The organism is Klebsiella sp. BIGb0149 (assembly GCF_004362605.1).
Lineage (GTDB): Bacteria > Pseudomonadota > Gammaproteobacteria > Enterobacterales > Enterobacteriaceae > Klebsiella > Klebsiella terrigena.
This window is the reverse complement of record NZ_SNYG01000004.1, coordinates 167,352-254,214: the sequence shown is the minus strand read 5'-3', so window position 1 is coordinate 254,214 and position 86,863 is coordinate 167,352. Positions and strand designations below refer to the sequence as shown.

General features: G+C 59.7%; 65 protein-coding genes, 1 pseudogene and 1 riboswitch (1 of these 67 running past the window's edge). Of the genes and pseudogenes, 35 read left to right on the top strand and 31 right to left on the bottom strand.

Annotated elements, in window-relative coordinates:
• Positions 1 to 1,547: 1,547 nt before the first annotated feature.
• The 12 genes and pseudogenes from dppA to EDF75_RS16045 all read left to right on the top strand — a co-directional run bounded on the left by dppA (position 1,548) and on the right by EDF75_RS16045 (position 19,118).
• Positions 1,548 to 3,155, top strand: coding sequence for a dipeptide ABC transporter periplasmic-binding protein DppA (gene dppA, locus EDF75_RS16100; RefSeq protein ID WP_133600143.1), 1,608 nt, complete (start codon positions 1,548 to 1,550; stop codon positions 3,153 to 3,155).
• Positions 3,156 to 3,261: 106 nt separating this feature from the next.
• Positions 3,262 to 4,281, top strand: a complete 1,020-nt coding sequence (gene dppB / locus EDF75_RS16095; RefSeq protein ID WP_041143140.1) for a dipeptide ABC transporter permease DppB — start codon at positions 3,262 to 3,264, stop codon at positions 4,279 to 4,281.
• Positions 4,282 to 4,290: 9 nt separating this feature from the next.
• Positions 4,291 to 5,193 (top strand): dipeptide ABC transporter permease DppC, encoded by a 903-nt coding sequence (gene dppC / locus EDF75_RS16090; protein ID WP_045853916.1) that lies wholly within the window; start codon positions 4,291 to 4,293, stop codon positions 5,191 to 5,193.
• Between the two features lie 10 nt (positions 5,194 to 5,203).
• Positions 5,204 to 6,187 carry a dipeptide ABC transporter ATP-binding protein gene (gene dppD / locus EDF75_RS16085; protein ID WP_041143138.1) on the top strand — a complete coding sequence of 328 codons (984 nt, stop codon included), beginning with the start codon at positions 5,204 to 5,206 and terminating at the stop codon, positions 6,185 to 6,187.
• Complete coding sequence (dppF, locus tag EDF75_RS16080) at positions 6,184 to 7,197, top strand: dipeptide ABC transporter ATP-binding subunit DppF (protein WP_133600142.1); 1,014 nt, start codon at positions 6,184 to 6,186, stop codon at positions 7,195 to 7,197. The genes dppD and dppF overlap by 4 nt, the downstream gene beginning before the upstream one ends.
• A 486-nt stretch (positions 7,198 to 7,683) precedes the next feature.
• Positions 7,684 to 8,268, top strand: coding sequence for a cellulose biosynthesis protein BcsO (locus EDF75_RS16075; RefSeq protein WP_133600141.1), 585 nt, complete (start codon positions 7,684 to 7,686; stop codon positions 8,266 to 8,268).
• Position 8,269: 1 nt separating this feature from the next.
• A pseudogene (gene bcsQ / locus EDF75_RS16070) lies at positions 8,270 to 9,062 on the top strand (cellulose biosynthesis protein BcsQ).
• Positions 9,063 to 9,081: 19 nt separating this feature from the next.
• Complete coding sequence (gene bcsA, locus EDF75_RS16065) at positions 9,082 to 11,193, top strand: UDP-forming cellulose synthase catalytic subunit (RefSeq protein ID WP_133600140.1); 2,112 nt, start codon at positions 9,082 to 9,084, stop codon at positions 11,191 to 11,193.
• Complete coding sequence (gene bcsB / locus EDF75_RS16060) at positions 11,190 to 13,580, top strand: cellulose biosynthesis cyclic di-GMP-binding regulatory protein BcsB (RefSeq protein ID WP_133600139.1); 2,391 nt, start codon at positions 11,190 to 11,192, stop codon at positions 13,578 to 13,580. Before bcsA (EDF75_RS16065) ends, bcsB (EDF75_RS16060) begins: the two co-directional genes overlap by 4 nt.
• Positions 13,577 to 17,629 carry a cellulose biosynthesis protein BcsC gene (locus EDF75_RS16055; RefSeq protein ID WP_133600138.1) on the top strand — a complete coding sequence of 1,351 codons (4,053 nt, stop codon included), beginning with the start codon at positions 13,577 to 13,579 and terminating at the stop codon, positions 17,627 to 17,629. The genes bcsB (EDF75_RS16060) and EDF75_RS16055 overlap by 4 nt, the downstream gene beginning before the upstream one ends.
• The gene (gene bcsD, locus EDF75_RS16050; protein ID WP_161795662.1) at positions 17,629 to 18,105 is read left to right on the top strand and encodes a cellulose biosynthesis protein BcsD; all 477 of its coding nucleotides are present in this window, start codon (positions 17,629 to 17,631) and stop codon (positions 18,103 to 18,105) included. Before EDF75_RS16055 ends, bcsD begins: the two co-directional genes overlap by 1 nt.
• An 11-nt stretch (positions 18,106 to 18,116) precedes the next feature.
• Positions 18,117 to 19,118 carry a glycosyl hydrolase family 8 gene (locus tag EDF75_RS16045; RefSeq protein ID WP_133600137.1) on the top strand — a complete coding sequence of 334 codons (1,002 nt, stop codon included), beginning with the start codon at positions 18,117 to 18,119 and terminating at the stop codon, positions 19,116 to 19,118.
• 55 nt (positions 19,119 to 19,173) lie between these two features.
• Here the strand turns inward: EDF75_RS16045 and bcsG are convergent, their stop codons facing one another.
• Genes bcsG through bcsE form a run of 3 tightly spaced genes read right to left on the bottom strand, consistent with a single transcriptional unit; the run spans position 19,174 to position 22,600 of the window.
• Positions 19,174 to 20,853, bottom strand: coding sequence for a cellulose biosynthesis protein BcsG (bcsG, locus tag EDF75_RS16040; protein ID WP_133600136.1), 1,680 nt, complete (start codon positions 20,851 to 20,853; stop codon positions 19,174 to 19,176).
• Complete coding sequence (gene bcsF, locus EDF75_RS16035) at positions 20,850 to 21,047, bottom strand: cellulose biosynthesis protein BcsF (RefSeq protein WP_041143129.1); 198 nt, start codon at positions 21,045 to 21,047, stop codon at positions 20,850 to 20,852. Before bcsF ends, bcsG begins: the two co-directional genes overlap by 4 nt.
• Positions 21,044 to 22,600, bottom strand: coding sequence for a cellulose biosynthesis protein BcsE (gene bcsE / locus EDF75_RS16030; protein ID WP_133600135.1), 1,557 nt, complete (start codon positions 22,598 to 22,600; stop codon positions 21,044 to 21,046). The genes bcsF and bcsE overlap by 4 nt, the downstream gene beginning before the upstream one ends.
• A gap of 167 nt (positions 22,601 to 22,767) precedes the next feature.
• On the opposite strand from bcsE, the gene bcsR reads away from it, so the two are divergent.
• From bcsR to EDF75_RS15985, 9 genes are all read left to right on the top strand, one after another.
• Positions 22,768 to 22,956 carry a cellulose biosynthesis protein BcsR gene (gene bcsR / locus EDF75_RS16025; protein WP_071844861.1) on the top strand — a complete coding sequence of 63 codons (189 nt, stop codon included), beginning with the start codon at positions 22,768 to 22,770 and terminating at the stop codon, positions 22,954 to 22,956.
• Between the two features lie 18 nt (positions 22,957 to 22,974).
• Positions 22,975 to 23,715 carry a cellulose biosynthesis protein BcsQ gene (gene bcsQ / locus EDF75_RS16020; RefSeq protein WP_133600134.1) on the top strand — a complete coding sequence of 247 codons (741 nt, stop codon included), beginning with the start codon at positions 22,975 to 22,977 and terminating at the stop codon, positions 23,713 to 23,715.
• Positions 23,712 to 26,330, top strand: a complete 2,619-nt coding sequence (gene bcsA / locus EDF75_RS16015) for a UDP-forming cellulose synthase catalytic subunit (RefSeq protein WP_133600133.1) — start codon at positions 23,712 to 23,714, stop codon at positions 26,328 to 26,330. Before bcsQ (EDF75_RS16020) ends, bcsA (EDF75_RS16015) begins: the two co-directional genes overlap by 4 nt.
• A gap of 10 nt (positions 26,331 to 26,340) precedes the next feature.
• Complete coding sequence (bcsB, locus tag EDF75_RS16010; RefSeq protein WP_133600132.1) at positions 26,341 to 28,686, top strand: cellulose biosynthesis cyclic di-GMP-binding regulatory protein BcsB; 2,346 nt, start codon at positions 26,341 to 26,343, stop codon at positions 28,684 to 28,686.
• Between the two features lie 3 nt (positions 28,687 to 28,689).
• Entirely contained in the window at positions 28,690 to 29,799 is a 1,110-nt protein-coding gene (gene bcsZ, locus EDF75_RS16005; protein ID WP_208113321.1) for a cellulose synthase complex periplasmic endoglucanase BcsZ, read from the top strand.
• On the top strand, positions 29,781 to 33,260 hold the full coding sequence (gene bcsC / locus EDF75_RS16000; protein ID WP_133600131.1) for a cellulose synthase complex outer membrane protein BcsC: 3,480 nt from the start codon (positions 29,781 to 29,783) through the stop codon (positions 33,258 to 33,260). The genes bcsZ and bcsC overlap by 19 nt, the downstream gene beginning before the upstream one ends.
• Before the next feature lie 285 nt (positions 33,261 to 33,545).
• Positions 33,546 to 35,552, top strand: coding sequence for a biofilm formation regulator HmsP (gene hmsP, locus EDF75_RS15995; protein ID WP_133600130.1), 2,007 nt, complete (start codon positions 33,546 to 33,548; stop codon positions 35,550 to 35,552).
• Between the two features lie 155 nt (positions 35,553 to 35,707).
• On the top strand, positions 35,708 to 36,994 hold the full coding sequence (locus EDF75_RS15990) for a dicarboxylate/amino acid:cation symporter (protein WP_076946222.1): 1,287 nt from the start codon (positions 35,708 to 35,710) through the stop codon (positions 36,992 to 36,994).
• A 219-nt stretch (positions 36,995 to 37,213) separates the two neighbouring features.
• Positions 37,214 to 38,716 carry a M16 family metallopeptidase gene (locus EDF75_RS15985; protein WP_133600129.1) on the top strand — a complete coding sequence of 501 codons (1,503 nt, stop codon included), beginning with the start codon at positions 37,214 to 37,216 and terminating at the stop codon, positions 38,714 to 38,716.
• 58 nt (positions 38,717 to 38,774) lie between these two features.
• Here EDF75_RS15985 and kdgK read toward each other — a convergent pair whose 3' ends face one another.
• Positions 38,775 to 39,704 (bottom strand): 2-dehydro-3-deoxygluconokinase, encoded by a 930-nt coding sequence (kdgK, locus tag EDF75_RS15980; RefSeq protein ID WP_133600128.1) that lies wholly within the window; start codon positions 39,702 to 39,704, stop codon positions 38,775 to 38,777.
• Positions 39,705 to 39,898: 194 nt separating this feature from the next.
• On the opposite strand from kdgK, the gene EDF75_RS15970 reads away from it, so the two are divergent.
• Positions 39,899 to 41,950: an AsmA family protein gene (locus EDF75_RS15970; protein WP_133600127.1), complete on the top strand. Its 2,052-nt coding sequence runs from the start codon at positions 39,899 to 39,901 to the stop codon at positions 41,948 to 41,950.
• A gap of 45 nt (positions 41,951 to 41,995) precedes the next feature.
• On the opposite strand, the gene EDF75_RS15965 is transcribed toward EDF75_RS15970, so the two are convergent.
• The 3 genes from EDF75_RS15965 to EDF75_RS15955 all read right to left on the bottom strand — a co-directional run bounded on the left by EDF75_RS15965 (position 41,996) and on the right by EDF75_RS15955 (position 45,640).
• Positions 41,996 to 43,318, bottom strand: a complete 1,323-nt coding sequence (locus EDF75_RS15965; protein ID WP_045853937.1) for an MFS transporter — start codon at positions 43,316 to 43,318, stop codon at positions 41,996 to 41,998.
• 269 nt (positions 43,319 to 43,587) lie between these two features.
• A complete protein-coding gene (gene yhjD, locus EDF75_RS15960; protein WP_133600126.1) occupies positions 43,588 to 44,619 on the bottom strand; it encodes an inner membrane protein YhjD in 1,032 nt (343 codons plus the stop codon).
• A 121-nt stretch (positions 44,620 to 44,740) separates the two neighbouring features.
• Positions 44,741 to 45,640, bottom strand: a complete 900-nt coding sequence (locus tag EDF75_RS15955) for a LysR family transcriptional regulator (protein ID WP_133600125.1) — start codon at positions 45,638 to 45,640, stop codon at positions 44,741 to 44,743.
• A gap of 118 nt (positions 45,641 to 45,758) precedes the next feature.
• On the opposite strand from EDF75_RS15955, the gene EDF75_RS15950 reads away from it, so the two are divergent.
• On the top strand, positions 45,759 to 46,517 hold the full coding sequence (locus tag EDF75_RS15950; protein ID WP_133600124.1) for an SDR family NAD(P)-dependent oxidoreductase: 759 nt from the start codon (positions 45,759 to 45,761) through the stop codon (positions 46,515 to 46,517).
• Positions 46,518 to 46,534: 17 nt separating this feature from the next.
• Here EDF75_RS15950 and EDF75_RS15945 read toward each other — a convergent pair whose 3' ends face one another.
• From EDF75_RS15945 to EDF75_RS15935, 3 genes are all read right to left on the bottom strand, one after another.
• A complete protein-coding gene (locus EDF75_RS15945) occupies positions 46,535 to 47,083 on the bottom strand; it encodes a GNAT family N-acetyltransferase (protein WP_133600123.1) in 549 nt (182 codons plus the stop codon).
• A gap of 69 nt (positions 47,084 to 47,152) precedes the next feature.
• Entirely contained in the window at positions 47,153 to 48,805 is a 1,653-nt protein-coding gene (locus tag EDF75_RS15940) for an alpha,alpha-trehalase (protein WP_133600122.1), read from the bottom strand.
• A 257-nt stretch (positions 48,806 to 49,062) separates the two neighbouring features.
• Positions 49,063 to 50,211, bottom strand: a complete 1,149-nt coding sequence (locus EDF75_RS15935) for an iron-containing alcohol dehydrogenase (protein ID WP_133600121.1) — start codon at positions 50,209 to 50,211, stop codon at positions 49,063 to 49,065.
• A gap of 221 nt (positions 50,212 to 50,432) precedes the next feature.
• Here EDF75_RS15935 and EDF75_RS15930 point away from each other — a divergent pair, with 221 nt between their 5' ends.
• On the top strand, positions 50,433 to 51,056 hold the full coding sequence (locus EDF75_RS15930) for a glutathione S-transferase family protein (RefSeq protein WP_133600120.1): 624 nt from the start codon (positions 50,433 to 50,435) through the stop codon (positions 51,054 to 51,056).
• 60 nt (positions 51,057 to 51,116) lie between these two features.
• On the opposite strand, the gene EDF75_RS15925 is transcribed toward EDF75_RS15930, so the two are convergent.
• The 6 genes from EDF75_RS15925 to EDF75_RS15900 all read right to left on the bottom strand — a co-directional run bounded on the left by EDF75_RS15925 (position 51,117) and on the right by EDF75_RS15900 (position 57,935).
• Positions 51,117 to 51,461 carry an EthD domain-containing protein gene (locus EDF75_RS15925; RefSeq protein WP_133600119.1) on the bottom strand — a complete coding sequence of 115 codons (345 nt, stop codon included), beginning with the start codon at positions 51,459 to 51,461 and terminating at the stop codon, positions 51,117 to 51,119.
• Positions 51,462 to 51,566: 105 nt separating this feature from the next.
• The gene (locus tag EDF75_RS15920; RefSeq protein ID WP_133600118.1) at positions 51,567 to 52,910 is read right to left on the bottom strand and encodes an MFS transporter; all 1,344 of its coding nucleotides are present in this window, start codon (positions 52,908 to 52,910) and stop codon (positions 51,567 to 51,569) included.
• A 105-nt stretch (positions 52,911 to 53,015) separates the two neighbouring features.
• Complete coding sequence (locus EDF75_RS15915) at positions 53,016 to 54,269, bottom strand: class II aldolase/adducin family protein (RefSeq protein ID WP_133600117.1); 1,254 nt, start codon at positions 54,267 to 54,269, stop codon at positions 53,016 to 53,018.
• A gap of 51 nt (positions 54,270 to 54,320) precedes the next feature.
• Positions 54,321 to 55,862 carry an FGGY-family carbohydrate kinase gene (locus EDF75_RS15910; protein ID WP_133600116.1) on the bottom strand — a complete coding sequence of 514 codons (1,542 nt, stop codon included), beginning with the start codon at positions 55,860 to 55,862 and terminating at the stop codon, positions 54,321 to 54,323.
• A 35-nt stretch (positions 55,863 to 55,897) separates the two neighbouring features.
• Positions 55,898 to 56,923, bottom strand: a complete 1,026-nt coding sequence (locus tag EDF75_RS15905) for a hypothetical protein (RefSeq protein WP_133600115.1) — start codon at positions 56,921 to 56,923, stop codon at positions 55,898 to 55,900.
• A gap of 31 nt (positions 56,924 to 56,954) precedes the next feature.
• A complete protein-coding gene (locus EDF75_RS15900; RefSeq protein ID WP_133600114.1) occupies positions 56,955 to 57,935 on the bottom strand; it encodes an NAD(P)-dependent oxidoreductase in 981 nt (326 codons plus the stop codon).
• 738 nt (positions 57,936 to 58,673) lie between these two features.
• On the opposite strand from EDF75_RS15900, the gene EDF75_RS15895 reads away from it, so the two are divergent.
• On the top strand, positions 58,674 to 59,384 hold the full coding sequence (locus EDF75_RS15895) for a FadR/GntR family transcriptional regulator (protein WP_133600113.1): 711 nt from the start codon (positions 58,674 to 58,676) through the stop codon (positions 59,382 to 59,384).
• Positions 59,385 to 59,618: 234 nt separating this feature from the next.
• On the top strand, positions 59,619 to 60,752 hold the full coding sequence (locus EDF75_RS15890) for a serine hydrolase domain-containing protein (protein ID WP_166646192.1): 1,134 nt from the start codon (positions 59,619 to 59,621) through the stop codon (positions 60,750 to 60,752).
• A gap of 17 nt (positions 60,753 to 60,769) precedes the next feature.
• Here EDF75_RS15890 and gorA read toward each other — a convergent pair whose 3' ends face one another.
• Positions 60,770 to 62,122 carry a glutathione-disulfide reductase gene (gene gorA / locus EDF75_RS15885; protein ID WP_133600111.1) on the bottom strand — a complete coding sequence of 451 codons (1,353 nt, stop codon included), beginning with the start codon at positions 62,120 to 62,122 and terminating at the stop codon, positions 60,770 to 60,772.
• Positions 62,123 to 62,193: 71 nt separating this feature from the next.
• Positions 62,194 to 63,036 (bottom strand): 23S rRNA (adenine(2030)-N(6))-methyltransferase RlmJ, encoded by an 843-nt coding sequence (locus EDF75_RS15880; protein ID WP_133600110.1) that lies wholly within the window; start codon positions 63,034 to 63,036, stop codon positions 62,194 to 62,196.
• 193 nt (positions 63,037 to 63,229) lie between these two features.
• Here EDF75_RS15880 and EDF75_RS15875 point away from each other — a divergent pair, with 193 nt between their 5' ends.
• The 3 genes from EDF75_RS15875 to rsmJ all read left to right on the top strand — a co-directional run bounded on the left by EDF75_RS15875 (position 63,230) and on the right by rsmJ (position 67,616).
• On the top strand, positions 63,230 to 64,501 hold the full coding sequence (locus EDF75_RS15875; RefSeq protein ID WP_133600109.1) for an acid phosphatase: 1,272 nt from the start codon (positions 63,230 to 63,232) through the stop codon (positions 64,499 to 64,501).
• A gap of 185 nt (positions 64,502 to 64,686) precedes the next feature.
• Positions 64,687 to 66,729 (top strand): oligopeptidase A, encoded by a 2,043-nt coding sequence (gene prlC, locus EDF75_RS15870; RefSeq protein ID WP_133600108.1) that lies wholly within the window; start codon positions 64,687 to 64,689, stop codon positions 66,727 to 66,729.
• Between the two features lie 134 nt (positions 66,730 to 66,863).
• Positions 66,864 to 67,616 carry a 16S rRNA (guanine(1516)-N(2))-methyltransferase RsmJ gene (rsmJ, locus tag EDF75_RS15865; protein WP_133600107.1) on the top strand — a complete coding sequence of 251 codons (753 nt, stop codon included), beginning with the start codon at positions 66,864 to 66,866 and terminating at the stop codon, positions 67,614 to 67,616.
• Positions 67,617 to 67,697: 81 nt separating this feature from the next.
• Here the strand turns inward: rsmJ and EDF75_RS15860 are convergent, their stop codons facing one another.
• Positions 67,698 to 68,900 (bottom strand): NAD(P)/FAD-dependent oxidoreductase, encoded by a 1,203-nt coding sequence (locus tag EDF75_RS15860; protein ID WP_133600106.1) that lies wholly within the window; start codon positions 68,898 to 68,900, stop codon positions 67,698 to 67,700.
• A gap of 232 nt (positions 68,901 to 69,132) precedes the next feature.
• Here EDF75_RS15860 and EDF75_RS15855 point away from each other — a divergent pair, with 232 nt between their 5' ends.
• Positions 69,133 to 69,636: an RrF2 family transcriptional regulator gene (locus tag EDF75_RS15855; protein WP_045853952.1), complete on the top strand. Its 504-nt coding sequence runs from the start codon at positions 69,133 to 69,135 to the stop codon at positions 69,634 to 69,636.
• Positions 69,637 to 69,674: 38 nt separating this feature from the next.
• Here the strand turns inward: EDF75_RS15855 and dtpB are convergent, their stop codons facing one another.
• Together dtpB and uspA are read right to left on the bottom strand one after the other, a co-directional pair.
• Positions 69,675 to 71,147 (bottom strand): dipeptide/tripeptide permease DtpB, encoded by a 1,473-nt coding sequence (dtpB, locus tag EDF75_RS15850; RefSeq protein WP_133600105.1) that lies wholly within the window; start codon positions 71,145 to 71,147, stop codon positions 69,675 to 69,677.
• A 321-nt stretch (positions 71,148 to 71,468) separates the two neighbouring features.
• Positions 71,469 to 71,906 carry a universal stress protein UspA gene (gene uspA, locus EDF75_RS15845; protein ID WP_041143102.1) on the bottom strand — a complete coding sequence of 146 codons (438 nt, stop codon included), beginning with the start codon at positions 71,904 to 71,906 and terminating at the stop codon, positions 71,469 to 71,471.
• Positions 71,907 to 72,283: 377 nt separating this feature from the next.
• Between uspA and uspB the strand changes: the two genes are divergently transcribed.
• Positions 72,284 to 72,619 carry a universal stress protein UspB gene (uspB, locus tag EDF75_RS15840; protein WP_045853954.1) on the top strand — a complete coding sequence of 112 codons (336 nt, stop codon included), beginning with the start codon at positions 72,284 to 72,286 and terminating at the stop codon, positions 72,617 to 72,619.
• A 54-nt stretch (positions 72,620 to 72,673) separates the two neighbouring features.
• Here the strand turns inward: uspB and pitA are convergent, their stop codons facing one another.
• Entirely contained in the window at positions 72,674 to 74,170 is a 1,497-nt protein-coding gene (gene pitA, locus EDF75_RS15835) for an inorganic phosphate transporter PitA (protein ID WP_076946205.1), read from the bottom strand.
• Positions 74,171 to 74,400: 230 nt separating this feature from the next.
• On the opposite strand from pitA, the gene EDF75_RS15830 reads away from it, so the two are divergent.
• Complete coding sequence (locus tag EDF75_RS15830) at positions 74,401 to 75,594, top strand: BaiN/RdsA family NAD(P)/FAD-dependent oxidoreductase (RefSeq protein WP_133600104.1); 1,194 nt, start codon at positions 74,401 to 74,403, stop codon at positions 75,592 to 75,594.
• A 4-nt stretch (positions 75,595 to 75,598) separates the two neighbouring features.
• Here EDF75_RS15830 and EDF75_RS15825 read toward each other — a convergent pair whose 3' ends face one another.
• On the bottom strand, positions 75,599 to 76,492 hold the full coding sequence (locus EDF75_RS15825) for a LysR substrate-binding domain-containing protein (RefSeq protein ID WP_133600103.1): 894 nt from the start codon (positions 76,490 to 76,492) through the stop codon (positions 75,599 to 75,601).
• Positions 76,493 to 76,601: 109 nt separating this feature from the next.
• Here EDF75_RS15825 and EDF75_RS15820 point away from each other — a divergent pair, with 109 nt between their 5' ends.
• Complete coding sequence (locus EDF75_RS15820; RefSeq protein ID WP_133600102.1) at positions 76,602 to 77,183, top strand: nuclear transport factor 2 family protein; 582 nt, start codon at positions 76,602 to 76,604, stop codon at positions 77,181 to 77,183.
• A gap of 46 nt (positions 77,184 to 77,229) precedes the next feature.
• On the opposite strand, the gene EDF75_RS15815 is transcribed toward EDF75_RS15820, so the two are convergent.
• The 8 genes from EDF75_RS15815 to EDF75_RS15780 form a co-directional block, all read right to left on the bottom strand.
• Entirely contained in the window at positions 77,230 to 78,243 is a 1,014-nt protein-coding gene (locus EDF75_RS15815) for a magnesium transporter (RefSeq protein ID WP_133600101.1), read from the bottom strand.
• Positions 78,244 to 78,310: 67 nt separating this feature from the next.
• A riboswitch (M-box (ykoK) riboswitch) is annotated at positions 78,311 to 78,494 on the bottom strand.
• A 128-nt stretch (positions 78,495 to 78,622) separates the two neighbouring features.
• On the bottom strand, positions 78,623 to 79,039 hold the full coding sequence (nikR, locus tag EDF75_RS15810; protein WP_128876965.1) for a nickel-responsive transcriptional regulator NikR: 417 nt from the start codon (positions 79,037 to 79,039) through the stop codon (positions 78,623 to 78,625).
• Complete coding sequence (gene nikE, locus EDF75_RS15805) at positions 79,027 to 79,818, bottom strand: nickel import ATP-binding protein NikE (RefSeq protein ID WP_133600100.1); 792 nt, start codon at positions 79,816 to 79,818, stop codon at positions 79,027 to 79,029. Before nikE ends, nikR begins: the two co-directional genes overlap by 13 nt.
• On the bottom strand, positions 79,815 to 80,579 hold the full coding sequence (gene nikD / locus EDF75_RS15800) for a nickel import ATP-binding protein NikD (protein ID WP_133600099.1): 765 nt from the start codon (positions 80,577 to 80,579) through the stop codon (positions 79,815 to 79,817). Before nikD ends, nikE begins: the two co-directional genes overlap by 4 nt.
• Entirely contained in the window at positions 80,579 to 81,412 is an 834-nt protein-coding gene (gene nikC / locus EDF75_RS15795) for a nickel ABC transporter permease subunit NikC (protein ID WP_133600098.1), read from the bottom strand. Before nikC ends, nikD begins: the two co-directional genes overlap by 1 nt.
• Entirely contained in the window at positions 81,409 to 82,353 is a 945-nt protein-coding gene (gene nikB, locus EDF75_RS15790; protein WP_133600097.1) for a nickel ABC transporter permease subunit NikB, read from the bottom strand. The genes nikC and nikB overlap by 4 nt, the downstream gene beginning before the upstream one ends.
• On the bottom strand, positions 82,353 to 83,900 hold the full coding sequence (nikA, locus tag EDF75_RS15785; protein ID WP_166646201.1) for a nickel ABC transporter substrate-binding protein: 1,548 nt from the start codon (positions 83,898 to 83,900) through the stop codon (positions 82,353 to 82,355). The genes nikB and nikA overlap by 1 nt, the downstream gene beginning before the upstream one ends.
• A gap of 151 nt (positions 83,901 to 84,051) precedes the next feature.
• Entirely contained in the window at positions 84,052 to 84,912 is an 861-nt protein-coding gene (locus EDF75_RS15780; protein WP_133600095.1) for a LysR family transcriptional regulator, read from the bottom strand.
• A 99-nt stretch (positions 84,913 to 85,011) separates the two neighbouring features.
• On the opposite strand from EDF75_RS15780, the gene EDF75_RS15775 reads away from it, so the two are divergent.
• Together EDF75_RS15775 and arnB are read left to right on the top strand one after the other, a co-directional pair.
• Entirely contained in the window at positions 85,012 to 85,515 is a 504-nt protein-coding gene (locus EDF75_RS15775) for a phenolic acid decarboxylase (RefSeq protein WP_095102878.1), read from the top strand.
• 395 nt (positions 85,516 to 85,910) lie between these two features.
• A protein-coding gene (gene arnB / locus EDF75_RS15770; protein WP_133600094.1) for a UDP-4-amino-4-deoxy-L-arabinose aminotransferase crosses the window boundary here: on the top strand, positions 85,911 to 86,863 show its 5' portion. 187 nt of this gene lie beyond the right edge of the window; 953 of the gene's 1,140 nt are visible here — the first part of the coding sequence; the start codon lies at positions 85,911 to 85,913; the stop codon falls past the right edge of the window.

Below are 86,863 nucleotides of genomic sequence, written 5' to 3'. Positions count from 1 at the left end.
CCCGAGCGCAGCGAGAGAACGTTGCTTTAGCAACGGCCCGCAGGGCGAGCCACGTAGTGGCGAAGTCATCCTCTATCACCGACCAAATTGAAAAGCCCGCTCTTAGAGCGGGCTTTTTTACGTCCGTGGCCGATGCGGATGTTTGTCAGCCAGGAGGCGTTCCGTTCACCGGACGTCTGGCAGAACATGCGGCCCCGCTGCCAGGTGACCGGGTTAAGGGGAAGATAACCGTCTTCCCCTTAACGATCCCCGCGGTCCCGCACGGAAATCGGTGCTGCGCACTGCGCTCACCTCCCGGCCTGCAGCCTGCGGTCGGCTCAACTCGACCTGCTCGCCCGTTCCGGGGCTCGCTCCTGTCTCGATTCGCCTCTTGCCGCCATCCCTGGCGGCCAGCCCTTGTCTTGCGGCCTTCGGTTCGCCGATTTCAGCGGGGAGCCAGGGCCCTGCTGGGCGCCTTTTCTTCACAGAACGTTCAGCATCGCGGAGGATGGGGGAGGGGATGAGGTGATGGTATGAGGCGATGGGTTGCTTAACTGAACGGCATGATACGCGTTGAGCGTGCTTTTTACGTCCGTGGCCGATGCGGATGTTTGTCAGCCAGGAGGCGTTCCGTTCACCGGACGTCTGGCAGAACATGCGGCCCCGCTGCCAGGTGACCGGGTTAAGGGGAAGATAACCGTCTTCCCCTTAACGATCCCCGCGGTCCCGCACGGAAATCGGTGCTGCGCACTGCGCTCACCTCCCGGCCTGCAGCCTGCGGTCGGCTCAACTCGACCTGCTCGCCCGTTCCGGGCTCGCTCCTGTCTCGATTCGCCTCTTGCCGCCATCCCTGGCGGCCAGCCCTTGCCTTGCGGCCTTCGGTTCGCCGATTTCAGCGGGGAGCCAGGGCCCCGCTGGACGTCTTTTCTTCATAGAAGGTTCTGTATCGCGGAGCAATGGAGGGTCGGTACTATGCGCGTGGAGCGGAAGTAGCGGGTGCGTGACTCTATCCGACCCGGCAAAAAGGCGCTGATCCCCGTTTCTACCCGCCTGTTTATCGTTTTGTGACGTCTTCCATTGTATTTTTTTATATATGAACCGATCTTTTTTCGCGAAGCTTATGGATAACTGCAGCATTTTCCGCTGTGCGTTTTAACGTTCGCGCTATTAATCGCTCACATATTGGTCACATAGTAAGAAATTTTGACCATTTGCCAGAATTGCTTATCACTACATGTTGAAAGGTATTAAGGCGTTTATGCTGGTTCATTGCCGGTAGCATAAATTTCTCTGCTGAAAATAGCCTCATGGAGTTTTTTTAATCTTTGCCTGCGGTTTCTCACCCCGGATGTAAAACCAGGTTGGCTGTATTGACGTTTCCCCATTCTGTTGACAGATTGTAGGGCATGAGGGGCATTTCATGGAGAATCCGCACTGCAACTCAGTCGTTTTTGTGAAAGGAATCCCCATCTCTCTCAGCGCCCTCGGGCACAACCGACCAGACCGGGTAAAAAATAAATAAAGGTCTGGCGGAAATATGCAAACAACATCACATCTGGAGCAGAATAATGAGTATTTCCTTGAAAAAGTCAGGGATGCTGAAGCTTGGCCTGAGCCTGGTCGCTCTGACCGTTGCCGCAAGCGTACAAGCTAAGACCCTGGTTTACTGTTCTGAAGGTTCGCCGGAAGGCTTTAACCCACAGCTATTCACCTCTGGTACCACCTATGACGCCAGCTCAGTGCCAATCTATAACCGCCTGGTTGAATTCAAAACCGGGACCACGGAAGTTATTCCTGGCCTGGCTGAAAAATGGGAAGTGAGCGCGGACGGTAAAACCTATACTTTCCACCTGCGTAAGGGCGTGAAGTGGCAGGACAATAAAGACTTTAAACCAACCCGCGACCTGAATGCCGATGACGTGGTGTTCTCGTTCGATCGTCAGAAAAATGCGCAAAACCCGTACCATAAAGTTTCTGGCGGCAGCTATGAATACTTCGAAGGTATGGGCCTGCCGGACCTGATTAGCGAAGTGAAGAAAGTGGACGACAATACCGTCCAGTTCGTGCTGACCCGTCCTGAATCTCCGTTCCTTGCCGACCTGGCAATGGATTTCGCCTCTATTCTGTCAAAAGAGTATGCTGACAACATGCTGAAAGCCGGCTCGCCGGAAAAAGTGGACCTCAACCCGATCGGTACCGGCCCGTTCCAGCTGCTGCAGTACCAGAAAGATTCGCGCATCCTCTACAAAGCGTTCCCGGGCTACTGGGGCACCAAGCCGAAGATCGACCGCCTGGTCTTCTCTATCACGCCTGATGCCTCCGTGCGCTACGCGAAGCTGCAGAAAAATGAGTGCCAGATCATGCCGTACCCGAATCCGGCAGACATTGCGCGCATGAAAGAAGATAAAAGCATTACCCTGCTGGAGCAGCCGGGCCTGAACGTCGGCTACCTCTCGTTCAACACCGAGAAGAAACCGCTGGATAATGTCAAAGTTCGCCAGGCGCTGACCTATGCGGTCAACAAAGAAGCGATCATTAAAGCCGTTTACCAGGGCGCAGGCCAGTCGGCGAAAAACCTGATCCCGCCGACCATGTGGGGCTATAACGACGACGTTAAAGACTACAGCTACGATCCGGAAAAAGCGAAAGCGCTGCTGAAAGAAGCCGGCATGGAAAAAGGCTTCACCATCGACCTGTGGGCAATGCCGGTACAGCGTCCGTACAACCCGAACGCGCGCCGTATGGCTGAGATGATTCAGGCCGACTGGGCTAAAGTTGGCGTCCAGGCCAAGATCGTGACCTATGAGTGGGGCGAATACCTCAAGCGCGCGAAAGCGGGCGAGCATCAGACCGTTATGATGGGCTGGACCGGTGATAACGGGGATCCGGATAACTTCTTCGCCACCCTGTTCAGCTGCGCGGCGGCGAAAGACGGCTCCAACTACTCCCGCTGGTGCTACAAGCCGTTTGAAGACCTGATTCAGCCGGCTCGCGCAACCGACGACCATAATAAGCGTATTGAACTCTACAAACAGGCCCAGGTAGTGATGCACGATCAGGCTCCGGCGCTGATTATTGCCCACTCCACCGTGTTTGAGCCGGTGCGTAAAGAAGTCAAAGGCTACGTGGTCGATCCGTTAGGTAAACACCACTTCGAAAACGTTTCAATCGAATAAAAACAGTGTGGTCCCCCTCTCCCTTCACCGGGAGAGGGAATTGACAATTGTGAGCAATGCAGACGTCCTGTCACCAGGCAGAACGTCACTATAGAGAATCCGGGTTATGTTGCAGTTCATCCTCCGACGTTTGGGACTTGTCATCCCGACATTTATCGGTATTACCCTTCTCACCTTTGCCTTTGTACATATGATCCCCGGTGACCCGGTGATGATTATGGCGGGCGAACGTGGTATTTCCCCTGAACGTCACGCTCAGCTGCTGGCCGAAATGGGCCTCGATAAGCCGATGTGGCAGCAGTATGTCCACTATATCTGGGGCGTGCTGCACGGCGATTTAGGCATCTCGCTGAAAAGCCGTATTCCGGTATGGGAAGAGTTTGTGCCGCGCTTTAAGGCCACGATGGAGCTGGGCGTCTGCGCGATGATTTTCGCCGTCGTCGTCGGTATTCCGGTTGGCGTACTGGCTGCGGTAAAGCGCGGTTCTATCTTCGATCACACCTCCGTTGGCCTCGCGCTGACCGGTTACTCCATGCCTATCTTCTGGTGGGGCATGATGCTGATTATGCTGGTCTCGGTGCAGCTTAACCTGACGCCGGTCTCCGGGCGTATCAGCGATACCGTATTCCTTGACGATACTCTGCCGCTGACCGGCTTTATGCTGATCGACACCGCTATCTGGGGCGAGCCGGGCGACTTTATCGACGCCGTGATGCATATGATCCTGCCCGCCGTGGTGCTGGGCACCATTCCGCTGGCGGTGATTGTGCGTATGACCCGCTCGTCGATGCTGGAAGTGCTGGGCGAGGACTATATCCGCACCGCACGCGCCAAAGGCTTGACCCGGATGCGCGTCATTGTGGTCCACGCCCTGCGTAACGCGATGCTGCCGGTCGTCACGGTTATCGGTCTGCAGGTGGGCACGCTGCTGGCGGGCGCCATTCTGACCGAAACCATCTTCTCCTGGCCCGGCTTAGGGCGCTGGCTTATCGACGCGCTGCAGCGCCGCGATTATCCGGTAGTGCAGGGCGGCGTTCTGTTGGTCGCGACGATGATTATCCTCGTCAACCTGCTGGTCGATCTGCTCTACGGCGTGGTGAACCCGCGTATTCGGCATAGGAAGTAAGGGGCCATCATGTCACAAGTTACTGAAAATAAAGTTGTCGCCGCACCGGTGCCAATGACCCCGCTGCAGGAGTTCTGGCACTATTTCAAACGCAATAAGGGCGCGGTTGTCGGCCTGGTGTACGTGGCGATCATGATTATCATCGCCGTATTTGCCAACTTCATCGCGCCGTATAACCCGGCAGACCAGTTCCGCGACGTGCTGCTGGCGCCGCCGGCCTGGCAGGAAGGCGGGAGCTTCGCGCACCTGCTGGGTACCGACGACGTGGGCCGCGATATTCTGTCGCGCCTGATGTACGGCGCGCGCCTGTCGCTGCTGGTTGGCTGCCTGGTGGTGGTGCTGTCGCTGATCCTCGGCGTGGTGCTTGGCCTGGTGGCGGGCTATTTTGGCGGGGTGGCTGATTCCGTCATCATGCGCATCGTCGACATCATGCTGGCGCTGCCCAGCCTGCTGCTGGCGCTGGTGCTGGTGGCTATCTTCGGCCCGTCGATTGTTAACGCCTCCCTGGCGCTCACCTTTGTCGCCTTGCCGCACTACGTGCGCCTGACCCGCGCGGCGGTGATGGTTGAGGTGAACCGCGACTACGTCACCGCTTCGCGCGTGGCGGGGGCCGGGGCGCTGCGTCAGATGTTCGTCAATATTCTGCCTAACTGCCTGGCTCCGCTGATTGTTCAGGCCTCGCTGGGCTTCTCTAACGCCATTCTCGACATGGCCGCTCTTGGCTTCCTTGGCATGGGTGCGCAGCCGCCGACACCGGAGTGGGGCACCATGCTCTCCGATGTGCTGCAGTTCGCGCAAAGCGCCTGGTGGGTCGTCACCTTCCCGGGTGTCGCGATCCTGCTGACGGTGCTGGCATTTAACCTGATGGGCGACGGTCTGCGTGACGCGCTCGATCCCAAACTGAAGCAGTAAGAGGTTCGAGATGGCGTTATTGAATGTTGATAAATTATCGGTGCACTTCGGCGACGAAGGGACGCCGTTCCGCGCCGTAGACCGCGTGAGCTACAGCGTAAATCAGGGCGAAGTGGTGGGCATTGTCGGTGAATCCGGCTCCGGTAAATCGGTGAGCTCGCTGGCGATTATGGGGCTGATTGATTACCCCGGCCGGGTGATGGCGGACAAGCTGGAGTTTAACGGTCGCGATCTGAAGCGTATTTCAGAAAAAGAGCGCCGCCAGCTGGTGGGAGCCGAAGTGGCGATGATCTTCCAGGACCCGATGACCAGCCTCAACCCGTGCTATACCGTGGGCTACCAGATTATGGAAGCCATCAAGGTGCACCAGGGCGGCAATAAAAAAACGCGCGTTCAGCGGGCGATTGACCTGCTGACGCTGGTGGGGATTCCCGATCCGGCATCGCGCCTCGACGTCTATCCGCACCAGCTCTCCGGCGGGATGAGCCAGCGCGTGATGATTGCGATGGCCATTGCCTGTCGGCCCAAGCTGCTGATTGCCGATGAGCCAACCACCGCGCTGGATGTCACCATCCAGGCGCAGATCATCGAGCTGCTGCTGGATCTGCAGCAGAAAGAGAATATGGCGCTGGTCCTGATTACTCACGATCTGGCGCTGGTGGCCGAAGCGGCGCACAAAATTATCGTGATGTACGCCGGTCAGGTTGTGGAAGCCGGCGACGCGAAGGATATCTTCCGCGCGCCGCGCCATCCGTATACCCAGGCGCTGCTGCGCGCGCTGCCGGAGTTTGCCCAGGATAAGGCGCGGCTGGCGTCGCTGCCGGGCGTGGTTCCGGGGAAATATGACCGCCCGAACGGCTGCCTGCTCAATCCGCGCTGCCCGTATGCCACGGACCGCTGCCGCAGCGAAGAGCCAGAACTGAACCTGGTGGACCACGGACGTCAGTCCAAATGCCACTTCCCACTCGATGATGCCGGGAGGCCAACCCTATGAGTACCGAACAGGCCACCGCGCAACAGCTGCTGTTGCAGGCCATCGATCTGAAAAAATACTACCCGGTGAAGAAGGGGATATTTTCCCCTGAAAGGCTGGTTAAGGCGCTGGACGGCGTCTCCTTTACCCTCGAACGCGGCAAAACGCTGGCGGTGGTAGGGGAGTCAGGCTGCGGGAAATCAACCCTCGGCCGCCTGCTGACGATGATTGAAATCCCTACCGGCGGCGAGCTGTACTACCAGGGACAGGATCTGCTGAAGCACGATCCCCAGGCGCAGAGCCTGCGTCGGCAGAAAATCCAGATTGTGTTCCAAAACCCGTACGGTTCGCTGAACCCGCGTAAAAAGGTGGGACAGATTCTGGAAGAGCCGCTGCAGATCAACACGTCGCTGAGCAAGGCGGAGCGTCGCGAGAAAGCGCTGGCGATGATGGCGAAAGTGGGGCTGAAAACCGAGCACTACGATCGCTATCCGCATATGTTCTCCGGCGGCCAGCGTCAGCGTATTGCTATCGCCCGTGGTTTGATGCTCGACCCGGACGTGGTGATTGCCGATGAGCCGGTCTCCGCCCTGGACGTGTCGGTGCGCGCGCAGGTGCTGAACCTGATGATGGACCTGCAGCAGGATATGGGGCTGTCGTATGTGTTTATCTCCCACGACCTGTCGGTTGTTGAGCACATCGCCGATGAAGTGATGGTGATGTATCTCGGGCGCTGCGTAGAGAAAGGCTCGAAAGAGCAGATCTTCAGCAACCCGCAGCATCCGTACACCCAGGCGCTGTTGTCGGCTACTCCGCGTCTGAATCCGGACGATCGCCGGGAGCGCATTAAGCTGACCGGCGAGCTGCCAAGCCCGCTGAATCCGCCGCCGGGCTGCGCGTTTAACGCCCGCTGCCGCCGTCGCTTCGGGCCGTGCACCCAGCTGCAGCCGCAGCTGAAGGAGTACGGCGGCCAGCTGGTGGCCTGCTTTGCCGTTGACCAGGACGAAAACCAGGAAAAACGCCCCCTGTAATGACCCCGCCGCTGCCGAAGGACGAATGCTTTCGGCAGCGGCGTATTGCTCTGCTTCCCCCTTTCTTACGCCGAAAAAGGCGCCCCCTGCTCTTAGAAGAATCAGTCATTCGACTTATATATAGAGATCTATAAAAAGTCTAAAATATATAATTCAGCGTCAATTTAATGATTATTATGCTTGTTGTATATTGAAGGTCGGAATAAAAAACTGGTTATTTTCATTGGTTAGGTGAATGTGTGCGGCGCCTTAAGATACCTCCTAAAAAATGGAGCTATCATTTCATATAAGAAGTGATAGGGTAACCGCATAACTATCAGTGCATTAAAGCCACTCTAACCCATATCCAGATAAAAGCCGTTGCATAGCCGATCGTCCTGATCAACTTAACTTTATGAAAAACAATAAAATACACTATGCTCTAGAGGTATAGGGTCCAAATAAAAACAGCTAAAATAGAATGAATTTAAAATCATGGGGTTATCTATGAACCATTATGATGATTTGCAGCGCTTCAAGGAAAAGACTCGTACACAAAGTCTTCATTTCAAGGACCTTTCATCACAATCAACCGCTCGGGAACAGGGAGATTGGGTCATTCTCAATCAGCTTGCGCCTGGAGAAAAAGAGTCCTCGCTGGCAATGGGAGGATCGGTATCGCTTCCTCTGCCGCAGCAGGTCCCCGCGGATACGTTCCTGTGGGTTGAGCCTGAGCCAGCCCAGGTCGCTCCCGAGCCAACCCCGCCGATCCTGACGCCAGAACCGCCTCCCGCGGCCCCTGTCGTCGTGCCGGCTGCCGTTGCTCCGTCCCCGGTTGCCCAGGCCGCTGCCCCAGCTGAGCCGGTGCCGGCGACCCCTGCTGCCGCGCCGATACCCGCCCCTGCACCGGTTACAGCGCCCGCGCCGGCAATGAGCCCGCCGCCATCCGCTGCGCCTCGTCCGCTGCCGGCACCGCTGCCAGCCTCGGAAGGCTATGCGCACTTATTTGCGACGAAAGTCGCTGAACCTGCGGCTAAAGATAAAGATCAGCCGCTTAAATCTCTTTTAGAAAGGATTGCGACATGCCGCTGATTTGCGTGTGTTCTCCAAAAGGCGGCGTAGGAAAAACGACCCTCGCAGCAAATCTGGCCTACTCGCTGGCGCGCGCGGGTAGCAAAGTCCTGGCACTGGATTTTGACGTCCAGAATGCGCTGCGCCTGCATTTTGGCGTCCCGCTTAGCGATGAGCGCGGGTACGTAGCGAAGTCGCTCGAGCTGCACGACTGGAGCCAGTGTGTGCTCAGCGCGGGCAGCAATATCTTCGTGCTGCCCTATGGCGACGTCACCGAAAAGCAGCGTCAGGCGTTTGACGAACGGCTCGCCAGCGATCCGCATTTCCTGACGCGCGGGCTGTCGGCGCTGCTCAACTACCCGGGACTGATTATTATCGCCGATCTGCCGCCGGGTCCCTCCCCGGCGCTGACGGCGTTAACGCCGCTGGCGGACCTGCACCTGGTGCCGCTGCTGGCGGACACCGCCTCGATGTCAACGCTATCACATGTGGAAAAGCAGCGTTTAACCGGCGGTGAGCTGAATCACAAGCTCGGACACTTTTTCGTGATAAACCAGAGCGATACTCGCCGCCAGGTGAGTCGCGACGTGGTTGCGCTAATGGAGGAGAAGCTGAGCGACCGCCTGCTGGGCATTATCCACCGTGATGAAAGCGTCGTAGAGGCAAATGCTTCCCAAAAGTCGATTCTCGACTTTAGTTCATCCTCTGCAGCCGCCTTTGATATTGAAATCATTGCAAAAAAAATCTCTGCGCTGTTGGGTATCAATATTGGCGACGGCACGGTGCACAGCCAGCCTCGCATGTCAGGGCTTTAACTTATTGCAGGGCTGCTGAATGAAAAAGTCACTTTTCTGGTTGCTGGTACTGCTGCTGTCGCCGGTTGCCGTACTGGTCGTTATCACGCCGATGGACAGCCAAAAGCAGTATATTTTTGGTCTGTTGAGTATCGGCATTCTGTTCTTAATGGGGTTCAGTAAGAATCGCAGCGTTTCCGTCATTATGGTCGTGACTTCGCTGCTGATGTCGACCCGTTATATGTATTTCCGCCTTACGCAAACCCTGCATTTTAACTCCGGAATCGAAACGATTCTGGGGATGGGGCTGTTTTTGGCGGAAGTCTATATCTGGGTGATGCTGCTGCTGAACTACCTGCAAACGGTCTGGCCGCTGAAGCGCGAAATCGTCCCCCTACCGGACGATATGAGCACCTGGCCGACGGTCGATATCTATATCCCCAGCTATAACGAGCCGCTCGAGGTGGTTCGCGATACGGTGCTGGCCGCCCAGTGCATTGATTATCCAGCGGATAAGATGAAAATTTATCTGCTGGACGACGGTAAGCGCAGCGAGTTTGCGGTGTTTGCCGCCGACGTTGGGGTCGGGTATATCACCCGTAACGACAACAAACATGCCAAAGCGGGCAACCTGAACCATGCGATGACCCTGACGCAAGGCGAGCTTATCTGCGTGTTTGACTGCGACCACGTCGCCACCCGCGTCTTCCTGCAGGCCACGGTGGGCGGCTTCCTCAAGGACCCGATGCTGGCGCTGGTGCAGACGCCGCACTACTTCTACTCGCCGGACCCGTTTGAACGCAACCTCTCCGTCGGGCGCAATATCCCCAACGAAGGGATGCTGTTTTATGGCCCAATCCAGCAGGGTAACGACAACTGGAACGCGACCTTCTTCTGCGGCTCCTGCGCCGTTATTCGCCGTAAAGCGCTGGAGCAGATTGGCGGCTTTGCGGTAGAAACCGTTACCGAAGATGCGCACACCGCGCTCAAGTTTCAGCGCCTGGGCTGGAAATCGGCGTTCCTCGACATCCCGCTGGCGGCCGGTTTAGCCACCGAACGCTTAGTGGTGCACGTCATTCAGCGAACCCGCTGGGCGCGCGGTATGACGCAAATCTTCCGCCTCGATAACCCGCTCTTTGGCCGCGGGCTGACCATCCAGCAGCGTCTGTGCTATCTCAGCGCCATGCTGTACTACCAGTTTGCGCTGCCGCGCGTGGTTTTTGTTACCGCGCCGCTGGCCTACCTGCTGTTTAACCTGAACATTATCTACTCCTCGGCGAGCCTGATCGTCTCGTATGCCCTGCCGCACCTGTTCCTCGCCATCTACGTTGGCTCGAGGATGAACGGCCGCTACCGCTACAGCTTCTGGGGCGAAATTTACGACATCGTTCTGGCATTCCACCTGGTGCTGCCGACGCTGGTGACGATGATTTTCCCCAAACGCGGCAAATTCAACGTCACCGATAAAGGCGGCCTGCTGGACGTCGGCTACTTCGACTTTACCGTGGTCAGGCCGCATCTGGTGGTGGCCTGCCTGCTGGGGGTGGGCGTCGTTGTGGGTCTGGTGCGCGCCATCGGCCATGACTATTTCGGCTCCGATCCCAACGTTATCGCGCTGAACGTCGGGTGGGGGATCTACAGCCTGATCTTCCTGCTGGCGGCGATAGCGGTGGCGCGAGAAACCCGCCAGGTGCGTAAAACGATCCGTATTGATGTCGATATCCCGGTGCTCATCCACTATGCCAGCGGCATTGTCTCCCGCAGCCATACCGCCGACCTGTCGATGGGCGGCTGTCGTATCGCCGTGCCTGACGATCGCCACCTGGAGGATAAAATCGAAGAGATTGAGCTGATTCTGCAGTCAGGGGCTATCTCTATTCCGGCCGAGCAGGTCACCGCGGATGCGCGCTTTATTCGCCTCAAGTTTGATGAAAATATCCCGCTCTCCCTGCGCCGCGAGCTGGTGCGCGTGGTGTTGGCCCGCGCCGACGCGTGGATTAATCCGCCGCGTCCGCAGGATAAGCCGTTCCGCTCTTTCGCCACTATTCTGCGCTGCGTATTTGAGCTCTTCTGGCTGACCTGGAAAACGCGGCGCGATCGCCGTCGGCAACCTTCTGCTGCGCAGAGCGCGCAGGAGGAGGGGCAGCTATGAAGCGATTAACGACCCTTGCGCTGCTGGCGGGGATGCTCTCGGCCCCCGCGCTGCATAGCGAAGAGGCCCCGGCCGAACCCTCGGCTCCGCTGAACTTCCCGCTGCCGGACGCGGCGACCGATAGCGCGCCTGATGAAGGCGCGGCGCCGACGCCGGCAGAAGCCGAATCGACGCCGGAGCCGGCTTCCCTGCCGGCGATGCCGCCGGTCAGTAACCCCGCTCCGGAAGTGGTGCCGCTAACGCCGATCGTCGGCGGCAGCCTGAATCTGGCGCAAATGGGGATGCCGGACGGCATTATGCTGAGCGGCGGCCAGCTGCAGGGCGGCGCGAGCTTTACGCTGCCCTCCGATCAGGTGGTCACCCACGCTGAGCTGATGCTGGACGTCCGGGTTTCTCCGGAGATGGCCGCCCGCAACGCCACCCTGCAGCTGATGCTCAACGGCCAGCCGCTGGGTACGGTACCGCTGGGTACGGACGGCGCGGATATCTCGCACTTCCAGCTCGATATCCCGGCCGCGCTGATGGTCTCGAGCAATAATTTAAGCTTTAAGGTGAACGACGGCGACGCCATGCAGTGTCTGCTCAACGCGCGCGACGCCTCCGGCATCACCGTTTTACCCGCCTCGCGCTTTAGCTGGGAAAGCCAGCCGCTGAATATCAGCAACGACCTGAGCTTCTTCCCGCGGCCGTTCTTCGACAGCATGCAGATGACCCCGGCGGATATCGCGGTCGCCTACCCGCAAAACGCGGGTGCGGATATCTTCAGCACGGCGGCGCTGCTGTCGTCATGGCTGGGTATTCAGGCGGACTATCGAGGGATTGCTTTCAACGCCCTGCGCGACCGTTTGCCGGAGCGAAACGGCATTATCATCGGCCATCCGGGCGACCAGGTGGGCGGTTTGACCCTGCCGCAAACCGACAGGCCGCTGCTGCAGGTTGTTGATAACCCAGGCAACCCGAGCTACAAGCTGCTGCTGATCGTCGGGCAGAACGATGCGGCGCTGCGCGCGGCGGCCTGGCGGCTGACCCGCGGCAATATTGCGCCGCAGACCGCGAGCATGACGGTGGAGCCGCAGGCTATTCCGCTGGGTAAACCGTACGACGCCCCGCGCTGGATCCCAACCGATCGGCCGGTCAAAATCAGCGAGCTGCTGCGTAAAGATCAAAGCCCGACGGTGAGCGGAGTGTGGCATGAACCGCTGCGCGTCGCTTTCCGTGCGGCGCCGGATCTCTACCTGTGGGATGGCGAAACCATTCCCCTGCAGATTAGCTACCGCTTCCCGTCCGAAAGCTGGATCAACGAAGACAAGTCGCTGCTGAGCGTCACGCTGAACAACACCTTCCTGAACAACTTGCCGATGAACAAGCAGGGGCCGCTGGAGAAGCTGTGGCGTCACCTGGGCGGCGATGCCCGCCAGGAGCGCTTTACCATCCCGCTGGCGCCTTACCTGATCTACGGGGATAACCAGCTCTCGCTCTACTTCAACGTGGTGCCGAAGGATAACGCCCCCTGCTCGGTGCTGCTGAATAACAACATCAAGAGCCGCATTACCGACGACTCATGGATTGATTTGAGCAACACCCGGCACTTCTCCCTGCTGCCGAACCTCTCCTATTTCGTCGGCGCCTCGTTCCCGTTCTCGCGGCTGGCGGACTACTCGCAAACCGTGCTGCTGCTCCCGGAGCAGCCGTCGGATACGCAGGTGGCGACCCTGTTAAACCTGGCCGCGCGTTCGGGTAACGCCACCGGCACGGCGCTGGCCAACAACCGGGTGGTGCTGGGGGTTCCTGAGGGCGGCGCGGGCCTGCAGTACCTGCGGGAGCGCGACGTGCTGGCGGTCAGCGCCCTTGACCAGAAAACCTTTAACCAGCGCCTGCTGGCGAACTCTCCGTATAGTCCGGTGGATAACCAGCTCAGCGTCCGCGAGTCGGGAGGCTGGGCAAAGGTGCAGCGCTGGCTGACCGGCGACTGGACTTCCGCCAGCGTCGATGCCGACCGCTACTTCTCCTCCAGCAGCGCCTGGCGCGGCTTTATCAGCTACCGTTCGCCGTGGAATTCCCAGCGTACGGTGGTGGTGGCGATGGCCAGCAATGACGATCAGCTCGCGAGGCTGAAAAGCGACCTCGACTCGCCGCGGATCAACGCCGGCATTCGGGGCGATACGGCGGTGATCACCAGCGATAACGGCGTACGCAGCTTCCAGGTTAGCACGCCGTTCCCAAGCGGGCAGATGCCCTGGTACATGATGGCTATCTGGTACGCTAACCAGCATTCCGGCCTGCTGGCGATCCTCGGGCTTCTCGCCACATCGATAATCGGCCTGGCGTTAACCGCCATGTTTAAACGGCATGCTCGCAAGCGTTTGAGTTCGGGGGATGGCCAATGAAACGAGCGATCAAAATGAATAGCAGGGCAACCCGCAGACTATCGACCTTCTGCCTGTCAGGCGCGCTGACTCTAGGAGCATTCGGCGATGCCCTTGCCGCGAGCAACGATGCCGCGCTGCAGGCGCTTTTTGCCCAGGCCAACTACTGGCATGAAAAATCCCACGACGAGCTGGCGATGGAGTCGCTGCAAAAGGTGCTGCTGGTGGATGCCAACAACACTCAGGCGCTGTACCTGATGGCGCTCTGGACGCAGCAGGGCGGCGATCTTCAGGCGGCGGCGCAGTGGCGGGCGCGGCTGGCGAAAACCTCGCCGAACAGCGCCAGCCTGCAGGAGCTCGACAATGCCAAAAAAATGACCCAGGTGCCGCAGGGGCAGCTGAGTCTCGCCAGGCAGCAGGCGCGCAGCGGCAACGTGCCCGCCGCCCTCGCCACCTGGCGCAGCATGTTTAACGGCAACGTCCCGCCGTCGGGACTGGCGGCCGAATACTACATGACGATGGCCAGCGATAAAGCGCTCTATTCGCAGGCGATCGGCGAACTGCGCCAGTACGTGGCGCAGCATCCGCAGGAGAACGCGCCGCGGGTGGCGCTGGGTAAAGCGCTGACCTGGCGTGAGGATACCCGCCGGGAAGGGATTGCGATGCTGGAGCCGATGGCCAGCGGCAGCAAAGATGCCGACAGCGGGCTGCGCCAGGCGCTGCTGTGGCTGGGGCCGCAGTCCGGAGATCAGCAGTTTTACGACACCTGGATGCAGCGCCACCCGCAGGACACCGAGGTGCAGAACTACTATCGCCAGCGGCTCAGCGGCCAGGCGCGCGGGGAGGGGTATGCCAACCTCAACAGCGGCAATACCACCGCCGCGAAGCAGCAGTTTGAACAGGTGCTGCAAACCAACCCGCAGGATGCGGATGCGCTGGCCGGCATGGGCTACATCGCGCAGCGTAACGGCGATTTCCAGGCGGCATCGCAGTATTTGACCCGGGCGGCGGATCTCGGCGGCGATGATTCCGCCGCGCGGCGCCAGCAGGCTGCCGATGCGCTGTTCTACGGCCAGCTGGCCCAGGCGCAGCAGGCCTATAAGCAGGGCAATATCAGCCAGGCGCTGGCGCTTTCCGCTCCGCTGGCCCAGCAGAGCGGGACGCGAGGCACCTCGGCAAAACTGTTCCGCGCCGACGTTCTGCGACATAACAAAGACCTGCCGCAGGCCGAGCAGACGCTGCGTTCGCTGCTCAACGAGCAGCCGCAAAACGGCCCGGCGCGGGAGAGCCTCTATTACGTGCTGCGCGAGCAGAATAAAACGGCGGAGGCGCAGGCGATGCTGCGCACGCTGCCGGAGAGCCTGCAGCAAAAGCTGCAGCCGCGCGTGGTGACCGGAATGCCGGGGGATTCGCTGCGCCGGCAGGCGCAGGAGCAGGCCAGCAGCGGCAACGTGAGCGGCGCCATCGCGCTGCTGCGCCAGGGCGTATCCCGCTACCCGGATGACGCCTGGATGAGGCTTGATTTAGCCCGGCTGCTGCAAAAATCGGGCAACGAGAGCGAGGCCGCCTCGACGATGGCGGCGGCCTGGCGTCCCGGCGCCAGCAGCACCTCGCTGTACGCCGCGGCGCTTTATGCCAGTGAAAACGGCGGCTGGCAGCAGGCGCAAACGCTGCTGGGGCGTATTCCCGCCGCCAGCCAGACCAGCCAGATGCGCGATCTCCATCAGCGGGTGAACTACAACCTGCAGCTGGTGACGGCGCAAAACTACCTGGCGCAGGGCAATACGGTTGCCGCCTCCAACACCCTGCGGGCGATGGCCGCCACGCCGCCGAAATCGCCGGCGGACGTCGGCAAGCTGGCGCGGCTGCTGGCGCAGAGCGGCGATGTCACGACCGCCGTCTCGCTGGTACGCAACAACATCAGCGGCGGGATCTCGGGCAACGCCGGTGATTATGCCGATCAGGTGACGGTGCTGAATCAGGCGGGTCTGACCCGCGAAGCGCAGAACCTGCTGACCAACCCGCAGCTGCAGGCCAGCAGTACGCCGACGCAGCTGGCGAGCATTCGCAACGGCTATGTGATCAACGAAGCGGATCATCTGCGCGAGCAGGGGAACTACGCCGCGGCGTACGACAAGCTGATGGGCGCGATGCAAAGCGACCCGCAAAATACCGACCTGATGTTCGCGATGGCGCGCCTCTACCAGAGCGGCAAAATGAACAAAGAAGCCGGGGTGGTTTACGACTATCTGATGACCCGCGATACGCCGGATCAGGCGGCGCGCAGCGGGGCGATTGACGTTGCGCTCTCGTCCGGCGATAGCCGCCGTGCGGAGCAGCTCGCCGGCGGCCTGCGTCAGGATAATTCGCCGGACCGCCTGCTGCTGCTGGCGCGGGTCGAAGAGGCGCAGGGTAACCATCAGCAGGCGATGACCTATCTGCGCAGCGCGCGCGGCAAGCTGCTGGGCTTACAGAGCAGCAACAGCGCGCAAACGCCGACCGTTGGCGGCGTGCTGGCGGCGGATAACCCCTTCGTGGGCGTCTCCCGCACGCCGACGGCGACGCGCACGGCCTCCACCTACGGGCAGTATATGCCGTGGCAGGTCGCGCAGGTGTCGACGGGAGACGGAACCTCGCTGCCGGGGATCCAGCGCCCCGACCTGCCGGTAGAAACTGCGCAGACCCGCATGCTGCGTCAGGTGGATACCATGATGGAGTCACTGCAGGAAAAAACCGGCAGCTGGCTGCAGGGCGGCATGGAGGTGCGCGGGCGCGATGGCGAATCCGGTACCAGCAAGCTGACGGAAATGAAAACGCCGCTGACCTGGTCCTCGTCGCCGTTTGGCGATTCGCGCTTTGATTTCACGGTCACGCCGATCACGCTGAATGCCGGGACTGCGACCGGTGACGCGTGGCGGCGCTACGGCGCGAACCCGCTCTCTAACGCGGTCTCTAATATGATTAGTACCGTGACCAGCGAGCAGGCGGCGATTGCGGCGATGACGCCCACCGAGCAGGAGACCTACTTTGCCAGCAATCCAGGGGCCTCTTCGCTGAGCTCGCTGGGGACGCTGAACGCCTCCGATTTTAACGCCACGACCCGCAGCGGCATGGAGAACCTGGCGAAGCTGGGAGCCTATGATTCCGGGCAGGTTGCCAGCTATCTGGCCGCCTCCAGCCGGAAACCGAACGTCGACCAGGCCAGCGGCTCAACGGACGCGCAGAAGGCCAACGGCGTCGAGCTGGCGCTGGCGCTGAGCGGGGATGATTACCGCGTGGACATCGGCAGCACCCCGCTGGGCCAGGATCTGAACACCGTCGTCGGGGGCGTGAAGTGGTCGCCGAAGCTGACCAACTATCTGTCGCTGATTTTCACCGGCGAGCGCCGCTCGCTGACCGACAGCCTGCTCTCCTACGTCGGCCTTAAAGACGCCTACTCGGGGAAAAACTGGGGCCAGGTGACCAAAAACGGCGGCACCCTGCAGCTGAGCTACGATGACGGCGACGCCGGCTTCTACGTCGGCGGCGGAGGCTATAGCTATATTGGCGACAACGTCGCCAGCAACACCAGCGTTAACGCCAACGCCGGGGTCTATCTGCGGCCTTACCACGACGAGTATCGGCAGCTGCAGACCGGCCTGAGCATGAGCTACATGGACTACTCGAAAAACCTGAGCTACTTCACCTACGGTCAGGGGGGCTATTTCAGCCCGCAAAACTACGTGAGCGTCTCGCTGCCGGTCAACCTGACGGAGAAATACGATAACTGGACGATGAAGCTGGGCGGTTCGGTGGGCTACCAGTCCTATAGCCAGGATAAGAGCGCCTACTTCCCGACCAACTCCGAGTGGCAGCGGACCCTGGAAACCGCCGTCACGAACGGGTTCGCCAAGGAAGCTTACTACTCGGCAACCTCGAAGAGCGGCATTGGCTACACCCTGCGCGCCGGCGCGGATTACAAGGTAAACAAACAGATGACGCTTGGCGGCCAGGTAGGCTATGACACCTTCGGCGATTACAACGAAAGCACCGCCGGTCTTTATATCCGCTATATGTTAGGAGATAACTGATCATGACGGAAAATAATAACGCGGAGGCGCTGGCCTGGTTTCAGCAGCAGCAGACTCCTGCCGGATGGTTCGATCTGCTGATCGTGATGGTGGATGGCATGCTCAGCAACGCGGGCGAGCTGGAGAGTCAGCCCTTTCTGCGCCAGATGGGTGAGGAGCTGGCGGACAACTATCCTCTGCCGGAATCGGAGACGGTCGGCCAGCTGGAGGCCAATATCAACCAGCTGCTGAGCCGCTTCAAGTGGGGCGTGGTCAGCGTTGACGTCGGCGACGACGGGCTGCGGCTGCGCCATCGGGCGATGCCGGTCAGCCGCGACGAAGCGCGCCGCGTGCGCTGGTGTAATGCATTCTGTGCCATACTCGAAGGGCTTTATTCCCGCTGGCTGAGGGGGCAGGGCGGCGGCGCGCACGTTGTGTTACAGCGTGAGCGGCTGTTTTCTGTGTCTGACGTTCAGTTTCTCTACTTTCATCCATAACGAGTGCACTTATGTCCTTGCGTGCTTTAGTCGCAGTCATGGTTACGACGACGATGATGGTGCTTCCCCGCGCGTGGGCAGATACCGCCTGGGAAAGCTATAAATCCCGTTTTATGATGGCCGATGGGCGAATCGTTGATACCGGCAACGGCAACGTTTCCCATACCGAAGGGCAGGGGTTCGCCATGCTGCTGGCGGTCGCCAAAAACGACCGCCCTGCCTTTGATAAGCTGTGGCAGTGGACGGATAAAACGCTGCGCAATAAAGACAACGGGCTTTTTTACTGGCGCTACAACCCCGTCGCGCCGGACCCTATTGCGGATAAAAACGATGCGACCGACGGCGATACCCTGATCGCGTGGGCGCTGCTGCGCGCGCAGCAGCAGTGGGGGGAGAAATCCTACGGCATCGCTTCAGATGCCATCACCGCGTCGCTGCTGAAGTCTACGGTCATCACCTTTGCCGGTCATCAGGTGATGCTGCCCGGTGCGAAGGGCTTCAACCGCAACGATCACGTCAACCTCAATCCCTCCTATTTTATTTTCCCCGCATGGCAGGCCTTTGCCGCGCGTACGCACCTGACCGCGTGGCGTAAGCTGCAGAGCGACGGGCAGGCGCTGCTGGGTAAAATGGCGTGGGGTAAGGCGCAGCTGCCCAGCGATTGGGTGGCGCTGAGGGCGGACGGCAGAATGGAGCCGGCAAAGGAGTGGCCGCCGCGGATGAGCTACGACGCGATTCGCATTCCGCTTTATCTCTACTGGGCCGATCCGCAAAGCGCCCTGCTGACGCCGTGGAAAAGCTGGTTTCAGAGCTATCCGCGGCTGCAGACTCCGGCGTGGGTCAACGTCAATACCAACGATGTGGCCCCGTGGTTTATGACCGGCGGCCTGCTGGCCGTTCGCGACCTGACCACCGGTGAAGCGCAGGACGATCCGCAGCTTAGCGCGCAGGATGATTATTATTCTGCCAGCCTGAAGATGCTGGTCTGGCTGGCGAATAACGACCGCCGGTAAGCAACGACCGGCGTCTGAACGGGCCGCGGGGGTGAAACCCTGCGGCCTTTTCGTTTTACTGCGGGTACGGAACCCAGCTTCCGCCGTTCAGCTGTACGTAAGGTTTGCCCTGATACTGAATGACGATGGCGTTAGCGTTCTCCGATACCGCGGCGCTCTGCGGCAGGTTGGCGGTGTACTGCGGCCAGTTCACGTTATCCTGGGTAAACATTTTGCCGTCGAGGGCGCGAACCACCAGCTCGGAGATCGCCAGATAGCTGCTCGGCCGATCGATAACCAGCGGCGCGCCCTGGCGCGGTTCCTTCATGCCAAAGAACTTCACCGCCGCCGGAACGTTAGTGATCGACGGGCTTGGGATGTCGCGCAGGCCGGAGACCTGCATTTTATCGCCCTTCAGCGCCCCGCCGTGCTCCGGCACCACCACCACCATAACTTTACGGCCCGACTTTTCCAGCTCGGTAAAGAAGTTGTCCAGTTCGTCAAAGAGCTTCTGGGCGCGCACCTTATAGTCGGCCGTTTTGCTCTGGCCCGGGAAGTGGTTGCCATCGTGGAGCGGCAGAATGTTGTAGAAGGTCGCGGTGCGCGCATCGCCCTGCTTATCTTCCGTTTCCAGCCAGCGGTTCAGGGTCGCCAGATCGTCATACACCGGCGAGCCGTCGAAGGCCTGCAGGCTGACCGGCAGACCTTTCTGGTCCATCAGCGGGCTTTGCATGCCGCCCAGGCTGCGCAGCTCCTTCAGGAAGTCGCCAAACAGGCCGTTGTGGCCCAGCATCAGCTGCTGGTTGAAGCCGAGCTTCGCCAGATTTTCAAACAGGTAGCACTCGCTGCCCGACGGCTGATACAGGTTGGAATGCGACAGCTGGCCGCAGCTGGCGCGGAGCAGACGAACCGCCGCCGGGCCGCTGTAGGAGGTTGCCGAGTTAAAGTTTTTGAACACGATATCAAAGTGCTTCCACAGCGGATGGTCCATCAGCCCGGCGGCTTCGATATCGGACCATGACAGGGAGCAGATATTAATCACCAGCAGATCAAAGGGCTGGGCGTCCGCCGGCAGCTGCTGCGGGAACGGCGTTTTACGCTTCTGCTCCGAGGCATAGAACGCATTCAGCCAGCTGGTGAGGTTGGCGGACGTGGGCGGTTCGGTCTGCGGCGGAATATCGCCGTTAGCGGAAGCGGTGCCCGCCGCCTTTCCCCCGGCGTTGGTGGCGGCGATGACCGCGGTGGTTGCCGCCGCCGTCGTCGGCTGGCCGGCCGGCCACAGGGTAAAGGAGGGGAGCAGCGGGCTGACGGCGAGCCATATCATCATCGCCGAGACCAGCACCGTGACGCGCAGCCACTGGCTGATAAACAGCCACAGAACCAGCAGCACAAAGAAGGCGCCGACCATATTCCAGTTAATAAAGCGGGTCACCAGGTCCCAGATATAATCCGCGCTAAAGCCGGCAAGCTGGGAGCCCTGGCTGAAAATACTCTCCGGGCCGGGCAGCCAGGTGTCGTGCCAGAACAGCGCGATACCGAAGGGAATCGCGACCAGGTGGCGCAGGCGGTGCAGCTTATACCTCGGCAGCGGCACCAGCAAAAAGGCGAGAAACACCAGGTTAAGCATCGGGTGGAAATTAAGATATCCCGCCCACAGCAGAGCAAACTTCACCAGAAAGTAGAAATTCCACCCGGCAAGGCCGCGCCAGTATTGCCAGAGCGGAAGCGGCGTTGCGGTAGTTTTGGGATTGGTCATTTATTCACTTTGCCTTGCTTAGCCGTTGCATCCCGGCGCAGTACGCCAGCCGGTTTAACATAACGGGGTTTAAAGAACATCAATCGTAAGGTGGTGCGGATACGGCGCTGGTAGTGGCGCGTAAGGTAACCTAACGGGAAAAACAGCAGCGCGCAGAGCACCACCAGCTGAATAATATCGCTAAGAGACATCATGATTTTTGCTCCACGTCGGTGGACAGCCGGTGCGGCTCAGGTATCCGGCGCCAGCTGCGCCCGTCGTGGGCGGCGTTGATCGCCTCGTTTTTGCCTACCGTAATAGGCAGCGGCGTGTTCCATTTATCCGCCGTGAGGCCGCGCATCAGCAAAATCTCCGCCGTAATTTGTTTATCTTCAAACCAAATCATGCGGTTAGAGAATATGTCGCCGGTAGGAAGCGGGAAAATATGGTTCAGCGCCGTATCCAGATCGTTGACGCGACAAAATGAGAGAAACAGCACCAGCCGGTTGTTGCCGATGGTCATGATATCGCCCATGCGGTTGGGCTTGCAGAGCGTCAGCGCCTGCTCAACGCGCAGGCCCGGCGCCGGACGTAGCGCGACCATCACGCCTTTGCTGTCCGCAGGCAGCATGGTATTGGCCATGATGTTATAGACCGCGGAGCAAAAGTCGTCCCACTTCTGATAGCCGCGCAGCTTGAGCGGCTGGCTCCAGGCTATAAGGGTGGCGAAGTCTTCCGGAATATGGCGGCTAAATTTCTGTTTCTGAACGCTCTCAATGAGCGTCAGGCAGCGCGACAGCGGCGCGCCGCTGGGGATCACCATATTCGCGCCGCTGCTGAGCAGCAGTCGTTCATCGGTGGCGCGCAGGCAGGGAGTCTGTTCGCGGACAATGATTTTTAATGCACTTCCGCGCTGGCGGCGCAGGGTGTGAATATGGCGCCCCAGCTGCTCGATCTGTACATTTTGCGTTACGCTGAACAGCAGGGTTGCCGCCTGCGCCGTTCTGGCGGCGTTAAACACGGCGTCGTTGGTATCAAACAGCGTCCAGTATTCCGACAGTGCCGGGGCACCCTCAAGGACGCGTAAATTGCTTAATACGACCTTTTCATCGCTGCGCGGCTGGACGATTGTTTCTTCATCCTGCGCCAGCCGCCATCCGGCTTCGTCTTGTAAAACAATCAGCTGTTGCTGCGCGCTCATTCCTTTTTCACTGCCCCACCAGGCAATATCAAACAGGAAGTTATCGCCCTGATAGCGGATGCTGGCGAGACCAGAAAGAGAACGATACTGATATAATAGCGGGGACAGCTGCTTATCATTATCATTACCCGAATTAAGTACTAGCAAGGAGCAATTGTGGTATTTGGCCCACCGCGCTGATTTTTCTACCCACTTGCATAATTGTTCACTTTTAATATTTTGCCAGGCATTTTCAGCGCATAGCAGAATAAATAGATAATTGCCAGGTTCCAGCGAACAAAGTAAATCGCGGTGCATTTCTTCTAATCCTTCCGTGAGGTTCGGCAGGGTAAATAAAACAATTTTTTCCGGGCCGCTGTTATTATCTAATGAAATGATTTTACTTGGTTTCTCACCCATTACGATCGCTGCAACCTTGCCGTCTTTAGCCTGTGCGGCCAGCGTATGGTTGAGCAGACTTACCGCATCAACATAGCGGTCAACGTTGAGCCACCATACCCCGCCAACGGGCATATGGCTGACCTCGTCCCATAATGACGAAATACCCAAAGTATATACGATATCCACGACGGCCCTCACCAGCCCTGATTTACACTGGATTAGTTTACTAGCGAAAGCGGCAGAGTAAACCTAACATTGAAATTAAAGAGCATCGGTCTTAGCATATAGGGCCATTTAAGAATGGCCTTGTACACTTCGGTTATTATTTATGTGTTGTTTGAATGGACAGTGAAATGCCAGGAAAAGAGCCTGTAGTGCCCTCAGATGCAACGCTGGGTTATACCTTTCAAAATGATTTCCTGGCGCTAAGCCGGGCATTTTCCCTGCCTGAAATTGATTACCACGATATTTCCCGACGCGAGCAGCTGGCTGCGGCGCTGAAACGCTGGCCACTACTGGCAGAATTAGCAGAGAAAAAGTAAAAAGTAAGGACGCCGTCGATGGCTATTCTTGGATTACAGGGCATCCGTGGCGGCGTGGGCACAACGTCGATTGCCGCGTCGCTCGCCTGGGCGCTACAGCTGCTGGGGGAAACGGTGCTGGTGGTTGATGCCAGCCCGGATAACATGCTGCGCTTTTTTTTCAACGTCGATGCCGGCCATCGTGAAGGTTGGGCGCGCGCCTTAATTGACGGCGGCGACTGGCGCGATGCCGGCATGCGCTACACCTCCCATATTGATATTTTGCCCTTCGGTCAGCTGACGCCGGGTGAAAGGGAGCACATCGACAGGCTCTACCCGACGCTGGATCCCCTGGCCGCTATCGTGCAGCGGCTCGACCAGCAGGGCGATCGTCGCTGGGTGCTGCTCGATTTACCCGCCGATTTTTCCCCGCTGACCCGCTCGCTGCTCGACGTCTGCGACCGTACGCTGGTGGTGGTGCATCCGGACGGCAACAGCCATATTCGCCTGCATCAGCAGGCGCTGGCGGCGAATCGCGATATTCTGATCAACGATCTGCGGGTGGGCAGCCAGCTGCAGGAAGATTTATATCAGCTCTGGCTGGAGAGCCAGCGGCGCATTCTGCCGATCGCCATCCATCGCGATGAGGCGATGGCGGAGTGCCTGGCGGCAAAGCAGCCGCTGGGTGAATATCGGCAGGACTCTCTGGCGGCAGAAGAGATCCTGACCCTTGCCAACTGGTGCCTGCTGCACTACTCCTCCGCCCGGGAGGCGCAATGATGCGCCTGAGCACGCTGCTGCTGGCTCCTCCGGTTGCCGAACGCCTGAGCGAACGCTACGCCGACTATCGCCAGCATGGCGCCTCGTGGCTATCGGCGATGCTGGGCTGCCTGTGGGCGGCGCTGGCGTGGGCGCTGATGCCGCTGGAAACGCCGCGCTGGCAGGCGATCCTCGCCAGGCACGGCGACTATTTCCCGCATATTCATCCCCATCGGCCGCGGCCGCTCGATCCGCTGCGCTACCTGCTGCAGTCGGTGTGGCTGCTGGTGACCCGGGTGCCCGAGCCTGAGAAAAAGGTCAACTGGCGCTCGCTGGTGGCCCTTGAAGGCGTGCACGGCCGCTATGCCCAGTGGATGGACCGGCTCCCGGAGAGGGTAAACACCCGCACCGGTCATCTGGATAAATACAAAGAGCTGGCGCATCTCAATCCAAAGCTGCGCAAGGCGATCCTCAGCGTGGTGGTGGTTTTCTCGCTGATCCTGGCGCTGCTCTGCATCACCCAGCCGTTTAACCCGATTTCGCAGTTTATCTTCCTGCTGCTGCTGTGGGGCGTGGCGCTGCTGGTGCGGCGCATTCCGGGGCGCTTCTCGGCGCTGATGCTCATCGTGCTCTCGCTCACCGTCTCCTGTCGCTATATCTGGTGGCGCTATACCTCGACGCTGAACTGGGACGATCCCGTCAGCCTGGTGTGCGGGCTGGTGCTGCTGTTCGCTGAAACCTACGCCTGGCTGGTGCTGGTGCTGGGGTATTTCCAGGTGATCTGGCCGCTCAACCGTCAGCCGGTGCCGCTGCCCAAAGATATGGCCGAGTGGCCGACGGTCGATATTTTCGTGCCGACCTATAACGAAGACCTCAGCGTGGTGAAAAACACCATTTACGCCTCTCAGGGTATCGACTGGCCGAAAGATAAGCTGAATATCTGGATCCTCGATGACGGTGGGCGGGAAGAGTTTCGCCAGTTTGCCAAAGACGTGGGGGTGCACTACATCGCCCGTGAGACGCACGAGCACGCGAAGGCCGGCAACATCAACAACGCGCTGAAGTATGCCAACGGCGAGTTCGTCTCCATTTTCGACTGCGACCACGTGCCGACGCGCTCTTTCCTGCAGATGACCATGGGCTGGTTCCTGAAGGAGAAAAAGCTGGCGATGATGCAGACGCCGCACCACTTTTTCTCTCCGGACCCGTTTGAACGCAGCCTCGGGCGTTTTCGTAAAACCCCGAACGAGGGCACCCTGTTTTATGGCCTCGTGCAGGACGGCAACGATATGTGGGACGCCACCTTCTTCTGCGGCTCCTGCGCGGTGATCCGCCGCGGCCCGCTGGATGAGATCGGCGGTATTGCCGTCGAAACGGTGACCGAAGATGCGCACACCTCCCTGCGCCTGCACCGCCGGGGCCATACCTCCGCCTATATGCGTATTCCGCAGGCCGCCGGGCTGGCGACCGAAAGCCTGTCGGCGCATATCGGCCAGCGTATCCGCTGGGCGCGCGGGATGGTGCAGATTTTCCGTCTCGACAACCCGCTGTTCGGTAAAGGGCTCAAGCTGGCGCAGCGGCTGTGCTACGTCAATGCGATGATGCACTTCCTGTCCGGTATTCCGCGGCTGATCTTCCTGACCGCGCCGCTGGCCTTTTTACTGCTGCACGCCTATATCATCTATGCGCCCGCGCTGATGATCGCGCTCTTCGTGCTGCCGCATATGATTCACGCCAGCCTGACCAACTCGAAGATTCAGGGGAAATATCGCCACTCCTTCTGGAGTGAAATCTACGAAACGGTGCTGGCCTGGTATATTGCGCCGCCGACCTTCGTCGCGCTGATTAATCCGCATAAGGGCAAGTTCAACGTTACCGCGAAGGGCGGTCTGGTGGAGGACGAGTACGTCGACTGGGTTATCTCTCGTCCCTACATCTACCTCGTGCTGCTTAACCTGGTTGGCGTCGGGGTCGGCATCTGGCGCCACTTCTACGGCCCGGAAAACGAAATATTGACCGTGTGGGTCAGCATTGTGTGGGTGTTTTATAACCTGATTATTCTCGGCGGCGCGGTGGCGGTGTCGGTGGAAAGCAAGCAGGTCCGCCGCTCGCACCGCGTGGAAATGAACATGCCGGCGGCGATTGCCCGCGAAGATGGCCACCTCTTCTCCTGCACCGTCCACGACTATTCTGACGGTGGGATAGGGATCAAAATTCACGGTAAAGCGCAGGTCCTGGAAGGGCAGAAGGTCAGCCTGCTGCTCAAACGCGGGCAGCAGGAGTACGTCTTCCCGACGCGGGTAGCCCGCGTGAACGACAGTGAAGTCGGCCTGCAGCTGCTGCCGTTGACCAATAAACAGCATATCGATTTTGTGCAGTGTACGTTTGCCCGCGCCGATACGTGGGCGCTTTGGCAGGATAGCTTCCCGGAAGATAAACCGATGGAAAGCCTGCTGGATATCCTGAAACTGGGGTTCCGTGGATATCGTCACCTGGCGGAGTTCTCTCCGCCGTCGGTGAAGGTTATTTTCCGCTCGCTTACCCTGCTGGTTGCCTGGATAGTCTCGTTTATTCCCCGTCGTCCCGAACGCGCCGCGGCGATACTAACTTCGGAACCAGAAATGGCTCAACAATGATGATAATGCGATGAAAAGAAAACTCTCCTTGATTTGTGCAGTGGCGGTGGGAATGGCTGGCTGGTACCCCTTCGCGTCTTACCCGGAACCAACGGCGGCCATTACTGCGGCGCCGACCGCTGCCGCGCCGCTAACCGCGCCTGAACCCACTCTTGCGCAAGACCAGCCGACGGCGACCGTCGTTGACCCGGCCGCGCCGGTGGTGGTGGCGGAAAATATCCCGACCCGCGACGTCAAGCTGAGCTTTGCCAAAATCGCCCCGGCGCCGGGCAGCATGGTGCTGCGCGGCGCGCGTCCCGATGGCTCGGTGGAATTCGGCATGCGCAGCGACGAGGTGGTGGCTAAGGCGCTGCTGAATCTCGACTATACGCCGTCGCCGTCGCTGCTGCCGGTGCAGTCGCAGCTCAAGGTCTACCTCAACGATGAGCTGATGGGCGTTCTGCCGGTCACCAAAGAGCAGCTGGGTAAAAAGATCAGGGCGCAGATCCCTATCGATCCGCTGTACATCACCGACTTTAACCGCGTGCGCCTCGAGTTTGTCGGCCACTATCGCGACGTTTGTGAGAACCCGGCCAGCAGCACGCTGTGGCTGGACATCGGGCGCGACAGCAACCTGGATCTGACCTACCAGGCGCTGAAGGTGCGCAACGATCTCTCCCATTTCCCGGTGCCGTTCTACGACTCACGGGATAACCGCCCGCTGAACCTGCCGATGGTTTTCGCTTCCGCCCCGGACGCGCGGCAGCAGCAGGCGGCGGCGATTGTCGCCTCCTGGTTTGGCAGCAAGGCCGGCTGGCGCGGCCAGCAGTTCCCGGTCTATTTCAACGCGCTGCCGGATCGCAACGCCATCGTTTTTGCCACCAACGACAGGCGCCCGGATTTCCTGCGCGAGCATCCGCCGGTGAACGCGCCGACCATCGAAATGGTTGACCATCCGGACAACCCGTACGTCAAGCTGCTGGTGGTGCTGGGCCGTGACGATAAGGATCTGCTGCTGGCGGCGAAGGGCATTGCGCAGGGCAATATTCTGTTCCGCGGTAACAGCGTGGTGGTGGACGACGTTAAGCAGCTGCAGGCGCGTAAACCTTACGATGCGCCAAACTGGGTGCGGACCGATCGCGCGGTGACCTTTGCGGAGCTGAAAACCTACGAACAGCAGCTGCAGTCCAGCGGGCTGGTGCCGGACTCGATTAACGTGGCGCTCAACCTGCCGCCGGATCTCTATCTGCTGCGCGCCAACGGCATTGATATGAATCTGAAATATCGCTACACCATGCCGCCGGTCAAAGATAGCTCGCGCATGGACATCAGCCTGAATGACCAGTTCCTGCAGTCCTTCAGCCTCAACAGCTCTCAGGACGTCAACAAGCTGATACTCCGTCTGCCGGTGCTGCAGGGGCTGCTGGACGGTAACTCCGCGGTGACCATTCCGGCGCTGCGCCTGGGTGCCATGAACCAGCTGCGCTTTGATTTCCAGTACATGAACCCGATGCCGGGCGGCTCAATTGATAACTGTATTACCTTCCAGCCGGTACAGAACCACGCGGTGATCGGCGACGACTCGACGATTGATTTCTCGAAGTATTACCACTTTATCACCATGCCGGACCTGCGGGTCTTTGCCAACTCGGGCTTCCCGTATAGCCGGATGGCCGACCTCGCCGAAACCCTGGTGGTGGTGCCGAAAACGCCAACTCAGGGCCAGGTTGCCACCCTGCTGGAGTCCGTTGGCGGCATCAGCGCCCAGACCGGCCTGGCGGCGATCAATATCCAGGTCACCGATGACGGTAGTCAGGTTAAGGGCAAAGACGCCGACCTGCTACTGATCGGCTCGATTCCACCGGCGCTGAAGGACGATACGCGAATTAACCTGCTGGTTGAGGCGACGAAAAGCTGGGTGAAAATGCCGATGCGCCACTACGAGCTGCCGAGCATTTATCCTGACGATGAAGCCCGGACGCCGAACACGCGCGCGGACATCACTTCTTCCGGACCGATGGCGGCCATTATTGGCTTCCAGTCGCCGTATCACGACCAGCGCAGCGTCGTGGCGCTGCTGGCGGACAGCACCCGCGGCAACGAACTGCTCAACGATGCGCTGAACGACAGCGGTAAGCGAGCGGCGATGTTTGGTTCGGCGGTGGTGGTGCGTGAATCCGGCGTCAACAGCCTGCGGGTGGGCGACGTCTATTATGTCGGGCATCTGCCGTGGTTTGAACGCATCTGGTTTGCGCTCTCCAGCCACCCGGTGCTGCTGGCTATTCTGGCGGCGGTCAGCATCGTGCTGCTGGCGTGGGTACTGTGGCGCATGCTGCGTATCGTCAGCCGTCGTCGCCTGCACCTGGATGACGAGTAACCCATGATGAATGCGCTACGCACAGGGGTGATATCGCTATTGATGCTGGCGGCGGCGCAGGCCAGCGCCGCCTGCCGGTGGCCTGCCTGGGACCAGTTCAGGAAAGAGTACGTCAGCGCCGAAGGGCGCGTCGTTGACCCCAGCGATCCGCGGAAAATCACCACTTCGGAAGGGCAGAGCTACGGCCTGTTCTTTGCCCTGGCGGCCAACGATCGCGATGCGTTCGGCAAGCTGCTGCAGTGGACGCAAAACAACCTCGCCGAGGGCGATCTGCGCGCGCATCTGCCCGGCTGGCTGTGGGGCAAAAAGAGCGACAGCGAGTGGACGATGCTGGACAGCAACTCGGCCTCCGATTCGGATCTGTGGATAGCCTGGTCGCTGCTGGAGGCCGGGCGCCTGTGGCAGATGCCGCAGTACGTTGAGGTGGGGAAAGCGCTGCTGTCGCGCATTGCCGATGAAGAGGTAGTGGAAGTGCCGGGACTGGGGCCGTTGGTGCTGCCGGGGAAGGTCGGCTTTGCCGACGATAAAGGCTGGCGCTTCAATCCCAGCTATCTTCCGCCGCAGCTGGCGAACTATTTTGTCCGCTACGGCGCCCCGTGGCCGAAGCTGCGCGACGGCAATATCCGCCTGCTGCTGGAGACGGCGCCCAAGGGCTTCTCCCCTGACTGGGTACGCTACGAGAAAGGTAAGGGCTGGGAGCTGAAGGCGGATAAACCGATTATCGGCAGCTACGATGCGATCCGCGTCTATCTGTGGGTCGGCATGCTCAACGACGGCGATAAGCAGAAGGCGCGCCTGCTGGCCCATTTTAAACCGATGGCGCAGCAGACTATCAGCCAGGGCCTGCCGCCGGAAAAGGTGAATATCGCCACGGCGAAGACCGCAGGAAACGGCCCGGTGGGCTTCTCGGCCGCGCTGCTGCCGTTCTTACAAAATGAGGATGCCCGGGCCGTTCAGCGCCAGCGCGTCAGCGACAACTATCCCGGCGCGGACGCGTACTATAGCGCGGTCCTGACCCTTTTTGGCCAGGGATGGGATCAACATCGTTTTCGCTTTACCGCCGATGGCGAATTACAACCTGACTGGAACCAGGAATGCGCAAGTTCTCACTAACGTTTATCACCCTGGCGCTGGGGGCTGCGCTTCTGCCGCTGGCGCAGGCCGCGACTACGCCTGCTCAGGACCATCTTCTGGAACAGGTGCGGCTGGGGGAAGCGAGCAATCGTGAAGATCTGGTGCGTCAATCGCTGTACCGGCTGGAGCTGATTGACCCGAACAATCCGGACGTTATCTCCGCGCGGATGCGCTATCTGCTGCGCCAGGGCGATACCGATGGGGCAAAGAAACAGCTCGATCGCCTGTCGAAGCTGGCTCCGGACTCGACCGCCCTGAAATCCTCGCGCAGCGAAATGAACCTCAGCACCGGCGACGGACGCCAGGCGCTGCAGCAGGCGCGTCTGCTGGGCGTGTCGGGGCATGTAGAAGAGGGCGTGGCCGCATATGAAAAGCTGTTCGGCGGCGTGCCGCCGGATGAAACGCTCGCCATTGAGTACTGGTCTCTGGTCGCGCGGCTGCCGGCGCGGCATAACGAAGCCGTCCTTGAGCTGAAAAAAATTAACGCCAGCTCCCCGGGCAACGTCGCCCTGCAAACCGCGCTGGCTAAGCTAATGTTTGCCGACAATAAGCCGGATGAAGGTTTTGCCTGGCTAGAGCAGATGTCGCGCTCGGCCGCCGGGCGCAGCACCGCCGCCTCGATATGGTTCGACAAAATAAAAGATATGCCGGTCAGCCGCGCCAGCGTGCAGGCGCTTCAGCGTTTTCTGCTGCTCTTTGCCACCGGCGAATCGGCGGCCAATGCCCGGGTGCTGCTCGAGCAGCAGCAGGGGCAGCTCAAAGACCCAACCTTCCTCGCCCGCTCCGAAGGGCTGGCGGCGGTGAAAAGCGATAAACCGGGCCAGGCGGTGGCGGATTTACAGCAGGCCGTTCGCGCGGATGCCAGGGACAGCGACGCCGTGGGCGCGCTGGGCCAGGCCTATTCGCAGCGCGGGGATCGCGCCCGCGCCGTGGCGCAGCTGAATAAAGCGCTTGCCATGGACCCCGATAGTCCGAATCGCGACAAATGGCGCAGCCTGCTGCAGACCAACCGCTACTGGCTGCTGATTAAGCAGGGCGACAGCGCGCTGAAAGCCGGGCAGCTGGCGCAGGCGCAAAACGCCTACGCGCAGGCGCAGCGGGTGGATCGCACCGACAGCTACGCGGTTCTCGGCCTCGGCGACGTGGCCGCCGCGCGCAAGGAGAGCGCCGCGGCGCAGAGCTACTATCAGCGCGCGCTGCGCATGGATCGCGGCAACAGCCTGGCGGTACGCGGGCTGGCGAACCTCTATCGTGCGGAATCGGCGGAAAAAGCCAGCGCCTTTATCGCCGGGCTGACGCCGGCCCAGCGGCGCAGCATTGACGATATTGAGCGCAGCCTGGCTAACGAACGTCTGGAAAAGCAGGCTGAAGCGCTGGAGAGTCAGGGCAACTGGGCGCAGGCTGCGGAAGTGCAGCGTCGACGCCTGGCGCTCGACCCCGATAGCGTCTGGATCACATATCGTCTGTCGCGAGATTTAGTCAGCGCAGGCGAGCGGGCCGAGGCGGATACGCTGATGCGCACTATGGTCAACCGTAAGCCCGGCGACGCCGATCGGGTCTACGCCTGGGGCCTTTATCTATCCGGCAACGGCCAGGACGATATGGCCCTCGCGCAGATTAACGCGCTGCCGCGTAGCCAGTGGAGCGATAATATTCGCGAGCTTGAGGCGCGCCTGCAGAGCGATAATATTCTGCGTCAGGCCAACGGGCTGCGCGAGGCGGGCGAGGAAGAGCAGGCGATTGCGCTGATTAAGCAGCAGCCCGCATCGGTGCGCTACGATCTGACCCTCGCCGACTGGGCGCAGCAGCGCGGCGACGCGCAGACGGCGATCCTCCAGTACAACGCGGCGTTGAGCAAAGAGGCCAACAACGGCGACGCGCGCCTGGGGCTGGCGGAAGTCTACCTTGCCGAGGGCGACAAAAACGCCGCTCGCGCGCAGGTCGCGCAGCTGAAGGGCGAGGACGCCGAATCGATCAATATGCAGCGGCGAGTCGCGCTGGCCGAGGCCGGACTGGGCAACGCGGCCCAGGCGCAGCAGATCTTTAGCCGTATCACCACCCAGGCGAAAGCGCAGCCGCCGTCGATGGAGAGCGCGCTGGTGCTGCGCGATGCGGCGCGTTTTCAGGCGCAAAACGGCCAGCCGCAGCAGGCGCTGGAAAGCTATAAAGACGCGATGGTGGCCTCCGGCGTGGCGACGGCTCGTCCGCAGGATAACGACGCCTTCACCCGCCTCACCCGCAACGACGCGAAGGACGACTGGCTTAAGCGCGGGATCCGCAGCGACGCGGCGGATCTTTATCGCCAGCAGGATCTTAACGTCACGCTGGAGCATGATTACTGGGGATCCAGCGGTACCGGCGGCTATTCCGATTTAAAAGCGCAAACGACGATGCTGCACGTGGATGCGCCGCTGGCCGACGGCCGGATGTTCTTCCGCACCGATTTGGTCAATATGAACGCCGGCAGCTTCTCAACCAACGGCGACGGCAGCTACTCGCCGAGCTGGGGCACCTGCGGCGAGATTGCCTGCACCAGCGGTAGCCTTCACCAGAGCGACAGTGGGGCGAGCGTGGCGGTCGGGTGGAAGAACGACACCTGGAGCGGCGACATCGGCACCACGCCGATGGGCTTTAACGTCGTCGATGTCGTCGGCGGTCTGAGCTACAGCGACGATCTTGGCCCGCTGGGCTACACCCTCAATCTGCACCGTCGGCCGATTTCCAGCTCCCTGCTGGCGTTTGGCGGGCAGAAGGACAGCGCCAGCCATACCGGTAAAACCTGGGGCGGGGTGCGCGCCGACGGCGGCGGCGTCAGCCTGAGCTACGACAAAGGGGAAGCCAACGGCGTCTGGTCTTCGCTGGGGGCCGACCAGCTCACCGGCAAAAACGTCGCCGACAACTGGCGCGTGCGCTGGATGACCGGCTACTACTATAAAGTTATCAACGAAGATAACCGCCGCGTGACGGTCGGTCTGAGCAATATGCTCTGGCACTATGACAAGGATCTCAGCGGCTATACTCTGGGACAGGGCGGCTACTATAGCCCGCAGGAGTACGTCTCTTTCGCCGTGCCGGTGACCTGGCGCCAGCGTACCGAAAACTGGGCGTGGGAGCTTGGCGGCTCCGTCTCCTGGTCACACTCGCGGACGAAAACCCAGGCGCGCTATCCGCTGCTGAACCTCATTCCCTCTGAGTATCGCGCTGATGCCAGCCAGCTCAGCGAGGAGGGCAGCAGCAGCCAGGGCTTCGGCTACACCGCCCGGGCGCTGGTCGAACGGCGGGTGACCGGCAACTGGTTCGTGGGCGCGGCGGTTGATATCCAGCAGGCCAAGGACTACACCCCGAGCCACGCGCTGCTCTACGTTCGCTACTCGGCCTCCGGCTGGCAGGGCGATATGAATATGCCGCCGCAGCCGCTGGTTCCCTACGCTGATTGGTAGCAGAATAGGCTGAATTACGCGATCAACCGTCACTCCACCCCCGTGTTCGCGTATACTCGTCGTACTTCGCGCCGCGGGGGGCATCTCCCCGTTCGCGCTGCGCTAATCGCGACGCCGGCCCGGCGTGTCCGCAAGCCCGGGGGCGGTGCCTGGCACCCGTCCTGGTGACCCGCCTGGCGCTCTCTGTCGGGCGTTTACTCGCTATTTTGCAGAGACAATCAGCCGCAAAATACCGGCGTTGATGGACGAAATCCGGACAGTATTCAGTATCAGTGGAGAACACAGTTGCGCGTCAGCCGCTCACTTACAATTAAACAGATGGCGATGGTCGCAGGCGTGTCCATGGCATTTGTATTGGTCTTTTGCTCTATTTTACTCTTTCACTTTGTGCAACAGAGTCGCTTTACTACGGCCACGCAGTTAGAAAGCATCGCCCGTTCCGTTCGCGAGCCGCTCTCTGCGGCGATCCTGAAGGCGGATATTCCTGAGGCGGAAGCCATTCTCGGTCGTATCCAGCCCGCCGGCATCGTCAGCCGGGCGGACGTGGTGCTGCCGAACCAGTTCCAGGCGCTGCGGATGCGATTTATCCCCGAGCGCCCGGTTCCGGTCATGATTACCCGCATGTTTGAGCTGCCGGTACAGATATCGCTGCCGATATACTCCCAGGAACGACCCGCTAACCCGCAGCCGCTTGCCTATCTGGTGCTGCAGGCCGACTCGTACCAGATGTATAAATTCGTGATGAGTACGCTTTCTACGTTAGTGACTGCTTACTTTCTGCTGGTGCTGGTTCTGACGGTGGCGATCACCTGGTGCATCAACCGCCTGATCGTCCGTCCGCTGCGTAAGGTGGCGCGTGAACTTAACGACGTTCCGCAGCAGGAGCGTCTCGGGCATCAGCTGACGCTGCCGCGGCTGCATCACGATGATGAGATAGGCATGCTGGTGCGCAGCTACAATCGCAACCAGCAAACCCTGCTGCGCCGGCACGATGAGCTCTCTTTACAGTCCACCCGCTTTCCGGTCTCCGACCTGCCGAATAAGGCCTTCCTGATGGCGCTGCTTGAGCAGGCGGTCGCCCGCCCGCAAACCTCGGCGCTGCTGGTGGTCGCCTGCGAAACGCTGCAGGACACCGCCGGCGTCCTGAAGGAGGCCCAGCGCGAAATACTGCTGCTGACTCTGGTGGAAAAGCTGCGGGCAATCATCCCCTCGCGTATGGTGCTGGCGCAGGTCAGCGGCTATGACTTTGCGATTCTGGCCAGCGGCATCACCGAGCCCTGGCAGGCGGTGACGTTAAGTAAGCAAGTGCTCACTGCAATCAGCGAGCGTCTGCCGCTGCACGGCATCCAGCTCCGCCCCTGCGCCAGCGTCGGAATTGCGATGTTTAACGGCGAGCTGAGCGCGGAGCAGCTCTACCGACGTGCGGTTTCCGCCGCCGTCGCCGCGCGGCGCAAAGGTAAAAACCAGATTGAGTTCTTCGATCCGCAGCAGATGGAGAAGGCGCAGCGCCGGCTGATGGAAGAGCACGATATTCTGGCGGCGCTGGATAATCAGCGTTTCGCCATCTGGCTGCAGCCGCAGGTGAATATCGCCAGCGGCGAAGTGTGCGGCGCGGAGGTTCTGCTGCGCCAGCGCCAGGAGGACGGCAGCTGGCTGCTGCCGCCGGATCTGATTGAACGCATTGAGGCCTGCGGGCTGATTGTCCCGGTCGGCTACTGGGTGATGGAAGAGGCCTGTCGCCAGCTTGCGGCATGGCAAAGCCAGGGCATTATGCTGCCGCTATCGGTGAACGTGTCGCTGCTGCAGCTGCTGCATCACGACCGGGGCGCAGAGATGCTGACCCTGCTCTCGCGCTACCGCATTGCGCCGGGCACGCTGATCGTCGAAATTACCGAAAGCCGCCGGCTGGACGATCCGCGGATGGTGGTCTCCCTGCTGCGCCCGCTGCGCGAAGCGGGGGTGCGCATCGCCCTCGATGATTTTGGCATGGGTTACGCCGGGTTGCGCCAGCTCCAGCATATGAAGTCGCTGCCGGTTGATATCCTGAAAATCGATAAGGCCTTCATCGATATGCTGCCCGAAGATACCAGCATGGTGCCGGCGATTATTCAGCTGGCGCGCGGCCTTAACCTGCGCATCGTGGCGGAAGGCGTTGAGAGAGAGGAGCAGCACCGGTGGCTGCAGGAGGCCGGCGTCGATATCGGCCAGGGCTACCTCTTCGGTTGCGCCTTACCGCAGGAGGCGTTTGCGGCGCAGTTTTTGCCGGTGAACGAAGAGGGTGCAAGCCTGTAACGGGAGGCTGACTTGTGCGAGTCAGCTCTAAGTTTTTAACAATTCCGTTGCAATTTCGCGCTTAGTTATTTCTGAAATGTTTCCCGGGTGTTACTTTTAAGCCACAGACGACCTATAACCCTTCCAGGTCTGTGGTTATACCCAAAGGACACCCTATGAAAACCTCTCTCTTCAAAAGCCTCTATTTTCAGGTTTTGTCGGCCATTGCGATCGGTATTCTGCTGGGCCATTTCTACCCGGAACTGGGCGCGCAGATGAAACCCCTTGGCGACGCCTTCGTTAAACTGATTAAAATGGTTATTGCACCGGTTATCTTCTGCACCGTCGTGACGGGGATTGCCGGGATGGAAAGCATGAAGGCCGTTGGCCGTACCGGTGCGGTAGCGCTGCTCTATTTTGAAGTTGTCAGTACCCTTGCGCTGATTATCGGGCTTATCATCGTCAACGTGGTGCAACCCGGCGGCGGCATGAACGTCGATCCGGCCACCCTGGATGCGAAGGCGGTGGCGGTCTACGCCGAGCAGGCAAAAGATCAGGGCATTGTCGCCTTCCTGCTGGATATTATTCCCGGCAGCGTGATCGGCGCTTTCGCCAGCGGCAACATCCTGCAGGTGCTGATGTTTGCGGTGCTGTTTGGTTTTGCCCTGCATCGTCTGGGCAGCAAGGGCCAGCTGATTTTTAACGTTATCGAAAGCTTCTCGCAGGTGATCTTCGGCATCATCAACATGATTATGCGCCTCGCGCCGATCGGCGCCTTCGGGGCCATGGCCTTTACCATCGGCAAATACGGCGTCGGCACCCTCGTGCAGCTGGGCCAGCTGATCGTCTGCTTCTACATTACCTGTATTCTGTTTGTGGTCGTGGTGCTGGGCACCATCGCGCGGATCACCGGCTTTAGCATCTTTAAATTTATCCGCTATATCCGCGAAGAGCTGCTGATTGTTCTCGGGACCTCCTCGTCCGAATCGGCGCTGCCGCGCATGCTGGATAAGATGGAGAAGCTGGGCTGTCGCAAATCGGTAGTGGGTCTGGTGATCCCCACCGGCTACTCGTTCAACCTTGACGGCACCTCCATCTACCTGACGATGGCGGCGGTATTTATCGCTCAGGCGACCAACAGCCATATGGATATTTTCCACCAGATAACGCTGCTGGTGGTGCTGCTGCTCTCCTCGAAAGGCGCCGCCGGCGTCACCGGCAGCGGTTTTATCGTCCTTGCAGCCACCATTTCTGCCGTGGGCCATCTGCCGGTTGCCGGTCTGGCGCTGATCCTCGGTATCGACCGCTTTATGTCCGAGGCGCGCGCGCTGACCAACCTCGTGGGCAACGGCGTGGCGACTATCGTGGTGGCGAAATGGGTGAAAGAGCTGGATTCCCAACAGCTGGATGATGTCCTTAATAACCGCACTCCGGCGAACAAATCGCACGAATTATCCTCTTAAATCCATCTGTTAGGCCCGTTGCTCTTGCTGGACTCCGGGCTCCTGCGCATAATTAGGTATCGCTCCCCGGGGTTGGGGAGTGATACTAAATGATTATTTTACGTCTCCGTGCGACATTTTCCTCTCCGCGTGGTCTAACCGACGTACTTACTCACCATATTTTTTGGCAGCCCTTCAGCGGGCTGCTTTTGTAACCAGGAATGTTCATCAGGGGTTCACATGCAGGGCACAAAAATTCAACTCTTAACGGGTGGTTTGCTGATGATGGCAGCGGCCGGTTATGTGCAAGCAGAAGCGCTCCAGCCGGACCCGGCCTGGCAACAGGGGACTCTCGCCAACGGACTTCAGTGGCAGGTTTTAGCCACTCCGCAGCGTCCTAGCGATCGTATTGAAGTCCGCCTGTTCGTCAATATTGGCTCGCTGAGTGAAAGCACTCAGCAGAGCGGTTTTAGCCACTTTATTCCCCGCCTGGCCTTAACGCAGAGCGGCAGCCTTCCGACGATGCAGGCGCGCTCCCTGTGGCAGCAGAGCATCGATCCGAATCGTCCGCTACCGCCGGCGATCGTCTCCTATAGCTACACCATGTTTAACCTCAGCCTGCCGAATAACCGCAACGACCTGCTGAAAGAGGCGCTGAGCTGGCTGGCCGACGCCAGCGGGAAGCTAACGGTGACGCCTGAAGCGGTGAATCACGCCCTGCAGGGTGGCGACATGGTCGCGACCTGGCCGCTGGATACCAAAGAGGGCTGGTGGCGCTACCGGCTGAAAGGTTCCACCATGCTGGGGCATGACCCCGCCGCGCCGCTGAAAACCCCGGTCGACGTTGCGCAGCTGAAAGAGTTTTATCAGAAATGGTACACCCCGGACGCCATGACGCTGATCGTCGTGGGCAACGTTGATAGCCGTAACGTAGCGGAGCAGATCGGCAAAAACTTCGGCGAGCTGAAGGGCAAACGAGAAACGCCGGCCGCGGTGCCGACGCTGGCTCCGCTGCCGACGACGCCGGTGAGCATCATGACCGATACCGTGCGTCAGGATAAGCTGTCGATCATGTGGGACGCTCCGTGGCAGCCTATTCGCGATTCGGTGGCGCTGCAGCACTACTGGCGCGACGATCTGGCCCGCGAGGCGCTGTTCTGGCACGTGCAGCAGAACCTGAGCAAAAACAATATCAAAGACGTGAACCTCGGCTTTGATTGCCGGGTGCTGTACCAGCGCGCCCAGTGCGCGATCAACATTGAATCGCCGGGCAACAAGCTCAATGCGAACCTGATTGCGGTGTCCCGCGAGCTGGCGAAGGTCCGCGATAACGGTTTACCGCAGGATGAGTTCGATACCCTGATTGCGCAGAAAAAGCTCGAGCTGCAAAAGCTCTTCGCCACCTACGCGCGTACCGATACCGATATTCTAATCAGCCAGCGCATCCGCTCGCTGCAGAATCAGGTGGTGGATATCGCACCGGAGCAGTATCAGAAGCTGCGTCAGGAGTTTCTTGATTCTCTGACCGTCGATATGCTGAATCAGTATCTGCGTCAGCAGCTGTCGCAGGATATGGCGCTGGTGCTGCAGCAGCCGCAGGGAGAGCCGGAATATAACATGAAGGATCTGAAGGCGACGTGGGAGAAGCTGATGGTGCCAGTGCCAACGGCGACGACGACGGCCGGAAGCGGTGAGGCTGCCGAGGCGCGCAGCGACGCGACGGATATTCCCCCCGCCCAGTAGGCCCGGTTGACGAGGCTCTTCCCGGGCTGCGGCACCGATGGCGCAGCCCGGGAGAGCGTTACTGCGGCATCGCGTCGCGCGGAATAATCGCCCCGCGATACTGGATGACCGTGCTGGCGGTCAGGTGCCCGCGGACGGCAGCGGACCGGGCGTCACCGCCGATCAGGCGTACGGCGAGGTAGCCGGCGCTGAACGAATCGCCGGCGGCCGTGGTATCAACCACCTTCTCCTTCGGCAGCTTGACGGCAGGGATCTCCTGCTGCGGCTCGCCGACAATCGACATCAGGCACGAGTCGGCCCCGCGTTTTACCACCACCTCTTTGACGCCGGCGGCATGCGTGCGGGCAATCACTTCTGCTACCGGTTTTTCACCCCATAGCGCATCTTCGTCGTCCAGCGTCAGGAAGGCGATATCGGTGCAGGTCAGCATTTGCTGATAAACCCGCTGAGTCTCTTCTTTGCTGGCCCACAGGCGCGGGCGGTAGTTGTTGTCGAATATCACCTGCCCGCCGTTAGCGCGACATTCGCACAGCAGCGTAAGCAGCTTCTCGCGGCTCTGCGGGCTGAGAATGGCGAGGCTAATTCCGCTGAGATAGAGGTAGTCAAAGGTCGCCAGCTCTTCGCAGATCGCGGCAGACTGCTCGCTCTCCAGCCAGAATTTTGCCGCCGCTTCGTTGCGCCAGTAGTAAAACGTCCGCTCGCCGGTATCGTCGGTTTCGATGTAGTAGAGTCCCGGCAGACGATCGGCCATACGCTGGATAAGATCGGTTTTGACCTCCTCAGCCTGCCAGGATTCCAGCATCTGCTGGCTGAAGGCGTCCGTCCCCAGCGCGGTAACGTAGTGCACGGCGAGCGCGCTGGCGTCGGTCTGACGCGCAATATAGACCGAGGTATTTAAGGTATCGCCGCCAAATCCACGGTTTACCGCCGCGTTTTTCTCTGACAGCTCAATCATACATTCGCCGATAACGGCAATTTTTTTAGACATCATCATGACCTGGGATTGAATCGGAATTAGCGCTAGTGTGCGCCGCGTCGTTTTTATGGTCAACCATATTAAAACATCGTTCCATTATTTTTTTGACATCAGGCACGTAATGTGACGAAAGGCGCATTTGTCGGAGAAAGATGCGCTTTTCAACTATATTCAGGACTGACGAGGAGCAAAGGAGCTGAGAGGGTATGACCACAACCCGCAAGACGATTGCCATTATCTCGGGAACGATAGTCTTACTTATCGTTGTGTTTTTCATCGTACTGGCGACCTTCGACTGGAACCGCCTGAAGCCCACGATTAACCAGAAGGTCTCCGCCGAGCTGAACCGGCCGTTTGCCATTCGCGGCGACCTCGGCGTGGTCTGGGAGCGCCAGCGCGACGAGCGGGGCTGGCGGAGCTGGGTGCCCTGGCCCCACGTCCATGCCGAAGATATTGTCCTCGGCAACCCGCCTGATATCCCCCAGGTTACGATGGTGCACCTGCCGCGCGTCGAAGCCACGCTGGCGCCGCTGTCGCTGCTGAGCAAAACGGTCTATCTGCCGTGGATTAAGCTGCAGCAGCCCGATGCCCGGCTGATCAGGCTCTCTGAGAAAACCAATAACTGGACCTTTACCCTCGGATCGGACGACGCTGCGGCCAGCCAGGCCGCGCCATCCGACTGGTCTTTCCGGCTGGATAACATCCTCTTCGATCGCGGACGGATCGCCATTATCGACAAGGTGACGCGCGCCGATATTACCCTGACGGTCGATCCGCTGGGCAAACCGCTGCCGTTTAGCGAAGTCACCGGCACGGAAGGCAAAGAGGCACCAAAGAGGGTGGCGGACTACGTTTTTGGGCTGACGGCTAAGGGGAGCTATCGTGACCAGCCGCTCTCCGGCAGCGGTAAAATTGGCGGCATGCTGGCGCTGCGCAGCGAAGGGACGCCGTTCCCGCTGCAGGGCGACTTCCGCTCCGGCAATACCCGGGTGGCCTTTAGCGGGACGGTGAGCGATCCGCTGAGCCTGGGCGGCGTCGATTTACGCCTCAAGTTCTCCGGCGATTCGCTGGGGGATTTATACGATCTCACCGGTATTGTCCTGCCGGATACGCCGGCGTTCTCCACCGACGGGCGCCTGCGGGCGACTTTCAATCAGCAGGGCGGGTCGCGCTTTAGCTATCGCGATTTCAACGGCCGGATCGGCGAAAGCGACATTCACGGCTCCCTGACCTACGCCACCGGCAAGCCGCGGCCGAAGCTGGAGGGCGACGTTGAATCCCGCCAGCTGCGCCTGGCGGACCTCGGGCCGCTGATTGGCGTGAACTCCGGGAGTAAGGCGAGCAAAACCGAGCAGCGTAAAGGCGAAGCTACGCCGCAGCCGGCCGGGAAAGTCCTGCCTTACGATCGCTTTGAGACCGACAAGTGGCAGCTGATGGATGCCGATGTCCGCTTCAAGGGGCGGCGAATTGAGCACGGCGGCACGTTACCGATTAGCGACCTCAGCACCCACGTTATCCTTGAGCGCGGCGACCTGCGCCTGCAGCCGCTGCGCTTCGGCCTCGCCAACGGCACGATCGCCGGTAGCCTGCATCTGCAGGGCGATAAAAAGCCGCTGCAGGGCAGCGCTAACCTGCAGGCCAGGCGCCTGAAGCTCAAGGCGCTGATGCCGAAGGTGGAGATGATGCAAAAGACCCTCGGCGAGATGAACGGCGATATGCAGCTGCGCGGCACCGGTAACTCGGTGGCGGCGCTGCTGGGCAACAGCAACGGCAATATCAAGCTGCTGATGAACGATGGCCTGATTAGCCGAAACCTGATGGAAATTCTGGGGCTGAACGTCGGTAACTATCTTATCGGGCAGATCTTTGGCGACGACGAGGTGCGGGTAAACTGCGCGGCGGCGAACGTTGACGTGGTTAACGGCGTCGCGCGGCCGCAGATCTTTGCCTTTGATACCGAAAATGCGCTGATTAACGTCACCGGGACCGCCAGCTTCGCCTCGGAGCAGCTCGACCTAACCATCGACCCTGAAAGCAAGGGGCTGCGCATTATTACCCTGCGCTCGCCGCTGTACGTGCGCGGCACGTTTAAATCCCCGGATGCCGGAGTGAAGGTGGGGCCGCTGATTGCGCGCGGTGCGGTAGCGGCGGCGCTGGCAACGCTGGTCACCCCGGCTGCGGCGCTGCTGGCGCTGGTATCGCCGGCGGAGGGCGAAGCCAACCAGTGTCAGACGATTTTGTCGCAGATGAAAAAGTAGATTCGGAGGAGCGCTGCCCGGCGCGACGCGCCGGGCAGCAAAGGATTACAGCGACTGGTGGCGAGTTTCGTGGGTCAGCAGCAGCGCAATCAGCGTCAGCGCGGCCATCGACGCCAGGTAGAGCCCTACCGCCGTCAGGCCGTAGTTGCCCTGCAGCCAGGCGGCAATATACGGCGCGACGGAGGCGCCAAGAATCGACGACACGTTATAAGAGAATGATGCGCCGGTGTAGCGTACTTCCGTCGGGAACAGCTCCGGCAGCAGGGCGCCCATCGGACCGAAGGTCAGCCCCATCAGGCTCAAACCAATCAGCAGAAACGCGAAGACCAGCACCGGCTGACCGGAACCCAGCAGCGGCTTAAAGGCGAACAGGGCAAAGAGAATAATCATTGAGGTAATGACGATCATGCTCTTACGACGGCCAAACGCGTCCGCCAGCAGGCCGGCAATCGGCACCATCACGCCAAAGCCAATCACCGCCATCATCAGCATCCACAGCACTTCGTTACGCGGCAGACCGAGGCCCACCGGCGCAGCGCCGGTGCTGAAGGTCATGGAGTAGACGGTCATGATATAGAACAGGGTATAGGTAGCCAGCATGATAAAGGTGCCGAGTACGGTCACCCGCACGTGCTTAGTCAGCAGCGTCCCCAGCGGAATTTTCACCTGCTTCTTCGCCGCGGCGATTTTGGCAAAGACCGGCGTTTCATGCAGCGAAACGCGGACGTACAGCCCGATAATCACCAGCACGGCGGAGAAGATAAACGGCACGCGCCAGCCCCATTCCATAAACTGCTGGTCGGTCAGCAGCCAGGAGAGCAGCAGGAAGGTGCCGTTTGCGAAGAAGAAGCCGATCGGCGCGCCCAGCTGCGGGAAGGAGCCGTACAGCGCGCGTTTACGCGGCGGGGCGTTCTCGGTGGCCAGCAGCGCCGCGCCGCCCCATTCGCCGCCAAGGCCCAGCCCCTGACCAAAGCGCGCCAGCGCCAGCAGCATCGGAGCCAGAATGCCAATGCTCTCATAGCCCGGCAGCAGGCCGATCACCACGGTAGAGATCCCCATGGTCAGCAGCGAGGCGACCAGCGTCACCTTACGACCGACGCGATCGCCGAAGTGGCCGAACAGCGCTGAGCCAATCGGACGGGCGACGAAGGCAATGGCGAAGGTTGCCAGCGACTGTAGCGTCGCGGCGGCCGGGTCACCCTGCGGGAAGAAGATATGCGGAAACACGATAACCGCGGCGGTGGCGTAGATGTAGAAGTCGAAGAACTCAATGGCGGTGCCGATGAGTGAGGCAACGACGACCTTATTGCGCGAGTTAACCGGTGCGGTTTCCTGCGCCTTGTCGAGCGTGGTGGCTGTGGCTTGCATAGATCTTTCTTATTTTTAGCGAACGAAAGGCCATATAGCCACAGCAAAAGCGACATTTCAATCTGTAACAGGGCGCGGGAGAGGTCAAAAAACGGGCAAAAAGCGGATAATTTGTGTGCCTGAAAAATAACTTCTATGAAATGCTTCACATAAATAAAACAATGGCAGATAAAACCAGGTTTAGGTTAAATAAAAGTTACACGTTGGATTTATCTGCTGAAATGATGGATCGGGCTGAATGATACCTCTCTATTCAGCCCGAACCGGCATCAATCGTGGGTTTTCCCCGGCATCCGGCGGTCGTCTTTATACTCGGCGGTGGCAATCCACGCCGCGCAGAACAGGGTCAGGCGCGCGAAGAAATAGAAAAAGGCCATCAGCCCTAAAACGGAGCCAAACGCGGCGCCCGACGGGGACTTCACCAGCGCCGGCAGCGTCCAGGTCATGACGATTTTAATCACCTCAAAGCCGATTGCCGCAATCATCGTGCCGCGTATCAGCGCCTTGCGCCGCGGACGGTGGCGCGGCAGGCGCCAGAAGATCCAGAAAAACAGCAGATAGTTGGCGAAAATCGAGATCGCCAGGCCAATCAGCCGCCAGGCCGGTTTGAGCCACTCAATATTGTCGAGATACAGCGCGGAGATGATGGTCTGCTGCGCGGCGCCGGCAATGGAGGTAATGGAGAGGGTAATAATCAGGGCGACCAGCAGGCCAATCAGCGAAATAAAGTCGCGGAAGTATTTTACCCAGATTTTTTCCTGATCCTGCGGCGTACGCTCCCAGACGTCGCGGGACTGGGCGCGGATGGCTTCCCGCAGGTTGCCCATCCAGTTAATGCCGGAATAAAGCGCGACCAGCAGCCCGACCAGGCCGACGGTAGTGCGCTGCTGAACCGCGGTATTGATGGTGTTCTTCAGCGTCGCCGCCAGCGTCGGATCGCTGACGTTGAGCAGGATTTTATCGAAGATATCCTGCAGCAGCGTTGGATGCCAGGTGAGGACAAAGCCGGCGGCGGCGAAGGAGACCATCAGTATCGGGATCATCGATAGAAACGAGAAGTAGGTGATGGCCGCGCCGAACTGATTGCCCAGGCGGTCGTTAAAGCGTTCGGCCGCGCGGATCAGGTGCGCAATAATCGGATTTCGCTGGACCTTTTCCGCCGTCCCGGTCACGCTTTTCAGCGCCTGGTTCGCTTTCTGTCCCACGGCTGATTCGTTGATGGCGGCCAGCTTACTTTTACTTTTTTCCGGCTGCTGGCCCGGATCCTGGGTCGGGCGTGTGGCGTCGTTTTCCGGTGTCATTAGTTATTTCTTCCTTTTTTTACAGCGAGATTCAGCAAAAATTATATACGCAAAACGCCGGTTGCGGCGGCGGAGCGGTAAACCCGACCGCAGGGCCCCGGCAAAACGGGCCCGTCGCGGGCTAATCGACGTAGCCTTTCATCACGCCGCCGAGCCACTCCATAAACAGGTGTACGCGGCGCGAAAGATTGCGCCGATGCGGGTAGATTAGCGAAACCGGCAGCGGTTCGGCGCGGTATTGCGGCAGAATTTCAATCAGCTCCCCGGTACGCAGCGCTTCGCGAACGCCGACGCGCGGAACCTGAATAATACCCAGCCCGGCCAGGCAGGCGGCCTGGTAGGTCTCGGTGCTATTGACGGTCAGTATGCCGCCGGTTTTTATCCAGCGCGCGGCGCCGTCGCTGATGACCTCAAAACCCGCCGGGCGGACGCCAAGGGTGCTGGCATAGTGGATCAGGGCATGATCGCCGAGATCGTCAAGAGAGTGCGGGTAGCCGAAGCGCGCCAGATACTGCGGGCTGGCGCAGTTAATTTGCGTCAGCTTACCCAGCGGACGCGCGATCAGGCCGGAATCTTTCAGCGTACCGACGCGGACGACGCAATCAAAACCTTCACGGATCACGTCAACCAGCCGATCGCTGCTGCTCAGTTCGAGCTCGATCCCCGGATACTGCTGCAAAAAAGCCGGCAGCCGCGGAATAATCAGCTTTTTTGCCAGGCCGACGGGCATATCTACCCGCAGTCGTCCGCTGATGCTGGAGGGATCGTGCTGGAATATGCCGTCCAGCTCATCGAGGTTGCTCAACAGATCTTTGGCGCGTTCGTAGTAGACCATTCCGTCCTGAGTGAGCTGGACCCGGCGGGTGGTGCGGTGCAGAAGGCGCGCGCCGAGGTGGCTTTCCAGCGCCTGGATCTGGCGCGATACGCTGCCTTTCGGCAGGCCCAGGGTGTCGGCGGCGCGGGAAAAGCTCTCCAGCTCCGCCACGCGAATGAACAGCTGCATTGCGTGAATTTTATCCATACCTGAGACCTATTGTTGTTGTCACAGAAACAGTAAAACGTAATTTAGCGTATTTATTGTTTTTCCGTCAGCTAATAAGCTCTTTTACGATGCAAATGCAACTGATAAGGGGTTTCTGATGACACAACGTATTGCTTTAGTGACCGGCGGTAGCCGTGGATTGGGAAAAAACGCGGCGCTGAAGCTGGCGGCGAAGGGAACCGATATTATCCTGACCTACCACAGCAACCGGCAGGCGGCGCTGGAAGTTGTCGTTGAAATCGAGCAAAAAGGGGTTAAAGCTGCGGCATTAGCGCTTAACGTCGGCGATACGGCGAGCTTCGAAAGCTTTGCTCTGGAGGTGGAAAAACTCCTGCAGCAGCGCTGGCAGCGCGGCACCTTTGATTATTTATTAAACAACGCCGGGATCGGTCTCAACGTCGCCTTTGCTGAGACCCGCGAAGCGCAGTTTGACGAGCTGATGAATATCCATTTTAAAGGCCCGTTCTTTCTGACCCAGCGTCTGCTGCCGCTGCTGCAGGACGGCGGACGCATCCTCAACGTCTCAAGCGGGCTGGCCCGCTTCGCGCTGCCGGGATACGCCGCCTATGCATCAATGAAAGGGGCAATGGAGGTACTGACCCGCTACCAGGCAAAAGAGCTGGGCGCGCGCGGGATCTCGGTGAACATTATTGCGCCGGGGGCCATCGAGACGGACTTCGGCGGCGGCGTGGTGCGCGATAATGCGCAGGTAAACCAGCATATTGCGGCACAAACGGCGCTGGGGCGGGTTGGGCTGCCGGACGATATCGGCGATGCGATAGCGGCGCTGCTGAGCGACGATCTGCAATGGATGAACGCCCAGCGCGTGGAGGTTTCCGGCGGGATGTACCTGTAAGCCGCCAGGCCGCGGCGCTAGCCCGCCGCGGAGGCGGGGCGGTGATAATCGCGCGGCAGCAGGCCAAATAGCCAGTCGTTATGCCAGCGGCCGTTGAGCCAGTAGCATTCGCGCAGCTCGCCCTCCAGCAGAAAGCCGGTTTTCTGTAACAGGCTTTTCGAGGCGATGTTGCCGGCGGTGACGGTGGCGGTCAGGCGACGGACGCCGCCTGCGGAAAAGGCGAAATCGCACAGCGCCTGCAGTGATTCGTAGCCGTAGCCTTTTCCCTGGGCCTGGGGAGTGAACAGGAACCCGACCTCAGCGCAGTCGTCCTCGTGGTGCCGGTAGCCGGTCATCCCGAGCGGCACGTGGGTGTGTCGGTCGCGGACGATCAGGCACAGCCAGTGCCTGGCGCCCGGCGTCCACGGCGACAGGCGCGAATCGAAGGCTTCGCGGATCTCGGCGAGCGGGCGCGAATCGGCAATATAGAGCATCACCTGCGGATCGCGCTGCAGGGCTAAAAAGAAGGACCAGTCATCCAGCTGCAGCGGCGAGCAGCGCAGTCGTGGCGTAAGCAGTTCAGGCATAGTTCAGGATTCCTGCAACGGTCAATAGCGTGACCATAGCAGGACATTCTTCGCCGGAATAGCACCTGGTTATAATGGCTCGCCGTAGAGGCCTATCAGCCGACGCACCACGCCGTTGGTCCAGCCGAAACCATCCTGCAGCGGGTATTCACCGCCGCCGCCCTCGTGCGGGACGCCGCTGGCAATATGGTACTTCTCAATCAGCTTATGATGCTGCTTGTAGAAGTGGTTCACCGTTTGCAGCCAGCTTTGGGCTATCTCATCGCCGAGCGGGTCCTGACCGTACATTTTGAAGCCCTGCACCGCCATCCACTGCAGCGGCGCCCAGCCGTTGGGCTTATCCCACTGCTCTCCGCTTTCATACTCGGTGGCCATAATGCCGCCAGGCGTCAGCAGGCGAGCCCGCACCGCGTCGGCAAGGCGATCCGCCTGTTCATGCGTGGCCATCCCGACGTACAGCGCCACGATGCTGGCGGCTGAAAAGAGCGCCAGCTGCTCGCGGCGCCAGTCGTAGTCGCGGAAGCAGCCGCTGTCGTCATCCCACAAATAGCGGGTCACCGCCGCCCGACGGTCGCTGGCCTTCTGGCGAAACGCGGCTTCCGTTTCGCGATCGCCCTCAACGCCGGAGAGATTGGCGATGGTATTTTCCAGCTTGAACAGGAAGGCGTTCAAATCGATGGGGATAAACTGGGTGGTGCGAATACTCGCCAGGCGGGTGATATCGCGCAGCCAGCGGCTGGAGTAGTCCCAGCCGGAGGCGGCGCCGGCGCGCAGGTCGCGATAAACCTCGTTAGGCGGGCGGCCGGAGCGTTTTGCCGTTTCCACATCTTCGCGCCAGGACTCGTCGCGCGGGGTGTCGCGATCGTCCCAGTAGCGGTTGAGCAGCGAGCCGTCCGGCATACGTACCGCGTGGCGATACGCCTGGTTCGGGATCAGCGACTCGGCGCCGTCCATCCAGAAGCGGTACTCCATCTTCAGATGCTCAAGGTAGCGGCGAGCGCCGCGCACGCCGTCCTCTTCAAACAGCTCAACCATCAGGGCAAAAACCGGCGGCTGTGAACGGCTGAGGTAGTAGGTGCGATTGCCGTTAGGGATATGGCCGTAGGTTTCAATCAGCCAGGCGAAGTTGTCCGCCATGCACTTCAGCAGGTCTTCGCGGCCGCTCTCCGCCAGACCCAGCATCGTGAAGTAGGAGTCCCAGTAGTAGGTCTCGCTAAAGCGGCCGCCGGGCACAATATACGACTGCGGCAGCGCCAGCAGCGACGACCACGGGATATGATCCTGCGGCTCGCGGGTGAGGATCGGCCAGAGGTGATCGATATGCTCTTTCAGGGATCGCTTAGGATCGGAAACGTAATCTTCCGCGCGATGATCCGGCAGCCAGAAGTGATCCTCGACGAACTGCCGCAGATCGAACCCTGGGATGCGCCTCACCCGGCGGTAGTGGATTAAAATATCCAGCGGGTCCTGCTTTGGCGCGCAGTCGGGGAAGGTTTTGCTGTCGGCGAAAATGCGCGATTTTTGCACGTGGGAGAACAGCTCCAGATAGCGATCGGCCGGGGTCAGGGCGTCAGACGCCGGCAGCCCCTCGATAATTTCTGGCTCCGGTTCGGCGTCGAACATTTCGTCCAGTTTTAACTCATACGGATCGGCTTCGTAGCGCAGATCGACGTCGATCTTTAACTCATCGCTATTATCGTTGCGTAATGTCTGGCTGGACATAGTGATACGGACCTCCGGATCGCGTCGCTTAATGGCGCCGGGTATTCCCGGCATGGCTTTTAAGCTTAGTCATTCGCTTCGGTTTTCGTGGGGGAAACTGTGCGTCAGGTCACGCTTCTGTGCAAATACCTGAAGGCTGTATTTTTATTACTAACTGATTCTTATCGTTAATTTATGATCTGATGCTCTGAGTCGCGCGGAAAAATTCAGAGCAATCGTTTTGCAACAAAATCTTATTTTATGGCGCAGGCGCGGGATTACTCCCACGCCGCTTCCAGCATCTCCAGCAGCTGTTCGCTGCTCAGCGTGACCGGGTTGGCTTTCATCGACGACGAGCCGCTGGCGGCCAGCGCGGCGGGCTCAAGCGCCCGATGCGCCACGCCAAGGTCATTGAGATTGCCGAGCCCGGCGCCGCGGCTCCATTCGTGCAGGCTCTCCCAGGCGGTATCCGGATGCACGTTGAGCCCGTCGGCCAGCCAGCGGCGCACGTCGTTAAAGCGCCCGCGCAGGGCTTCGTCGGTGACCAGCGATTCATTCAGCGCGAGGCCGAAGGGCAGCAGGCAGCCGCACAGCGCGCCGTGGGAGGCGTTGCTCAGGCCGCCCAGCGGCCCCGCCAGGCCGTGAACCACGCCGAGACCGGCATTGGCCAGCGCCAGGCCGCCGCACAGGCTGACCCACGCCATTTCATCGCGACTCTGCGGGCACTCTTTCGCCATCAGCGTTTTTAGCGCCTTGATGCCGCGCGGGATCGCCTCCCGGCACAGGGCGTCGGTAAAAGGGTTGGCCCGGGTGCACAGCCAGGGTTCGATAAGCTGGGTGATCGCATCGAGGCCGGAGCCCAGGGTTACCGACCGCGGCGCGTTATCGGTAAGCGACGGGTCGACGATCGCCAGGTCCGGCAGCATCCGGTCATCGCGCAGGCTGACCTTACGCTGCTGCTGCACGACGTTAATCACCGCGTTTTTCGTCACCTCGGCGCCGGTGCCGGAGGTGGTGGGGATGGCGACAAAGGGCAGCGGATGCGCTTCCAGTACCCGGCCGCTGCCGACCACTTCCAGATATTCGATGACCTCCCCGGATGCCGGCACCAGCGCGGCGATGGCCTTCCCGGCGTCGATCACCGCGCCGCCCCCGAGGCTCACCACCGCCCCGACGCCCCTTTCGCGCGCCAGGCGTACGCCCTGCTCGATCGCCTGCAGGTCGGGCTCATGGGCGATGGCGAGGGTCGTCACCTCCAGCGCGTGGGCGCGAAGTTCGGCCAGCAGAAAGTCGGCCCGCTGCGGGCTGGCGCCGTGTACCAGCAGCACCTTGTCGCTGCGCTGGGCCAGCCAGGGCGCAGCGCTCGGCGCCAGGCCGCGACCAAAACGAATATTTCCCGGGGTTAAAACGTTAAAGGGGGTCAGCATCACGGGCTCCTGTATCGGCAAATAGGGCAAGCACCAACTATAACCTAAATCATTCGCGTTGCAGGAAGGCGGCAACGCAGGTAAGTGACCGGGGCGAGCGAGGAGAGCCAACGCACATGTCATTACATATTATCCGGCTGGCTGCCCCGTTGCTGGCTGTACTCGCGTAGCCGATGGAGTATGGTGAATAAAACGTCTCTTCAGTTAAGGAATCCCTGACAATGCTAACAATATTGGGTAAACGCTCGTCAATTAACGTCCGTAAAGCGCTGTGGACCTGCGAAGAAGCGGGCCTTGAGTATCAGCAGGAGGATTACGGCAGCGGGTTTCAGCCGATTGATACCGCGGAGTTCCGCGCGCTGAATCCGAACGCCCTGGTGCCGGTGCTGCTGGATGACGACTTTGTGCTGTGGGAATCGAACAGTATTTGTCGCTACCTGGCGCGTAAGGCCGGGCGGGAGGATCTGCTGCCCGTTGCGCCGCAGGCGGCGGCCGAGGTTGAGCGCTGGATGGACTGGCAGGCCACGGAGTTTAATAACGCCTGGCGCTACGCGTTTATGGGGCTGGTGCGTAAGGACCCGCGCTTTCAGGACCCGGCGGCGCTGAAAGAGAGCATTGCCAGCTGGACCCGCTGCGTGCAGATAGTGGACCAGCAGCTTCAGCAAACCGGCGGCTGGCTGGCCGGCAGTCGGTTTACGCTGGCGGATATCGTTCTTGGGCTGTCGGTCCATCGCTGGAAAATGACGCCTTTTGCCCATCCGGAGATGCCGGCCGTCGAACGCTGGTATATGGCGCTCAACCAGCGCCCGGCGTTTATGCGCCACGGTAACAACGGCATGGCGTGACGGCAGGCTCCAGGAGCGCCGGCCGCGCCCCTGAGCCGCAAGCGGCCGCCCGCCGTCGCTTCAGGCCCCGGCGGGAGAAAGATGATTAAAAACGGTATGAAATATCGTTCCCTCAAACATGGCGATCAGCGCCGCGGATTCGCGCTTGCTCTGCGCGCGTACCGGTGACGCCAGCGCCAGCTCAATATCCTGATGGCTATCGAAACGCATAACCATCACCAGCGGATAGGCGGGCCGATCGATGTCGGCGCTCTCCTGCGTCAGGACGCGTACTTCCCGCACCGCGGGGAAACGCGACCACAGCGGGATCATGACGTTTTCTACGTGCTGATAGAACGCCGCTTCCATGCCGGGAAGAATGCGTCCCTGAAAAAAAGCGCATCGGGTCAGGCCTGATTGATTCATGATGTATCCTTTATCTGCGCCCGCCTGGCGGCGGGCAGCTTAGCGTTAACTAACGGGGCGAGCCAGCTCTTCGCCGCGAAGGTCGCCGCGGAGAAGAGCGGTGAATCAATGAATGGCGTCCTTCAGGTCGGTCAGGTCGCGGCCGCGGGTCTCCGTCGAAATGGCGACGCCAATTAAGGTCAGGATGGAAAGGATGCCGGTATAGACGCCCATTACCCAGAACGCGCCTCCCGAAAGGCCGATCAGGTAGATGCCGAGCAGCGGAGCGATGCCCCCTGAGAGCATGGCCCCCAGCTCGCGCGCCAGGGCTACGCCGGAGTAGCGATAGCGGTTGCCGAAGAGTTCGGCAAAGTGCGAGCACTGCGCACCCAGCATGCTGTTACAGCCGATCGCCAGCCCGCCGAACATGGCGATGGTTACCCACAGCACATCGCCCGTATTGATCATCCACCAGGCAGGAATGGCCCACAGCAGCATAAATGTCGCGCCCCAGCGGTAAATCGTCTTACGGCCAAAGCGATCCGACATGGCGCCAAAGAACGGTGTAGTAATCACGCTCGACAGGGTGGCAATCAGCGCGGCGGTGGTACCGACGCGGCTCAGATCCCCGGCCGCGAGGCCAAGCCGCGGCGCGACGACGCTGCCGAGGAAAGCGATAACGATGGTGGTATAAATCGTCGAACCGCCTTGTTCCGCGAGGCGCATCAGCACCGCGGCCAGAATCGGCCGACGCGCTTCTTTGATGACCAGCTTCATGGGCGAATGCACCACGTTACGTTCGCCTTCCAGCGCCGCGAACGTCGGGCTCTCCCGCAGGCGTAAACGGATCCATACCGCCACGCCAATTAGAATGATGCTGGCGAGAAACGGCAGGCGCCACGCCCAGGCAAGAATTGTCTGCTGATCGAGCAGGTACTGCATGACGCTAAAGGTTGCGGTCGCGATGCCAAAGCCGGCGAAGATGCCCACGAAAGGTAGCGCTGCGTAGAAGCCACGCTTAGTCACGGGCGCGACTTCCGCCATCAGCGTAGAGGCGCCCGCCTGTTCCGCTCCCGCGCCAAACCCCTGCAGCAGGCGCAGTAAAACCAGGCCGATCGCGCCCGCCGGTCCGGCGGGCAGCAGACCGACCATCATGGTTGACGCGCCCATGATGGCAATGGTGACCAGCAGCACGAACTTGCGTCCCTTACGGTCGCCCAGTGACCCAAAGAAGAGTCCGCCGAGCGGGCGGGCGAGGAAGCCCACGCCGTAGGTGGCAAAGCTGGCGAGCAGGCCGGCGTTGGAATCCAGGGTAGCGAAAAATACGTGGCTGAAAATCAGCGCCGTTGCCAGCCCGAAGATGGCAAAGTCGTAGTACTCCAGCGCGCTGCCGACCGCGCTGGTGAGGATGGCCCGCCGCAGCTGCTCGGGCGTGACTTCGAGTGACTTTATTTTGGGTTGCTGGGGCATCGAAGAAAAAACTCCTTCGACGGCCGATTGTTCTAATCGCATGATTGCCTCCATCATTATTATAAAAATAGGACGCGGCGGTATACTCCGCCCGTCCCGGGCGGGTTACAGATTGAATGCCTGATGAATATCCTCGATATCCTGCGGTGGAATATGCACGATGTGGCCGAGCGCCCGGGCGTAATCTCCCGCCCTGGCGCTGAACTCCAGCACCTCCAGCCGGTCGTAAGCCTTAAGCGGGCTTTCGCCGCACACCATCACCATCGCGTTCTGAATCAGCAGCACGTCGCTGCGTCGGTCGATAAAGTCGGGTAGCGAGCCGTCGAACAGCGCTTCATATTCCGGCGATTTCACCTGCCGCATCACCATGTAGGACTCCGGGATAAGCCGCGAGTCGAACGGTACGCCGGTGCAGGCGAAGCCCATGGCGTGCGGCGGGAGCGCCATCATGATGGTGCGAATGCGCGGATGGCGCGCATAAATCGCCTGATGCAGAGCCGCGAGCGACGAAGGGGCTGGCGTCTCCGCTAGCCGGACGAAATCGTCCGCGGTCAGGGTATGCAGCATCTTATCGGAGCGGGAGATCAGGACGGTGTCGTCCTCCAGCCGCTGCGATAGGGAGAAAAAGGCGCAGGGGGAAAGGCCTTTTTGCTGCACGCGATGGGCGATGTCGTTCAAAGCCTGGCGTTCGGGCAGATGCTCCTGAGTCAGCGGATAGCGCTGCCGCGCCTGCATCAGGCCGCGGAATTTTTCGCACTGTTCGTCGCTCAGCGTTTTCAACGGCCCCAGCGGTGCGCCGTGAATGGCGGTGGCGGCACAAAAATTCAGCAGCTCAAATTTGAGCCAGGCGTCATCCAGCGATTTGTCGCCCACCGCGATCCCGTGGTTTTCGAGAATGACGGCGTCGCAGCCCAGCGCGAACTGCTGCGCGATATTTTTACCCAGCAGAGGGCTGCCGGGCAGCGCGTAGCGGGCGATATCGATTTTTGCGCAGTGCAGTTTAAACAGTGGCGCAATAGCGATCGGCGGCGTTTTATGTACCAGGCTTGCGGCAATCAGCGCCGGTGGATGCGCGTGAATAATCGCGCGGATATCGGGTCGTCTTTGGTAGATCTGCTGATGGAACGGCAGCTCGATCGACGGTTTATGCCGTCCGGAAATCGTGCCGTCGGCGCCGATCCGCACAATATCATCTTCCTGCAGACTGCCTTTATCCACGCCCGATGGCGTTATCCAGATTGCGCCATCGTCGTCCAGAATGGAAAGATTGCCGCCGGATACCGTCGTCAGGTTATTCCGGTAAATCAGGTTCATCACCTCGACGATTTTCCGGGGACTGCTTACCGCGATCTCACTCATGGGAGATTCCTCACCGCTATTAATCGAAAAGCACAAGAGGCACAGCCGGGATCAGTGGAACCCGGTGACGTCCGCCAGGTCCTGGTAATTCTTTTTGATGTCCTCGTAGATATTGCGGTAGATCCGAAATAGCTGACGATACAGCGCCGTATTTTCCGCCTGCGGCTGGTGGGAGGCGCCGATGTCGGTCCAGCGTTTCGCCACCGAGTAATCGCTGAAGATACCGGAGCCGACCCCCGCGACCAGCGCGTTGCCGAACGGCGCGCCCTTCGCTTCTTTCATAAAGACGCAGGGCACGCCCAGCATGTCGCACACCATCTGGCGCCAGAACGCGTTGCTGGCGCCGCCTTCGGTCAGCACCAGCGGCAGGTTCATTTGAATCCCGCTCGTCTGGATCAGATCGTAATTGTGCTTGAGGGCAAAGCAGGCGCCTTCCATAAAGGAGCGCAGCAGGTGGCTTTTGCCGTGGGATAGCGACAGGCCGAATACCACCGCGCGGGCAATCGGATCCCAGACCGGCGTGCGCTCACCCATGAAATAGGGCACGGTGATCAGCCCGTCGCAGCCGGCTGGCGCCTGCTGGGCAAGCTGTGAAAGCAGTTCGTAAACCTCCGCGCCGCTGCTCCGTGCGGCCTGCATTTCCATCTGCCCGAAGGTATCGCGGAAGTAGCGCATCACCGAGCCGCAGGCGGTAATTGCGGCGACGGTGGTGTAGGTATCGCGGGAGTCCACCGCATGGGCGATGGTTATCATATTTTTGGTAAAGCGGGGCTCTTTATGCACCACGCCCATCACGCCGGCGGTGCCCATCGCCAGCGACATATCGCCGTTTTCGGTCGCACCGCCGGCAATCCAGGCCGCCACGCTATCTACCGTTCCCGCCATCACCGGCGTGCCTGCCGCCAGGCCGGTACGCAGCGCGGCTTCGCGGGTCACTTCGCCGATGATTTCATCGCAGGGGAAAGAGTGCGGAAATTTATCCGCATCGAGGCCAATCTCTTCGAGCAGCGCGGTGTCCCAGCGCTTATTGACGATGTCGTAGCCGGCGCCGAACAGGCTGGCGTTGGAGAAATCGGTGATCGCCCGTCCGGTCAGCTTCATGCACGGATAATCCGCCGCGGTCTGGATTTTGTACGCCTCGCGGTACAGCTCGGGGCGGTTATCCCGCTCCCACATTAGCTTGACCGTGGCGTAATAGGGGTCGACCGGGTTACCGCTGGCGGCGTGGATGCGCGCTTCGCCGATGTGGTCGCGCAGCCACTGGGCCTGCCGGGTGCCGCGTCTGTCCATCCAGATATGGCTGTTTTGCAGCGGCCTGAGCTTTTTATCCACCAGAATACAGGCCGGCGCGAGGGCGCTAATGCTGATGCCGCGGATCTGCCGGGGGTCGATTTTGGCCTGCGCAAGCGCCTGCTTAATCGTATCGGCAACGGCGTTCCAGTAATCTTCCGGGTTATGTTCTGCCCAGCCGGGACGCGGGGTGATTAGGGGATATTCGATATAGGATAATCCCAATATATTTCCACCTTCGTCAATAATGACGGACTTCGTGCCGGTGGTACCCACGTCGGAGCCTACGAAATAGTTTGTCATAAACCATTCCTTTATTTCAGAGGAGGTAAAAGAAATTAAGACGCGCTATAAATGACGGCTTCGTTATTTTCACGATTGGCTGCGAGAATAATGTCCTGGCCGTTATGCTGGAGGACATGAATATTACTCGGGCCCTGGCCGCTATCGATAAGCTGCGTTTTAAATTCGCCTTGCTGATAACGAATTTCAAATAACTCTTTTTTTCCGGCGCGATAGCCGCAAATAAATAGCGGCTGGTCTTTTAACTTTCCGCCCCAGGCCACGTGGCCAAATTCTATTTCACCGGAGTATTCCCAAATAGCCTCATAGCGGTTGCCCTGCTTTTTATATATTTTGGCCTGGTTGCCGTGGAAGGCCTCGATGGTCAGCAGCTCGTCCACGCCGTCGCCGTCAATATCCACCGCAGCGACGTCGCCGGTCGGGTTGCTGAGCAGCGGGCGGATACGCCACTGGCCGGTGGGCTCCTGCGGTGGGTATACGGCAAACACCCCCTCATCGCTGGAGATCAGGAAGGTTTTCTCCCCATCGAGCGTTCCCTGCCAGAAGCCGTGGTTACGGGTCAGGCCGTCCATCAGCACGTCCAGCGACAGTGGGCCATCCGGGGTATCCGGCAGTTCGCCGATCAGCACCTTGCCCGGATCGGACCAGTCGTCGATGGACTGTTTCGATGAACACAGGGTGGCAATGATAATGAAGTTTTTCTCGCCTATCCGAATGATGCCGAAGCGATGAACGTACGGAATATCAAGAAAAGGTGCGACCTGGAAGGTCCCGTCTTCCTGCGGCTGAACCCAGACGATGTTGGACTCCGCCGCCTGGTAGACCGGGAAAAAATTCTGTACCGCGAGGAAAGCGCCGTCCGCGCCGGGAATTTCCGCTATTGAGAGGGTGCCTCCCGGCTCTTCCCAGACGGTCTGCGTGTTCCTGTCTGCCGTATCGTACAGGTAGCAGCCACCGTGCGCTTCGGTGGCAAAAATCAGCTTTTTGCAGCCGCCGATAGTGGTGCTGGAGACGGCATAGCAGGTATCCAGCGTTCCAATCACGTGTTTCTTGTAATTCATCACTTCTCCCTGGGCTAAACGAAGCCGTTAGTTAGTTATCAAAAACGTGGCGATTCACCAGATTCGTCGGCCGCTTGCCTTCTAAAACCGCAGCCATTCCGGCAAGCGCTTCTTTCAGCATCGTGACGCGTACTTCCTTCAGATTGGTGCCAACGTGCGGGGTAATCACAATATTGTCGAGAGCGGCCATCTCTGCGCTGATGGTGGGCTCAAATTCAAAAACGTCGAGCGCCGCGCCGCGAATGGTTTTGTTTTGCAGCGCATCCAGCAGCGCGCGCTCCTCGACGATAGGGCCCCGCGCCGCGTTCACCAGGTAGGCCGTGGGCTTCATTAGCCTGATGTTGTCGCGGTTGATCAGATGGTGAGTTTCCGGGAAATAGGGGGCGTGGATGGCGACAACGTCGCTACGCGCCAGCAGCGTCTCCAGCGGCAGGTACTCCGCGTGGTAAGCGGCATCCAGCTCCGGAGTCAGGGGGGAGCGATCGGAATAGCAGATTTTCATCCCGAAAACGCGGGCCTTTTCGGCGAGCTTTTTACCGATATTGCCCATGCCGATAATGCCGAGCGTTTTACCTTCCAGCACCATATCGCGCTCGAAGAACATGTCCTTCCGGCAGCGGCGGGTGGTTTTCAGCTCGTTGTTATACATCACGATGCCGCGGGTGATGGCGAGGATCAGCCCGATAGCCAGTTCGGCGGTGGGTTCCACGACAGAAACCGGCGTATTGACCACGGCAACGCCATGCGCGGTGGCCGCGTTAATATCGATATGATTAAACCCTGCTCCGCCGTTGCCAATAACCGCCAGCCGGTCGGCCAGGGCGATCATTTCCTCCGGAATAGGATATTCATTAATACTGAGCAGCGCATCGTGATCCGGCAGCAGCGCGGTTAGCTCTGCGGCGGAGAATATATCTTTCCCGGCGTCGGGCATGGTGATCAGATAGTTTTTTTCAACATCCGCAAGCGCTTCTTGCGGGATATTCCGGGTTAATAAGATCTTTTTCATCATGTGTACTCAACCAAAATGGTTAAAGTCTCCGGTTCAGGTTACTGCGTTAAACAACGATATTTTTTAAAGTCCCTGGAAATAAAACGATCGCGATCGGTGGTGGACCTGGTGTTACGCGATATACAGGCGATCTGCGCTCCAATAACTCCATAAGATCTCTTGTGGATGCCGATAATAATTCGCGGCAAGCCGGTTCGTGATCCTGTTTATGACGGTCAGCCGCGGTTGAACGATATCGAAGGAAGAAAAACGGAGGACCGTTTTTTATCCCTTCATCGCGGCGAACCGGCAGATTTTCCTAATCTGATATCTGGTAATGAGTCATCTGATGACCTATGTCTCATTTGCTGCTTAGTTGATGTCAAAGTCAACGGCCTTTATGAGATTTTGTGAGGAGAATAACGTTGTTAAATTTGCTGAAGCGAAGCGTAAAAAAGGGCGTAAAGCCGCGAGCCTTCTGGGCTGGGATGGGGAAAGCGAGCCGCGGGGCGATAGATAAAAAATGTGCGTTGCACGCTTTGAGCCTGGCGATACCGGCGGTATTTTCTTCTTGCTCGCGAAGGCCGCTCGCAGGTCGAATGACGCCTTAGCACCGCCAGACGCGCCGGCGATGGCGGTCGGAGGGATACCGTTTTTATGCTTAACCCTGTATCATCAGCGGGTGAAAAAGCGTAGATAACTCACTGAAAAAAGCTGCTTTATAGGTTGTCGTTACGAATGGATTATTGAGGCAAGATAATGAATAAAGAAGAAAAATCAGACTGGATAACGCCAATTCCCAAACAATCTATTTCCAGAATGGTGCTGGAAAAGATCAAAGACGCCATGATCAGAAAAGAGTTAAAACCCGGTGATTTTCTGCCCTCGGAAAATGAGCTGGTGACGAAAATGGGAGTAGGGAAATCCAGCGCGCGTGAAGCCATTAAAATGCTGGAAGCGATGGGCGTTATCGAAATCATTAAAGGGCAGGGCTGCCGCATAAAAAGCACCTTCGATAGCGATGTTTTACAACCGATGATCTTCCAGATGATCCTGCAGCAAAATACGGATAAGGACCTGATAGAACTGCGCCTTTTGTTTGAAATCTCAGCATCCCGGCTGGCCGCGCAAAACGCTACGGAAGAGGATTTTTTACAGCTGGAGAAATCTATCGAGAAGACTGAAAAAGATTATGCGCGGGGCATTCATACGGCCGATAACGACATTGATTTTCACAATTTGATTTTTAAAAGCACCCACAACCCGTATCTGGTATTAATCGGCGCCACCATCATGGAGCTGTTCCGCAGCTCGCTGACCGTTGTTAACATTACGCAGTGCGAGGCGATTCTTGAGCAGCACCGCATGACGCTAAAAGCGCTGCGGGATAACGACATCGACGCGATTGAAAAAGTGGTGCACAGCACCGTCGATAAATGGAAAGAACACTCCCTGGACCACCATAAATAGCCGCGAAACGACAGTCCTATGCGGCAGGATAAAAAACGTCCAGATTGACCGCGCCGCGGACGTTAAATTCAGCCTATTCGCTTTGCAATCACCGATGACTGCCGTTACGATCTGCGTCCCTTTTTTATCCACCCGGTAGCGCGTACGGCAGGAAGGTATGGTTTGAGCAGGCGGTTGAGCCCTGTGTTGCTGGCGTCTGCGCTGCTTGTCGGATGCTCCGGAACGCTTTCGCAAATGAGTGTCCCTTCTGACGAAACCAGTCAGATAGGGCAAAACGGGCATCGGCTCTCCGTCGATACCTTCGTTAACCACTATATGCAGAGCAAGCAGGTGAGCGGCGTGGTGGTGGCGGTGATCCGTCATAACGGCCCGGCGGAGTTTCACTGCTACGGCGTGACCGATGCCAAAAATCGCTACCCGATTACCCCGGATACGCTCTTTGCTCTCGGCTCGCTGAGCAAAGGGGTCACCGCAGAGGCGATCACCCTGCTGGTCAATGAGGGGCGGCTGCACTGGGACGACACGCTCGCCATGCTGCTACCGCCGGAGACCCGGCTGAGCGCAGACGCCAAAAAAATCACCCTGCTGCAGCTGGTGACGCACACCTCCGGGCTGCCGCGCCAGCCAATGAACCTGCTGTCGCTGGAGCATCTGCTGGCCTACCTGAGCGATGGGGAAAACTTCTATCACGAGCTCGACGGCGACGGCGCGCTGGGCTATCTCAGCACCTTCAACGCGCCGCTGGTGCGCGAGCCTGAATACTCCAATCTCGGCTACGCCATTCTCGGCTACATCCTCAAATATCAGACCGGAGGATCCGTTGAGGCGCTGGCATCGCGGATGATTTTCCAGCCGCTGGCCCTGCATAGCACCAGCTTCGTGCCGTCAACGCTGCGCGGATACTCCCGGCGCGCCCTCGGACATGCGGGGGATCAGCCGAAATTTAAAACCCGCGGTGCGCTGACGCCGGACTGGCAGTTCAGCAACAATATGGTGGGGGCGGCAAACCTGTACAGCGACGCCCGCGACCTTGTCGCTTACGCCCGCGCTCATTTTTCACCGACCGGCAATCCGGCGCTGGATAAAGCCTTCGCCGACGTTAGTCACGACTACTATCCGCGGCAGACGGAGGCGGCGAATATTGCCTGGGTGACCGATACGATCGGCGGGCAGAAGATTACCTATCAGGTGGGCTACATCGGCGGCTATTCCAGCTATATCGGCTTTGATAAAGCGAACCAGAATGCGGTGGTGGTGCTGCAAAATAGCTTTAACTGGAGTAACTACATCGGGCATGCGATTTTGCAAAATCAGGCGGCGGGAACGGCTTATCAGGCGCGTCATGAGGGATTAAAAAAAGCCCCGTGAGTACGGGGCCTTGACGTTTAGCGCATGGTCACGAACTCTTCCGCGGCGGTCGGGTGGATCGCCACGGTGTTGTCGAAGTCCTTCTTGGTGGCGCCCATCTTCAGCGCGACCGCAAAGCCCTGCAGCATTTCATCCATGCCGAAGCCGATGCCGTGAATACCGACAATCTTCTCTTCCGGGCCGACGCAGACCAGCTTCATGCGGCACGGCTGGCGGTGCGAGGTGACGGCGGTATACATCGCGGTAAAGGAGGATTTATAGACCTTCACCGCCTCGTCGCCGTACTGCTCGCGGGCCTGCGGCTCGGTTAAGCCGACGGTGCCGATCGGCGGGTGGCTGAAGACCACGGTCGGGATGTTGCTGTAGTCCAGATGCTCTTCCGGCTTGTTGTTGAACAGACGCTCGGAGAGGCGGCGGCCGGCGGCAACGGCGACCGGCGTCAGCTCGACCGCGCCGGTGTTATCGCCCACCGCGTAGATCCCCGCCACGCTGGTGTTCTGCAACTTATCCACGACGATATAGCCTTTGTCGTTGGTTTCCACCCCGGTGGCCTTGAGGTTGAAGTTATCGGTCTCCGGCTGGCGGCCGATGGCCCAGATCAGGCAATCGACGGTCTGACTGCGGCCATCTTCGAGGGTCAGGGTCAGGCTGCCGTCGGCGTTTTTCACCACCGACTGCGGAATAGCGTGGGTGTGCAGCTGCGGGCCTTCGGCGTTCATCACCTCAACCAGCGTCTCGACAATCAGCGGATCGAAGCTGCGCAGCGGCGCGTGCTTGCGCACGAACAGATGCGTTTCGGCGCCCAGGCCGTTAATCACGCCCGCCAGCTCAACGGCGATATAGCCCGCGCCGACAACCGCCACGCGCTTCGGCAGCGCCGGCAGCTCGAAGAAGCCGTTGGAATCGATGCCGTACTCTACGCCCGGAATCGACGGGTGGCTCGGGCGGCCGCCGGTGGCGATGAGGATATGATCGGCGGTCAGGGTTTCGCCGTTGACTTCCACCGTTTTGGCGTCAATAAAGCGGGCGAAGCCCTTAATCACATCGACCTTATTTTTACCCAGCACGTTGTCGTAGGAGGTATGAATGCGGTCGATGTAGGCGCTGCGGCTGGCAACCAGCCGGTCCCAGTCGAAGTGGTTAATGGTGGTATCAAAACCGTAGTCCGGGCCGTACAGGTGAATCGCTTCGCGAATTTGCGCCGCGTGCCACATGATCTTCTTCGGTACACAGCCGACGTTAACGCAGGTGCCGCCCAGATCTTTCGCTTCAATCAGGGCGCACTTCTGGCCGTACATCGCCGCGCGGTTGATGGAGGCAATACCGCCGCTGCCGCCGCCGATAGCAATGTAGTCATAATGTTTGCTCATGAGTCATATCCTTAATATCTGAATGCTGCGATTGTATACCGGAAATCAATAGGTTCCGCCGATGACTGCGATTACTCCGGGACGATCCAGCTGACCGTTGCGTGGCCGATGCCGGTTGGCACCAGCTTTTTGTGCAGCCACGGCAGGACGTTGTTCATCTGCTGTTCCAGCTTCCACGGCGGGTTAATCACGATCATCCCCGACGCGGTCATGCCGCGCTGGTCGCTGTCCGGGCGCACGGCAAGCTCAATCTGCATGATTTTACGAATGCCGGTTGCTTCTAACTCTTTGATCATGCGCTTAATCTGCGCACGAAGGACCACCGGATACCACAGCGCATAGGTGCCGGTCGCGAAGCGCTTGTAGCCTTCGTGAATGCCGGTCACCACCGCCTGGTAATCGCTTTTAATTTCGTACGGCGGGTCAATCAGAATCAGGCCGCGACGGGAGGCGGGCGGCAGCTTAGCCTTCAGCTGCTGATAACCATCGGACTTTTCCACGCGCGCGCGCTCGTCTTTCTGGAATTCTGAGCGCAGCAGCGGGAAATCGCTCGGGTGCAGCTCGGTCAGCTGCAGGCTGTCCTGCTCGCGCAGCAGCTGGCGGGCAACCAGCGGGGAGCCGGGATAGTAGCGCAGCTGGCCGCTACGGTTGAAGTGCTGAACCACGGAGATATAGGGCTCCAGCTCGGCCGGCAGGTCATCCTGCTGCCAGATGCGGGCGATGCCTTCCAGGTACTCACCGGTACGCTCGGCGTGCTCGCTGCTCAGATGGTAGCGACCTGCGCCGGCGTGGGTGTCCAGATAGAGAAACGGCTTCTCTTTCTCTTTCAGCGATTCAATGATCAGACTCTGAACGGTGTGTTTGAGGACGTCGGCGTGGTTGCCTGCGTGAAAGCTGTGGCGATAACTGAGCATGGATGCAGAGATTCCGGGAATTAAACAAGATAACCGATAGTTTACCGCAGATCCGTGCGGATTACCGCTGTAGCGCCGTGCTGTTTCAATTGTGGCAAAAGCGTTGCAAAACATAACGGTGTCATAAAAACGTCAAATGGCCGCGCTAGCGTCGCGTGCAGGCAAGGTAATCGTTTGAATAAAAGGAAAAATAATGAAACTGCAAATCACACTTCTGACGTCGGCGCTGATCCTGGCGCTGCCGGCGCTGGCCAAAGACGTCCCGCTTAATCAGGCGGCGGCGATCGCCGCCAGCGTCACCCCTGCGGCCGCCAGTCCGGCGTTTGACGCGCTGGAAAGCCAGACGCTGGCGGCGCTGCGCCAGGCGCTGAAGGGGGATGCCGCAACCCTCACCCGCGGCCAGCTGGAGCACGCTAAGCAGAATAAAACCCAGGCGGATAAAGCCTGGCTTAAGGCCAGCGGCTACGATTTTCAGGCTAAAGCGAACCAGCAGGCGGGGATTGAGCTGCTCTCGGCGTTCAGCAAGCTCCCGGATTCGGTGGTGAAAGATAATCTCGCCACCGTCACCGCCATTAACCGCGATGCCACCCAGGCTACCCGCCACCAGGCGTTGGCCGATGCCGAGGGGATAAGCTATCTCTACTTCCTCAGCGATGCGATGGGGCCCCGGCTGGGCAAGGCGTTCCTTGCGGCCTACGACAAAGGCGAGCTGGGTAAAGCGGCGGCGCTGATTAAGGCCAGCGAAGTCAGCACCGGCGCGGCGAAAAAGCACTTCAATAACCCGCGTCCGTTCCTGATTCAGGGCAACACCATCCACCTGGTGCCCGATGACGTGGTGGTGAAGGATAACCAGCCCTATTCCGCCGACGAGGGCTCTTTCCCCAGCGGGCACACCAACACCGGCTATACCGATGCCCTGCTGATGGCCGAGATGATCCCGGAGCGCTTCGATGCGCTGGTGACCCGCGGCGCGCGCTACGGCTACTCGCGGATCGTGCTCGGCGTGCACTATCCGCTGGACGTGATGGGCTCGCGGATGGTGGCGCAGCGTAACGTCGCCCACTATCTGAACGATGCAAAATATCGCGCACTGTTTAACGAAGCGCGCGACCAGCTGCGCGCCGCGCTGGAGAAAGAGTGCGGCACCTCGCTTGCCGAATGCGCGAAAAGCGCCGGCAAGGACGATCCGTACCGCGACCCGGCCATGAACGCCTTTTATCGCTTCACCATGACCTACGATCTGCCGCAGCAGAAGGGCGAGAAGCCGGCCCTGAAGGTGCCGGAAGGGGCCGAGGTGCTGCTTGAGGCCGCCTTGCCGCACCTTTCCGCCGCGCAGCGTCGGGCGCTGATGGTGAAAAGCGCGCTACCGGCCGGCTATCCGCTGTCGGGAGAGACCGCCGACCAGCAGTTCTGGCAGCGCCTCAACCTGCCTGCCGCCTGGCAGATGGCGCAGAAGACGCATTAATCTCACCCAGCCCGGCGAAGCAGCGCGCCCGCCGGGATTTTGCTCAACGGCCGGGCTTATTGCAGCAATACCCGGCTCTGCGCATCGCACGACATTGAAATTCACCCAACTATCCCCCATTCTAGATCTCATGCTAAAGCGCCGGAACGCGCGCTTCATTTCCCCTTTTCAACAGGACTGCGCATATGACCAATCCATTACTGACGCCTTTTTCGTTGCCGCCTTTTTCTGCAATCAAGCCGGAGCATGTGGTGCCTGCGGTCACCAAAGCGCTGGACGATTGCCGGGCAGCGGTAGAGAGCGTCGTGGCGCAGGGCGCGCCCTATAGCTGGGAGACGCTGTGCCAGCCGCTGGCGGAAGTCGACGACGTGCTGGGGCGTATTTTTTCTCCCGTCAGCCATCTGAACTCGGTAAAAAATAGCCCGGAGCTGCGTGAAGCCTACGAACAAACCCTGCCGCTGCTGTCGGAATACAGCACCTGGGTGGGCCAGAACGAAGGCCTGTACCAGGCGTATCGCGACCTGCGCGACGGCGACCACTACGCCACCCTCAACACCGCCCAGAAAAAGGCGGTGGATAACGCGCTGCGTGATTTTGAACTTTCCGGTATTGGCCTCGCAAAAGAGCAGCAGAAGCGCTACGGTGAAATTGCCGCACGCCTCTCCGAGCTGGGCAACCAGTACAGCAACAACGTGCTCGACGCTACCATGGGCTGGAGCAAGCTGGTGACCGACGAAGCCGAACTGTCCGGGATGCCAGAAAGCGCGCTGGCCGCAGCTCAGGCCCAGGCGCAGGCCAAAGAGCAGGAAGGCTATCTGCTGACTCTTGATATCCCGAGCTACCTGCCGGTGATGACCTACTGCGACAACCAGGCGCTGCGCGAAGAGCTCTATCGCGCCTACTCCACCCGCGCTTCTGACCAGGGGCCGAACGCCGGCAAATGGGACAACAGCCCGGTGATGGCCGAGATCCTCGCCCTGCGCCACGAGCTGGCGCAGCTGCTGGGCTTTGACAGCTACGCGTCAAAATCGCTGTCGACCAAAATGGCGGAAAATCCGCAGCAGGTGCTCGACTTCCTGACCGACCTGGCGAAACGCGCCCGTCCGCAGGGGGAGAAAGAGCTGGCCCAGCTGCGCGCCTTCGCCAAAGCGGAGTTTGGCGTTGAGGAGCTGCAGCCGTGGGATATCGCTTACTACAGCGAAAAACAGAAGCAGCATCTCTACAGCATCAGCGATGAGCAGCTGCGCCCCTATTTCCCGGAGAACAGAGCCGTTAACGGCCTGTTCGAAGTGGTTAAGCGCATTTATGGCATCAGCGCCAAAGAGCGTACCGATATCGACGTCTGGCACCCGGAAGTGCGCTTCTTCGAGCTGTATGACGATAAAGGCGAGCTGCGCGGCAGCTTCTATCTCGATCTCTACGCCCGCGAGCACAAGCGCGGCGGCGCGTGGATGGACGACTGCGTCGGCCAGATGCGCAAGCTGGACGGTTCGCTGCAGAAACCGGTGGCCTACCTGACCTGCAACTTTAACCGTCCGGTTAGCGGCAAGCCGGCGCTGTTCACCCATGATGAAGTGATCACCCTGTTCCACGAATTCGGCCACGGCCTGCACCACATGCTGACCCGCATCGATACCCCGGGCGTGTCCGGCATCAGCGGCGTGCCGTGGGATGCGGTTGAGCTGCCGAGCCAGTTCATGGAGAACTGGTGCTGGGAGCCGGAGGCGCTGGCGTTTATCTCCGGCCACTACGAGACCGGCGAACCGCTGCCGCAGGCGCTGCTGGAAAAAATGCTCGCCGCGAAGAATTACCAGGCCGCGCTGTTTATTCTGCGTCAGCTGGAGTTCGGCCTGTTCGACTTCCGCCTGCATGCGGAGTATCAGCCGGAGCAAGGGGCGAAAATCCTCGAGACGCTGGCGGAGATCAAAAAGGAGGTCGCCGTGGTGCCTGGCCCGTCGTGGGGCCGCTTCCCGCACGCCTTCAGCCACATTTTTGCCGGCGGCTACGCGGCGGGCTACTACAGCTACCTGTGGGCCGACGTGCTGGCGGCGGATGCCTTCTCCCGCTTTGAGGAAGAGGGGATTTTCAACCGCGAAACCGGCCAGTCGTTCCTCGATAACATCCTGAGCCGCGGCGGTTCTGAAGAGCCGATGATCCTCTTCAAACGCTTCCGCGGCCGCGAGCCGCAGCTGGACGCGATGCTGGATCACTACGGGATTAAGGGCTAATTTACCCGCCATACTTCAGGCTGCCTCTGCGGCAACTGCACTCACTCACCCCGGGAACGTACGCTGCGTTCGTTGCCGGGGATTTGTTCCCTTGTTGTCCTGAGGCAACGCGAATTATTTAGGGTAAAGCGGAAGTGAAAATCTGCTTAATTGATGAAACGGGCGCCGGAGACGGCGCCTTATCCGTTCTGGCCGCCCGCTGGGGGCTGGAGCATGACGAAGACAACCTGATGGCGCTGGCGATGACGCCGGAGCATCTGGAATTGCGCAAGCGCGACGAGCCGAAGCTTGGCGGCATCTTTGTAGATTTTGTCGGCGGGGCGATGGCCCATCGGCGCAGGTTCGGCGGCGGACGCGGCGAGGCGGTGGCCAAAGCGGTGGGCGTCAAGGGCGACTATCTGCCGGACGTGGTGGACGCCACGGCGGGGCTGGGGCGCGACGCGTTTGTGCTCGCCAGCGTAGGCTGCCGCGTGCGGATGCTGGAGCGTAACCCGGTGGTGGCGGCGCTGCTTGATAATGGCCTTGCCCGCGGCTATGCCGACCCGGAAATTGGCCCGTGGCTGCAGCAGCGTCTGCAGCTTATTCACGCCTCGAGCCTGACGGCGCTGAGCGATATTACCCCGCGGCCTCAGGTGGTCTATCTCGACCCGATGTTCCCGCACAAGCAGAAAAGCGCGCTGGTGAAAAAAGAGATGCGCGTCTTTCAGTCGCTGGTGGGACCGGATTTAGACGCCGACGGCCTGCTCGAGCCGGCGCGCCTGCTGGCGACCAAACGGGTGGTGGTCAAACGGCCCGACTACGCGCCGCCGCTAGCGGATGTCGCCACGCCGAACGCGGTGGTTACCAAGGGCCATCGGTTTGATATTTACGCCGGCACGGCGGAATAACCCCTTCTCGCGGAATATCCCGGCCGGTACGCCTTATCCGGACTACGTAGCCCGGATAAGCATCGCGCGGCCTGTGTGCGGTTAGACGAACGGCGCCAGCGGATCGGCAATCTCAAAGGCGATGGCTCTGTCGGCCTTCGGAGGATAGATAAGCTCGCTGGTTATCGCGATCTTCACCTTTTTCGCCTCTTCTCGCGTCAGCTTCACCTGCTGGTCCCAGCCTTCGGTATAGACCGCGCCCCAGGCGCCTAGGTCCAGACAGGTGACGTAGTTTTCCTGGCGATAGGGTAGCGGCGCCACTTCCAGCAGGCTGGCCGCCGCGTTGTTGCCGGCAAATTTGCCCAGCAGAATTGCGTGCTGGCAGGTCATCAGCGCGTGGTTGCCCTTGTCATCCGTGGCGGCGTAGGCCACGTCCCCGGTGGCGTAGATCTCATCATGACCCATCACCTGAAGATCGCCGTTGACGTGCAGGCGGCCCTGGCGATCGCGCGGGGCGTCAATCTGCGCCGTCAGGTCGTTGGCCTGTACGCCGACGGTCCAGATAACGGTCTGCGACGCGATAGTCTGCCCGTCTTTCAGCGTCACGCCGGACGCGTCAATGCTTTCGACCTCCGCGTTCACCAGCCACTCAACGCCGAGCTCTGCGGAGGCCTGAACGATAACCTCGCGCAGCGCGTCGCTGTAGCGCGAGCCCGGCTGCGGGCCGCGTTCAACTACGACTACTCTGGTCTTAGCATTTGAGCCCAGGATGGCCCGCAGCTTGCCCGGAAGCTCCATCGCCATCTCGATGCCGGTAAAGCCGCCGCCGCAGACGACGACCGTATTGCGCGCCACGCTATCCGCGGCGTGGGCCAGGGATTTGAGATGGTTTTCCAGAACGGTGGCGCTTTCCAGCTGGTCGAGGTCGAAGGCGTGAGCCTCGGCGCCGGCGACCTGGGTACGGTTAACGCGGCTGCCGCTGGCGAGAATCAGCCGGTCGTAGCCCGCGCGCTGCGCATTGCCGGAGGCGTCTATCCACGCCACTTCTTTGGCGGCGGGAACGATGCGCTCAACGCTCCCGCGCAGGAAGCTGACGCCGGTGGCGTCAAATAATGGCTGTAGCGGGGCGACCAGCGTCGGCACATCGTCCTCATAGAAACGTGGACGCACCCGCAGCTCGGGCTGCGGGGCAATTACCGTGATTTCCACGGTCTCGTCGCGGTGCTTATCCGCCAGGCGTGCGGCGCTGAGCGCCGCCCACATTCCGGAAAAGCCCGCGCCGACGATCAGGATTTTTTTAGCCATTATGGTTTCACTCACTGTTTGCTACGATGTATTTACTCGGATTTTATTTGTCGTAGTTATAAAGTGCAACGTGATTTGTGCTGTTGCCAGGGTTAAAAGAGGGGTTTTGATTGTATCCATATGATAAATATTGAAATAATTATTTATCCTGCCGCTTGATACGGCATCTGTCTGGTATGGGTGAGATGAAAAAGCTACAATAACTCAGATTTGTTTTGGCTGAGATAAGAGAATGGCGTTCTACAGTTCTGGCGTTGAGTACGGCATCCATAGTTTGATGTGCATGGTGGACAGCAAAGGCGACGCGCGCGATATGAGCGTGCGGGAAATCGCCGAGCTGCAAAGCGTGCCCTACGACTACCTGGCCAAAATATTTACCCGCCTCTCCCGGGCAGGGCTGGTGCGCAGCATGGAGGGCAAGGGCGGCGGCTTTCAGCTGGCGAAGCCCGCCGAACACATCACGGTGCTGGACGTGGTCAATGCCATTGATGGCGATAAGCGTATTTTCGAGTGTCGTGAAATTCGCCAGCGGCTGGCGGTATTTGACGAGCAGCCGCCGGAGTGGGCCTGTGAAGGCATTTGTGGCGTGCGCTCGGTAATGGACATGGCCCAGCAGCGCATGGAAGAGGCGCTCGGGCAGCATACGATTTTGGACCTCGCCCGTAAGATGTACCGCAAAGCGCCGGATGAGTTTGTGATTGAAGTGCAGGAGTGGATTGACGCTCGTAAGGGTTAACCTCAGCCAGCCGTCGCTGGCCGAGGTCTGAGCCGACGCTATTTGCCGTCGGCAGGGGTATTAATCATACGGTTGAGCCACGGCACCAGAATCGCCATCACTATCGCTACCGCCAGGGTCACCAGGCCAATCTTGCCGAACACGTCGGTGTAGATCGGCAGGGTCTGCAGCGGGTCGGTGATATTTTCCGGCACCGCGGTGAAGGTCGCCACGTATCCCCCCATCAGGAAGGCTGCCGCCTGCGTCAGGAACCACATCCCGAGGATAAAACCCATCAGCTGCTGGGGAACCAGCGCGGCGACCATCGCCAGGCCGAGCGCGCTAATCAGCAGCTCGCCGAGGCTCTGGAACAGATAGACCAGCACGATAAACCACGGCGAGGTGAGCCCCTGAGCGTCGGCAAACCAGATGCCGGCGGCGGCGGCGGTCAGGAAGCCCAGCGAACATAAAAACATCCCAAGGGTAAACTTCATCGGCATGGTCAGGTCCCGACCTTTGTTGCCGAGGCGGGTGTAGATTGCCGCCAGTACCGGGCTGGCGACCACTACCCAGAACGGATTCAGCGCCTGGAAGCTGACCGGGTTAATGGTGATGCCAAGGATCTGGTGGTGCACGTTGTTGATGGCAAAAAAGTTGAGCGACGTGGGCATTTGCGCATACAGGATGTAGAACAGCACCGCTTCCAGCATCAGGATAAAGGCGACAAACATCCTGTTGCGGCCGGTTTTATCCAGCTTAAAGGCCTCGCGAAAGAAGAAAATAATCACCACGATAGAGAGGACGATCAGCACCAGGTTGGCGATTTTCACGTTATGCATGAGCCAGGCGCAGAGGAAAATCATCGCTACCGTACCGACCAGCACGTACAGCAGGTTGCGCAGCACCAGCGGCCGATGGTCGGGCTCCGAACCGATATCTTTGACCATCCCACGGCAGGCGAAGTAGACCAGCAGAGCGATAATCAGCCCCGCCCCGCACAGGTTGTAAGTGACGGCATAGCCGAACTTCTCGGCAATCACCGGCGCCAGCGATAGCGACAGCAGGGAGCCGATGTTAATCGACATGTAAAACAGGGTGAACGCCCCGTCGAGGCGGGCGTCGTCCGGGGGATAGCACTTTGACAGCAGGCTGGCGGGGTTGGCCTTAAACAGCCCGTTGCCGACGGCGATGGTGCCCAGAGCGATAAAAATGAGATCGGGTTTCAGGAGCGACAGCCCGGTCATGAAATAGCCGAGCGCCAGCACAATCGCCCCCAGCACCAGCGTCCGTTTGGTGCCCAGCAGGTGGTCGCCGACGTAGCCGCCGATGGAGATCAGGCCGTAGACCAGCGCCGCAAATGCGCCGAAGGTAATGAACGCCTGTTCCTGAGAGAATCCGAGCTGTTTAACAAAGAAAACCGCCAGGATGCCCTGGACGCCGTAATAGCCAAATCGCTCCCATAACTCTACAAAAAAGATCATGAAGAACGGCCGCGGTTGCTGCAGCAGGCCCGTAGGTGCAGTTGTTTTCATATTCCTTCGCCTTTTAGTGCTATCCCAAAAAAGTATGAACGCGTATGCCAGAACGCGCTGAAAAAGTATGATGGCGCGCTATACTGCGGCCATTGGCTTAATGATTAGATTATTATATAGATATTTTTTCTTATAATTGGTTGATCACACTAACTGATATTAAATGTGTGGCTTGATATCCTGCTAGTTGATCCCGGCGGGTGATAACGATCCGTTCGGGATAGTCGGGATAATAGCGGGCGGGGGATGGCGGCGCGGACGGGTAAAGAAACGCCCGCATAAGCGGGCGCAGACAGGCTAATGCTGAGAAAGGCGAAAGCGTTATTCGTCTTCTTCGTCGCGCAGCGGGACAATCAGCATATCGACATGTACGGTGTTGATCAGCTGGCGTGCGGAGGACATCAGCTTGCTCCAGAAGTCCTGATGGTGGCCGCAGACGACCAGATCCATATCGTATTTTTTAATCGCATCAACCAGCACCTGGCCGAGATCGCCGCTGCCGCTCAGGGTTTCCGTAATCGGATAGCCCGCGTTGCCGGAGAGTTCGCTCAGCGCGTGGTGGGTCTCTTCAGAAATGCGTTTCTGCATGTCGCCCAGATTGACGTCGATAAGACCGGTGTAGAGGTCGGAGTAATTCACATCGACGTGGATCAGGGAAACCTTGGCATTGTAGGGACGTGCCATAGAAACGGCTTTCTCTACCAGCACTTTGCTTTCCGGGGAGAGGTCTACTGCAATAAGAATATGTTTGTAAGCCATAGTGTTACTCCTTCCATAAGTTGTCGATGACCGTTGGACCAGACAGCTAGCGCTGCCGCTTCGCCCGCGTCCTGCGTGCTAATTCGCGGGGGTTCAGTCCGTTAAGGACTTAATTGTAGAAGATATTTCTACCTTATAGCGCCCCTCGCGCGCCGTCAATGCGCCTGGTTCACCAAATAGTTAAACAAATATATCCGTCTTATGTATTGATAACGATTAACCTTGTGGTAAAAAAATTAACTGATCTCCTACACTATTTAATGAGCCGATCGAATAAATAAACGTGATTGGTATCGCACTCTTCTATTGTATGGGTCGGGTATTGGGGAGCGCTAGCCCCGGAGACGTCTCCGAGGGCGGGTCGCCGGGGAGGATGTATGATCAGCACGATTGCGCTGTTTTGGGCCCTGTGTATCGTTTGTGTGGTGAATATGGCACGCTACTTCTCATCATTGCGTGCGTTATTGGTAGTGCTACGTGGTTGCGATCCCTTGCTGTATCAATATGTTGATGGCGGAGGGTTTTTTACCTCTCACGGCCAGCCGGGTAAACAGATGAGGCTGGTCTGGTATATCTACGGCCAGCGCTACCGCGATCATCATGACGACGAGTTTATTCGCCGCTGTGAACGGGTGCGGCGGCAGTTTATTTTGACCAGCGCGCTGTGTGGCCTGGTGGTGGTGAGTATGATTGCGCTGCTTATCTGGCACTAGCGCAAAAAAAAACGGGCCAGTTTCCTGACCCGTTATATCACTGCCGTTAGCCGCTTAGATAAGCTTCAGCGCTATCCAGTACAGCCCGCCTGACAGCAGAATCGCCGCCGGGAGGGTGAGAACCCACGCCATCAGAATACTGGTGACGGTTTTTCTCTGCAGTCCGCCGCCGTCAACGAGCATCGTCCCTGCAACCGAGGAGGAGAGCACGTGGGTGGTGGAAACCGGCATCCCGGTGTAGCTCGCCAGACCAATCGATACGGCTGCGGTCATCTGGGCCGACATACCCTGTGCGTAGGTCATGCCTTTCTTACCGATCTTCTCGCCGATAGTGGTCGCCACGCGGCGCCAGCCGATCATGGTGCCGATACCCAACGCCAGAGCAACCGCCATAATGATCCAGATTGGCGCGTACTCGATGGTGCTCAGCATATCGGTTTTAAGCTTCTTCAGCAGACGCTTGTCATCGCCATTCACTTCCGGCAGCTTCGCGACTTTGTCGGTGGTGTCGGAAATACACAGCATAATGCGGCGCATCTGGCTGCGCTGATCGAGAGTGAGCGCGTCGTAGCTTTCGATTCCGGTAAGCATCGTTTTCACGCGGCTAAGCGCGTTGACGGTGTTCGCCGGATGGCAGTGGAACTCGCCCGCGGCGACCGCACCGGCTTCCGGTGACGGAATCAGCTGGTCAACGCCGGTCGCTTTCTTCAGCAGCTCAGGACGCTGTTCGAAGAAGGTTTCCACGTTATTGACCGCATCGCGGGTACGGGTGATTTCGTAGCCGGAGGCGTTCATGTTAACCACGAACCCTGCCGGCGCTACGCCGATAAGCACCAGCATGACGAGGCCAATGCCCTTCTGACCGTCGTTCGCGCCGTGCGAGAATGACACGCCGATGGCTGACAGAATCAGCGCAATGCGGGTCCAGAACGGCGGTTTTTTCTTCCCGTCTTTCTTTTCACGTTCAGCAGGCGTCAGGTGGATACGGGCGCGTTTCTTGGTATTGCTCCAGTAGCGGCGCAGAATGAAAATCAGGCCGCCAGCCACCACCAGGCCCACGATAGGCGAGACGATCAGCGAGGCGAAAATACCGATGACTTTCGGGATATTCAGCGCGTCAACCACCGAGGTGCCGGTCATCAACGCATTGGTTAAACCAATCCCGATGATGGCGCCGATCAGCGTATGCGAACTGGAGGCCGGAAGACCGAAGTACCAGGTTCCGAGGTTCCAGATAATCGCCGCCAGCAGCATGGAGAACACCATAGCGAGGCCATGTGCAGAACCCATGTTAAGCAGCAGGTCGGTCGGCAACATATGCACAATGGCATAAGCTACGCTAAGACCACCTAACAGAACGCCGAAAAAGTTGAAGAGAGCCGCCATCGCCACAGCAAGCTGCGACCGCATTGCGCGTGTGTAGATCACAGTTGCAACAGCGTTTGCGGTATCATGAAAACCGTTAATCGCTTCGTAAAACAGCACGAAAGCTAAAGCAAGCAATAGTAATAGCCCGGTATGTAAATCCAGACCGGCAAATAAATGTAGCATAGGACGTTACGCCATTTTGAGGACATGAACGCGGCGCATTATCAGTGACTTTAGCGGCGCGGGCAAAGTGAAATATAGACTTTTTTTGATTTCCCTGCTCTTCAGGTACGACGCGCTTGGGAGTAATCCTATATATTTCAATGATGTAAATAAATACTTAATTTTTCGCGCTGGTGCGACCAGCGTGAAATATTTACAATTCCCGACAATCGGGACATGAGGAAAGCAGTGTGGAAAGGTTTGATGCCATTGTAATCGGCGCCGGAGCGGCGGGAATGTTTTGTGCAGCACAGGCGGGCCAGGCGGGGCTGCGCGTGCTGCTGCTGGATAATGGTAAAAAACCGGGCCGTAAAATCCTGATGTCCGGCGGCGGGCGCTGCAATTTTACCAATATGTATATCGAGCCGGCGGCCTATCTCAGCCAGAACCCGCATTTTTGCAAGTCGGCGCTGGCGCGCTACACCCAGTGGGATTTTATCGAGCTGGTGGGTAAACACGGCATCGCCTGGCATGAGAAGACGCTCGGCCAGCTGTTCTGCGACGACTCTGCCGAACAGGTGGTCAACCTGCTGCTGGCCGAATGTGAAAAGGGCGGCGTGCAGCTCCGCCTGCGCACGGAGATCCTGAGCGTCGAGCGCGACGACGCGGGCTTCACCCTGCAGCTTAACGGCGAAACGGTGGCGGCGAACAGGCTGGTGGTCGCCTCCGGCGGCCTGTCGATGCCGGGCCTTGGCGCGTCGCCGTTCGGCTACAAGCTGGCCGAACAGTTTGGCCTGACGGTGCTGCCGACCCGCGCCGGGCTGGTGCCTTTTACCCTGCATAAACCGCTGCTCGAACAGCTGCAGGTGCTCTCCGGCGTGTCGGTGCCGTCGACCATTACCGCCGAGGACGGCACGGTTTTCCGCGAGAATCTGCTGTTTACCCATCGCGGGCTCTCCGGCCCGGCGGTGCTGCAAATTTCCAGCTACTGGCAGGCGGGAGAATTCGTCAGCATCAACCTGCTGCCGGACTGCAGCCTCGACGACTTCCTCAACCAGCAGCGGGCAGAGCATCCGAATCAAAGCCTGAAAAATACCCTCTCCATGCAGCTGCCGAAGCGTCTGGTCGAGTGCCTGCAGCAGCTGGGGCAGATCCCGGACGTCACGCTGAAGCAGCTCAACCTCCGCGAGCAGGAGGCGCTGGTGGAGACGCTGACCGCCTGGCGCGTGCAGCCCAACGGCACCGAGGGTTATCGGACGGCGGAGGTGACCCTCGGCGGCGTGGATACCAACGAACTCTCTTCCCGCACGATGGAAGCACGGAAAGTGCCCGGGCTCTATTTTATCGGCGAAGTGATGGACGTCACCGGCTGGCTCGGCGGCTATAACTTCCAGTGGGCGTGGGCCTCCGCCTGGGCCTGCGCGCAGGCGCTGGCCCAGAAGTAGGGCGCTACTCCCCGGCGGCAGAAGGCGGCGTAAACAGCGCCTGCCAGGCGCGCGCCGCCCCGTTAATCTCCTCTTTGCGGCTGACCCGGATCAGGTTGGCGCAGAGCTCCGGGGCATCCAGCGGGCGATAGACGATACCCGGAATGCCGACCTGTACCACCGGCTCGGGGACCAGCGCCACGCCCAGCCCGGCGCCAGCCATCGCCAGCACGCTCAGCGTCCCCGAGGCGCGCGAGACGAGGTGATTTTCCCTGCCGCCGAGCGCCTGCAGCGTTGACGCCAGCCGCGCGTCCGCATCGTGGCTGGCGTAGAGGATCAGCGCTTCGTCCGCCAGCATCTCAACGGTCAGCCGCGGGTGAGCGGCCAGCGGGCTCTCTTCATTCATCGCCACGAACCGCTGCCAGCTGCCGACCGCCTCCCGGCGCAGCGCCGGGTGGTTTGCACCCTGAAAATCCGGCAGATAGCCAATATCCAGCTGGTCATGCAGAATGGCTTCGATTTGCTGATGCGGCTCCAGCTCCTGCACCCTGAGCTCCGCCTGCGGATAGCGCTGGTGGAAGAGCCGCATATCGGCAATCAGCCGCCCGCTGAGCACCGCGTTACCGGCAAAGCCGACCCGCACCTGGCCCATCTCCCCTTTGAGCGACCGTTCGACCATTAAGCGACTATGCTCAGTCTGGGCGAGGATATTTTGCGCCTGGACCTGCAGCAGCTTCCCGGCTTCGGTAAGCGTCACCCGCCGGCTGGAGCGGATAAATAGCGCGCCTCCCAGCTCGTTTTCGAGATCTTTAATCTGCTTGCTCAGCGCGGGCTGCACGATGTGCAGGCGCTCGGCGGCGCGGCCGAAATGGCTCTCCTCGGCAACGGCCAAAAAGTAGCGCAGGTGGCGTAGTTCCATAGGGACCCTCATTCATCACTTAAAGTGATTGATCGATGAAATCTGTATATTTGAGTTTATTGGATCGCGAGCACAAACTACACCCGGTTCACTAATCGGAGAGACCAACATGCATAGCCAACTGCAGGACCGCCAGCAGCTTAACGACCTGATGACCGGCTGGATCCATCGCGACCTGAGCGAATGGGATAAATTACGCGAGCTGTTTCACCCGGACGGAACGATAGAAATTACCTGGTTTGAAGGGCTGGCCAGCGATTTTATCGATGGCTCGATGCGCATGGGCGCCTCTGAGCTGCGGACCCGGCACCTGATTAGCTCCCCGGTCGTGCAGTTCAGCGACGACGGCAGCCGCGCGATCCTCGAAACCTGCGCCATGATTATTGCGGAAAATACCCGGCTGAATATCGGCTGCGAGTGCCACAACCGTTTTTACGATATGGCGGAAAAGCGCGATGGCGTGTGGCGGCTATTCCACCGGCAGAGTATCTACGATATGGGGACCTTTACCTTCCCGCTGGGGCCGACTGAGATTGATTCGGCGCTGGCGGCAAAGTACCCGCGCGAATACGCCGCGCTGGGCTATCTGCTTGAGCAGAGCGGTTTTCCGGTACAGCGGGTTTTTGCCACCCGAGGCAGCGACCAGGAGCGGGAGATGAAGGCCGCAGGCATGCGCTGGCTCTCGGCATAGCGCGGGCAAAGCGGGCCGCCGGGTGAGCCGGCGGGCCCGTACGCCGTCAGTTCAGACCAAGAAAGTACTGGGCGATTTTGAAGTAGATGATCAGGCCGGTGCCGTCGATCAGGGTGGCGATAAACGGCGCGGAGACTACCGCCGGGTCGATACCGACGCGCTTGAGCACCATCGGGATCACCGACGATACCAGCGCGCTCCACAGCGTAATGCACACCAGCGTCAGGCTGACGATCAGGGTGATTTCCATCCCGATGCCCATCATCCAGGCGCGCAGGCATCCCGCCAGCCCGAGCGTGAGGGCGATCAGCAGCGACGTCGAGACCTCTTTGCGGATAACCCGTCCCATATCGCGCAGCCGCACTTCGCCCAGCGCCATGGAGCGCACCAGCGTGGAGGTGATCTGCGTGCCGCTGTTGCCGCCGGTGCCGATCAGCAGCGGGATAAAGAAGGCCAGCGCAATGGCCGACTCCAGCGCCTCTTCAAAGTGCTGTATCACGCTGCTGGTGTAGGCTTCGGCGACGAACAGCAGCAGCAGCCAGACCGAACGCTTCTTCCACAGCGTCCACGGGCTTATCTCCAGATAGGGCTTCTCCAGCGGCAGCGTGGCGCCCTGCAGATGCGCGTCTTCGGTGACCTCATCTTCCAGCAGATGGGCGATCTCCTTCTCCATCAGGCAGCCGACCAGCTCGCCTTTTTCGACCACCGGTACCAGGTCAAGCCCGCGTTCGCCCAGTTCGGCCACCACCTGCTGGCGCTCATCATCGGGCTTTACGCGGAACAGGCAGCTGTCCATTAAGTAGCGAATGGGCTGAGTGGCATCGCTCTCCTGCAGCAGTTTTTTAATCGACAGGCTGCCGCGCAGCTTCCTGCCGGCGACGACGAAAACCTGGCCTGGGATATCGTCGCTGGTGAGCTGCGAGACAAAGCGCTCCCGCGCTTCATGAACGCTAAGCTGCTCCGGCAGCGTAATAAAGTCGGTACGCATGTACTGGGCGATCGCATCGCCGTCGAAGGCGGCGTTAGCCGGATGGGTGGCGCAGTGTTGGATGGATGACATGGTGTAATTCCCTATAAAAAATCACTCATAGGGGCGAACAAGACAGGATGACCACAGGCAGATTGCGGGCAGATCCCTACGTCCTGGTTTTAGCACTGCACAACGTATCCGTCCGGCACGAATGCCGTCAGAAGTTACCTTGGCAACACCTTGATTCGATGGATGCCTGTATTTCCCTGAGTGGTCTCTCTCGATACCAGCAGGGCGGTAACTTATATTTGTGCAGGAGCCTCGCCATAACGAGATCGTTAAATGAGGCGCCATTATTCACGAAAAGAGATAGTTAACCGGGTTGATAATTCAACATGTTTATCAACTGTTGATAAACGGCGGCGGTTTTGTTTACCGATCCGCCGTTGCGTTCCCGCCGAGCGCGTGACTAGGGGTGGGCGTGCTCCTCCTCCGCGGTCAGGCAGTGCAAATGCCCGTGGCGCACGCCGCGCTGGGCAATCACCTCATCGGCGAAGTGCTGCACTTCGCCCATTTCCCCTTTCAGTACCGCAATCTCGAGACAGTCATCGTGGCTGATGTGCACGTGCAGCGTGGCGACGGAGAGATCGTGGTGATGGTGCTGGGTGGCAATCAGCCGGCTCGCCAGCTCGCGCTTCTCGTGTTCGTACACGTAGGAGAGCACCGCGTAGCCGCGCTGTTCGCTCTTTTGCGCATGTTCATGCATCAGGGTATTGCGCAAAATATCGCGCACCGCTTCCGAGCGGTTGTTATAGCCCCGCTGTTCGCTGAGTGCATCAAGGGTGGCGAGAAGCTCATCATCAAGGGTCAGGGTTACGCGCTGCATGGCCGTTTCTCTTTGGTCAGGGAGGCTGGAAAAGCGGGAAGTACCGCGCGCTGTAGCGCCCGACCCGCGGTGGACTGAAGACGCAGCGGTGAGCTTATCTCCGTCGTTTCAACAATTTGCCCGCTCTCCATCACCATCACCCGCTGGCAAAAGCGTTCGACCAGCCGCAGGTCGTGGGTGATAAACAGGCAGGCGGTAGAAAACTGTACCTGCAGACGCTTGAGCAAGGCAACGATCTCCGCCTGCAGGACGAGATCCAGATTCGACACCGCCTCATCAAGGATCAGCAGCTGCGGCCGCACCACCAGCGCCCGGGCCAGGCACACGCGCTGGAGCTGGCCGCCGCTGAGCTGCAGCGGGCGCTTGTGGAGCAGGTCAGCGCAGAGATCGACCGCCTGCAGCATCGCCTTCACCTGCGCCGTGCGCTCATCGCGGGAGTAGCGGAACAGGTGGCGCAGCGGTTCGCTGATAATCTCCAGCACCGTGTTACGCGGATTCACCGCGCTCAGCGGGTCCTGAAAAACCAGCTGGATATCGCGGCGAAAGGTGCGCAGAGCCTCGCCCTTTAGGGCCGTGAGCGGCGTATCGCGCCAGGCGATAACGCCGCAATCGGGTGATTCCAGCCCCACCAGCATGCGTGCGAGGGTGCTTTTGCCGCAGCCGCTGCGCCCGAGCAGGGCCACCGTCTCCCCCGGCGCGATGCTGAGGTCGATCTGCTGCAGCACCGCCGGGTGATGCGGGTAATCGTGGCTGACGCCAGCGACGTTAAGTAAATTCACGCTCTGCTCTCCATTCCATACAGCGCCAGGTGCGCCGCCAGCAGCCGCCGGCTGACCGGATGCTGCGGGGCGCTGAACAGGGTTGCCACATCGCAGCGCTCGACGATACGACCGCCATCCATCACCGCGACCTCGTGCGCCAGCCGCGCCACAACGCCCATATCGTGCGTGATCAGCAGCAGGCCCTGGCCGCGGGTGGTGACGATCTCTTCCAGCAGGTCAAGAATGCGCGCCTGGGCGACGGCATCGAGGTCGGTGGTGGGCTCATCGGCAAAGATAAACGGCGCCTCGCTCAGCACGGCCAGGGCAATCATCATGCGCTGCAGCATGCCGCCGCTCATCTCGAAGGGATAGCGCCTGAGCAGCCGGGCGGGGTTCTCCAGCCCCACCGCCTCCAGCGCGGCGATAAATGAGGACTCATCCAGCGGCCGGCCGACGGCGCGGCAGGTTTCCCTGGCGTGAGCCGCCATGGTGTGCAGCGGGTTAAAGGCGCTGCGAGGATTCTGCATGATGGTGGCGACGGTGCCTCCGCGCAGCTGCCTGCCGTGGACCGGTATCCCGTCGAGCAGGATGCGCCCGGCACTTTGTCGGACGCCGGGCGGCAGAACCTCAAGGGCCGCGGCGCAGGTCAGCGATTTTCCGCAGCCGCTGCTGCCGAGCAGCGCCAGCACCTGGCCGCGGCGCAGCGTCAGCGACAAATCGTGGACCAGAGGTTGCCCGGCGTGGAGGGTGAACTGCTCGAGCTCGATCTTCTGTGGCATCAGTGGCTATGCTCCGCGATCAGGTGAGGATCGAGACGATCGCGCAGCGCGTCGCCCACCAGGTTAAAGGCCATCACGCTGATAAACAGCGCCAGGCCCGGCCACAGCATCTGCAGCGGCTGGGTCCAGATGTACTGGCGCGCGTCGTTAATCATCACTCCCCACTCTGCGGTCGGCGCGCTGACGCCGAGGCCAAGGAACGACATTCCGGCGACGTGCAGCATCATATGGCCGATATCAAGCGTGGCGAGCACCAGCAGCGACGGCACCACCGCGCCTGCCAGATGATCGACAAAGACGCGGATATGCCCCGCCCCGCAAAGCCGGGAGGCGAGCACAAACTCGCGCTGGCGTAGCGAAATCGTCAGGCTGCGCACCATCCGCGCGTACCATGCCCAGTGCGACAGGGCGATGGCGATAATCACGTTAGTCAGACCGGTACCCAGTACGCCGACCATGAAAAACGACAGGATTGAGGTCGGGAAGGTCATAAACATATCGGCAACCCGCATGGTGAGCTGGTCGACCCGGCCGCCCATTAGCCCGGCGCAGCCGCCGATGACCAGCCCCAGCGTCAGCACCAGCAGCAGGCAGGCCAGCACCGCGCCGAGAGAAACCCGCGTGGCGGCCAGCAGACGGGAAAGAATATCGCGTCCCAGGTGGTCGGTACCCAGCCAGTGCCGGGCGTCCGGCGAGAGCAGGCGTGACGGTAAATTAACGGCCTGCGGGTCGTAGGGCAACCACCACTGGGCGGTGAGGGCGATCAGCACCAGCAGGATAATGGCGATCAGCGCCAGGCGAACCGACCAGCGGGCGGAAAGAAAAAGGTTCACTGGCGTACTCCTTCATGGCGGCGAATGCGCGGGTCCAGCGCGGCGTTGAGCAGGTCAACCGTCAGGTTGCAGAGCGCAAACACCACCACCATCACCAGCGTGAAGCACTGGATCACCGGGTAGTCGCGGTTAAAGATGGCCGACACCGCGTAGCGCCCGATGCCCGGCCAGGCAAAGATATTTTCGATAATCATCGTGCCGCCAATCAGCTCGGCAATATGCATCCCGATTGCGGTCACCACGGGCAGCGAGGCGTTGCGTAGAATATGGCGGCGTTCGGTTTGCCTGTCGCTCAGCCCGCGCAGCCGCGCCCAGGTGACGTGGCGCTGGCCGGCAACCTCCAGCATGCTGGCGCGCAGCAGGCGGGCGTTAATGGCCAGCGACATCAGGGCTATCGACGCCGCGGGCAGAATAAGGTGCTGCCAGCCGCCGTAGCCCAGCGCCGGCAGCCACTGCAAGTAGACGGAAAAAAGCATCACCAGCAGGAAGGCGAGCCAGAAGTTGGGCATCGATACGCCGAGAAAGGCGATCGCCCGCACGATGAAATCCGCCGGGCGGTCGCGATGGCGGGCGGCCCAAATCCCCAGCGGCACGGAGGTCAGCAGGATAATGACCAGCGCCGCGCCCGCCAGCTGCAGCGTGGCGGGCAGGAAGTGCATCACGTCGTCGATCACCGGTCGCTGGGTGGCGAAGGAGAGGCCAAAATCGAGATGCAGCGCCTTCCATAGCCAGCCGGCGTACTGGGTGACGAGCGATTGGTCCAGCCCGAGCATCGCGCGCGTGGAGGCCACCATCTCCGGCGTCGGCGGAAGATTTGATAAGCGCAGATAGTCCAGCGCCGGGTCGCCGGTGCCGAGACGCAGCATAAGAAAGATAATGACCGAGGCGGCGAAAATCATCGGTATCAGCAGCAGGATGCGCCGCAGTACGTAGCGCCGCATCAGGGCTGCTCCGGCTGGATCAGTTCGAACGGAATTTCAGCGGCAACCGGAGCGTAAGGGATTGTACCGAGCTCGGGTTTTGCCACCACCATCATCGAGACGTAGCTGATGGGCAGATAGACCGCATCGTTGTGCAGGCGGGTCAGGATGTCGCGATACAGCGCCTGGCGCCGGGTTTCGTCGGTGGTAGCCAGCACCTTGCCAATCTGCTGGTCGATAAGCGCCTTATCGGCTAACCCCTGCTGGGCCTGATAGTCGGCGTGAGAGGGGACGCGCATTGAGCTCATAAAGGCGTGCGGATCGTACGGTGCGCCCCAGGTGCGGTTAAAAATCATGCCGAAGCGCCCGTCGCGCTGGCGGGCATAAATACTGCTCTCTTCTTCGCCGTTCAGCACGACGTCGACGCCAACCTGACGCATATCGGCCTGCATAATTTCCGCCATTGATTTGCTCAGGGCGTCGGTGCCGATAAACGACATCTCGATGCGCAGCGGCTGGCCATTTTTCCGGCGGATCTCCTCGCCTGCGGGCTTCAGCCAGCCGGCCTTTTCCAGCAGGGCGTTAGCCCGCTGCGGATCGTAGCGGCGCGGCGTTAAGCCGATATTGGCGTAGGGCACCGAAGGGGCAAACAGCGTATCGGCGACCTGCTGGGTGCCGCACAGCGCGTTGTCGATCAGCGACTTTTTGTTGACCGCATAGTTTAGCGCTTCCCGCACCGCCAGCTCATTAGTGGGCGCTTTGGCAGAGTTAAGCGCCAGCATCACCGTTTCGACGGGCTGAGAAAGCTGGGTGCGCCAGGCCGGGTTATGGCTGAAACGCGCGAAGGTATCCAGCGGCAGCAGGCCCTCGTTGCCATAGAGCAGATCGATATCGCCGGTTTCAAAGGCGACGGCGCGGGTCATCGGGTCCGGGATCACCTTTACGGTCACCTGGTCAAGCGCCGGTTTTTCGCCCCAGTAGCGTGGGTTACGCACCAGCACATCAAACTGGTTGAGTTTCGCGGTTTTCAGCACCCACGGCCCGGTGCCGATGGGCGCCTTAATGCCGTGCAGGGTGCCGCCGTCAACAAACTGTGACGGGGCGATAAAGCGGAACGGACGCGGCAGAGCCAGCTCCTGGAGAAAAGGGTAGTAGGCGCTTTTGAGGGTGATTTGCAGCCGAGTATCGCTCAGCGCTCTGACATCGCTGATCTGGTTGGTCAGCTCCAGCCAGGCGTGGCGCTGCCTGTTCGCCAGCACCGCCTGAAAATTGGCTACCGCCGCCTGGGCGTTAAACGGCTCGCCGTTGGAGAACTGCACGTCACTGCGCAGGGTAAACAGCCAGACTTTTCCGTCCGCGGAGTGGCTCCAGCTGCTCGCCAGCCACGGCTTGACCGAGCCATCCTGCTGATATTTGACCAGCGGCTCGTAGACCATGCTTTGGGCGAACATCTGGTTGGGGGTATAGAGGTGGGGGTTCAGAGGACCTACGTTAACCGGCCAGGCGGTAACTAATTCACGCGCGGCGGCGCCGGTTAGCAGAGGCAGACAGATGAAAACCGCCGTCAGAAAAGGGCGGAAAAAGGTGCGGAGGATCGACAAGGCGTTAATCTCAGTGTGCAGGAAAGTATGATGATTTTAATAATTCATCATACTTTAGGAGTAACTCAGATCAATCAATGGCCCGATAGTATAAGAAAATCATATATAAGCGGCGCCGTCAGGGGCGCCTGAAGAGATCCAGCAGCGTGGCGAGCTGTTCATCAATGGGGGTGACGTCGCGCTTGACGATCAGGTGCAGCGGGGTCGCGCGTCGGGCGCCGTGGCTCAGCGGCAGCGGCTTCAGCTCCCCCTGGGCGAGCTGCGGACGAATGCGCTCTTCAGGCAGCCAGCCGAAACCGACCTGATACAGCACGGCATCAATAGCGGCATCAATGGTGGAGAAGGTCCACGCGTCGCGGCCCGGCTGGCGCTCGTTGTGGCGATCGGCGATCTGCACCAGCGGCCAGCGGGCGAGGGCGCTATCGTCCAGCGGCCCGTCGAGGGCGGCGAGCGGATGGTCCCGGTGAGCGACGGCGATAAAATCGATGTTCATCAGCCACTCGCCGCGGCCGGTAATGTCCTGGCGGCGGGTTAGCACCATCACGTCAGCCTCGCCGCGCGCCGCGCTCTCGTCGCCGATGTTTTCCAGCACCTCCGTCAGCCTGACCTGGGTTTGCGGGTAGCGCTGCTGGAACTGGCGCAGAATAGCAAACAGCCGCTGGCGAGGAAAAATGCTGTCGACCACCAGATCGAGCCTGGTACGGGCGCCGTTGCGCAGCGCAATAGCATGATTTTCAACATAATAAAAAGCCTGCAGCAGCGGCTTAACCTGGGCGAGCAGCAGCTCGCCCGCCGGCGTTAATACCGCGCGGCGCCCGGATGGCGTCAGCAGCGTTACCCCCAGCCTTTCCTGCAGCAGGGCGAGGTTGTAGCTGACCGACGACTGGCTGCGATGGGTCTCCTCCGCGGCTCTGGCAAAGCTGCCCAGGGCGGTAACCTTCTCCAGCAGAGCCCATTGTTCGAGGGTTGTCTTGTGCATAACTCATCTAAAAAGTGGATGGATTCAATCAAAACATAGCGTTATTCATTCATTTTTTAAAGCAGTACGCTGGGTTCCAACAACAGAGGAGCAAGCACAATGAACGCTTTCGACAAACACGATTTGAGCGGTTTTATCGGCAAACATCTGGTTTATACCTACGATAACGGGTGGAATTACGAAATTTACGTCAAAAATGGCCGCACCCTGGACTACCGTATCCATAGCGGGATCGTCGGCAACCGGTGGGTAAAAGATCAGCAGGCTTTTATCGTACGGGTGGGGGCCAGCATCTATAAAATCTCGTGGACCGAACCGACCGGGACTGACGTCAGCCTGATTGTTAATCTCGGCGACCGGCTATTTCACGGCACCATCTTCTTTCCGCGCTGGGTTATCAACGATCCGCAAAAAACCGTCTGCTTCCAGAATGAGCATATCCCGCTGATGGAGTCGTACCGCGCCGCCGGCCCGGCCTATCCGACGGAAGTGATTGACGAGTTTGCGACAATTACCTTTGTTCGCGACTGCGGCGCCGATAATGACGCTATTATTAATTGTCCTGCTAACCAATTACCTGCAGATTTTCCTGCAAACTTGTAATACTCCGGAAATAATTTTGTGATCTATGTAAGATTTCTCTCTTTAGTATCATAGAGTAAAATTTTATTTATTGTTTAACGGTTTAATGTTTGTTTACTTTACCGCCCCGTGCTCCTGGCCCGTTCTGAGTCAGGGGCCGAATTCCCCGCTTAAAACCGCCATCACAGTTAATAAACTTATTTATAAAACAACTGGTTGTATTGTCGATCGCCAACTATATTAATTTCTTAATATTATCCTAAGCAACCCCGTCTAAATTAAATAACGTCAAATACCCTGGAATGAAAATGTGGCATTGAAAGAATTTCATTTTCATTTTGTTTAAGTCCGCTGGCGCAGGATATTTTTTTCTACCGGCCTGAGTTTGTTCGGGCCATATACAGAGCAGGAAAATGATGAGCGAATTTTTGCCGTTTTCGCGCCCGTCAATGGGTGACGCAGAGCTGGCCGCGCTGCGTGAAGTTTTGCAATCAGGTTGGATCACGACCGGGCCGAAAAATCAGGCGCTGGAAGAGGCCTTCTGCACGCTGACCGGCAACCGTCACGCGGTGGCGGTCAGCTCGGCAACCGGCGGCATGCACGTCACGCTGATGGCGCTGGGCATCGGCGCCGGCGATGAGGTGATCACCCCTTCGCAGACCTGGGTCTCGACCCTGAACATGATCTGTCTGCTGGGCGCGACGCCGGTGATGATCGACGTCGATCGCGATAACCTGATGATTACCGCTGAGGCGGTTGAAGCGGCAATTACCCCCCGCACCAGGGCCATCGTTCCCGTGCATTACGCCGGCGCGCCGGCGGATATTGACGCCATTCGCGCCGTCGGCGATCGCCACGGCATCCCGGTGATTGAAGATGCCGCCCACGCGGCGGGGACTTACTACAAGGGCCGTCACGTCGGCAGCCGCGGTACCGCAATCTTCTCCTTCCACGCCATTAAAAATATGACCTGTGCCGAAGGCGGGCTGGTCGTCACCGATGACGACGAGCTGGCTGCGCGTATCCGTAGCCTCAAATTCCACGGCCTTGGCGTTGATGCCTACGACCGCCAGACCCTCGGCCGCGCTCCGCAGGCGGAGGTGATCTCCCCGGGCTTCAAGTACAACCTGGCCGATATCAACGCCGCGCTGGCGCTGGTGCAGCTGGATAAGCTGCCGCACGCCAACCGGCGTCGCGCCGACATTGCCCGCCGCTATCTGAGCGAGCTGGCGGATACCCCGTTCGCGCCGCTGCAGGTGCCGGGCTGGGAGCACCAGCACGCCTGGCACCTGTTTATTATTCGCGTCGATGAAGCCCTCTGCGGCATTAGTCGCGATGCCTTAATGGAGCAGCTGAAAGCCATGGGGAT

Excerpts from the sequence above, each read along its gene's own strand:
- dppA (WP_133600143.1), top strand. The coding sequence starts at position 1,548 with ATGAGTATTTCCTTGAAAAAGTCAGGGATGCTGAAGCTTGGCCTGAGC.
- dppB (WP_041143140.1), top strand. The coding sequence starts at position 3,262 with ATGTTGCAGTTCATCCTCCGACGTTTGGGACTTGTCATCCCGACATTT.
- dppC (WP_045853916.1), top strand. The coding sequence starts at position 4,291 with ATGTCACAAGTTACTGAAAATAAAGTTGTCGCCGCACCGGTGCCAATG.
- dppD (WP_041143138.1), top strand. The coding sequence starts at position 5,204 with ATGGCGTTATTGAATGTTGATAAATTATCGGTGCACTTCGGCGACGAA.
- dppF (WP_133600142.1), top strand. The coding sequence starts at position 6,184 with ATGAGTACCGAACAGGCCACCGCGCAACAGCTGCTGTTGCAGGCCATC.
- EDF75_RS16075 (WP_133600141.1), top strand. The coding sequence starts at position 7,684 with ATGAACCATTATGATGATTTGCAGCGCTTCAAGGAAAAGACTCGTACA.
- bcsA (WP_133600140.1), top strand. The coding sequence starts at position 9,082 with ATGAAAAAGTCACTTTTCTGGTTGCTGGTACTGCTGCTGTCGCCGGTT.
- bcsB (WP_133600139.1), top strand. The coding sequence starts at position 11,190 with ATGAAGCGATTAACGACCCTTGCGCTGCTGGCGGGGATGCTCTCGGCC.
- EDF75_RS16055 (WP_133600138.1), top strand. The coding sequence starts at position 13,577 with ATGAAACGAGCGATCAAAATGAATAGCAGGGCAACCCGCAGACTATCG.
- EDF75_RS16045 (WP_133600137.1), top strand. The coding sequence starts at position 18,117 with ATGTCCTTGCGTGCTTTAGTCGCAGTCATGGTTACGACGACGATGATG.
- bcsG (WP_133600136.1), bottom strand. The coding sequence starts at position 20,853 with ATGACCAATCCCAAAACTACCGCAACGCCGCTTCCGCTCTGGCAATAC.
- bcsF (WP_041143129.1), bottom strand. The coding sequence starts at position 21,047 with ATGATGTCTCTTAGCGATATTATTCAGCTGGTGGTGCTCTGCGCGCTG.
- bcsR (WP_071844861.1), top strand. The coding sequence starts at position 22,768 with ATGCCAGGAAAAGAGCCTGTAGTGCCCTCAGATGCAACGCTGGGTTAT.
- bcsQ (WP_133600134.1), top strand. The coding sequence starts at position 22,975 with ATGGCTATTCTTGGATTACAGGGCATCCGTGGCGGCGTGGGCACAACG.
- bcsA (WP_133600133.1), top strand. The coding sequence starts at position 23,712 with ATGATGCGCCTGAGCACGCTGCTGCTGGCTCCTCCGGTTGCCGAACGC.
- bcsB (WP_133600132.1), top strand. The coding sequence starts at position 26,341 with ATGAAAAGAAAACTCTCCTTGATTTGTGCAGTGGCGGTGGGAATGGCT.
- bcsZ (WP_208113321.1), top strand. The coding sequence starts at position 28,690 with ATGATGAATGCGCTACGCACAGGGGTGATATCGCTATTGATGCTGGCG.
- bcsC (WP_133600131.1), top strand. The coding sequence starts at position 29,781 with ATGCGCAAGTTCTCACTAACGTTTATCACCCTGGCGCTGGGGGCTGCG.
- EDF75_RS15990 (WP_076946222.1), top strand. The coding sequence starts at position 35,708 with ATGAAAACCTCTCTCTTCAAAAGCCTCTATTTTCAGGTTTTGTCGGCC.
- EDF75_RS15985 (WP_133600129.1), top strand. The coding sequence starts at position 37,214 with ATGCAGGGCACAAAAATTCAACTCTTAACGGGTGGTTTGCTGATGATG.
- kdgK (WP_133600128.1), bottom strand. The coding sequence starts at position 39,704 with ATGTCTAAAAAAATTGCCGTTATCGGCGAATGTATGATTGAGCTGTCA.
- EDF75_RS15970 (WP_133600127.1), top strand. The coding sequence starts at position 39,899 with ATGACCACAACCCGCAAGACGATTGCCATTATCTCGGGAACGATAGTC.
- EDF75_RS15965 (WP_045853937.1), bottom strand. The coding sequence starts at position 43,318 with ATGCAAGCCACAGCCACCACGCTCGACAAGGCGCAGGAAACCGCACCG.
- yhjD (WP_133600126.1), bottom strand. The coding sequence starts at position 44,619 with ATGACACCGGAAAACGACGCCACACGCCCGACCCAGGATCCGGGCCAG.
- EDF75_RS15955 (WP_133600125.1), bottom strand. The coding sequence starts at position 45,640 with ATGGATAAAATTCACGCAATGCAGCTGTTCATTCGCGTGGCGGAGCTG.
- EDF75_RS15950 (WP_133600124.1), top strand. The coding sequence starts at position 45,759 with ATGACACAACGTATTGCTTTAGTGACCGGCGGTAGCCGTGGATTGGGA.
- EDF75_RS15945 (WP_133600123.1), bottom strand. The coding sequence starts at position 47,083 with ATGCCTGAACTGCTTACGCCACGACTGCGCTGCTCGCCGCTGCAGCTG.
- EDF75_RS15940 (WP_133600122.1), bottom strand. The coding sequence starts at position 48,805 with ATGTCCAGCCAGACATTACGCAACGATAATAGCGATGAGTTAAAGATC.
- EDF75_RS15935 (WP_133600121.1), bottom strand. The coding sequence starts at position 50,211 with ATGCTGACCCCCTTTAACGTTTTAACCCCGGGAAATATTCGTTTTGGT.
- EDF75_RS15930 (WP_133600120.1), top strand. The coding sequence starts at position 50,433 with ATGCTAACAATATTGGGTAAACGCTCGTCAATTAACGTCCGTAAAGCG.
- EDF75_RS15925 (WP_133600119.1), bottom strand. The coding sequence starts at position 51,461 with ATGAATCAATCAGGCCTGACCCGATGCGCTTTTTTTCAGGGACGCATT.
- EDF75_RS15920 (WP_133600118.1), bottom strand. The coding sequence starts at position 52,910 with ATGCCCCAGCAACCCAAAATAAAGTCACTCGAAGTCACGCCCGAGCAG.
- EDF75_RS15915 (WP_133600117.1), bottom strand. The coding sequence starts at position 54,269 with ATGAGTGAGATCGCGGTAAGCAGTCCCCGGAAAATCGTCGAGGTGATG.
- EDF75_RS15910 (WP_133600116.1), bottom strand. The coding sequence starts at position 55,862 with ATGACAAACTATTTCGTAGGCTCCGACGTGGGTACCACCGGCACGAAG.
- EDF75_RS15905 (WP_133600115.1), bottom strand. The coding sequence starts at position 56,923 with ATGAATTACAAGAAACACGTGATTGGAACGCTGGATACCTGCTATGCC.
- EDF75_RS15900 (WP_133600114.1), bottom strand. The coding sequence starts at position 57,935 with ATGATGAAAAAGATCTTATTAACCCGGAATATCCCGCAAGAAGCGCTT.
- EDF75_RS15895 (WP_133600113.1), top strand. The coding sequence starts at position 58,674 with ATGAATAAAGAAGAAAAATCAGACTGGATAACGCCAATTCCCAAACAA.
- EDF75_RS15890 (WP_166646192.1), top strand. The coding sequence starts at position 59,619 with ATGAGTGTCCCTTCTGACGAAACCAGTCAGATAGGGCAAAACGGGCAT.
- gorA (WP_133600111.1), bottom strand. The coding sequence starts at position 62,122 with ATGAGCAAACATTATGACTACATTGCTATCGGCGGCGGCAGCGGCGGT.
- EDF75_RS15880 (WP_133600110.1), bottom strand. The coding sequence starts at position 63,036 with ATGCTCAGTTATCGCCACAGCTTTCACGCAGGCAACCACGCCGACGTC.
- EDF75_RS15875 (WP_133600109.1), top strand. The coding sequence starts at position 63,230 with ATGAAACTGCAAATCACACTTCTGACGTCGGCGCTGATCCTGGCGCTG.
- prlC (WP_133600108.1), top strand. The coding sequence starts at position 64,687 with ATGACCAATCCATTACTGACGCCTTTTTCGTTGCCGCCTTTTTCTGCA.
- EDF75_RS15860 (WP_133600106.1), bottom strand. The coding sequence starts at position 68,900 with ATGGCTAAAAAAATCCTGATCGTCGGCGCGGGCTTTTCCGGAATGTGG.
- EDF75_RS15855 (WP_045853952.1), top strand. The coding sequence starts at position 69,133 with ATGGCGTTCTACAGTTCTGGCGTTGAGTACGGCATCCATAGTTTGATG.
- dtpB (WP_133600105.1), bottom strand. The coding sequence starts at position 71,147 with ATGAAAACAACTGCACCTACGGGCCTGCTGCAGCAACCGCGGCCGTTC.
- uspA (WP_041143102.1), bottom strand. The coding sequence starts at position 71,906 with ATGGCTTACAAACATATTCTTATTGCAGTAGACCTCTCCCCGGAAAGC.
- uspB (WP_045853954.1), top strand. The coding sequence starts at position 72,284 with ATGATCAGCACGATTGCGCTGTTTTGGGCCCTGTGTATCGTTTGTGTG.
- pitA (WP_076946205.1), bottom strand. The coding sequence starts at position 74,170 with ATGCTACATTTATTTGCCGGTCTGGATTTACATACCGGGCTATTACTA.
- EDF75_RS15825 (WP_133600103.1), bottom strand. The coding sequence starts at position 76,492 with ATGGAACTACGCCACCTGCGCTACTTTTTGGCCGTTGCCGAGGAGAGC.
- EDF75_RS15820 (WP_133600102.1), top strand. The coding sequence starts at position 76,602 with ATGCATAGCCAACTGCAGGACCGCCAGCAGCTTAACGACCTGATGACC.
- EDF75_RS15815 (WP_133600101.1), bottom strand. The coding sequence starts at position 78,243 with ATGTCATCCATCCAACACTGCGCCACCCATCCGGCTAACGCCGCCTTC.
- nikR (WP_128876965.1), bottom strand. The coding sequence starts at position 79,039 with ATGCAGCGCGTAACCCTGACCCTTGATGATGAGCTTCTCGCCACCCTT.
- nikD (WP_133600099.1), bottom strand. The coding sequence starts at position 80,579 with ATGCCACAGAAGATCGAGCTCGAGCAGTTCACCCTCCACGCCGGGCAA.
- nikB (WP_133600097.1), bottom strand. The coding sequence starts at position 82,353 with ATGCGGCGCTACGTACTGCGGCGCATCCTGCTGCTGATACCGATGATT.
- EDF75_RS15780 (WP_133600095.1), bottom strand. The coding sequence starts at position 84,912 with ATGCACAAGACAACCCTCGAACAATGGGCTCTGCTGGAGAAGGTTACC.
- EDF75_RS15775 (WP_095102878.1), top strand. The coding sequence starts at position 85,012 with ATGAACGCTTTCGACAAACACGATTTGAGCGGTTTTATCGGCAAACAT.